This window comes from Streptomyces sp. NPDC048565, assembly GCF_040650935.1.
Lineage (GTDB): Bacteria > Actinomycetota > Actinomycetes > Streptomycetales > Streptomycetaceae > Streptomyces.
This window is the reverse complement of sequence record NZ_JBEZIH010000025.1, coordinates 1-114,506: the sequence shown is the minus strand read 5'-3', so window position 1 is coordinate 114,506 and position 114,506 is coordinate 1. Positions and strand designations below refer to the sequence as shown.

Sequence of the window (114,506 nt, the reverse complement as noted above, 5' to 3'; positions counted from 1 at the left end):
AGTCGGCCCTCGTCGTCGCCGTCGGCCGCGCGGGTTATGCCTCGTTGCGGGCACGGCGGCGTGCGGATCGGCGCACCACGATCAGCCCCGCGAGTCCGGCGGCGCCGGCGACCAGCGCGGCCGATGCCCCGATGTTCGAGTCGCTCTCGGAGCTGACGCTCTCCATGTCCGGGACGCCGCCACCGCCGGCGGGCACCGCGCCGGACGGCTTCTCCCACGACTTCTCGGCACCCGACGAGCTCTGGTCGTTGCCGTCACCGTGGCTGCCGCCCTGGCCGGGCCTAGGGTCACAGTTGACCTCGAAGCTCTTCTGCTTCGGGCCCGCCGGGACCGTCCACACCAGCTGGTACGTGCCCTCGGGGAGCAGGTACTCCTGGCTGGTGGCCTTGCCGTTCACGAGCGGAAGGGTGCCCAGCAGCGTGTCGCCCGGAGGGACGGTCGGCGGCTGCGCGGTGATCGTCCAGGGGACGGAGGGGAAGGACTCGAAGTTGTTGGCCTTGAGCACGAACTTGCAGACCTCGACGCCGTCGCGGTCGCCACGCGAGTGCCAGCCGACCGACGCGACGTCGATGTCACCGCTGTCCCCGGGCAGGGCGTAGGCGGCGGGGGCGGCGGCCAGGGTGACGCCGGCGAAGGCAGCCGCGGCGGCCATCGTGATGCCCGTGCGGGCACTGCGGGAGCGGACGGAAGCGGAAATGCGCATGCTGGGGCTCCTTCAAGCCGAGATGATTGTCGTACTGATCACCTGATCGCCTAAGAGATGCCATGGATCACGGAAAGTGTCTGTAGGGACACCGTAAAAGCGAGCAAAAGTACCCTGACTAGCCGATAGCGGTCAGCGAAACGTCGGGTCGAGCGGCGGCAGGAGACCTCAGTCGTCCAGCCACACCACGATCCCCGTGTGCCCCGTCAGCACCGCCGCGGTGCCCGCCCGGACGGCGGCGGCGCAGCGGGCCTCGGTGAACGAGGCGGGGTCGTACGTCGACGACATGCCGAGCCCCTCCCCGCGGTACGAGGCCCCCGACCAGTCGACCGCCGTCACGTTCTCGGTGGGTTCGGCGAGCTCCGCCCCGACGACCAGGAAGTCCTGGGCGAGATGGCTGGGGCTGACCGTCGTCAGCGGGTCGATGAGGTCGTTGCCCGCGCTGATGACGAGGTCCGGGTGCAGGTCGACGGCTCGGATGACGGCGGGCAGCAGGTCGGTTTCGTCGGACGCCGTCTCGGTCCGCAGGTCCACGTCCGCCTCGTCCGCCCAGGCCTTCACCGCCTTCACCAGGGTCTTCGTCGGGCGGTCGCTGCCCGCGCCGAGCAGGACGACCCGGGTGCCGGCCGCGGGCCGTACCTCGGACCAGGAACCCGGGCTCGGCGTGACCGTCGACTCCGGTGCGGGTGACGTGTCCGGGCCGATGAATCCCGCACCCAGCGCGCCGATGGCGGAGGGGCTCGGGCGCAGCCGCGACCAGTCGTCGTCGCCCGAAGCGCATCCGGTGAGCAGGGCGGCGGCCGTCACCAGTACGGCGGCCAGGGGCGGGCGGTGCACGACGATCGTCCTCCGGGAGGGGGCGTGGCGGCGGCCCGGCGGGGGAGCGGGGCGCGGCGGGTGCGGGGCGGCTTTTCCCACATCCTGCTCGTCCGTTCCACACGATCTCCATCGTTCCGACGGCTTTCGAACGTTTGTTTTCTCATGGTTCGCTGACCAGTCGTCGGTGGTTCATCCACAACCAGCACGGTGCACGGGCAACCCCAAGGAGACTCATGTCGCACCGTGTCCGCCGTCTGCTGCTCGTCCTCGCCACGGCGGTTCTTCTCTTGCTCGGCCTCGTCGGACCCGCAGCCGCCCATGGCTTCACCTCCACCGTGTACGCGCACGTCACCGCCGACGGTGACGGGCCGCTGCGGACCGAACTGAAGCTGGAGTACGACCTGCTCGTCGTCTCGGCCGCCGACGCCGGCTCCGACGACCCCCTCTTCCGCGCCGGAACCGAGGCGTTCGAGAACGGGGACGCCCGCGCCCGGGCCGCGGCCCTCGACGCCCACCGCGCCACCGTCGTCGAGTACGTCACCCAGCGGTTCTCGGTCACCACCGGCGGCCCCGACTGCGAGCCCGCCCCCGTCGGTGGGACCCGGATGGGCACCGAGGAGGGCGTGCCCTACGCGCAGATCACGCTCGACTGGACCTGCGCCGAACACGGCACCGGCGACCACGAGATCCGCAGCGCCCTCTTCCCCGACCAGGAGGGCTACGTCAAGGGGACCAAGACGATCGTCACCTACGACGTCGACGGCCGTACCGGCAGCGCCGCACTCGACAGCGGCCACCCGGCCTTCTCGATCAGCCAGTCCTGGCCCGAGCGCTTCTGGGAGTTCTTCCGCCTCGGCGCCGAGCACCTGCTGACGGGCACCGACCACATCCTGTTCCTGCTCGCCCTCATCGCCGGATCCCGGCGGCCCCGTGAAGTCGTCCTGGCCGCCACCGGATTCACCCTCGCCCACTCGGTGACGTTCCTGCTGGCCGCCCTGGGTCTCGTCGACGTCCCCGCGGCGCTGGTGGAGCCCGTCATCGCGCTGTCCATCGCCGTGGTCGCGGGCTGGCACCTGTGGCGCTTCCGAGGGGGCGGCGACCATGTCGCGGAGCTCCGGGCGCCCGGCGGGAGCCGGTTCGCCCTGGACCGTGCCGGGTGGATCCGCCTCGGCGTCGTGTTCTGCTTCGGCCTCGTGCACGGCCTCGGCTTCGCCGGCGCCCTGGGTATCGATGCCGCGTGGTCCTGGACCCTGCTGTGGTCCCTGCTGGTCTTCAACGTCGGCATCGAGGCCGTCCAACTCGCCTTCATCGCCGTACTGTTCCCGATTCTCCTGCTGCTCGGGCGGCGCTCACCCCGGGCCGCCCGGTGGGTCACCGGAGCCCTGTCGGCGGCGGTGGCCGCCATGGGTCTTGCCTGGTTCGTCCAGCGCGTCACCGAGTCGTAGAACCGCAGGCGGGCGGCAGGCGGGCGGCGATGTTCAGCCGCAGCCCCGACCGCATTCGCACGCCGTTCACCGGGTGCCGAGAGTTTGGTTCCCTCCTTCGAGTGTGCACTTCTTGCCCACCGTTTGAACACAAAAGAATCGATACTTCATGAGAACGCACTCCTCCCAGCAGGCCCGAAGAAGGCCTGTGCGGCACCGTGTGGCCACCGGCACCACCGCCGCGCTCCTCGGTCTGACCGTGGCCTTCGCGGGCGGGCAGGCCACGACCGCCGCCGCGGCGGAATCCTCCACCCTCACCGGCATCGTCCTGGGCGTCGGAGCGAACGAGACCCAGCGCACCGTCAACTGGTACGCGTCGGACGGCAGCGCCCAGAAGGTCCAGCTCGCGCCCACCGCGCAGCTCGACGGGGGCGAATTCCCCGCCGGCTCCGCCACCTTCGACGCCCTGGGCGCGAAGAACACGGCCGGATCCGACGGTTACAACCACCACGCCACCCTCACCGGCCTCAAGGAGAACACCGCCTACTCCTACCGCGTCGGTGCCGAGGGCAACTGGTCCAAGGCGTACGCCTTCGCGACCCAGGACTTCGAGGGCGAGTACGACTTCCTGTTCCTCGGCGACCCGCAGATAGGCTCCTCCGGGGACCTGGCGCAGGACCAGGCCGGCTGGCAGGACACCCTGGACGTGGCCACCAAGGCCAACCCGAAGGCCGAGATCCTGGTCTCCGGCGGCGACCAGGTCGAGAGCGCCAACAACGAGTCCCAGTGGGACTCCTTCCTGGCGCCCGACCAGCTGCGCCAGTACCCGTGGGCGGCCACCATCGGCAACCACGACGTCGGCGGCAAGGCGTACGAGCAGCACTTCTCGACGCCGAACACCGACAACTCGGACGCGCTCTACGCCAACGGCGACCCGGCGTCCGACACCTCGGGCGGCAACTACTGGTACATCTACAAGGATGTGCTGTTCATCGACCTCAACAGCAACAGCTACGACACCTCCCAGGGCGGCGGAGGCGACGAGGCGCACACCCGGTACGTCACGGACGTCATCAACCAGCACGGCTCCGAGGCCAAGTGGAAGGTGCTCGTCTACCACCACTCCATCTACTCCCCGGCCTCGCACGCCAAGGACAAGGACAACAAGGCCCGCCGGGTCGACTTCCCGACGACCTTCTCCGAGCTGGGCGTCGACATGGTCCTCCAGGGCCACGACCACAGCTATTCCCGCAGCTACCTCATCAAGAACGGTGCGAAGGCCGACCCCGAGGAGCAGCCCGGCCAGGCCGATGTCTACCCCGGTCCCGGCGGCGTCCTCTACGTCACGGCCAACTCGGCCTCGGGCTCGAAGTACTACGACATCACCCCGCCCGACAACAGCGGCACAAGCGGCGCGGGCAACGGCGCCGACCCGCTGAACCCGGACAGCTACTGGTACAACTCGGTCCAGAACCAGGAGCACGTCCGCAGCTACGTCAAGGTCCAGGTCCGGGACGAGAAGCTGGTCGTGGAGAACATCCGCAGCGGCAGCTGCGACGCCCCCAACTCCCAGGTCTCCAAGGGCGACTGGTGCAAGAACACCACCGCCGGCCAGCCCGTCGGCTCGGTCGTCGACAAGGTGAGCGTCCACCCGTACAACGGTGACGGCCAGTCCCTCCAGGTCAACGTGCCCAAGCCGGCCCCGGGCGAGTTCGGCTGGACCATCGACGGCTACAACGGCCTGGTGGACCTCGGCACCGCCAAGGAGGCGAACGGTGACCACTTCACCGCCTCCGGCAAGATCAACCCGATCCTCGTGTCGGACACCCGCCGCACCCTCTCCCCGTGGGCGGTCTCGGCCGGTGTGAGCGAGTTCAAGGACGCCGGGAAGACGTTCGCGGGCTCCTACCTCGGCTGGTCGCCGTACATCCTCGACCAGGGCGCCGGCGCCAAGGCCGGTGCGGCGGTCCCCTCCGGCTACGACGGCAAGGGTGACGGCCTGTCCCTCTCCCGGGGCCTCGGCTCCGCGCCGCAGGGCCATGACCGCGGCACCGCCAAGCTGGGCGCCGACCTGGATCTGAAGATCCCGGACTCCGTCCAGAAGGGCGGCTACCGCGCCACCCTCACGATCACCGCGCTGAGCAGCTGACCCTCCCCGCACCACCGGCGTGGCAGGCTCCGGTTCGCCGCGGCCTGCCACGCCGCCATTCCGAGAGAGACCCCATGCACGCAGTGGCACCACCTCGCCGCACCACCATCGCCGTCCTCGTCCGCACCGCACTTCTCGTCCTCCTCACGGCCCTGGTGTCCGGCACGTTCGCCGCCCCGCAGGCCCGGGCGGCCGAGGGCGACGTCACCTGGACGGTCCGGACGGCCGCGAACGACTACGGGGAGGACCGGTCGAGCTTCAGCTACGCCGTCAACCCCGGCGGTGAGGCCGAGGATGCCCTGGTCGTGGCCAATCACGGCACCGAACCGCTGAGCCTCGCCGTCTACGCCGCCGACGGCTTCACGACGGAGAAGGGCCAGCTCGACCTCCTCACCGAGGGAAAGAAGTCCAGCTCCGTCGGATCCTGGGTCCAGGCCGACAGGGAGAGCGTCCGGATAGCCGCGGGCAGGAGCGCCGAGATCCCCTTCACGGTCAAGGTCCCGCACGACGCGACCCCCGGCGACTACGTCGGCGGCATCCTGACGTCGCTCAAGCAGTCCGACGACGCCGAGGGCATCGCCGTCGACCGGCGCCTCGGCATCCGGATCAAGCTGCGTGTCAGCGGCGCCCTGCGGCCCGAACTCGCCGTCGAGGACGTGCACGTCGACTACCGGGGCTCCGCCAATCCGTTCGCCCAGGGCGACGCCATGGTGACCTACGACCTCCACAACACCGGCAACGCGCTGCTCTCCGCGAAGCAGAAGGTCACCCTCACCGGTCCCTTCGGGACGCTGAGCACCGATGCCGGAACCATCGACGCGCCGCCGGAACTGCTGCCCGGCGAGCACTGGAAGGTGAAGGTCCCCGTCCACGACGTCACCCCGGCCTTCCGGCTCACCGCCACCGTCGCCGTCACCCCGCTCATCACCGACGCCGCCGGCTCCACCACCGCCCTCGCCCCCGTCAGGACCACCGGCCACGGCTGGGCCGTTCCCTGGACACTCCTGCTGATCGTGGTCCTCGTACTCGGCGGGGGAGCGGCGGCGTTCGTCCTCGTCCGGCGGGGGCGCGCCAGGCGCGCACAGCAGGAGGAGGCGCGGGTGCGTGCGGCGGTGGAGCAGGCGCTGCGGGACAAGGCGGACCAGCAGTCCTGAGACGGGTCGCCGATAACGCGGACGGGCCGCCCGGTGTGCGGGCGGCCCGTCCTCATGCGTACGGAAGGTGAAGACTCAGGAGATCAGCTCGATCTCCGCCAGCGTCGCCGCCTCCGTGGTCACCAGCCGGTACTTCGTGTACGCCTTCGGTGAAGGCACCGAGAACGCCCGGGTCTGCTTGTCCCAGGCGAAGGTCTGGCCGGACCGCTTGTCGAGGTCCTTCCAGGAGGTGCCGTCCGACGCCCCCTGGAGCACCCAGCCCGTCGGGGCCTTCTTCGCCGTGGCCGAGGTCAGCGTGTACTGGACCGCCTTCGTGCCCTCGGCGGCCGGCAGGTCCACCGACTCGACCGAGGCCGAGGTCTCGGAGGAGTTGTCGTACAGCGCGCCGTCGCCCTTGAGTACATCGGCCTTCGGCGTGGGCACCTTGTCGTCCTTGGTGATGGAGACCGGGGCCGCGTCCTTGCCCGTGCCCCACGACGAGGGCTTGGAGCCCATGTCGAACTCCAGGACGCCGCCCTTGGCGAGCAGGTCGTGCGGCAGCGAGGTGGAGGTCCACTTCTTGCCGTTGACCTTCAGGCCCTGGACGTAGATGTTCCTGGTGCTGTTCTTCGGGGCCTTGACGACGAGGTCGTGGCCGTTCTCCAGGTGCACGGTCGTCTTCGTGAAGAGCGGCGAGCCGATCGCGTACTCACCGCTGCCCATGACCAGCGGGTAGAAGCCGAGCGAGGAGAAGAGGAACCAGCCCGACTGCTCGCCGTTGTCCTCGTCGCCGTGGTAGCCCTGCCCGATCTCGCTGCCCGTGTACAGCCGCCCGAGGACCTCGCGGACCTTCTCCTGGGTCTTCCAGGGCTGCGAGGCCGCGTCGTACATGTAGGCGGCGTGGTGCGCGACCTGGTTGCTGTGGCCGTACTGGCCCATCCGTACGTCGCGCGCCTCGGTCATCTCGTGGATCACGCCGCCGTACGAGCCGGTGAACTCGGGTCCGGCCGTCTCCGGGGTCGTGAAGTACGTGTCCAGCTTCTTCGCCAGACCGTCCCGCCCGCCGTAGAGGTTGGCCAGGCCCCGGCTGTCCTGCGGGGCGGTGAAGGCGTAACCCCAGCCGTTGGTCTCGGTGTAGTCGTAACCCCAGACGCGGGGGTCGTACTCGTCGGCGGGGAGCCGCCAGTCACCGTTCGGCTTCTTGCCCTGGAAGAAGTCCGCCTTGCCGTCGAAGAGCTTGACGTAGTTCTGCGCGCGGTTGAGGAAGTACTCCGACTCCTCCTTGTAGCGCTGCTTCTTCGTCTTCTTGTAGAGGGCCTTGCCCATCTGCGCGATGCCGTAGTCGTTGAGGTAGCCCTCCAGCGACCAGGAGAGGCCCTCGTGCGTCTCGGTGTTCGCGTAGCCCGTGAAGACCGAGGTGTCCATGCCCTTGCGGCCGACACCCGGGGACGGCGGAGTCACCGTGGCGTTCTTGACCGCCGCGTCGTAGGCCGCCTCGGCGTCGAAGTCGACACCCTTGACGTAGGCGTCGGCGAAGGCCACGTCGGAGCTGGTCCCGGTCATCAGGTCGGAGTAGCCGGGGGAGGACCAGCGGGAGACCCAGCCGCCGTCCTTGTACTGCTGGACGAAGCCGTCGACCATCTTGCCGGCCTGCTTCGGGGTGAGGAAGGAGTACGCGGGCCAGGTCGTCCGGTAGGTGTCCCAGAAGCCGTTGTTGACGTAGACCTCACCCTTGACGAGCTTCGCTCCGGTGTGGGTCGGGGTGTCGTCACCGGCCTTCTCGGAGAAGGGGCTCGCGTAGGTGCTCTTCCCGCCGACCTGCTCGAAGCCCGAGTTCGGGTACAGGTAGAGCCGGTACAGGCTGGAGTAGAGCGTGGTCAGCTGGTCGGCGTTCGCGCCCTCGACCTCGACCTTGCCGAGGATCTTGTCCCAGGCCTTCTGTGCGTTCTTGCGCACCGTGTCGAAGGACTTCTTCGCCGGCAGCTCCATGGCGAGGTTCTGCTTCGCCTGGTCGACGCTGATCAGCGAGGTGGCCAGACGCAGGTTGACCGTACGGTCCTTGCCCGCGTCGAAGCGGAAGAAGCCGGTGACGTCGTCCCCGCCGCCGCCCTTCAGCTTGCCGCTGTCGGTGACCGGAGCGTCGAAGGAGCCGTACACGAAGAGCCGGGTGGCGCCGGTGGAGCCGCCGCTCTTCACATCGGAGAACCCGCTGAAGGAACCCGTCTTCGGGTCGAGGGTGAGACCACCGTCGTTGGAGACGTTGTCGAAGACGAGGCTCGCGTCGTCACCGGGATAGGTGAACCGCATGCGCGCCGCGTGGTCGGTGGGCGCCATCTCGGCCTTGAGGCCGTTCTCGAAGGTCACCCCGTAGTAGTGCGGGGTCGCCGTCTCGTTCTCGTGGCGGAAGGGCAGCGCCCGCTTCGTGCGCGCGGCGTCCGGGGTGCCGGAGGCCGCCGACGGCATCATCTGGAAGGTCTGCCGGTCACCCATCCAGGGACTCGGCTCATGGCTGGCGCCGAACGCCTGGAGCGTGGGCAGATTGTCCTCGTTGTTGCCCTTGGCGTAGTCGTACAGCCAGCTCGTGGAACCGGCGTTGGTCACCGGCGTCCAGAAGTTGAAGCCGTTCGGGACGGCGGTCGCGGGGAAGTTGTTGCCGCGCGAGAAGTCACCGCTGGAGTTGGTGCCACGCACGGTCGACGCGTAGTCCGAGAGGTGCGCCTTGCGCTTCTCCGGGGCCTTCGGGGCGATCGAGATGTCGTCCACCCAGCCCTGGAACTTCGAGGGGCCCTTGGGGGAGTCGTACGCCACCAGGATCCGGTCGACGGTCTTGCCGGCCGCGACCGTGCCGATCCGCGCGTCGACCTTGTTCCACTGGTTCACGTACAGCCGCTTGGCGTCGGCCTGGCCCTGCGGGGTGAGCGCACCGCCGTTGGTGTCGGTTGCCTTCAGCTCGCTCAGATACGTGCCGTCGGTGAAGGCCAGGTCCACCGCCACGTGCGTCGCGGGGTAGTCCAGGTCCGTCTCGCCCATCTGCGGGTAGACCAGGTAGGAGAGCTGCGTGTCCTTGGTGATCGCCGTGTTGACGTCGAAGACCTTGTTGTACGAGTAGGCGTGGCCGTCCGCCTTGTGCGTACCCGCGTAGCGCAGGGCCTTCTTTCCGGTGAACCCGGCGCCCTGCTTGGCGGTGGGGGAGCCCGAGGGACCCCGGTCGGGCTGGGTGCGCATCTCGTCGGGGGTGGGGGCGGAGGTGTCCCCGTCCGAGAACTGCACGTCGCCGAGCTGGACCGCGTCGTCAGCGCCGTTGTTCTTGGTGATCTCCAGCCGGAAGTGCTGGTAGGCGGTGTCCGTCGTGAAGTCGTACGACTTGGTCTGGAGCCGCTCGGAGAACGTCTGGCCGGTGCGGGTGTCCAGGTCCTTCCAGGTCTTGCCGTCGGCCGATCCCTTCAGGGTCCAGTCCTTGGGGTCCCGCTCCTTGTGGTCATCGGCCGAAGTGAGGGCGTACGTCACGACCTTGGCGGGATCGGCGAGGTCGAACTCCACCCAGCCCGTGGAATCGAAGGTGAGCCACTTGGTGCCGGGCTCCCCGTCGATCAGGTTTTCCTTGACCTCGCCGCCGTCGGCATTCTCGTCGCTGGCGCGCAGATCCGTGACCTGATCGGTGATATTGCCCGGTATTCCGTCGGCGAACCCGCCGTTGACACCCGATGCCCTCTTCTTTCCGTCGGCGTCCTCTTCGACGGTATTACGCCAGTCCGGCTGCTTTTCGTCGTCCTCGAAGGAGGAACTGAACGATGCGTCGCCGGACGGCTTCCGGTCGGCCGCGGACGGCTGGGCGAGGGCCGCGGTGGGGGCTGCCAGGGCCAGGGTCAGAGAGGCCGCGAGGAGCGCGGCGAATTGACTGTGTCTGGGGCGCGAGCGGTGCTGGGGACCACGTAGGGGCTGCATACGAAGCCGTTCCTCCCGGGGACATGCTTGGACAACGTTGTCATCATGGGATACGTGTTCCAGTAGGGAGCCAAGTGGCCGGATGTGTCAAGGGTGTTGCGTGGGCCCGCCCCTGGTGATTCGACCCTATTGCGGAAAAAGGTGCTCGCGCGCGCAGGCGCGCGGTGCTGAGGTGTCCGTGAGGTCTCAACTCGGGAAAGACTGCCGCTCAACCATGCATTCGATCTTGCTCAGTTGGCGGCAAGTGGACTATACCTGTCGGCGTCTGCACAGCCGCTTCACAACGGCACGCGGACACGGGGGAGGTGGAACAGCTGTGGGCGCGAGAGGTGGCCCGCCGTGCGTTTCCCCGAAACTCCCCCACTGCACCTGGCAATCCGGCAATCTGCACGACCCAAGCGCAACTGACCGCGGTGGCGGGGCCCTTCGCCTGAGGCGAATTCATTACGGGTGACCGGTACACCGCCTGAGTCCTGGAGAAGGCGAGGACTTGAGCATGGGATCCACCTCCGGCCGCACGAATGAGGGCCTTGGCCGTCGCGATGTGATCAAGCGTTCTGCCGCACTCGGCCTGATCGCCGTCCCGACGATGAGCTTCCTGTCGGCCTGCGCGAGCAGCGACAGCGGAAGTGACCAGAAGGCCGAAAAGGGCACCAAGAGCGAGAAGAACCCGCTCGGTGTCAATGAGACGGCAGCCCTTGAGGTCGTCATCTTCAACGGTGGCTTCGGCGAGCAGTACGCCATCGACGCCGAGAAGAAGTACAACGAGGCCTTTCCCAAGGCACCCAAGGTCAAGCACTCCGCGACCGAGAAGATCCAGTCGATCCTGCAGCCCCGCTTCAACGGGGGCACTCCGCCGGACCTGATCGACAACTCCGGCGCCGAGCAGATGGACATGGGTGTCCTCGTCGGCAAGAAGCAGCTCGCCGACCTGACGCCGCTGATGGACGCCCCGTCCTACGACGACCCGGCGAAGAAGGTCCGCGACACGCTGCGCCCCGGTGTCCTGGAGATGGGCCAGTTCGACGGCGACCCGGTCTGGATCATGTACTACGCGTACACGGTCTACGGCGTCTGGTACTCCCAGACCAACCTGGAGAAGCTCGACGCGACGTACCCGGAGAACTGGGACGACATGCTCGCGCTCTGCGCGAAGGCGAAGAAGAAGGGCATCGCCGGCTGGACGTACCCGGGCAAGTACCCGTACTACCTGCCGTTCTCGCTCTACCCCTTCATCGGCAAGATCGGTGGCCGCGAGGTCCTCGACAAGATCGACAACCTGGAGCCCAACGCCTGGAAGGACCCGGCCGTCAAGGCCGCCTTCGAGGCGTACTACGAGCTCTTCCAGAAGGGCTACGTCCTCAAGGGCACGCCCGGTCTGACCCACATCCAGTCGCAGACCGAGTGGACCAAGGGCAAGGCGCTCTTCATCCCGAACGGCTCATGGGTGGAGAACGAGGCCGCTCCCACCACGCCGGACGACTTCAAGATGATGGTCGGCGCGCCGTCCAGCCTCGACTCCTCCGACAAGATGCCCTTCGGCACCCTCTGGGCGTCCGGTGGTGAGCCCTTCATCGTGCCGGCGAAGGCGAAGAACACCGACGGAGGCATGGAGCAGCTGCGCATCATGCTCAGCGAGGAGTCCTCCAAGAACTTCACCAAGTCGGTGAAGTCCCTCAGCGCCTTCAACGGAGGCACCGACGGCCTGGAGCTGTCCACGGCGCTCCAGTCCGGCGTCGACGTCCTGGCGAAGGCCGGCGACAACGTGGTCAACCCGCGGATGCAGGACTGGTACGTGAAGCTGCAGAAGGAGCAGATCGGAATCGCCGGCATCGGCGAGATGATGGCCGGCCGCGCGACCCCGGCGGAGACCATCAAGAAGATCCAGGCCTTCGCCGACGCGGCGGCCAAGGACCAGTCCATCAAGCACTACAAGCACGCGTGAGCAACCGTCACCAGCGGCGGCACCCGCTCGGAAATCGGGGTCGGTAAACGATGCAGCACGGCAAGTACCGGTTCATCGTGGGGTTCCTGGTAGCCCCACTGGCGTTGTACGCCATCTTCGTCATCTGGCCCTTCGCCCAGTCCATCTACTACTCGTTCACGGACTGGACCGGACTGAGCTCGGACTTCAAGATCGTCGGCTTCGACAACTACAGCCGGATGCTCAAGGACGACATCTTCTGGAAGTCGCTGCAGCACAGTGTGCTGCTGGCGCTGCTGCTGCCGCTGGTGACGCTGGGCCTCGCGCTCTTCTTCGCCTTCATGCTCAATGTCGGCGGCCGACGGCGTAAGAACGCCGCGGTCGCCGGCGTGCGGGGCTCCTCGTTCTACAAGATCGCCTATTTCTTCCCGCAGGTCCTGTCGATCGTGATCGTGGCCCTGCTGTTCCAGTTCGCGTTCAACCCGACGTCCGGAATGCTGAACGCGACGCTGAAGGCCGTCGGCTTCAAGAGCCTTCAGCCGGACTGGCTGGGCGACCCCGATCTGGCGCTGTACTGCATCATGGTCGTCCTGATCTGGTCGACGGTCGGATTCTTCGTCGTTCTCTTCTCCGCCGGTATGGCGTCGATCCCGAAGGACTTCTACGAGGCGGCGCTGCTCGACGGCGCCAGCCGCGTCACGACGTTCTTCAAGATCACGCTGCCGCTGCTCTGGGACACCGTGCAGTCCGGCTGGGTCTACATGGGCATCCTGGCGCTCGGGGTGGAGGCGTTCACCGCCGTACAGGTCATGACGGTGGGCCCGGGCGGGCCCGACTACTCCACCACCGTCCTGCCGCTGTACGTCTACCAGACGGCCTTCAGGGACGCCCAGGCCGGCTACGCCACCACGATCGGCGTCGGGCTGCTCATCGTCACCATGCTCTTCGCGGGCATCGTGATGAAACTGGGCCGGCGCGAGCGGCTGGAGTTCTGATGCGGTTCGTTGCGGAGTACGGCGACCGGACGACCGGTGGCGCGCGGAACAGTTCGGTCCCGGTGGCCGGCTCGACAGTTGCACGAGGTGAGCACACGTGAAGGTCACTGAGACTCCTCCCGCCGTCCCGGCCCCGCGCTCGCCGGTGACGAAGAAGGCCCCGCAGGCCGCGGAACCGGCGAAGAGCAGCGAGGGCAAGGTCCTCAACGTCTTCTCGCACGGTGTGCTGGTCATCTGGGCGGTGCTCGTCGTCATGCCGCTGCTCTGGGCGGTGATGGCGTCCTTCAAGACGGACGACTCGATCCTGTCGACGCCCTGGGCGCTGCCGGACAAGCTGCACTTCGAGAACTGGTCACGGGCCTGGAACCAGGCCCACATGAGTGACTACTTCCTCAACACCATCCTGGTGGTGGGCGGTTCACTCATCGGCACCCTGCTGCTGGGGTCGATGGCGGCGTACGTGCTGGCGCGGTTCGACTTCCCGGGCAACCGCTTCATCTACTTCCTCTTCATCGGCGGGATGAGCTTCCCGATCATCCTGGCGCTGGTCCCGCTGTTCTTCGTCATGAACAACATGGGCCTGCTGAACTCGGTGCACGGGCTGATCCTCGTCTACATCGCGTACTCGCTGCCGTTCACCGTCTTCTTCCTCACCTCGTTCTTCCGGACGCTGCCGACCTCGATCGCGGAAGCGGCGATACTCGACGGCGCCTCGCACACCCGGACGTTCTTCCAGGTGATGCTGCCGATGGCGAAGCCCGGCCTGATCAGCGTCGGCATCTTCAACTTCCTCGGGCAGTGGAACCAGTACATGCTGCCGACGGTGCTGAACACCGATCCGGACGGCAAGGTGCTCTCCCAGGGCCTCGTCGAACTGGCCACCAGCCAGGGGTACAAGGGGGACTGGTCGGGGCTCTTCGCGGGTCTGGTGATGGCGATGCTGCCGGTACTCGCCGCCTACGTCGTCTTCCAGCGCCAGGTCGTCGCCGGACTGACCGCGGGGGCGCTCAAGTAGGGGGGGCGGGCGCCCTCGCCGACAGGACTTGTCGTCAGCGGGAGGGCACCCGTCATCGATATGAAGCAGAGCCTCTGGGTGGCGAACCGCCCCTCGGTCATCGACCGGGGGGCGGTTTCGTGTGCTTTGCGACGCTTTCGGTGCCGTTCGGATGTGGAGGCTCGATGCTCATCGGAGGCTGCCACTGCTCAAGGTCTTGACGGGGGGCACCCCAAAACGCTCAGCTTAGGGTTCACATGTTAGAGAAAACGGCAGGAGTGAGTGAGTCGATGGAGACTCCGGGGTCGCAGACATCTCTGCATCGGGCCAACCTTGAGCGGGTCGTACGTGCCGTAAGGATGGCCGGGTCCCTGACCCAGGCCGAGATCGCCAGGAGCACCGGTCTCTCCGCAGCCACCGTCTCCAACATCGTTCGTGAACTCAAAGAGGGCGGCACGGTCGAGGTGACCCCCACCTCGGCGGGCGGGCGCCGTGCCAGGAGCGTCTCCCTGAGCGGGGACGCCGGCATTGTCATAGGGGTGGATTTCGGGCATACGCACCTTCGGGTGGCCATCGGCAACCTGGCCCACCAGGTGCTCGCGGAGGAATCCGAGCCGCTCGATGTGGACGCCTCGTCGGCGGAGGGCTTCGGCCGGGCGGAACAGCTGGTCAACCGCCTCGTCGAGACCACCGGGATCAGCCCGGGGAAGGTGATCGGCGTCGGTCTCGGTGTGCCGGGCCCCATCGACGTCGAATCCGGCACCCTGGGCTCCACCTCGATCCTGCCGGGCTGGACGGGCATCAACCCCAGCCAGGAGCTCGCCGGGCGCCTCGGCGTCCCGGTGTACGTGGACAACGACGCCAACCTCGGCGCGCTCGGTGAGCTCGTCTGGGGCAGCGGCAGGGGTGTCAGGGACCTGGCGTACATCAAGGTGGCCAGCGGTGTCGGCGCGGGTCTGGTGATCGACGGGCACATCTACCGCGGCCCGGGAGGCACGGCCGGCGAGATCGGCCACATCACCCTCGACGAGGCGGGCCCTGTGTGCCGTTGCGGCAACCGCGGCTGCCTGGAGACCTTCACCGCCGCCCGGTACGTCCTGCCGCTGCTGAAGCCCAGTCACGGGGCCGATCTCACCATGGAGCGGATGGTCCAGCTGGCCCGTGAGGGCGATCCGGGCTGCCGCAGGGTCATCGGGGACGTCGGGCGGCACATCGGCAGCGGCGTGGCCAACCTGTGCAACCTGCTCAACCCGAGCCGGGTGGTGCTCGGCGGATCACTCGCGGAGGCGGGAGAGTTGGTGCTTGCGCCCATCAGGGACTCGGTCTCGCGCTATTCCATCCCCAGCGCCGCGCGACAGCTCTCCGTGCTCCCCGGGGCGCTCGGCGGACGGGCCGAGGTGCTGGGCGCGCTGGCCCTCGTGCTCAGCGAGATGGGGGATTCAACCCTTTTGGAGAGCACCCTCCCTTCCGCGACTCCTGCCTTCACTTAGATAACGAATGGCACCGTTGTCATCTCGTTAAGGATTTACTCCTTGACGCTGGCGTCGCGGCCGAGTTGACTTCCAGCCACCTCGGCCGCAACGTCGCGGCCTCGTCAGGGAGGTTCGAAATGAACACGCGTATGCGTCGTGCCGCCGTTGCCGTTGCCGCCACCACCATGGCTGTCTCTCTCGCCGCTTGCGGGAGCGCGAAGGAGTCCGGCGACAAGACCAGTTCCGACTCCGGCAAGAAGGGCGACGACCTCAAGATCGGTCTGCTCCTTCCCGAGAACGGCACGGCCCGTTACGAGAAGTTCGACAAGCCGATCATCGAGAAGAAGGTCAGCGAGCTCACGGGCGGCAAGGCGGAGGTCGTCTACTCCAACGCCCGCCAGGACGCCACACTGCAGGCGCAGCAGGTCGACACGATGATCACGAACAAGGTCGACGCGCTGATCATCGACGCGGTCGACTCCAAGGCCATCGAGAACAGCGTCAAGAAGGCCAAGGACGAGGGCATCCCCGTCGTCGCCTTCGACCGCCTCGCCGAGGGTCCGATCGACGCCTACACCTCCTTCGACAACGAAGAGGTCGGCCGCGTGCAGGGCAAGGCCCTGCTGAAGGCCCTGGACGGCAAGACCAAGCCCACCGTCGTGATGATGCACGGCGCGATCACCGACCCGAACGCCGCGCTCTTCAAGAAGGGCGCCAAGTCGGTGCTCGACGGCAAGGTGACGTACGGCAAGGAGTACGACACCAAGGAGTGGAAGGCCGAGAACGCCAACGCCAACATGGAGGGCGCGATCACGTCCCTCGGCAAGGACAAGATCGACGGCGTCTACGCGGCCAACGACGGTCTGGCGGGTGGTTCCATCCAGGCGCTCAAGTCCGCGGGCATCAGCAAGCTCCCGCCGGTGACCGGCCAGGACGCCGAACTCGCAGGTGTGCAGCACATCGTCACCGGTGAGCAGTACATGAGCGTCTACAAGTCGTACCCGCAGGAGGGCATCATCGCCGCGGAGATGGCGGTGGCGCTGGCCAAGGGCGAGAAGCTCGACAAGATCGCCACGTCCAAGGTCGACAACTCCAGCGCGAAGGACGTTCCGACCGTCCTCGTGCCGGTCGTCTCGCTGACCAAGGACAACATCAAGGAGACCATCATCAAGGATGGGATCTGGACGATCGACGAGATCTGCACGGCCAAGTACAAGAAGGCCTGCGACTCGATCGACCTGAAGAACTAGCACCCGCCGCGCGGCCGGCCCCCGGCCGGCTCCGCGCGGCCCGGAAGCCTGTCCGGCGCCCCGCCCACCAACTGTCCCGCTACCGGGCTGGGCGCCGGACGGAACACTCCGCAGTTCTCAATTCTTCTGCTCGACCACCGCCCCTCCCCCCAGGAGCGGTATCCCCGCCGGGTCAGGCGGCGAAGGAGATGGTTCACGTGTCCGCTACGCCCGTGTTGGCGTTGCGAGGGGTCTCCAAGCGATTCGGTGCCGTCCAGGCGCTCACCGATGTAGAGCTTGAGGTCCACGCCGGTGAAGTGGTCGCCCTGGTGGGCGACAACGGTGCCGGTAAATCAACGCTGGTCAAGACGATCGCCGGTGTGCACCCCATCGATGACGGGGTCATCGAGTGGGACGGTCGGTCGGTCCAGATCAACAAGCCGAACGACGCCCAGACCCTGGGCATCGCGACCGTCTACCAGGACCTCGCGCTCTGCGACAACATCGACGTCGTCGGCAACCTCTACCTCGGCCGGGAGATCCGCAGGTTCGGGATCCTCGACGAGGTCGAGATGGAGCGCCGCTCGCGCGAGCTCCTGTCCACGCTGTCGATCCGCATCCCCAGCGTCCGGATCCCGATCGCCTCGCTCTCCGGCGGACAGCGCCAGACCGTGGCCATCGCCCGCTCCATGCTCGGTGAGCCCAAGCTCGTCATCCTCGACGAGCCCACCGCCGCCCTCGGCGTCGAGCAGACCGCGCAGGTACTCGACCTCGTCGAGCGGCTGCGCGAGCGCGGTCACGCGGTCATCCTCATCAGCCACAACATGGCCGATGTGAAGGCCGTCGCCGACAAGGTCGCCGTGCTCCGGCTGGGCCGGAACAACGGGATCTTCGACGTGAAGACCACCTCGCAGGAAGAGATCATCTCCGCCATCACGGGCGCCACGGAGAACGCCGTGACCCGTCGTGCGGCTCGTAACGCGGAGGTCAAGAAGTGACGACCGACAAGACGTCCACGGCTGTGGTCAACCCGGAGGCCGCCGAGGGCGCGGACACCGCGGTCGACCCCCGGCTGCTCGTGCGCGAGCAGGGCTTCGGCGGATACCTCAGCGAGTTCAAGCGCAAGATGCGCGGTGGTGACCTCGGCTCGATCCCCGTGGTCATCGGCCTGATCATCATCTGTGTGGTCTTCCAGAGCCTGAACTCCGAGTTCCTCTCCGCGAAGAACATCAGTGACATCGCCGTCGCGATGGTGGCCACCGGCATGATGGCCGTCGGCATCATCTTCGTGCTGATGCTCGGCGAGATCGACCTGTCGGTCGGCTCGGTCAGTGGTGTCTCCGGTGCCGTCGTGGCCGTACTGAGCGTGACCCACGGGCTGAACGAGTGGCTCGCCCTCGTGCTCGCGATCGTGAGCGGCGCGGTCATCGGCGCGCTGCACGGGTTCTTCTTCGCCAGGATCGGCGCCCCCGCCTTCGCGGTGACCCTCGCAGGCCTGCTGTTCTGGCTGGGGCTCATGCTCCAGCTCCTCGGTGACACCGGCACGATCAACCTCGACAGCGACGGTGTGGTCGGCAAGCTGACCACGTACTACTTCACGGACGTCGCCGCCGCCTACGGTCTGGCCGCCGTCCTGGTGATCGCCTTCTTCTTCTCGGCGTTCCTGGACAGCCGCCGCCGCGAGGCAGCGGGCGTCCCCTCCCGGCCGCTCACCGACATCGTGGTGCGCACCGTCGTGCTCGCGGTGTTCGCCTTCGCCGCGGCGGTCATGTTCAACCAGTACCGCGGTCTCCCGCTGGCTCTGGTGCTCTTCCTCGTCGTCCTCATCGGCACGGACTTCCTCCTGCGCCGTACGACCTACGGCCGGAAGATCTTCGCGCTCGGCGGCAGCGTCGAGGCGTCCCGCCGCGCCGGTATCAACGTCACCGCGATCCGTATCTCGGTGTTCTCCATAGCCGGCACCTTCGCGGCGATCGGCGGCCTCTTCTGGGCCTCCAAGATCGCGGCCGTCAACCAGGGCTCCGGCACCGGTGACCTCCTGATGAACGTGATCGCGGCGGCAGTCATCGGTGGCACCAGCCTCTTCGGAGGCCGGGGCCGCACCTGGAACGCCCTGCTCGGCGTGATGGTGATCGTCTCGATCCAGTACGGCCTGTCGCTGGAAGGCATCAAGACGCCGGTCCAGTACATGGTGACCGGCGCTGTGCTTCTCGCCACGGTCGTCATCGACTCCGTCACCCGCAAGACGCAGAAGACCGCGGGTCGCGCCTGACCGTCGTACCTGCGCACATGTGCCCGGCATCCTCCGTGATGCCGGGCACCTGCGTGTGCGGCCCCACCCGGCGCGCCGCGACGGATTGCGCCGCCCGATGACCGGGGCCGCCGGCGGAACATTAGACTCATCGGATCGCCACGCTCGACCAGCTCACACGCAAGGAGGCACGGGTGGACCTGCTGACCCGCATCAGGGGACCGCGCGACCTGGACCGGCTAGGCCTCGAGCAGCTCGACCAGCTCGCCGGGGAGATCCGTACCTTCCTCGTCGAGGAGGTCTCCAAGACCGGCGGCCACCTCGGCCCGAACCTGGGTGTGGTCGAGCTGACCATCGCCCTGCACCGGGTCTTCGAGTCCCCGAAGGACAAGGTCCTCTTCGACACCGGCCACCAGAGCTATGTGCACAAGCTGCTCACCGGCCGGCAGGACTTCTCGAAGCTCAAGAGCAAGGGCGGACTCTCCGGATACCCGTCCCGTGCCGAGTCCGAGCACGACGTCATCGAGAACTCCCACGCCTCGACGGTGCTCGGCTGGGCCGACGGCCTCGCCAAGGCCAACGAGGTCCTGGGCAAGGACGACCACGTCGCCGCCGTCATCGGTGACGGCGCGCTCACGGGCGGCATGGCCTGGGAGGCGCTGAACAACATCGCCGCCGCCAAGGACCGCCCCCTCGTCATCGTCGTCAACGACAACGAGCGCTCCTACGCACCCACCATCGGCGGTCTCGCGAACCACCTCGCCACCCTGCGCACCACCGACGGGTACGAGCGGTTCCTGGCCCGCGGCAAGGACCTCCTGGAGCGCACCCCGGTCGTCGGCAGGCCGCTGTACGAGACCCTGCACGGCGCCAAGAAGGGCCTCAAGGACTTCATCGCCCCGCAGGGCATGTTCGAGGACCTCGGCCTGAAGTACGTCGGGCCGATCGACGGCCATGACATCGAGGCCCTGGAGTCCGCGCTCCAGCGGGCCAAGCGCTTCGGCGGTCCCGTCATCGTGCACTGCATCACCGAGAAGGGGCGCGGCTACACGCCCGCCCTCCAGGACGAGGCGGACCGCTTCCACGCGGTCGGCAAGATCCACCCGGACACCGGACTGCCCATCTCCACCTCCGGTCTCGACTGGACCTCGGTCTTCGGCGAGGAGATGGTCAAGCTCGGCCACGAGCGTGAGGACGTCGTCGCCATCACGGCGGCCATGCTCCAGCCCGTCGGCCTCGGCAAGTTCGAGGAGGCCTTCCCCGACCGGATCTACGACGTCGGGATCGCCGAGCAGCACGGCGCGGTCTCCGCGGCGGGCCTGGCCACCGGCGGACTGCACCCGGTCTTCGCGGTCTACGCGACCTTCCTGAACCGTGCCTTCGACCAGGTCCTGATGGACGTCGCCCTGCACGGGTGCGGGGTGACCTTCGTCCTGGACAGGGCCGGTGTCACGGGCACGGACGGCGCGTCCCACAACGGCATGTGGGACATGTCGATCCTCCAGTGCGTGCCGACCCTGCGCATCGCCGCCCCGCGCGACGCCGACCAGGTCCGCGCCCAGCTGCGCGAGGCCGTCGACGTGGACGACGCACCCACCGTCGTCCGCTTCTCCAAGGGCGCGGTCGGCCCCGCGGTCGACGCGGTGGGCAAGGCGGGAGGCATGGACGTCCTGCGCGTGGCGGGCACGGACACGCCGGATGTCCTCCTGGTCTCCGTCGGCGCCCTCGCCCCGATGTGCCTGGAGATCGCCGCTCTGCTCGACGCCCAGGGCATCTCCACGACCGTGGTCGACCCCCGCTGGGTCAAGCCCGTCGACGAGGCGCTGGCCCCGCTCGCCGCCGAGCACCGGGTCGTCGTCACGGTGGAGGACAACAGCAGGGCCGGCGGTGTCGGCTCCGCCATCGCCCAGGCCCTGCGCGACGCGGACGTCGACGTACCGCTGCGCGACTTCGGTATCCCGCCGGTGTTCCTCGACCACGCCTCGCGCGGCGAGGTCATGGCGGAGATCGGGCTGACCGCCCCGGACGTCGCCCGCCAGGTCACCGGCCTGGTCGCCAAGCTCGACGGCCGGTACGAGAGCCCCGCGGTGGAGCCCGTCCGCGACTGATCCGCTCCGCGCCCCACTGGGCCGGTCGCCCACCCCACTCGGGTGGTCCGACCGGCCCATTCGCGTGAAATCGGGCCGTACCGCGCCTTCACCGACATGGTGGGGCCCCCGGTTCCGAATCATGGCGTGCACGACGAGTGCGTGGAGGTACGCCGGTGAGCACGCAGCAGGACACGCCCCCCAGCGGAAAGGGGCTGTTCCGGACCAAGACGGTCGAGCAGTCCATCCAGGACACCGAGGAACCGGAGCACGCGCTCAAGAAGTCCCTCTCCGCGCTGGACCTCACGGTCTTCGGAGTGGGGGTCGTCATCGGCACCGGCATCTTCGTCCTCACGGGCAAGGTCGCCAAGGAGACGGCGGGCCCCGCCACGGCGCTCGCCTTCGTCGTGGCGGGCATCGTCTGCGCGCTCGCGGCCCTCTGCTACGCCGAATTCGCCTCCACCGTCCCGGTCGCGGGATCGGCGTACACCTTCTCCTACGCCTCCCTGGGCGAGTTGGTCGCCTGGATCATCGGCTGGGACCTGGTGCTGGAGTTCGCGCTGGGCACCGCGGTCGTGGGGGTCGGCTGGTCCGGCTACGTCCGCTCGCTCCTGGACAACATCGGCTGGTCGCTGCCCGACGCGCTCTCCGGCACGGATGCGGCGAGCGGCTTCGGCTTCGACATCCTGTCCTTCGCCCTGGTGCTGGTCCTCACGGTGATCCTGGTCCTGGGGATGAAGCTCTCCGCCCGTGTGACCACGATCGTCGTCGCCATCAAGGTGGCGGTCGTGGGCGTCGTGATCATCGCGGGCCTGTTCTTCATCAAGTCCGCCAACTACTCGCCCTTCATCCCCGAGGCGCAGAAGCAGACCTCGGGATCCGGCCTGGACGCGCCGCTGGTCCAGCTGATCTTCGGCTACGCACCGACGAACTTCGGCATCATGGGGATCTTCACCGCGGCGTCCATCGTCTTCTTCGCCTTCATCGGCTTCGACGTCGTGGCCACCGCGGCCGAGGAGACCAGGGTGCCGCAGCGTGACATGCCGCGCGGCATCCTCGCCTCGCTCATCATCTGCACCGTGCTCTACGTCGCCGTGTCGATCGTCGTCACGGGCATGCAGCACTACACCGAACTCTCCGTCAGCGCGCCGCTCGCCGACGCGTTCAAGGCCGTCGGACACCCCTTCTACGCGGGCGTCATCAGCTTCGGTGCCGCGGTCGGACTCACCACGGTCTGCATGATCCTGCTGCTCGGCCAGACCCGGGTGTTCTTCGCGATGAGCCGCGACGGGCTGCTGCCCAGGTTCTTCTCGGTGACGCACCCGCGCTTCGGGACCCCGTACCGCCCCACCATCCTGCTCGGCGTGATCATCGCGATCGTGGCCGGCTTCACGAGCATCGACGAGCTGGCGACCCTGGTGAACATCGGGACGCTCTTCGCCTTCGTGGTGGTGGCCCTCGGCGTCATCGTGCTGCGCCGCACCCGCCCGGACCTCCACCGCGCCTTCCGTACCCCCTGGGTGCCGTTGCTCCCGATCGTGTCGGTCGCGGCCTCGGTCTGGCTGATGCTGAATCTGCCGGTCGAGACATGGCTGCGGTTCGGGGTCTGGATGCTGATCGGCGTGATCATCTACTTCACGTACGGACGCCGCCACAGCCGTATGGCGAACACCTCCTCACAGTAGGGCGGCAGGTGGGCGCAGGTCACAATTGATCTCTGTCGAGTATGATCGGGACGCCAGCTGACGCTGTGAAAGCAGAACCGGTCAAGCGCACGCGGTAGAACGGGCGGGGAGCACCATGGGTTTGCGTTCAGGACTCAGGCGCGCCGGGCACCCTGCCGAAGGGACCTCCTCCCGGCCCGCGGACGGGCCGGCTCCCGCACCGCCCGGCACCGCTGCCGCCGCACCGCGCAGGACCGGTTGGCTCGTGCCGGACGGCGAGGGCCGCCTCAGCGCGTACGCCGCCGGAAGAGGCGGGGGCATCGTGCGCTGGACGGAGTCCGCGACACGTCCCTACGCATGGACCCCGCCCGAACTCCTCCTCGCCGACGGGCGGATACTCCCGTACCTCTCCGTCGCACGCGGCCCCCGCGGCTACATCGACCTGTTCGCGATGCGCCGCAAGGGCGGGGGCCCCGAGTCACCCGTCGAGATCGTCTACGCGAGCCAGTACCAGGCGGGCCGCCCGCTGACCGGCTGGCACTCGATCGGCAACCCGCAGGGCAGGGACGCGGCTCCCGCGGCGTCCATCGGCGCGCCGGTGGCCGTCGTCGACGGGAGCGGCAAGGTCCACGTCTTCGTCCGCAGCGCGACCGGCGGGGTGTTCACCCGCCGGCGCAGTCAGCACGGCACCTGGAGCAAGTGGACGGCCCTGCCCTGCGAGGGCGTGCGCGAGGGGCTCTCCCCGGTCGTCACCGGGTCAGGACGTGTCGAGCTCCTCATGCCGGCCGACGACGGTGTGTACGTGTGGCGTCAGGCGAAGCCGGGCGTCCCGCTGGAGCGCGCTCCCGACCTGGCGTACACCGCCCGCCCGGAGTCGGTGTCGGGCATCGGCTCCTACGAGGACAGGGTCACCCACTTCTGGCGCGACGACGCCACGGGTGAGGTCGTCGCCCACCGGCTGACCGAATCCGGCGGCGAGGACACCGCGCCCGACGGCCTCGCTGCGCTGGACGGCCGCTCGGGCCGTGGCCCCGTCGCCCTGTCCCGCTGCGATGTGGACGGCCACGACTGCACCGTGCTCGCCCAGGCCGACGGGAGCGGCACCCTCGCGGTGAGCGCCTATCCGACGGAGCTGGAGTCCGCCGGTGCCTGGTGGACCGACACCCGTGAGCCCTGCGAAGGCGCGCCCGCGCTCGCCCGGGACCGCGCGGGCCGGCTGGTCGTCGCCGCGATCGGCCGCGAGGGCGGGCTGAGCGTGACCAGGCAGCGCACGGACCAGCAGGGGATGGCCCTGAAGGCCTGGTCCCGGGTCTGAGGAGGCCTCCGGGCTCTGACGACCTGGTGCACGACAGAGAGCGGATCAGGTCGTCAGCACACGCGAGAGCGGGCCGTACGGTGATCCGTACGGCCCGCTCAGCCGCTCACGCGGGTCCTGCGCGGAAGGGTGAGGCCTCGGCTCAGGCCGGGACGCTCGCCACGCCCTGCGCGAGGAACGGCTTGCCGTTCACCCGCTCGGAGACGCCCTCGCGGTCCAGGTACGGCGTGATGCCGCCCAGGTGGAAGGGCCAGCCGGCGCCGGTGATCAGGCACAGGTCGATGTCCTGGGCCTCGGCGACGACGCCCTCGGCCAGCATCAGGCCGATCTCCTGGGCCACCGCGTCCAGGACGCGGTCGCGGACCTGGTCCTCGGTCAGGACGCTGTCGCCCTGCTTGAGGAGAGCGGCGACCTCGGGGTCGAGGACGGGCGCGCCGGAGTCGTAGACGTAGAAGCCGCGCTTGCCGGCCTTGACGACCGCCGCGAGGTTCTCGGAGACCGTGAAGCGGTCCGGGAAGGCGCGGTTCAAGGTCTCCGAGACGTGCAGGCCGATGGCCGGGCCGACCAGCTCCAGGAGAACCAGCGGGGACATCGGCAGGCCGAGCGGCTCGATGGCCTTCTCCGCCGTCTCGACCGGGGTGCCCTCGTCGATGATGTTCTGGATCTCGCCCATGAAGCGGGTGAGGATGCGGTTGACGACGAACGCCGGGGCGTCCTTCACCAGCACAGCGGTCTTCTTCAGCTTGCGCGCCACGCCGAAGGCCGTGGCCAGCGAGGCGTCGTCGGTCTGCTCGCCGCGGACGATCTCCAGGAGCGGGAGGACCGCGACCGGGTTGAAGAAGTGGAAGCCGACGACCCGCTCGGGGTTCTTCAGCTTCGACGCCATCTCGGTGACCGAGAGGGACGAGGTGTTGGTGGCGAGGATCGCGTGCGCCGGGGCGACCGCCTCGACCTCGGCGAACACCTGCTGCTTGACGCCGATCTCCTCGAAGACGGCCTCGATGATGAAGTCGGCGTCGGAGAAGCCCTCCGCCTTGTCCAGCACACCGGAGACCAGGGCCTTCAGGCGGTTGGCCTTGTCCTGGTTGATGCGGCCCTTGCCGAGCAGCTTCTCGATCTCGGCCCGGACGTAGTCCACACCCTTGTCGACGCGCTCCTGGTCGATGTCCGTGAGGACGACCGGGACCTCCAGGCGGCGCAGGAAGAGCAGGGCGAGCTGCGAGGCCATCAGGCCCGCGCCCACCACGCCGACCTTGGTGACCGGGCGGGCCAGGGACTTGTCCGGGGCACCGGCCGGGCGCTTGGCGCGCTTCTGGACCAGGTTGAAGGAGTAGATCCCGGAGCGGAGTTCACCGCCCATGATCAGGTCCGCGAGTGCCTGGTCCTCGGAGTCGAAGCCGGCGCCCAGGTCACCGCTCTTCGCGGCGGCGATGATCTCCAGCGCGCGGTACGCGGCCGGGGCCGCCCCGTGCACCTTGGAGTCGGCGATGGCCTTGCCGCGGGCGACGGCCTGGTCCCAGGCGTCACCGCGGTCGAGCTCGGGGCGCTCCACCGCGATCTCGCCCTTGAGGACGGACGCGGTCCAGATCAGCGACTGCTCCAGGAAGTCCGCGCCCTCGAAGATGGCGTCGGCGATCCCGAGCTCGAAGACCTGCTTGCCCTTGAGCTGACGGTTCTGGTTCAGCGAGTTCTCGATGATCACCGAGACGGCGCGGTCGGCGCCGATCAGGTTGGGAAGCAGCACGCAGCCGCCCCAGCCCGGGACCAGACCGAGGAAGACCTCGGGCAGCGAGAACGCCGGCAGCGCACTGGAGACGGTGCGGTACGAGCAGTGCAGCCCGATCTCGACGCCGCCGCCCATCGCCGCGCCGTTGTAGTACGCGAACGTCGGGACCGCGAGGCCGGAGAGCCGGCGGAAGACGTCATGGCCGCCCTTGCCGATGGCCAGCGCGTCCTTGTGGTTCTTGAGGAGCTCGACGCCCTTGAGGTCGGCGCCCACCGCGAAGATGAACGGCTTGCCGGTGACACCGACACCGACGATCGCGCCCTCGGCCGCCTCCTTCTCGACCTGGTCGACGGCGGCGTTCAGATTCGCCAGCGACTGCGGGCCGACGGTGGTCGGCTTGGTGTGGTCGAAGCCGTTGTCCAGCGTGATGAGGGCGAAACGGCCCGCACCGCCGGGAAGGTCGAGATGGCGTACGTGCGCCTGGGTGACTACCTCGCCGGGGAACAGCTCGGCCGCACCCTTCAGAAGCTCAGTGGTGGAGCTCATGCCTGGCCTCCGTTGAAGTTCGGGTTCTCCCAGACGACCGTCGCGCCCATGCCGAAGCCGACGCACATGGTCGTCAGGCCGTAGCGGACCTCCGGCTGCTCCTCGAACTGGCGGGCCAGCTGAGTCATCAGGCGGACGCCGGAGGAGGCGAGCGGGTGGCCGTAGGCGATCGCGCCGCCGTACTGGTTGACACGCTGGTCGTCGTCGGCGATGCCGTAGTGCTCCAGGAAGGCGAGCACCTGCACGGCGAAGGCCTCGTTGATCTCGAAGAGACCGATGTCGTCGATGGAGAGACCGGCCTTGGCCAGTGCCTTCTCCGTCGCCGGGATCGGGCCGTAGCCCATGACCTCGGGCTCGACACCCGCGAAGGCGTACGACACGAGGCGCATCTTGACCGGGAGGCCCAGCTCGCGGGCGGTCTCCTCGGAGGCGAGCAGCGAGGCGGTGGCGCCGTCGTTGAGACCCGCGGCGTTACCGGCCGTGACGCGGCCATGGGCGCGGAACGGGGTCTTCAGACCGGCGAGGGACTCCAGCGTGGTGCCCGGGCGCATCGGCTCGTCGGCGGTGACCAGGCCCCAGCCCGTCTCCCCGGCCTCGGCGTTGGTGCGGCGCACGGAGACCGGCACCAGGTCCTGCTGGATCTTGCCGTTGGCGTACGCCTTGGCGGCCTTCTCCTGCGAGCGGACCGCGTACTCGTCGGCGCGCTGCTTGGTGATCGTGGGGTACCTGTCGTGCAGGTTCTCCGCGGTCATGCCCATGAACATGGCCGACTCGTCGACCAGCTTCTCCGACACGAGACGCGGGTTGGGGTCCACGCCCTCGCCCATCGGGTGGCGTCCCATGTGCTCGACGCCACCGGCGATGACGATGTCGTACGCGCCGAAGGCGATGGAGCCTGCCGTCGAGGTGACGGCGGTCAGGGCGCCCGCGCACATGCGGTCGATGGAGTAACCGGGCACGGACTGCGGCAGACCGGCCAGGATTCCCGCGGTGCGGCCGAGGGTGAGGCCCTGGTCGCCGATCTGAGTGGTCGCGGCGATGGCGACCTCGTCGATCGTCGCGGGGTCCAGGTCCGGGTTGCGGCGCAGCAGCTCCCGGATGGCCTTCACGACGAGATCGTCGGCGCGGGTCTCGTGGTAGATGCCCTTCGGGCCCGCTTTGCCGAACGGGGTGCGGACGCCGTCGACGAAGACGACGTCCCGGATGGTACGAGGCACGGTGGCTCTCCTCCAGGGTGCGGGATGGCACTGCTGCGGGCGCACGCATCGGCGCGCCACGACCCTCATGCTACTTGCGGGTAACTGGCCTGCCCACCCCCCGTCGCCGGAGCGGCGAACGTCACACGGACAGGGGGCACGGCGGGTGGCCCGGGACGGCCGGGGAACTGGCGTGAATTCGATCCTCCTGGACGACGTCCTCCACGGGGTCCCGACACGCGTGTGTGCCCCCTGCCGGAGGCCGGCAGAGGGCACAGACGCATACGGGCGGGTCAGGCGCTGGTGTCCAGGGCTCGCAGCAGCAGCGGGCCCACCTGTTCGATCTGCCAGCGGCGCGCACCGTGTCCGGCCAGCGCGGTCTCGACCGCACCGGGGGTCAGGACCTTGGGCGGCTCCCAGCAGACCCGGCGCACGGTGTCCGGGGTGATCAGATTCTCCTGCGGCATGTGCAGCCGCTCGGCGAGCTCCGACACGGCCGTACGGGCCGCCGAGAGACGGGCCGCGGCGGCCGGGTCCTTGTCCGCCCACGAGCGGGGCGGCGGCGGACCCGCCGGCTGCTGTCCCGGCTGCGGCAGATCCGACTCGGGCAGCGCCTTGGCCCGGTCGACGGCCGCCTGCCACTGCTCCAGCTGACGGCGCCCCATGCGGTGGCCGAAGCCCGGCAGGGCGGTCAGCGCGGTCACGTTCGCCGGGAGCGCCAGGGCGGCCTCGACGATCGCGGCGTCGCCCAGGACCTTGCCTGGGGAGATGTCACGGCGCTGCGCCACCTGGTCACGGGCGGTCCACAGCTCCCGTACGACCGCGATCTGACGGCGGCGGCGCACCTTGTGCATGCCGGAGGTACGGCGCCACGGGTCCTTGCGCGGGGGAGCGGGCGGCGCCGATGCGATGGCGGCGAACTCCTCCAGCGCCCACTCCAGCTTGCCCTGCCGGTCCAGCTCCTCCTCCAGGGCGTTGCGCAGGTCCACCAGCAGCTCGACATCCAGCGCGGCGTAGCGCAGCCAGGGGTCGGGCAGGGGGCGGGTGGACCAGTCCACCGCGGAGTGGCCCTTCTCCAGGGCGTAGCCGAGGACGTTCTCCACTATGGCGCCCAGGCCGACGCGCGGGAATCCCGCGAGCCGTCCGGCGAGCTCCGTGTCGAAGAGCGAGGTCGGGGTCATGCCTATGTCGCGCAGGCAGGGGAGGTCCTGGGTGGCGGCGTGCAGGATCCACTCGGCTCCGGTGAGGGCCTGGCCGAGCGTGGACAGGTCGGGGCAGCCGACCGGGTCGATCAGTGCGCTCCCGGCACCCTCGCGGCGCAGCTGCACGAGGTAGGCGCGCTGCCCGTAGCGGTAGCCCGAGGCGCGCTCGGCGTCGACGGCCACGGGGCCGGTGCCCGCGGCGAAGTCCGCGACCACCTGGGCCAGCGTGTCGTCGGTCGCCACCACCGGGGGGATGCCCTCGCGTGGTTCGAGCAAGGGGATCGGCGCCGGGGCGACGTCGTCCGGGGGGGCGCCCCCGGTGGTTCGCAGTGAAGTGTCTGCTGCGGTCTCTTGGGCGTCGGTCACATGCCAAGGGTATCTGTGTATGTGCGTCGCCCGTCGACGGAACGTTCCGTCGACGGGCGACGATGCACGTAAACCGGCCGGTTACGCATCCACGCAGGTGCCTGCGGGGTGCCGCGGTCAGTGGATGATGCCTGTTCGCAGGGCCACGGCGACCATTCCGGCGCGGTCTCCGGTGCCGAGCTTGCGGGCGATACGGGCGAGGTGACTCTTGACCGTGAGGGCGGAGAGGCCCATCGAGACGCCGATGGCCTTGTTGGACTGGCCTTCGGCGACCAGGCGGAGCACCTCCACCTCGCGGCCGGAGAGTTCGCGGTAGCCGCCCGGGTGGCTCGGGGAGCCGGGAGGCCTGCGGTGCATACGGGCGGCATTGGCGCCGATCGGGGCGACGCCGGGACGGGTGGGGTGGCCGATGTTGGTACGGGTGCCGGTGACGACATAGCCCTTCACGCCGCCCGCGAGGGCGTTGCGCACCGCGCCGATGTCATCGGCGGCGGAGAGGGCGAGGCCGTTCGGCCAGCCGGCGGCTCGGGTCTCGGACAGCAGGGTCAGCCCGGAACCGTCGGGCAGGTGGACGTCGGCAACGCAGATGTCGCGCGGGTTGCCGACGCGGGGGCGGGCCTCCGCGATGGACGACGCCTCGATGACGTCACGAACTCCGAGGGCCCACAGATGGCGGGTGACGGTGGAACGGACGCGCGGGTCGGCCACGACGACCATGGCCGTCGGCTTGTTCGGGCGGTAGGCGACCAGGCTTGCGGGCTGCTCGAGGAGAACGGACACCAGGCCTCCTGGGGGAGTGGCGGGACGGGCCGGCTCGGGGGGTGAAGCCGGGGCGAACCATGCTTGAAGGGTCATTGACCTCTTCGGCAGCAGGTGCGTCCTCCTTTAGAGGAAGATCACGATTTAGTGAGTAACAATTCGGGCAAATAGGACGCGCGATCGATTGTACGAAAAGAGAGCCGGTCCCTGTGCGACCGGCTCTCCCGAAGATGACGCAGCGTTATGAGACCTGTGGCCCGCGCCGCTGGGGCAGCGTCACCACGGCCGTGTCCGCCGTGCCCGACGGCGGCAGACCGGCGAGCTGACAGAGCAGATCGCCCCAGGCGACCAGGTGCCCCGCCGTGTCCGGCACCCCGCCCCGCCCCTCACGCGGCGTCCAGGAGGCCCGGATCTCGATCTGCGTCGCAGGCCGGCGTGCGGACAGCGAGCCGAAGTAGTGCGAACCTGCGCGCGTCACCGTCCCGCCGGCCTCCCCGTACGAGAGCCCCCGGGCGTCCAGTGCCCCCGTGAGCCAGGACCAGCACACCTCGGGCAGCAGCGGGTCGGCCGCCATCTCCGGTTCCAGTTCCGCCCGTACGAGCGTCACCAAGCGGAACGTGCCCTGCCAGGTGTCGTGTCCTGATGGATCGTGCAGGAGGACCAGACGCCCGTCGGCGAGGTCCTCCTCGCCCTCCACGACGGCGGCCTCCAGGGCGTACGCGTGCGGGGCGAGCCGCTGCGGCGGCCGTGTGGGCTCGACCTCCAGTTCGGGGCGCAGGCGCGCGGAACGCAACGCTTCGACCGCCGACCGGAACACGAGCGGGACAGTGTCGCCGTCCGCGCCCTCCTCGCTGTCAGTGCCATCGGATTGATCGGAAAATTGTCCCTGAGCCGGAGCCATGCGGGGAAGAGTAGGCGGAACCGGAGCGCCGTGCAGGGAGGGACACCCATGCGACGTCCGGCTCGTTCCCGCTCCATGCGAAGATTCTGTGCGTGAGTGCCAACGACCTTCCCCCAGACTCCAGCTCCGCCCGATCAGGGGAGGGCCCGTCCGCGGGCCTGCGGACCACATCCGCCACCCATGATTCGGCGTTCCTCAAGGCCTGCCGCCGTGAGCCGGTGCCCCACACCCCGGTCTGGTTCATGCGCCAGGCCGGGCGCTCGCTGCCCGAGTACCTGAAGGTCCGCGAGGGCATCGCGATGCTCGACTCCTGCACGATGCCGGAGCTCGTCACCGAGATCACGATGCAGCCCGTACGCCGCCACAAGGTCGACGCCGCGGTCTACTACAGCGACATCGTCGTACCCCTCAAGGCCATCGGCATCGACCTCGACATCAAGCCCGGCATCGGCCCTGTGGTCGCGGAGCCGATCCGCACCCGAGCCGATCTGGCCCGGCTGCGCGACCTCACGCCCGATGACGTCCCGTACGTCACCGCGGCCATCGGGATGCTCACCGCCGAGCTCGGCGCCACGCCGCTGATCGGATTCGCCGGTGCGCCGTTCACCCTGGCGAGCTACCTCGTGGAGGGCGGCCCGTCCCGCAACCACGAGCGCACCAAGGCCATGATGTACGGCGACCCCGAGCTCTGGGCCGACCTGCTCGACCGGCTCGCGGAGATCACCGGCGCCTTCCTCAAGGTCCAGATCGAGGCCGGCGCCTCCGCGGTGCAGCTCTTCGACTCCTGGGTCGGCGCCCTGGCCCCGGCCGACTACCGCCGCTCGGTGATGCCGGCCTCCGCGAAGGTCTTCGACGCCGTCGCGTCGTACGGCGTGCCGCGCATCCACTTCGGCGTCGGCACCGGCGAGCTGCTCGGCCTGATGGGCGAGGCAGGCGCGGACGTCGTCGGGGTGGACTGGCGCGTCCCGATGGACGAGGGCGCCCGCCGGGTCGGACCCGGCAAGGCGCTCCAGGGCAACCTCGACCCGGCGGTGCTGTTCGCGCCGACCGAGGCGGTGGAGGCCAAGACCCGCGAGGTGCTCGACGCCGCCGCCGGTCTGGACGGCCACATCTTCAACCTCGGCCACGGCGTCATGCCGAACACCGACGCGGACGCCCTGACGCGTCTGGTGGAGTACGTCCACCAGCAGACGGCCGGTTAGTCAGCCGCCCGCCGCCCGCACCGCCGTCACGGCCTTGCGGGCGGCGACCAGGACCGGGTCCCATACGGGGGAGAACGGCGGGGCGTAGCCGAGGTCCAGGGCCGTCATGGCCTCCACCGTCATCCGGGCGGTGAGTGCCACCGCGGCGACGTCCACGCGCTTCGCCGCACCCTCGTGGCCGACGATCTGTACCCCCAGGAGCCGGCCCGTGCGGAACTCGGCGAGCATCTTCACCGTCATCGGCTGCGCCCCCGGGTAGTAGCCCGCCCGGCCGGTCGACTCGATCGTCGCGGTGACGTAGCGCAGGCCCACCGCGCGGGCGTCCTTCTCCCGCAGCCCGGTCCTGGCGATCTCCAGGTCGCAGACCTTGCTCACCGCCGTACCGACCACACCGGGGAACGTGCCGTAGCCGCCCCCGACGTTGGACCCGATGATCTGGCCGTGCTTGTTGGCGTGCGTGCCGAGCGCGATGTGCCGGGTGCGGCCGGCCACGAGGTCCAGGACCTCGACGCAGTCGCCGCCCGCCCAGATGTCCTCGTGCCCCACGACCCGCATCGACTGGTCCGTCAGAAGGCCGCGGTGCGGCCCCAGCGGCAGACCGGCCTCGCGGGCCAGGGCCGTCTCGGGCTCGACGCCGATGCCGAGCACGACGACGTCCGCGGGATAGGTGCCGCCCTCGGTGGCGACCGCCGTGACCCGGCCGTCGGGGCCGGTGTCGATCCGGGTGACCGCGGCGCCGTTGACCGTGGTGATGCCCAGGCCGTCCATCGCCTTGTGCACCAGCTGCCCCATGTCCGGGTCGAGCGTCGCCATGGGCTGCGTACCGCGGTTGAGCACCGTCACATCGAAGCCGCGCTTCAGCATCGCCTCGGCCATCTCGACACCGATGTAACCCGCGCCGACGACGACCGCCCGGCGCCCCGGAGCCCGGTCCAGCGACTCCAGGAGTGCCTGGCCGTCGCCCAGGGTCTGCACACCGTGGACGCCGGGAGCGTCGATCCCGGGCAGCTCGGGGCGCACCGGACGCGCCCCGGTGGCGATGACCAGCTTGTCGTAGCCCGTCCAGTACGTCTCGCCGCTGTCGCGGTCCAGCGCCCGCACCCGGTGCCCGGCGACGTCGATCTCGGTCACCTCGGTGCGGGTGCGCAGATCGATCGCGCGGGCCCGGTGCTCCTCGGGCGTACGGGCGATGAGCGCGTCGGGCCCCTCCACGTCGCCGCTCACCCAGTACGGGATGCCGCAGGCGGAGTACGACGTGAAGTCGCCCCGCTCGAAGGCGACGATGCTCATCGCTTCCGGCCCCTTGAGCCTGCGGGCCTGCGACGCGGCGGACATGCCCGCCGCGTCGCCTCCGACGACCACCAGTCGCTCCGCCGCCATTGCCAGGTCCCTTCGCCGCCGTATACAGGGTCAGGGGCCCACGCTACGGGGCCTGCGGGGGCTACGGGGTCCCGGCGGCCTCCGCGGCTTCTGCGGCTTCTGCGGTCTCCGTGGCCTGCCGGGGCGCCGTACGGGGCCGCCGGGGCAGCCGGCGGCGCAGCAGCCGCCACAGGAGCACCACGACGGCCGCCGTGGCCAGGAACGGCGCCATGGCTCCGATCGCCACCCCGATCCACCGCAGCGTCGTCACGAACGCGCCCCAGCCGCCGCTCAGCGCGTCGACGAACCCGGGGTCCTCCTCGTCCGACTCCTCGGCCTTCGCGTCCGGTTCGCTGAGTTCGAGCGTGATGGTCGCCAGCGTCGTGCGGTCCTTCAGGGAGGCCTGCTGCGCGAGCAGAGACTCCAGGTCGGCCTGCCGGCTGCTCAGTTCACCCTCCAGCGTCACCACGTCGGAGAGTTCCCCGGCCTTGTCCATCAGGTCCCTGACCCGCGCGACACTCGCGCGCTGGGTGGCGATCCGGCTCTCGACGTCGACGACCTCCCCGGTGACGTCCTTCGCGTTCGAGGTGCGGGACAGCAGCTTCCCCGACCCGGCCAGACCGCTCAGCACCTCCTCGTAGCCGGCCTGGGGCACCCGCAGGACGAGTCGTGACCCGTCGTGGGTGTCGTCGACGCGCCGTGTGCTCTCGTCCGCCACGAGTCCACCGGCGTCCTCCGCGGCCCCCCGGGCCGCCTCGACCGCGTCAGGGACGCTCTTCACCTCGACGGAGAGCGTCGCCGTGCGGATGACGTGGACCGCGACCGTGGAGTCCGCCTTCGACGCCGACGAGGACCCGTCCGTGGGCCGCGTGGCGGACTCGCCGCCGGCACCGGTCGCGGCGGGGGCCGCGGCCTTGCCGTCGGACACGGCCCCCCGGTCCCGGGCACCGCTGTCGGACCCGGAGCCGGCGCACGCTGCGGTGGCCAGGAGCGCCACGAGCAGAGCGGAGGCGGCGAGCGCGCGCGAACGGCGGCTGATCGGTGGATGGCTGTCCGTGTGCCGGTCGACAGTCATGTCGCGTCCCCCCGGGGCTGTGGTTGCTGGTGCCTGTTCGACGCGGGGGGCCGGTCCGCGGGTTTCCTGTCAGCGGTTTCGAAGCGGTCACGTTCGGGACTCGGGACGGGTTTGAGAGAGTGGACCCATGCAGCGTTCTCTTCAGCGTGACACCACACGTACGGGCCACGCCGTCGTCATCGGCGGCGGCATCGCCGGACTGGCCGCCGCCCACCGGCTGCTGGCCTCCGGCATCAGGGTCACCCTCCTGGAGGCGACCGAGCGGCTCGGCGGCAAGCTGATGACCGGTGAGATCGCGGGCACCCGGGTCGACCTCGGCGCCGAGTCGATGCTCGCGCGCCGGCCCGAAGCGGTGGAGCTGGCCACCGCGGCCGGTATCGGCGACCGGCTCCAGCCGCCCGCGACCGCCACCGCGTCGATCTGGACCCGTGACGCCCTGCGCCCCATGCCCAAGGGACATGTGATGGGCGTCCCCGGCGACCCGGCGGCGCTCAGCGGCGTGCTCTCGCCGGAGGGTCTGGCCAGGATCGCCGAGGAGCGCGACCTCACCCCGACGGCCGTCGGCGACGACGTCGCGGTCGGCAGTTACGTCGCCGACCGGCTCGGCCGTGAGGTCGTCGACCGGCTCGTGGAGCCACTGCTCGGCGGGGTCTACGCGGGCGACGCCTACCGGATCTCGATGCGCGCCGCCGTGCCCCAGCTCTTCGACGCGGTGAAGGAGGGCGGCCCGCTCCTCGACGGCGTACTCCGCATCCAGGAGCGGGCCGCCGCCCGGCAGCAGACCGGACCGGTCTTCCAGGGCATCGAGGGCGGCATCGGCACCCTGCCGGGCGCCGTGGCCGACGCCGTACGGGCGGGCGGCGCCGAGATCCTCACCGAGACCCCGGTGCTCGGCCTCACCAGGACCGGCGAGGGCTGGGACGTGCGCACCGACAGCAGGGTGATCGCCGCCGACGCCGTCGTCCTGGCCGCCCCCGCCTGGTCCGCGTCCACCCTGCTCGCCGCCGAGTGCCCCGCCGCCTCGGTCGAGCTCGCCGCCGTCGAGTACGCCTCGATGGCCCTGGTCACCATGGCCTTCAGGCGCTCCGACACCGAGGGCAACGACGCGCTCAGGGGGCGTTCGGGCTTCCTCGTACCGCCCGTCGACGGCCGCACCATCAAGGCGTCCACCTTCTCCAGCAACAAGTGGCAGTGGGTCGCCGACGCGGCCCCCGACCTCTTCGTGCTGCGCACCTCCGTCGGCCGCTACGGCGAGGAGGAGCACCTGCACCGCGAGGACTCCGAGCTCGTCGCCGCGTCCCTGGGCGACCTCGCCTCCGCCGCGGGACTGACGGCACGGCCCGTGGACACCGAGGTCACCCGGTGGATCGGCGGGCTGCCCCAGTACCCCGTCGGTCATCTCACCCGGGTCGCCCGCATCCGCGACGAGGTCGCCAAACTGCCGGGTCTGCGGGTGTGCGGAGCGGCGTACGACGGCGTCGGGATCCCGGCCTGCGTGGCGAGCGCGCACCGCGCCGCCGACGAGATCGCCCGGGACCTCACGGGCGCTGCCGGAGGGGAGATCGACAACACGCCGACCCGGGTTCGGGGCACGGGGAGCGAGGCGGGACAATAGCCGTATGAGTGCGCCAGAGAAGCTTCCGAACGCAGGCAAGAAGGCCAAGGACCTCAACGAGGTCATTCGCTACACCCTGTGGTCCGTCTTCAAGCTGAAGGACGTCCTTCCCGAGGACCGCGCCGGTTACGCCGACGAGGTCCAGGAGCTGTTCGACCAGCTCGAGGCCAAGGACACCACGGTCCGTGGCACCTATGACGTGTCCGGGCTCCGGGCCGACGCCGATCTGATGATCTGGTGGCACGCCGAGACCTCCGAGGCGCTCCAGGAGGCGTACAACCTCTTCCGGCGCACGAAGCTGGGCCGCGCTCTGGAGCCGGTCTGGTCGAACATGGCGCTGCACCGCCCCGCCGAGTTCAACAAGTCGCACGTGCCGGCCTTCATGGCCGACGAGGAGCCGCGCGGCTACGTCAGCGTGTACCCCTTCGTGCGCAGCTACGACTGGTACCTGCTCCCGGACGAGGACCGCCGCCGTATGCTCGCGGACCACGGCAAGATGGCCCGCGGCTTCCCCGATGTGCGTGCCAACACCGTGCCCTCGTTCTCGCTCGGCGACTACGAGTGGGTCCTGGCCTTCGAGGCCGACGAGCTGTACCGCATCGTCGACCTCATGCGTCATCTGCGGGCCTCCGAGGCGCGGCTCCACGTGCGGGAAGAGGTGCCGTTCTACACCGGACGCAGGAAGTCCGTCGCAGACTTGGTGGCCGGACTCGCATAGCCAGCGTTTCCGGTCATCCCGACCCGGAAGATCAGTTGGCGGGCAACGGCGCGTGTGACGCCGCCCGTCGTTCCAGCGACACCGGGTCCGGACACAGCACCGGGGCTGCCTCCGCACGGAGGCGGCCCCGGTGCTGTTCTGTCCCGTACCGCGGATCCCGTAAGCGCGCGTCGGAGGCGCTGTTCCGTCCCGTACCACGCGCGCGTCAGACGTCGCTGCGCGGTCCGCTCGACAGCGCCGCCCTCAGGTCCGGGTCCTCCAGGGCTCCCACGCCCCGCACCGCCACCGCGGCCAGCAGGTCGCGGTCCGCGCCGCGCGCCGGGGCCGGCAGCGAATCCAGCCAGCGCTGACCTGAGGGGGAGGCCCACTGGCTGTACGGATGGTTCTCCACCCGGGCGATGGCCAGGCAGCCCAGCGTCAGCACGAGCGGCAGCCCGAACCAGACGGCCACCGGGCCGCCGTAGCCCGTCCCCTGACCGGGCATCAGCATCGCGGTGACCGCGAGGACCACCACCAGCACTCCCGCGCCGCGCACGGCCCGCACCGCCGACTCCAGGACCGTCCTGGTCCCGTGCGGCACGGCGAGCCCCGCCGCGACGAGGCGGTCGGCTAGGGCGCGTACGGCGTCGGTGGCCGCCGCCGCGGCCCGTATCGGAGCTATCCGGGACTGCCCTTCCGGGCCGATCGCGCGGATCACCGTGCGCTCGACCTCGTCCCGCCCTTCCGGGTCGACGACGGTCGCCCAGCCCGTGCGGGCGAGCAGCAGCCGGCGCCGCAGATGCATGGAGACCAGCGCCAGATCGGCCACCCGCTGCGGTCCGCCCGCGAGGAACGCCGTCTCGTACAGATTGAGTTCGGGGGTGGCCGGTGCCCGCGCGGCACCGGCCGGTCGCTGCGCAGCACCCGCGGTGACGAGGCACAGGCGGATGCAGGATGCGGCGGCCGCGCCCCACGCGACCACAAGAAGCAGGACCCAGAGCATGGCCGATTTCTATGCGAAGCAGGCAGAGAAGCGCTATGCCTTGTTCACGATATGGACCGATGTCGGTCACAGCCGGTCATCGGTGGCTGAATCCGTACGGTTGCCGACCCGTACGAGCCCGCTGCCTCCGGCCCTCTTCCTGCCGCGCTCCCTCCCTCATGAGCTGCCGCCGCAACTGGACCCGCCGCCGCAGCTGGAGCCGCTCCCGCAACTCGATGCGCTGCCGCAGCTCGACCCTCCGCCACAGCCGGACCCGCCGCTTCCGCAGCTCGCCCCCGAGCCGGAGTGGCCCCCGCCGCTGGAACTGCCGCAGCTCCCGCCGCCAGGACTCGCCCCGGCGCACCACACCGCGGGGCCCGCGGCCGCGGTGGACGTGGCGACGGATGTGGAGCCCGACGGGCGGCGGCCGGCGGGCCCTTGCCGTGCGGCCGCCGCCAACTGCGCCCGGAGTTCCGGGTCGGGCAGCCCGCGCAGCCCGTGGACCGCCACCAGGAGCGCCGGGTCGGGCACCCCTGCGTTCCGGGTCCGGAAACCGTTCAGCGCCCCGCGCCCCGCTTCGGTGATCCGCCGCTTGGCCGACGCGGCGGAGAGGAAGCCGACCAGGCCGCCGACCGCGAGCGCCGGCAGCACCTTGACGACGAACGGGTAGGGAGCGTCTGCGTAGTCCGCGTACAGGCTGTACTGGATGATCGTCACGAGGACGGCGACCGGGACCCCCACGACACAGGCGGCCGCCTGGATGCCTGCCCACCGGTACCGCGTCCGGCTCCCCTCCGGGGCGACCAGCAGCCCACGGGCCGCGAGTCCGTCGCCGATCTCCTGCACCGCCGGGTGGCGCATCACCGCCTCCCGCAGGATGTGCAGGGCTCCGCTCGGGGCCGCTTGCGACTCCTGGAGCACCGCGCGCTCCACCGCGTCACGGGCCGTGGCCCCCCGGCGCACGGCGATGATCCCGGGGCCGCCGACCGTCAGCCGCCCATCCGTGTGCAGGGCGGTGAACGCGGTGTCCACGACCCTGGCGGGCCCGCCGTTCAGGAACGCCGCCTCGGCGAGGTCGTGCACCTGGCCGGTGCCGGAGACACCGCGACGCCCGGCCCCGACGGTCGCGACGACCAGCAGCGTCGAGGAGACCGCCACGGCGAGGGTCAGCAGGAGAGCAAGGATGTTCAACGGGATCACCTTCCCAGCAGGGTCGTACGGGCGGCACGGGCCAGACGGGCGCCCCGGCCGGGCGGGCGGGGCGCCGTGCGGTCCTGCCACCAGCGGGTCAGCCTCCGCCGGGCGGCGTCCTCGGCGGGGCGGCCCTCGATGAGCAATTGTTCGGCGAAGTCGAGGGCGTCACGGTGGTGCCCCGCGGGCAGCGGCCGGTTCCTGGCGTACGTGAGGAACGCCGCGCGGTAGCCGTCGCCGAGGATCCCCGGCAGCTCGGGCGCGAGCTTGGCGACGACCTCGGCACGCTTCGCTGCCAGGGCCCGGCGCTGCACCCCGAGACGCCGGGGGTCGAAGCCGTCAGGGGCGGGCGTACCCGCCACGAGCGAGGAGAGCAGCGCGGTCTGTGCCACGGCGGTCCTGTCGCGTCGGCCGGCCACGCTGCGGGCCTGCTCGGGCGGCCTGGCCGGCAGCGGCCGGTCCTGGCGCGGAGTCGTGGTCACGGTCACCGAGGCCAGGGTGGAGCGGATCGCGGACAGTTCACCGGCCAGCTCTCCGGCCGGCGGGAAGGCGTCGTCGCGCTCCAACAGGACCCCCGGCGGGTCGACGCGGGAGCGGAGCTCGCCCAGCACGTCCAGGACGGGACGCGTCACGGGGTGGGCGTGCGTGTCGTGCCAGACGCCGTCCTTCTCGACGCCGCCCGCCACATGGACGTACGCGATGGCCTCCACCGGCAGTTCGTCGAGTGCCGTCGCGGGGTCCTCACCGAGGTTCACATGGTTGGTGTGCAGATTCGCGACGTCGATCAGCAGCCGTACGCCCGTGCGCTCGACCAGCTCCGTGAGGAACTGCCCCTCGGTCAGCTCCTCGTCGGGCCAGGAGATCAGCGCGGCGATGTTCTCCAGGGCCAGCGGGACGGGCAGCGAGTCCTGTGCGACGCGTACGTTCTCGCACAGCGTCTCCAGCGCGTCCCAGGTCCTGGGAACCGGCAGCAGATGGCCCGCCTCCAGCACCGGCGAAGCGGTCAGCGGCCCTCCGGCGCGTACGAAGGCGATGTGCTCGGTCACCAGCGGTGTCCCCAGCAGCTCGGCCCGCGCGGCGAGACCGGCCAGGCGGCCGGGATCCGGGCGGTCGGCTCCGCCCAGGCCCAGCGACACCCCGTGCGGGACGACCGTGACCCCGCGCTCCCGCAGGCGCCCCAGGGACTCGGGGAGATGATCCGCGCAGAGGTTCTCCGCGACCGCCTCGACCCAGTCGATCCCCGGCAGCGCCTCGACGGCGTCCGCGATCTCCGGCCGCCATCCGATGCCGATTCCCAGCTTCATGGTGTCCCCTCCCCGTTCCGTGCAGGGGTCATGGCCCCGCCGCGTGCCGGTGAACCCGGAAGGGGGGACGTTCAGAGCTGAATTTGAGGTTCCCGGGCGGCCCGTACAGGCGCCGTTATCTGATCGTGATGCACCTTTCGGACTCAACGGAACTCCGGTGACCTGCGGAAACGCGGAGCAGCACGGATATGCCGACCTGCCGGACACGCCGGATTAATTCCAGGCTCCGTTGACGGAGATCAACAGCCGTTCGCATCCTGATCGCCGTGCCCCAAGGGCTGTGCCGTAGGCGGTCCATGACATGCCGGGTGACCCGGACGAAGGAGAACGTGCCCCATGACCAGCACCGAGAACAGGCCGCATCTCGGCCGGCGGTCCCTGCTGACCCGAGCCGCCGGAGTGGGCGCGGCCGCCGCACTGCCCGTGGCCGCCGCGCCGGCCGCGCGCGCCTCCGCCGCCCCGGCGGCAGGCCGCCCCGACCGGACCACGGCGAAGCGCCACCCGGAGAACTGGCCCGCCCAGGAGCCCTACGGTCTCGCGGACATCCGGCCGGACCTGTGGCCCCGTGAGGACAACTCCTTCGTCCTCCCGCTGGAGCTGAGACCCCGCGACAAGGAGCGCGGAGTGGTGTGGATGAGAGACACCTACGTCAACTGCTTCGTCGTCGACGGCCGTCCGCTCTACGTCGCCACGGGCACCACCCGCGTACCGGGCCTCGAAGCGGCCGGCCCGTGGAACGACGGCATCTTCGTGTGGGTGGCCCGCGACATCGAGGGGCCCTGGAAGCTGGCCGACACGACCGGGATCCGGCCGGACGCGGAGAAGGGCAAGGTGTGGTCGCCCGAGTTCGTCGACGAGAACCGGGCCGGGCGCACGGTCGTCGCCCCGTGGCAGGAGTACTGGCACGACGAGGAGTTCGGCAAGCGCGGCCAGGCGTGGGCGCCGGAGCTGCACCGCTTCAAGGGGAAGTGGTACATCGTCGCCTGCATGGGGGACCACTCCCAGAAGGTCGGCTCCTTCATGCTGGTGAGCGAGGGCGGGGTCGAGGGCCCGTACCGGCTCGTCGAGGGCAACCTGGAGAAGCCGTTCGGCGACTCGTTCATCGGGGGACCGGCCTTCATCGAGCCCGGCGCCTACCACCACATCGACGGCAGCCTCTACTCCGAGGGTGACGACGCCTGGCTCGTGCTGCACAACAACCTGTACGCGAAGTTCCGCGACGACATGGAGGACATCGTCACGACGACGGACCTCCCCCTGTTCCGGCAGTCGCCGTACACGCCCGAGCCGTACCTCGAAGGCGCGTACGTCTTCAAGTACGGCGGGAAGTACTTCCTCCTCCACGCCGCCTGGGACCGGACGTCGATCGAAGCCGACGGCACCGCGCGCCAGGGCTACGACGAGGCGGGGACCGGCCGGGTGCAGTACCAGTACGACGCGATCGCCGCCGTCTCGGACAGCTTCGATGGACCGTACTCCGAGCGCTGGACCGTCGGCGTCGGCGCGGGCCACAACAACTTCTTCGAGGACTCCGACGGCGCTCTGTGGGCGACGTTCTTCCGCAACCCGAACTTCGGCCACTGGTCCAACCCGGCACGCCTGGCCGACGCGGCCGTGCCCGGTGTCGTGAGGGTGGAATGGACCGGCCCGAAGGGCGACCGGCTGTACGTCCGGCGCCGGGCGTGACGACCTGACTCAGCGGCGCAGTGCCGGGTGGTCGGCGACGACCGTGCAGGAGCCGGGGGCGACCTCGGTGAATCCGGCGTCCCGCACCACCGGCAGTCCGCTCGCGGTGAGTTCGCGCCAGCGGGCGGCGCCCGGTGTGGCGACGGAGAGCGGGAACCCGGCCTCACGCCAGGCCGTGCGCTCCGTGTCCGACAGCTCCCACCAGGCGAGCTGCGCACCGTGCCCGGCCTGCGCCATCGCCTTGCCCGCCGACATGGTGACGTCCGGATTCATCCACAGCACCGGGCCGGCCAGGTCGGGCGCCGCCGGGGCCTCGGGGTCGTCCAGGTCCGTGCCCGACACCTGGAGCTTGGCCAGCTCCTTGGGCCAGCCGTCCAGGGGCACCGGCGGGAACACCCGGACCTCGGCGTGCTCGCCCGTGACCGTGATCCCGGGCAGCGCGGACGCCTTGCGCCACTCCGCGCCGCGCGCCCGCCGCACCACCTTGCGGATGCGGGCGTCCTGCCAGTCGCGCACGGCCCGCGCCCACTCGCCCTCGGCGCCGTCCTCTCCCTCGACGTCCTCGACGCCGCCGTCCTCGCCGCCGAGCGAGCGGGGGTCCGAGAGCAGCGTGAGCACCGCGCGGGCGGCGGTCACCAGGGCGTCGTTGCGCGCCGGGGGTGCCGTCTTCTCCAGGTGCACCACCAGCGGCAGGACGAACTGCGGGGCTTCGTCACGGGCCGTCGGCTCCGTACGGAACGGGCTCTCGGTGGGGGCGTCCGGCGCTGCGGGAAAGGTCTCGGGAATGCTGTCGCTGCTCACGCACCCAGTCTGCCAGGCCACCGTGACCACCGGTTCTTGGCGGAAGGGAGGGCTCCGGGTGAGGATACGCGCTATGAAGAGCGATCTCTTTGCCGACGAGCACACGGCCCGGCAGGCCACGGTCCCCGGCATGACCCTGCAGAACGCCAAGTCCATCAAGTACGCCGTCAACGGCGAGATGCACGCACGGCAGGGCTCGATGATCGCCTTCCGGGGCAGTCTGCAGTTCGAGCGCAAGGGCCAGGGCATCGGCGGCTTGCTCAAGCGCGCCGTGACGGGCGAAGGGCTGCCGCTGATGGCGGTCACCGGCCAGGGCGAGGCATGGTTCGCCCACGAGGCGGCCAACTGCTTCATCGTCGAGATGGAGCAGGGTGACGTCCTGACCGTCAACGGCCGTAACGTCCTCTGCTTCGACGCGAGCCTCTCCTACGAGATCAAGACCGTGAAGGGTGCCGGGATGACCGGCGGCGGGCTCTTCAACAGCGTCTTCAGCGGATTCGGCAAGCTCGGCCTGATCTGTGAGGGCCACCCCATCGTGATCCCCGTCACCGCACAGCAGCCCGTGTACGTCGACACGGACGCGGTCGTCGGCTGGAGCGCCCAGCTGTCCACCTCGCTGCACCGCTCGCAGAGCTTCGGCTCGATGGTGCGCGGCGGATCGGGCGAGGCGGTCCAGCTGATGCTCCAGGGCGAGGGATTCGTGATCGTAAGGCCCAGTGAGCTCAAGCCGGAGAAGTCGTCGGCCAACTGATGCTGCGAGGAGTGGGCCGCCGGTACGGCCTGCGTGGCCCCTGGGTGCTGCGCGGGCTCGACCTGGACCTGCCCGCGCGGGCCCTGGTCCGGATCGAGGGCGCCAACGGTGTCGGCAAGTCGACTCTGCTGCGGCTGCTCGCCGGTGTCGACGTGCCGGCCGAGGGGCGCGTCACGGGCCGGCCGCGCACGGCGTACGTGCCCGAACGCTTCCCCGCGGCGCTGCCGTTCACGGCCGCCGGTTACCTCGTCCACATGGGCCGTGTCCATGGGCTCCCGAGCGCGGAAGCCGCCGCACGGGCCGAGGACTGGCTGACACGCTTCGGGGCGGCCGGACACGCCCGTACACCCCTCGCGGAGCTCTCCAAGGGCACCTGCCAGAAGGTCGCCGTCGCCCAGGCGCTCCTTGCCCAGCCGGACCTCCTCGTCCTGGACGAGGCCTGGACGGGACTGGACACCGCGGCCCGCGACGCACTGGACCTGGCCGTCGCCGAGCGGGTCGCCGACGGCGCCACGGTGGTGTTCGTCGACCACGACCCGAAGCGGCTCGCCGGGCAGGCCGGCCTCACGTACCGGCTGGAGGGCCGCACCCTCGTCCCGGCGCTTCCGCCCGGCGACACCGGCCCGCAGGTCAGGATCGAGGCGACGGGCGAGCCGTCCGCCGCCCTCCCGCCGGCTCTGCCCGGCGCGCCCACGGTGGAGCGGGACGCGGGGAACCCGGCCGCGATCCGGCTCACGACCACCGCGGCGGACTCGGACCCGATACTGCGGGCGCTCCTCACGGCCACCCCGCCCTGGCACATCACCGCGCTCAGGCAACTCCCGTCGCGGGCCCAGGCGCCGGCCCCGATCCCGGCCGTGGCTGAGGCCCAGGCCCCGGCCCCCGCGCAGGAAGCCGTGCCGGTAGCCGCCCCCACCGCCGCGCCGGGTGCCGTGCCCGGCGCTGCGCCGGCCGTGGACCGGATGCCCCGGCCCCGCCGGCCCGATCCGCCCCGCCCGCCCCGCTCACCGGTCCGTGGCGCGGTCGCCGTGATGCGTTGCCAGGCGGCGCTGCTCGGGCGCTCCCAGCGCTGGCTCGCGCCCCTCCTCCTCTACGCGGCCGTCCTCGGCATCGGCCTGCAGGCGGGACAGCCGCTGCTGGACTCGCTCGGTTACGCCGCCGCCGTACTGGTCCCCGTGGCCGCCTGGTTCGTACGGCTCTGCGTCACCCAGGAGCCGCCCGCCGCACGCGCCGTCACCGCCTCCGCCGTCGGACCGTCGCGCGCCCACCGCGCCACGCTGCTCACCGGCCTGGGCTGCGCGCTGGCCCTCGGCGGCGTCGGCACGGTGATCGTGGTGCTGATGAGTGAGCCGGCCAGTAACGACCACTCCGTCGCCGTACCGCTGCTGCCGGCCGTGCTCGCCGGTCTGCTCGCGGCAGGGTGCTGCGCGCTGCTGGGGGCCGCCGTCGGGGCGCTCTGCGCACGGCCGGTCCTGCACCGCCACGGCTGGTCGCTCATCGCGACGATGCTCGGCGCGCTCCTCGCCCTGGTCACCGAGGGCTCGCCCGCGCGGGCGGCGGTTTCGAGCCTGGTCTCGGGTTCGCTGACCGGCACGGTGCGGATGCCGCTGCTGCCCCTGGCAGGGGCCGTCGTGGTCGCCGTGGCGGTGGCCGCGCTCACCTCCAGGATCGCCGCGCTGCGTGAGTGAGTACGCTCGTACGTATGGACGAAGTGAGTACGCTCGTACGTATGGACGATGCGTACTGCGAGACGCCCTCGCCGGACCGTGCACCCCTGGACGCCGGCCCGCCCTACGCCGAGTGTGTGCTGTGCCGGAAGCCGACCGAGTACCCGGAGTCGACGAAGGGCAGCACGCTCTGCCCGGTCTGTGCCTGGCAGGAGGCGGAGCGCACCGCCTGCTCCGGCTGACGGCGCGGGCGTCGGCCGAGCGGCTCAGCTCTCAGCCCCGCATCAGCTCGGAGACCTTGACGAAGCGGTAGCCGCGCTTCCGTAGCTCCGGGACGATCCGGCGTACGGCGTCGTCGGTGACGGGCGCCGCGCTGCGGGTGCAGTGCATGACCACCAGCGACCCCGGCTTCACCTCGTCCAGAACCTGCTCGGCCACCGCGTCCGTGTCCGTGGCGAAGGCGTCACCGCTGACCACGTCCCACTGGACCGCGGTCACCCCGGTCGGGGCCAGGGCCTTGAGCGAGGCGTCGTCGTAACAGCCGCCGGGGAAGCGGAAGTACGGCACGACGTTGCGCGCGCCCGTCCCGCGGATCGCGGCGAAGGTCCGCTCCACCTCGCCCCGCATGTCCGGCTTCTCGACGGTCGGCAGCCCGTAGCAGGGCGAGGAGAAGGCGTAGTGGCTGAACGAGTGGTTGGCGATCTCGAACAGGGGATCGGTGCCGATCGAGCGGGCCTGGTCGGGATACTCCTGCGCCCAGCTGCCGGTCATGAAGACCGTCGAAGGGACCTTCAGCCGGCGGAGCGACGCGATCAGGCCGGGATTGTCGAAGTGCTCGCCGTCCGCGGCACGCGGCCCCTGATCCGCCGTCATGTCCGCGTCGAAGGTGAGCGCCACGACCTTGCCTGCCGCCGCCCCATCCGACCCGCCGGCCCCGCCGGCCCCGCCGGCCCCGGCGTTGTCCGCCCGCCGTTCGAAGACCGGTGTGAGACCACCGGGTCCGGGGGCCAGGGCGGGCGGTTCGCTCTCCGCGGCCGGCGAGGGGGACGGGGATCCTGTCGCCGGCCGCGGAGAGGCTGTCGGAAGTGCGGCGGGGGCGGTGCCGGAGCTTCCGCAGCCGGCGAGCACCCCACCCAATACAGTCAGAGCGATTGTCGTACGAACGGATTTGATCACTGAGGGACGCTAGCCGTTGGCCGACCCGGTGGTCCTCACGCCGCTCCGGCGCCCCGCCGGATCACCCGTCTGCCCATGGCCTCAGGGCCACGGTCAGCGCCAGGGGCCCGTAACCGCGAACGTCGTCCCCGGTGTGTAGCAGTTCACGAACATCGTCCCGCCGTCCGGTGAGAACGTCACACCCGCGAACTCACCCCACTCCGGCTCCTCGTCCGTGCCGATGTTCTGCCGCCCTCGGGCCATCGCGTAGACCTCGCCGCGCCGCGTCACCCCGAGCACGTGCTGCGCGCCGCCGCCGTCCTCACAGACCATCAGGCCGCCCCCGGCGGCGAGGCAGATGTTGTCGGGAGACTCGCCCGGCAGCTGGATGTCGGTGTCCGGGCCGAAGACGATCACCAGGGTGAGCCGGCGTCGCTCCGGTTCGTACCGCCACACCTGGCCGAAGTGGTCGGCGGCCGACCCCTCGGAGCTGTGCGCGAAGCTGGAGACGAAGTACACCGAGGACCCGCCCCAGTAACAGCCCTCCAGCTTCTGGGCGTGCGTGATGCCCTTGGGCCCGAAGTCCTGGAGCCTGATCGGCGTCTGCGCGGCCTGCGGATCGGGTACGGGGACCCACTCGATCCGGTCGAAGCTCGCACCCGTCTCCTGGATCACGGAGAGGTCGGGGACGCCGGGTACCCGCATGGCCTCCAGCGTGCCGCCGGCCCGCAGGGAGCCCGTACCGCCGAGCGGCCTGTCGGGGAGGAAGCGGTAGAAGAGCCCGAAGGGCCTGTCGAACGCGTCCTCCGTCTCGTACACGATGCCGTTGTGCGGGTCGATCGCGATGGCCTCGTGCTGGAAGCGCCCCATCGCGGTCAGCGGTACGGCGCCGGTGCGGTGCGGATCCGCGCCGTCCACCTCGAAGATGAAGCCGTGGTCCTTCGTGTAGCCGTTGGTGCCGGCCTTGTCCTCGGTCTCCTCGCAGGTCAGCCAGGTCTTCCAGGGGGTGGGGCCGCCCGCGCAGTTGACGGCCGTACCCGCGATGGCGACGCGCTCGCCGTGCACCTCGCCCCGGCCGTCGATCTCCAGTGCGGTGCAGCCGCCCCTGCCCATGGGGTCGTAGGTGAGGCCCTCGATCGTGGGGACGGCGATCTCCGCGTCCTCCCGGTTCTCGTGGTTGCGCACGAGGCGGACCCGGCCACCGCGGCCGGCGAAGGCGGCCATGCCGTCGTGATTGCTGGGCACCCGGCCCTCGCCCGAGCGGAGCGGGTCGCCCTCCCGGGAGAGCACCCGGTAGCGGAAGCCCTTCGGCAGATCGAGCAGACCGTCGGGGTCCGGCAGGAGAGGGCCGTAGCCGCTGTGGCCCCTGGCCTCGGCTGCGCCGGAGAAGAGTTCGGTGAAGGCCCCGGTGAAGGCGACCGATGCGGCGGTCGCGGCACTGCCGGCCAGGACCTGTCGTCGTGTTGCGAGTCGTCGAGGTGCGGATGACATGAGGCAACTCCCTGTTGGCGGACAGGTGAAGTGACCCGCATGTGTGTAGCACGCGCCGTGGCACACGTGAACCATGCGGGCCACGGTGCCTCATGTGTCCCGCATGTGTCCCCGGGGCGGGTGATGGCCCCGGAGACACATGCGCTCGGTCAGGCCAGGGACGCGGTGAGCGTGATGGTGGTGCCCGTGAGCGCCTGGCTGACCGGGCAGTTCGCCTTGGCGTCCTCGGCGGCCTTCGCGAAGCCCGCCTCGTCCAGGCCCGGAACCTCGCCCTCCACCGTGAGGTGGATGCCGGTGATGCCGGTGCCCGGCTGGAAGGTGACCTCGGCCTGCGTGTTCAGCCGGGTGGGCGGGGTGCCCGCCGTGGCCAGGCCGTTGGACAGAGCCATCGAGAAGCAGCTGGAGTGCGCGGCCGCGATGAGCTCCTCGGGGCTGGTCTTGCCGTTCGCCTTCTCCGCGCGGGACGGCCAGGACACCGGGTACGCCCCGATCCCTGAGGAGTCGAGGGTGACAACGCCATTGCCCTCGAGCAGGTTGCCTTCCCAGACCGTGTGCGCCTGACGCGTGGTAGCCATGCTGGATCCCTTCGAAACGGTGTGCGCGGTCGGACGGGCGTACACAGCGCCCTTGAGGCACTCGTACGCCCTTCACCCCCCGAACCTACTGCTCCACCAGTCCCTTTGCGTCACGCGCCAGTGCAGTCAGCCGTGAGATCGCCCGGAAGTACTTCTTCCGGTACCCGCCGTTCAACATCTCTTCGCTGAACAGTTGGTCGAAGGGGAGACCGGAGGCGAGCACCGGGACCTCACGGTCGTACAGCCGGTCCGCGAGCACCACCAGGCGCAGTGCCGTCGACTGGTCGGGCACCGGCTGCACATCGGTGAGGCAGACCGCGGTGATCCCGTCCGTCAGTGCGCCGTACCGGCTCGGATGGATTCGGGCGAGGTGGTCGAGCAGGGCCGGGAAATCGTCGAGGGAGGCGCCCGGGTTCGCGTACGCGGCCCTGGTGACCTGGTCGTCGGTGTACGGCGGCGGGGCCTCGGGCAGGCCTCGGTGGCGGTAGTCATCGCCGTCGATGCGCAGCGGCCTGAAGTGCGCGGAGAGCCCCTGGATCTCGCGGAGGAAGTCGGCCGCCGCGAAACGGCCCTCGCCGAGCTTGCCCGGCAGCGTGTTCGAGGTGGCGGCCAGTGCGACGCCCGCCTCGACGAGCCTGCTGAGCAGGGACGAGACCAGGACGGTGTCGCCCGGGTCGTCCAGCTCGAATTCGTCGATGCAGAGCAGCTGGTGCCCGCTCAGGGTCTGCACGGTCTGCTGGAAGCCCAGCGCGCCGACGAGGTTCGTCAGCTCGACGAAGGTGCCGAAGGCCTTGAGCGAGGGCGCGGCGGGGGTGGCGTGCCAGAGGGAGGCCAGCAGGTGCGTCTTGCCGACGCCGTAGCCGCCGTCGAGATAGACGCCACGGGGCCCGCTGGGTGCCGCGGCAGGCTTCTTACCGAACCGCCCACCCGTCGCCCGCCACCACCCCACAGGCGATGCGCTTCGCGCTCCACCTGATCGGCCCGACCCCATGGCATGCGCCCCGCCGAGCCCCGCGGCGAAGGAGCTGAGGACCTCGACCGCCTCGGTCTGGCTCGGCTGGTTCGGGTCGGGCACGTACGTATCGAAGCGCACCGAGTCGAAGCGCGGCGGTGGCACCATCTCCGCGACCAGCCGGTCGGCGGGGACGCGCGGTTCGAGGGCGCACAGGGACTGCGGGGCCGTTTCGGCTATGGGGCTCTGCCCCGGCACGGCTGTGGAGGACGACACAACTCTCCATGTTAGAGGCCGTGCCAGACTGCTGCGCATGCGACGCCTGCTCCCTGTGACGGACCTGACAACCCCGGCCGTTTCCGCCGCCGACCGTGAGTGGACGCTCGACGAGCTGGCCGACGCCTACGCCTATCCGCACGGCGATGGCCCCTGGCTCCGGGCCAACATGGTCTCCACCCTGGACGGCGCGGCTCAGCACGACGGCCGCTCCCAGGGCATCTCGAGCCCCACCGACATGCGGATCTTCGGCACCCTGCGGGCCCTGGCCGACGCCGTCGTCGTCGGCGCCGGGACAGTACGTCAGGAGGGCTACCGGCCCGCGCGGGTCCGCGACGCGTTCGCCGCCCGGCGCGCCGCGGCGGGGCAGCGGCCCGCCCCGGCCGTCGCGGTCGTCAGCGCGGGTCTTGACCTGGACTTCTCGCTCCCGCTCTTCGCTTCGCCGCTGGTCCCGACCCTCGTGGTCACCGGGGCGACGGCACCCACGGACCGGGTCGCGGCGGCCAGGGACGCGGGGGCCGAGGTGCTGTTCGCCGGGGACGGCGCCGCCGTCGACCCGGCGCGCGCGGTCATGGAGCTGGGCCGGCGGGGCTTCGGCAGGCTCCTCACGGAGGGCGGGCCGCGACTCCTCGGCCAGTTCGTGGCGGCCGGGGTGCTGGACGAGCTCTGCCTGACCCTGTCCCCGCTGCTCACCGCCGGAGCCGCTCAGCGCATCGCCGGAGGCCCCGCCATCACCGTGCCGGAACGTTTCTCCCTCATCTCGCTCCTGGAGGAGGCAGGATTCCTCTTCAGTCGGTACGGGAAGATCTGACACTTATCGGAATAACCCGTTCCGGTTAGCCCCGGATGGGCAGACTAGGTCCTGCAACCCCGTGCGACTGCGGGGAAGGATGGTTTCAGCAACAGCGGTCGTCCCTGCGGCCGACGAGATGAAGCGGAAGGGCGCCTGTCGTGTTCACAAGCGTTTTGATGGTCGAGAAGCCCCTCACTCCCGAGGACGTGGAATTCGTCACGACCCTCCACGGTGATGAGCGGATCTCGTTCGTCGTGCTGATGCAGCCCCGCAGTGACCAGGCCGATGTGCTGCTGCGCGCGATCGACGACGTGGCGATCGGCGAGCTGCGCGACGCCGTCCGCGAAGGCGAGCAGCCGGAGGGCAAGGAGGCCAGGGAGCCCGCCGAGATGGCGCTGGAGTATTCGCTCAGGGAGCTGCGCGAGGCGGGTTCGGAGGCCATCGGACAGGTGATCGAGGACCACCCCCTGGACAAGCTGAAGACCGTGGTCGACGACTCCGGGGCCGACGAGGTCATCGTGCTGACGGCGCCGCACTACGTCGAGGAGTTCTTCCACCGCGACTGGGCGTCCCGGGCCCGTCACAAGGTCGGCGTACCGGTGCTCAAGCTCTTCGCGCACAGCGAATAGGCTGGGGCGGACCCTGACCCACTGGGGCGGGCCCAGACCCAACACACGTCACACCTCGGGAGAGACACGTATGGCACCCGGTATTCCTGCCGCCCTTGAACGGCCGCACTTCATCGGCATCGGCGGCGCCGGAATGTCGGGCATCGCGAAGATCCTGGCCCAGCGCGGGGCGAAGGTGGCGGGCAGCGACGCCAAGGAGTCCGCCACCGCCGAGGCCCTGCGCACGCTGGGGGTGACCGTCCACATCGGGCACGCCGCCGGGCACCTGGCCGACGACGCGACGTCGGTGGTCGTCTCCAGCGCCATCCGCGCCGACAACCCCGAGCTGGTCCGCGCCGCCGAGCTGGACATCCCCGTCGTCCACCGCTCCGACGCGCTCGCCTCCCTGATGGAGGGCGTGCGCGCCCTCGCGGTCGCGGGCACCCACGGCAAGACCACCACCACGTCGATGCTCGCCGTCGCCCTGTCCGAGCTCGCCCTCGACCCCTCGTACGCGATCGGCGGCGATCTGGAGGGCCCCGGCACGAACGCCACGCACGGCCACGGCGACATCTTCGTCGCCGAGGCCGACGAGAGCGACCGCAGCTTCCAGAAGTACGCCCCCGAGGTCGCGATCGTCCTCAACGTCGAGCTGGACCACCACGCGAACTACGCGTCGATGGACGAGATCTACGAGTCCTTCGAGACCTTCGTCGGCAAGGTCGTCCCGGGCGGCACCCTCGTCATCGCCGCCGACCAGCCCGGCGCCGTCGAGCTGACCCGGCGGGTCCGCGAGCTCTCCTCGCTCACCGTCGTCACCTACGGCGAGTCCGAGGGCGCGGACGTCCGTGTGCACAAGGTCACCCCGCGCGGCCTGACCAGCGAGGTCACGGTCGTCCTCAACGGCAAGTACCTCACCTTCGCGGTCTCCGTACCCGGCCGGCACTACGCGCACAACGCGGTCGCCGCGCTCGCCGCCGGTGTCGCCCTCGGCATCCCCGCGCACAACCTGGCCTCCGCGCTGGGCAAGTACACCGGGGTCAAGCGCCGCCTCCAGCTCAAGGGCGAGGCGGCCGGAGTGCAGGTCATCGACTCGTACGCCCACCACCCCACGGAGATGACCGCCGACCTGGAGGCCATGCGCGGCGCGGCGGCCGACTCCCGGATCCTGGTGGTCTTCCAGCCCCACCTCTTCTCCCGCACCCAGGAGCTCGGCACGGAGATGGGCCAGGCCCTCGCCCTCGCCGACGCCTCGCTGGTCCTGGACATCTACCCGGCCAGGGAGGACCCGGTCCCGGGCGTCACGAGCGCGCTGATCATCGACGCGGCGAAGGCCGCCGGCGCCGATGTCACCGCCGTCCACGACAAGGCGTCGATCCCCGCCGCCGTCGCGGGAATGGCGAAGCCCGGCGATCTGGTTCTCACCATGGGAGCGGGCGATGTCACCGACCTCGGCCCGCAGATCCTGGACCACCTGTCGAGCTGAGGAGCCACCGTGTCGTACGACGTCGAGAAGCCGGACGAGCAATGGCGGGCGGAGCTGACGTCCGCCGAGTACGCGGTGCTGCGCAAGGCCGGCACCGAGCCCGCCTTCGTGGGTGAGTACACCGACACCACCACGGCGGGCGTCTATTCCTGCCGTGCCTGCGGTGCGGAGCTGTTCCGCTCCGACACCAAATTCGAGTCGCACTGCGGCTGGCCGTCCTTCTTCGACCCGAAGGACACCGACGCGGTCGAACTGCTCCAGGACAGCAGCCTCGGCATGACCCGCACCGAGGTGCGCTGCGCCCGCTGCGGCTCGCACCTGGGCCATGTCTTCGAGGGCGAGGGCTACCCCACGCCCACGGACCAGCGGTACTGCATCAACTCGATCTCGCTGACGCTGGCGCCCGACGAGAGCTGAGAACCCGGGCCGGGCCGGCCGCCGTCAGTCCTCCTCGGACTCGGCGGCCGCCTCGGCCTTCAGCAGCGGGTGCGCCACCCCGGGGAACACCCGGGCCCGCACGACCTCCTCGGCCGCACCGCCCTGCACCACCGTCTCGGCCACGCCCCAGGGGCGTCCCGCCAGCCGGACGGTGAGGGTGTAGGACGCCGAGCAGCCCATGCACTCGTAGCGGTCCGCCCAGACCTCCACCTCGGTGAGGCTGCCCGGGTAGCGCTTCACATGCCGGTGCCTGGCGTGGCAGCGCTCGCACGTCTCACCCGGCTCACACGTACCGCCGCACGGGCACGGCACGTCCAGCGACTCCGCGGGCAGCCACCGCTGGAGGAGCCGGGCCTCACCGGTCGCACCCATGTCCTTCATCGCCTTCAGGTTCCGCGCGGCGACGTTGTACGACTCGCCGGTCGCGGCCATCCGGTCCCGGATGACGTCCTTGCGTCCACGGTTCGTCGTCATGCTGTTTCCTCCTGGGTGTCACGCAGCCCGACAGGAGGCACACGAGATCAGAACGTCCCACGGTACCCGCCACGCGGAGCGTTCAGCGACCGCGTCACGCCCTGCGTACCCGCCCCGCGATGCGTCTGCCGAGCCGGCCCAGGGAGCGGGACGGACGGTTCCAGGTGCGGAAGGCGTCCAGGGTCCGGCTGCTTCCCTCGCGCTCCACGGCCGCTTCCACCGCGGCGAGCTCCTCCGCGGACAGGGCGCGCACCACGGGGCGCAGCACCTCGTCCAGCAGGGCGGTCCTGGTGCGGGTCCAGTCGTCGCCCGCGTGCGGATGGGCGTTCCACACGGTGAAGCAGTCCGCCACGTACGCGGGGTCCGCCCGCAGCAGAGCCAGGACCGCGTCGCCGCGGGCCGCCCTGCCGTACGCCGCGATCAGGCCCTCGTCCCCGCTGTGCACGAACGCGTACAGCTCGTCCCCGGGCCGGCCCGGGGCCAGCAGCCGGTCGGCCAGGGCGCCGAACGCGTGCTCCAGGGCCGGGGCCTCCGCTGGTTCGGCGCGGCTGCGCAGGGTGCGGGCGCGGTCCGCCCAGCCCGGTTCGCCGTCTCCCGCGCGCATGTCGCGCGCGAAGTCCAGCAGCATCAGGCAGGCGCGTACCCGCGCGCCGGTCTCCTGCGGGAAGCCGAGCAGCAGGTCGTGGGCGAGCTCGGAGGCGTCCTCGTCACCGGAGGGCGCGGCGAGCGCGGCGTCGACCAGACGGGTCCAGGTGCCGGCCGTCCGGTGGGCGTCGGACGTGGTCTCGTCCAGCAGCGAGCGGGCCTCGCCCGCCGTCGGGATGTCCTCGCCCCACACCAGGCCCACGGCGGTCCGCAGCACCAGCGGCTCGGCGAAGGGGGACATGCCCGCCGCGCGCAGCACCGTGTGCAGGACCCCCACCCGCTCCGTGCCCCGCGCCTTCGCCCCGGGTGCCTCGGCGCACATCCGCAGATGCGGCAGCGCCTGCGTCCCGGTGAACGGCAGGGGGACCAGGGCCAGCAGCCGCTCCATGTCCGCGGGGCGGTCGGGGGCGAGCCGGTCCAGCTCGCCCAGGAGCGCCGTACGGACGTCGAACTGCTCGTCCAGCAGATCCAGCAGTGTCCGGTACCCGCCCTCCCCGGGGTCGTCGAGCAGCGCTTGCGCCAGCCGGCCCACCACGTCGGGCATCAGCTCCGCGAGGTCGAGGCCGAGCAGCCGGGCGATCCGCAGCAGCTGCACGGTCCGCGCCACACCCGCGGGCACCGCGGACGACAGCTCGGCCAGCAGCTCGTCGCCGAGCTCATCGACCAGCGCGGCCAGGGCGCGCTCCCCGGCGGGCTCGTCGAACGCCGTACGCGCGGGCGGCTCCAGGGTCACGTCCCCGCCCCGTACCGCCTCCGTCACCAGCAGCGCGGCCAGCGGCGCGGTGACCGACGCGGGGCAGCGGCCGTCCAGCGCGGTCAGCAGCCTGAGCGCCGCGGCACACTCCGCGGCCGTACGGTCGTCGGCGGGCGCGGTCAGCGCCCCGGTCAGCTGCCGGGTCCGCGACTCGTCCAGCGCGTAGGGCCGCTCGGCCGCCCAGTCGGCCGCAGCCGCCCGCTCGTCCGACCCGAGCACGATGCCGGCACCCAGCGCCGTGACGGCGAGCGGCCCGGCCGCGAAGGGCTCGCCCGGCAACTCGGCCGCCCGGCGGAACAGCTCGGGGGCCCGGCTGCGCCAGATCCGGGCGGCCGTCGCCGCCCATGCGTCGTCCACCGCGGGGGCGGGGCGCGGACCGGAGGCGGTGTGCACCCGGAAGCGAGGGTCGCGGATGTCGGGCGCGTCCTCGGGAAGGACGCCGATGACCCGGTGCGTGGCGCGCCCGGGATGCCGGGTGTACGTCGTGAACGTCAGCCGCTCGGCGTGCTCCCGGGGGAGCACGGCGGTGGCCAGCGCCACCCACCGGGCCACGTCCGCGCTGTGCCGCTCCACGAGCACGACCGGTGGCGCGGACGGGTCCTCGCTCGCGCGGCGCAGATCGCCGAGCACGGCGGCCAGCCACGGGCTGCGGGCCACGGCGAAGTCGCCGAGCCCCTCCCTGGTGAGCCCCCGTGAGGGGCCGTCCGCGATGACCAGGGACGTCAGCGGGTCGGGCAGCCTGCGGTCCGGCGTCAGGGAGAGCCATCCCGCGGCCCCCCACGCGGTGATGGGGAGCACCTGGCCGGGTATCGGCGCACCGGGCGTGAGATGGACGGCGTGGGCGTGGAACCCGCTCGTGCCCGTGGCCACCGTACGGCTGAGCAGATGGCTGCCGTCGGAGAGCAGGGCGAAGCCGAACGCGACAGGCAGCGCGCGGAGCCGCGCGTCGGGGAGGGGGCCGGGGGCGTCCGCCGGAGCTTCGTACGCCAGGAGCGGTGCGGCCTCCGCGCGCACCGGCCCGGGTATCCCGGGGTCCACGGCGGTGAACCGGCCGGCGGGCACCCCGTCCCCGGACACGACGGAGGTGTAGTGCAACTGCGGGAGGCTCATGCTTAAGGCCCTCATCGTCCCTGCCACGTGCGTCCCCGTCACACACACCGCCGCTCGCCGCCCTGTCGGTGCGGCCCGGCCCGGCGGAGCGACGACCCCGGCGGGGAGCTTTCCGCAGTCGTGCGGGCGACGCTATCAAGCCCTGACGCCCCGTTGGACCCGCGCCCGGGGGGCAAGCCCGTAGGTTGGCTCCATGACCGACGTGACCGAGGTGACGCTGTCCGCGGGAGTGGTGGAGTACGAGGACACGGGTGGGGACGGCCCCGTGGTGGTGCTGCTCCACGGTGTGGCCATGAACGGCTCGCTGTGGCGCCATGTCGTCGCCGGGCTGCGTCCCGACTTCAGATGTGTCGTGCCCACGCTGCCGCTGGGCGCCCACCGCAGGCCGATGCGCCCGGACGCCGATCTGACGGTTCCCGGAGTCGCCCATCTGGTGGCGGAGTTCCTGGAGAAGCTGGACCTCCACGACGTCACGCTGGTACTGAACGACTGGGGCGGCGCGCAGGCCCTCGTCGCGGAAGGCAGGGACCAGCGGATCGGCAGGCTGGCGATCACCTCCTGCGAGGCGTTCGACAACTATCCGCCCGGTCTGCCCGGCCGCAACCTCGCGATCGCGGCGCGGATCCCCGGCGGGCTGCGGCTCGCCTTCGCCCTGCTGAAGCTGAAGCCGATGCGCAGACTGCCCCTGACCTGGGGGTGGATGAGTAAGCGGCCGGTTCCGCACGAGGTGATGGACGACTGGTTCCGGCCCCTGTGGACCTCCGCGGCGATCCGCCGGGACCTGCGGGCGTACGTGCTCGGGGTGCCACCGAAGGACGAACTCCTGGCGTGGGCCGAGGCGTTGCGCACCTTCGACCGCCCCGCACTGGTCGTCTGGGCGGCCGAGGACAAGGTCATGCCGCTCGCCCACGGCCGGCAACTGGCCGAGATGCTGCCGCGGGGTGAACTCGTGGAGATCGCCGACAGCTTCACCCTCATCCCCGAGGACCGGCCCCGGCCGCTGACCGAGGCCATCAGAGCGTTCGTGCCGCTGCCCTGACCCACGACGGGAGACCCAGGGCCGGCGGGCGGGTGGTATATGTGCGGTGCAGAGCCCCGAGGTACCGCGCAGGCGGTCGAGAGAAGGACCGTGGACAAGCCGACGCACCTGGTCGAGTTCGAGACGATGCTGCTCGGGCGGCACCTCCAGCCGAGCGTGCTCCGCGCCAGGGGCGGCGGGCGTCTCGACCGCAGCGCCTACACGCTGCTGAGCCGGATCCGTATGGAGGGCCCGATGTCCATCGGGCAGCTCGGGGAGGCCTTCGGTCTCGACGCCTCCACCCTGAACCGGCAGACCGCCGCCATGCTGCGGGCCGGCCTGGTCGAACGCATCCCGGACCCCGACGGGGGTATCGCGCGTAAGTTCCGCATCACCGATGCGGGTGAACGCGACCTCGACGAGGAGCGTGCGGACAACATCAGCGGCCTCGAGCGGGTCATGGCCGACTGGTCGCCCGACGAGGTCAACCGCTTCGCCCAGTACCTCAAGCGCTTCAACAGCGACATCGAGAACCTCGACGGCAGGCCCTGGCCCCGGCCCTGAGCGCACGGCGCCGTTCCGTCACACGCGTGTGCCGCTTGTCGCACAGGCGCAACAGTCCGCCGGATCCCCGTCCGTCGCGACCTCCTGCTTCTATGATCGAGCGGCGTCGAGAGCAAAGTGGGGGGCAGGCACGAGTGAGACACCGTCGGTCGTTGCACAGACACTCGGTGTACCAGGGGGTCTCGCGGACCTACGTCTTCGACGAGGACCAGCTCCTCGTGGGCAACGACGCGTATCTGTACCGGGTCGAGAAGGGCCGCTACCGCTTCGTCGGCCCTGCGCCGAAGAGAGGGACCTGAGATGCGACCGCTCACCTCGGAGGACCCCCGCGCCATCGGCGAGTACCGCACCCTGGTCAGGCTCGGGGCCGGCGGCATGGGAGTCGTGTACCTGGCGCGTTCGCCCGGCGGTGCTCTGGCCGCCGTGAAGGTGATCCGCGCCGAACACGCCGACGACCCCGGATTCCGGGCCCGCTTCCGACGCGAGGCGGAGGCGGCCCGGCGGGTCACCGGGCCATGGGTGGTCCCGGTGACCGGCGCGGACACCGAGGCCCGCGAGCCCTGGCTGGCCACCGCGTTCGTGCCGGGTCCCTCGCTGGCCGAAACGGTCGACACGCAGGGGCCGTTGCCGGCCGGCACCGTACGGGCGCTCGGCGCCAGGCTGGCGGAGGCGCTGGCCGCGGTGCACGGGGCGGGCCTGGCCCACCGCGACGTCAAACCGGGCAATGTGCTGCTGGCGCTCGACGGGCCACGGCTCATCGACTTCGGCATCGCACGCCACGACGGAGCCACCGCCCTCACCGCGACCGGCGCGGTGATCGGCACCCCCGGCTATCTGGCCCCCGAGCAGGCGTCGGCGGGGGAGTCGGGTGCGGCAGGCGACGTCTTCTCGCTCGGCTGTGTCCTCGCGTACGCGGCGACCGGGCGCCTCCCCTTCGGCCAGGGCCCGGCGGCCGGCGTGCTCTTCAGGACCGTTCACGAGGACCCGGACCTGACCGGCCTGCCGGACCAGCTCCTGGGCACGGTCACCGCCTGCCTGGCCAAGGACCCGGCGCACCGCCCCACCGCCGAACAGGCCGCGGAGCTGCTGACCGGCAGCGGGACGGCGGACCCCTGGTCGGTGCCGGGTCTTTCCGCGCTGATCGCCGAACGCTCCTCCGCCGCACTCGTCCTGCCGGACCCCGAGCCCCTCCCCACCACCGCCTTGGACCCCGTGCCCGCCGGGGGGATCTCCCGGCGCAGGGTGCTCGCCGCCGGAGCCGCAGGCGCCGTCCTGCTGACCGGTGGCGGCACCGCCGCGTGGCTGGCGGCCCGGCGCGGGGACACGGCCGACGGGCGGTCGCAGGGCACAGGGCCCCGCCCCACGTACACCATCGGCCTGCACGCCGACCTCAGCGGACCTGGCCGGGCCCTCGGGCTCGCCCACCAGCGGGGCGCCCAGCTCGCCGTCGCCGCCCACAACGCCCGCACCGGCACGGAGTTCGCCCTGGCCCTGCGCACCGAGGACGACGAGGGAACGGCCGAAGGGGCGCTCCGGGTCGCCGACCGGCTCTCCACGAGCCCGAAGGTGCTGGCCGTCGTCGGCCCGAGCACGGACAGCACGCGCGAGGACGTCGTCGAGCGCTACGAGCGCGGCAACCTCGCCACGGTCGTCGTCGCGGCCCGCTCATCGGACGGTGTGAGCACCGCATCGACCCGCTGCGTGATCCGGCCACCCGACAGCGTGCTGCCCGCCGGGCTGATCCACTACGTGGTCAACGCCGGCCCTGCCAAGCGGATCCACGTCATCGACGACGGGGCCACCCCGCAGAGCAGCTGGCTGATCACGCACGCGTTCCGCGACGCCACCCTGCCCGGAGCCACGCTCACCGTGCACTCGGTGAAGGCGGACGACGGCTTCGGCCCCGCCGCCCGGTCGGCCGTCTCCGCCCGCGCGGACGCGGTCGTCTTCGCGGGCGGATCACCCACCCGGGGCGCCGGCTGTGCCAGGGCGCTGGCGGACGCCGGATTCACCGGGACACCGCTGTCCACCGGGTCCGTCCTGACCCCGGCCTTCCTCCGGGACGCGGGGGATGCGGGGGAGGGCTGGGTGTTCTCCGAGGCCTGGACCGATCCCGCGGCAGCCCCCGCAGCGAAGGCGTTCACCGCGGCGCACCGCGCCCGGTTCGACGCCGCTCCCGGCCGCTGGTCCGCCGAGGCGTACGACGCGGTCGGCCTGATCGCACGCGCCGCCCGGACGACGAGCGCGACGGACGCCGAGCGGGGTGGAGTGGCCCAGCGGCTGTTCCTGCTGGACTACCAGGGCATCAGCCGACGGGTGTCGTTCCACGGCGCCCGCCAGGTGCGGACCGAGACGGGGATGTTCCTGTACCGGGTCGAGGACGGCCGGGCACGCTGGCTGGGGCCGTACAAGACGGTGTGAGCCCGCAGGTGGGTGCCCGGCGGGGTGACATCCGAGGCGTGAAGCGCAGCTGCGGCGCCGCTTAAGAAATCCTCGATGGACCTGCGGCACCGGTGTGCGGCAGGGTCTGTGTGACGGCAGCGAGCGAGGCGTCACCGGCGGGACCGGTGGGCAGACGCACGCGTCCGCCCCGCTCCGTCCGCCGTCACCCCCACACACCCCGGGCCACGGGCCGCCTTCGGCATGCCCACGGCCGGGATGTCCGCCAGGTACCAGGTACAGGGAGCCGCAGCTGTGAAGGCACTCGTGAAGCACAAGGCCGAGCCGGGACTGTGGCTGATGGACGTGCCGGAGCCGGAGACCGGCCCCGGGGACGTGCTGATCAAGGTGCTGCGCACCGGGATCTGCGGCACCGACCTGCACATCCGCGACTACGACGGCTGGGCACAGCAGGCCGTGCGCACCCCGCTCGTCCTGGGCCACGAGTTCGTCGGCGAGGTCGCCGGGATCGGCGCCGACGTCGTCGACATCAAGGTCGGCGACCTGGTCAGCGGTGAGGGCCACCTGGTCTGCGGGAAGTGCCGCAACTGTCTCGCCGGACGCCGGCATCTGTGCCGCTCCACCCTCGGCCTCGGGGTCGGCCGCGACGGGGCGTTCGCCGAATACCTGGCGCTGCCCGCGTCGAACGTCTGGGTGCACCGGGACAAGGTCGACCTCGACGTCGCAGCGATCTTCGACCCGTTCGGCAACGCCGTGCACACGGCGCTGTCCTTCCCGCTGGTCGGCGAGGACGTCCTGATCACCGGCGCGGGCCCGATCGGCATCATGGCCGCCGCCGTCGCCCGGCACGCGGGCGCCCGCAACGTCGTCATCACCGATGTCAGCGAGGCCCGCCTGGACCTGGCCAGGAAGGTCGGGGTGAACCTCGCGCTGAACGTCGGCGCAGCGACCGTCGCCGACGGCCAGCGCCTGCTCGGGCTGCGGGAGGGCTTCGACATCGGCCTGGAGATGTCCGGACGCCCCGAGGCCATGCGGGACATGATCGCGAACATGACGCACGGCGGCCGGATCGCGATGCTCGGACTGCCGTCCGCCGAATTCCCCGTCGACTGGTCCCGGGTCGTCACCTCGATGCTCACGATCAAGGGCATCTACGGCCGCGAGATGTACGAGACCTGGTACGCCATGTCCGTGCTCCTGGAGGGCGGGCTCGACCTCGCCCCGGTGATCACCGGCCGGTACGGCTACCGCGACTTCGAAGCCGCGTTCGACGACGCCGCGAGCGGTCTCGGCGGCAAGGTCCTGCTCGACTGGGCCGTCTGAAGCTCCCCGTACGCACGCAGTCCGCACCCGCAGTCCGCACCCGCAACCACCTGGGAGGCACCCCCATGTTCGACTCCGTACGCGATGACCTGCGCCTCGCCCTCGACGAGATCCGCGACGCCGGACTCCAGAAGCCCGAGCGGGTGATCGGCACGCCGCAGTCCGCCACCGTCGCCGTCACCTCCGGGGGCCGGGCCGGCGAGGTGCTCAACTTCTGTGCCAACAACTACCTGGGTCTCGCCGACCACCCCGAGGTCGTCGCCGCCGCCCACGAGGCCCTGGACCGCTGGGGCTACGGAATGGCCTCCGTCCGCTTCATCTGCGGCACCCAGGAGGTCCACAAGGAGCTGGAGCAGCGGCTCTCCGCCTTCCTCGGGCAGGAGGACACGGTCCTCTACTCCTCCTGCTTCGACGCCAACGGCGGGGTCTTCGAGACCCTCCTCGGCCCCGAGGACGCGGTGATCTCCGACGCCCTCAACCACGCATCCATCATCGACGGCATCCGCCTCTCGAAGGCGAAGCGCCACCGCTACGCCAACCGCGACATGGCCGACCTGGAGCAGCAGCTCAAGGAGGCGTCCGGCGCCCGCCGCCGGCTCGTCGTCACCGACGGCGTCTTCTCCATGGACGGCTACGTCGCCCCGCTGGCCGAGATCTGCGACCTCGCCGACCGCTACGACGCCATGGTCATGGTCGACGACTCGCACGCCGTCGGCTTCGTCGGCCCCGGCGGCCGGGGAACCCCCGAACTGCACGGGGTCATGGACCGCGTCGACATCATCACCGGCACGCTCGGCAAGGCGCTGGGCGGCGCGTCCGGCGGTTATGTCGCCGCGCGCGCGGAGATCGTCGCGCTGCTGCGCCAGCGCTCGCGCCCGTACCTCTTCTCCAACTCGCTCGCCCCGGTCATCGCCGCCGCCTCCCTCAAGGTCATCGACCTGCTGGAGTCCGCCGGCGACCTGCGCGAGCGGCTCGACGCCAACACCGCGCTCTTCCGCTCCCGGATGACCGATGAGGGCTTCGACATCCTGCCCGGCGACCACGCCATCGCACCCGTGATGATCGGGGACGCGGCCAAGGCGGCCCGGATGGCCGAACTGCTCCTGGAACGCGGGGTGTACGTGATCGGGTTCTCCTACCCCGTCGTCCCGCAGGGCGCGGCGCGCATCCGCGTGCAGCTCTCCGCCGCCCACTCCACCGAGGACGTCGGCCGCGCCGTGGACGCGTTCGTCGACGCACGGGCCGCCCTGGAAGCGTAGAACCGTCTCACCATCTGGGACAATGGGGCGCATGATCGATGCACGACGGCTGCGTATCCTCCGTGCGGTGGCCGACCACCGCACGGTGACCGCCGCGGCCGCCGCGCTGTACCTGACGCCCTCCGCGGTCTCCCAGCAGCTGGCCGCCCTGGAGCAGGAGACCGGCCACCGGCTCGTCGAGCGCGGGGCGAGGGGCGCCAGGCTCACGGTGGCCGGGGAGATCCTGCTGACCCACGCCAACGCGGTCCTGGCCCAGCTGGAGCGGGCGGAGGCCGAGCTCGCCGACTACAGCGCGGGTGTCGCGGGGACGGTCACGGTCGCGGCGTTCGCCACCGGGATCGGGCTCGTCCTCGCCCCCGCCATCGCCGAGCTCACCCGCACCGCCCCCGGTATCCGGGTCCGGGTGCAGGACGCCGAGGGCGACGCGAGCGTGCCGATGGTGCTGGACCGCCAGGCCGATGTGGCGGTCGCCGTCGAATACCGGGGCGCGCCCGGTGACGACGACCGGCGGCTGACCCGGGTGCCGCTGTACTCCGAGCCCTTCGACGCGGTGCTGCCGGTCGGCCACCACCTCGCGGACCAGGGCCAGGTGGCCGTCGCCGATCTCGCCAAGGACACCTGGATCGGCCCCTACCCCGGCAACCCCTGCCATGACGTGGTGGTCCTGGCGTGCGAGTACGCCGGCTTCGAGCCCCTGCTCGAACACTCCTCGGACGACTTCCACGCCGTCGTCGCCCTGGCGGGCGCCGGCGCCGGGGTGGCCCTGGTGCCCCGCTCGGCACTGCGCGGCACGGAGCTGGGCCGGGTCGTCGTACGCCCGGTGGAGGGCGCGGCCCCGACCCGACGGGTCTTCGCCGCTGTGCGGCAGGGAGCCGAGGGACACCCCCTGATCAAGCCGGTCCTGGAAGCGCTGCACGCGGCGGCGGGACCCGTGTGACGCGCCGGGCCGGTGCTCATGCGGGTTGCAGCAGGTCCCACCGGTTGCCGTAGAGGTCCTCGAACACCGCGACCGTGCCGTACGTTTCGTGCCTCGGCTCTTCGAGGAATCGGACGCCTGCGGCGCGCATCCGCCGGTGATCACCGGCGAAGTCCTCCGTGTGCAGGAAGAATCCGACCCGGCCGCCCGTCTGCGCCCCGACGCTCGTCAGCTGGGACTCCTCCTTGGCGCGTGCCAGCAGCAGCCCTGTGCTCGTGGTGCCCACCGGCCGCACGACCACCCAACGCGAGCCGTCGCCCCGGTCCGTGTCCTCCACCAGCTCGAACCCGAGGGCACCGGTGTAGAACGCGAGGGCCTCGTCGTAGTCGCGGACGACCAGCGTGACCAGGGCGATGTGGGGCATGGAGATCCTCGTCCTCGATGTACGGATGCGGAGGTTATACGTAACGCTAACGCGCTCCGCGCAGTCTCCGGGGACAATGTCCGCCATGGACATGAGCGACCTCGCCGCGCTGACGGACCGCGCCCGCAGCCTCGCCGCCGGAGGTGAGCGGCGGATCCTGGGCATCGCGGGGGCGCCCGGTGCGGGGAAGTCCACGCTGGCCGCCCGGATCGTCGAACGGCTCGAAGGCCGCGCCGTCCTCGTCCCGATGGACGGCTTCCACCTGGCCGGGGCCGAGCTGGAACGTCTCGGGCGGGCCGGCCGCAAGGGCGCCCCCGACACCTTCGACGCCGCCGGGTACGCGGCCCTGCTCCGGCGGCTGCGCCACCCCGAAGGCCCGGAACCGGTGTACGCGCCCGCCTTCGACCGGGCGCTGGAGGAGCCCGTCGCCGGGTCCGTGCGCGTCGCCCCGGACATCCCGCTCGTCGTGACCGAGGGCAACTACCTGTTGCTGGACGAGGGGCCCTGGGCGCCGGTGCGCGCGCTGCTGGACGAGGTGTGGTTCCTGGACGTGGATCAGGGGCTGCGGGTGCGCGGGCTCGTGGACCGGCATGTGCGCTTCGGCAAGACCCGCCCGCACGCCGAGAGCTGGGTCGCCGGCTCCGACGAGCGCAACGCCCGGCTGGTCGAGCTTCACCGCGACCGCGCCGACCTCGTCGTGCGGCTTCGCTGAGCCGGAGGCGGCGCGCCCGTAATCCTGCTCGCGTCCGGCCGGGCGTACGGGCAGGATGCTGTGTGCCGCGTCGCCCCGCCAGGAGGTTGTCCCATGCCCAGCACCGACCAGCCCGTGCCCTTCACCGCCGATGACTACCGGGCCAGGATGATCCGCGCGGCCGAGTCTGCCGACGCCGCGGGCCTGGCCGGTGTCCTCGTGGCGCCGGGCCCCGACCTCGTCCATCTCACCGGATACCGGCCGACCGCCGACACCGAGCGCCTCACCCTGCTCGTCCTGCGGGCCGGCCAGGACCCCGTCCTCGTCGTCCCCGCCCTGGAGGCGGCCGACGCGGAACGCGCGCCGGGTTCCGCAGCCCTGACCCTGCGGGACTGGACCGACGCCGCCAACCCCTACACCCTGACCGCGGGACTGCTCGACGCCAAGGGCCGGTTCGGGATCAGCGACAACGCCTGGGCGCTGCACCTGCTGGCCCTGCACAAGCTCCTCCCCGACACCTCCTACGCCTCGCTCACCGAGGCCCTGCCCATGCTGCGCGCCGTCAAGGACGCGGCCGAGCTGGAGCGGCTCGCCGCGGCGGGGGCCGCGGCCGACGCGACGTACGAGCGGATCCTGAAGGTGCGCTTCTCCGGCCGCCAGGAGCGCGAGGTGGCAGCGGACCTGGCCGCGCTCCTCACCGAACACGGCCACTCCCAGGTCGACTTCACCGTCGTGGGATCCGGCCCCAACGGCGCCAACCCGCACCATGAGGCGGGTGAGCGCACCATCGAGGACGGCGACATGGTGGTCCTGGACTTCGGCGGCCTGAAGCACGGCTACGGCTCCGACACCTCCCGTACGGTCCATGTCGGCGAACCCACCGCCGAGGAGCAGCGGGTCCACGACGTCGTACGCGAGGCGCAGGAGGCCGGCTGCCGCGCCGTGCGGCCGGGTGCGGCCTGCCAGGAGATCGACCGGGCGGCCCGCGCCGTCATCACCGAATTCGGCTACGGCGAACGCTTCATCCACCGCACGGGCCACGGCATCGGCGTCACCACCCATGAACCGCCCTACATGATCGAGGGCGAGGGGCAGCCGCTGGTCCCCGGGATGTGCTTCTCCGTGGAGCCCGGCATCTATCTCCCGGGCCGTTTCGGCGTCCGTATCGAGGACATCGTCACGGTCACCGAGAGCGGCGGCAGGCGGCTGAACACCACGGCGCGCGAGCTGGCGGTCGTCGAGTAGGACGCGCGGACACGGGCGCTGATCAGTCGTCGGCCAGTACGACGCACGACTCGGGCGGCAGACGGAGCACGCCGTCCGCGCCGGGCGCCGTGACCGGCTCCCACGCGGCCAGGACCCTTCCACCGCCCTTACGGTGCCGGCCGGCTCCCAGCGGGACGGCGGCCGGTTCCCCGGACAGGTTCACCACGATCCGCAGATCGCCCCGCCGGCAGGCGATCCAGCGGGCCTCCTCGTCGTACGCCGTCCGCACCGACGCCAGATCCGGGTCGGAGAGGTCGGCCATGGCGTGGCGCAGCGCGATCAGCTCGCGGTACCAGGCGAGCAGCCTGGCGTGCGGCTCTCGCTCAGGTTCGCTCCAGTCGAGACAGGAGCGGGCCCTGGTGTCCGGGTCCTGCGGATCGGGCACGTCCTCCTCGGCCCAGCCGTGCGCCGCGAACTCCCGCCGTCTGCCGTCGCGTACGGCGCGGGCGAGCTCCGGGTCGGTGTGGTCGGTGAAGAACTGCCACGGGGTGCGGGCCCCCCACTCCTCGCCCATGAAGAGCATCGGCGTGAACGGCCCGGTGAGCACGAGCGCCGCGACGCACGCCTGAAGCCCGGGGGAGAGCCCGGCAGCCAGCCGGTCACCGAGGGCGCGGTTGCCGATCTGGTCATGGGTCTGGGCGTAGCCGACGAAACGGTGGGCGGGCGTCCGGGCGGTGTCCACGGGGCGCCCGTGGGTGCGGCCCCGGAAGCTGGAGTACGTACCGTCGTGGAAGAACGCCCTGGTCATCGTCTTGGCGAGGGCGGCCAACGGGGCCGCGGCGAAGTCGGCGTAGTAGCCCTGGGCCTCGCCGGTGAGCGCCGTGTGCAGGGCGTGGTGGAAGTCGTCGTTCCACTGGGCGCCAAGACCGATGCCGCCCTCCGAGCGCGGAGTGGTCGTCCCCGGGTCGCAGAGATCGGACTCCGCGATCAGCCCGAGCGGCCTGCCGAGCTCCGACGCGAGGGCGTCGACGGCGGTGGACAGCTCCTCCAGGAAGGTGAACGCCCTGCCGTCGGCCAGGGCGTGGACGGCGTCCAGGCGCAGTCCGTCCAGGCGGTAGTCCCGCAGCCAGGCGAGCGCACTGCCCAACAGATAGGCGCGCACCTCGTCGGAGCCCGGCGCGTCGAGATTGACGGCCGAACCCCAGGGGGTGTGGTGCGTGTCCGTGAAGTACGGGCCGAAGGCCGGGAGGTGGTTGCCCGATGGCCCCAGATGGTTGTGGACCACGTCCAGGACGACCGCGAGCCCCAGACCGTGCGCCGTGTCGACAAAGTGCTTCAGTCCCTCCGGGCCGCCGTACGGCTCGTGCACCGCCCAGAAGGACACTCCTTCGTACCCCCAGCCGTGGGTTCCCGGGAACGGGCAGACGGGCATCAGCTCCACATGCGTGACACCGAGCTCCACGAGGTGGCCGAGCCGTCCGGCGGCGGCGGCGAAGGTGCCCTCCGGGGTGAACGTGCCGATGTGCAGCTCGTACAGGACGGCGCCCGGCAGCCCCCGCCCGGCCCAGACGGTGCGCCAGGCGTAGGCGTCCTGGTCGACGACCGCGCTCTCGCCGTCGGGTCCGTCCGGCTGGCGGCGGGAGCGCGGATCGGGCAGCACGGGGCCGTCGTCGAGCGAGAAGCCGTAACGGTCCCCGTCCGCGGCCTCGGCCTCCGCGGTCCACCAGCCCGCGCGCAGCGGGTCGCGCTCCATCGGCAGACGGGCGCCCGCCGTACACAGCACCGCCGACCCGGCCCCGGGGGCCCACACCTCGAACTGCATTCAGCACTCCTCGTCCATGAACCCGGTTCCCAGGTCCCCTTCCGGCCTCCGGACACTGGAGCGGGCCCGCACCCGGCGATTAGGGTCTGGTCCTGATCATTGCCCTACCGGGTTCTGCTCATACGCGGCGAGCCCGGCCTGATCCAAACGAGAGACCCCGGGTCCCTCTTACGGCTGCTGGAGGCCGCGATGTCCGTTCCGACCTTCCCACCCGGCTTCCTGTGGGGAGCCTCAGCCTCCGCCTTCCAAACGGAAGGGGCCTTCGACACCGACGGCAAGGGGCTATCCGGCTGGGACGCCTTCGCCGCACAGCCCGGCCGGATCAAGGACGGCACCGACACCACACGCGGCACCGGCTTCCACGAGCGCTACCGCGAGGACGTGGCCCTGCTCGCCGGACTCGGCGCCGACGCCTTCCGCTTCTCCATCAGCTGGCCCCGGGTCGTCCCCGGCGGCAGCGGCGCGCTCAACCCCGCGGGCCTTGACTTCTACGACCGGCTCGTCGACGAACTCTGTGCCCGCGGCATCACCCCCGCCCCGACGCTCTACCACTGGGACACCCCGCTCCCGCTGGACGAGGAGGGCGGCTGGCTCAACCGGGACACCGCCTACCGCTTCGCCGAGTACGCGGGCATCGTCGCCGAACGCCTCGCCGACCGGGTCCCCATGTGGATCACCATCAACGAACCGGCCGAGGTCACGATGCTCGGCTACGCCCTCGGCGAGCACGCCCCCGGCCACACGCTCCTCTTCGACGCCCTGCCGGCCGCCCACCACCAGCTGCTCGCACATGGACTGGCCGTACGGGCACTGCGCGCGGCAGGCGCGGAGAACATCGGCATCGCGCTCTCGCACACCCCCGTCTGGACGGCGGGGGACTCCGACGAGGACCGCGCGGGCGCGGAGATCTACGACACCCTGACCAACTGGCTGTTCGCCGACCCGGTCCTCACCGGCCGCTATCCCGACGAGGGGTTCGCCGCGCTGATGCCAGGGCCCGTCGAGGACGACCTCAAGGTCATCTCCACACCCCTGGACTGGTACGGCGTCAACTACTACAACCCGACCCTCGTCGGCGCCCCCACGCCCGAAGCGCTCGGCTCCTTCTCGGGCTACCCGATGCCGGCCGGGCTCCCCTTCGGCATCAGGGAGATCGAGGGCTACGACACCACCGACTTCGGCTGGCCCGTCGTGCCGCAGGGGCTCGCCGAGACGCTCGGCGGGCTGCTGGACCGCTTCGGCGACCGGCTGCCGCCCGTCTACATCACGGAGAACGGCTGCGCGGTCGACGAGCCCGTCGCCGACGGCCGCCGCATCGCCTTCCTGGAAGGGCACCTGGAGGCGCTGCGCACGGCGATCGACGCGGGCGTGGACGTACGCGGCTACTTCACCTGGTCACTGACCGACAACGTCGAGTGGACCGAGGGCGCCAGCAAGAGGTTCGGCCTGGTCCACATCGACTACGAGACGCTGGAGCGCACCCCCAAGGAGTCCTACGCCTGGTACCGCGACGTGATCCGCGCCCAGCGCACGGGCGGTACGGCCGGGTCCGCGCTCACACCGGGTGAACGCGCCTCCGGGTGAACGCGTGTCGTGCGCTCTACGGCTGGTCCCACACCATGTCGAACGACCGCTCGAAATTGACGTAGCCCAGGCGCTCGAAGGACTTCGCCATCGGGACGTTGCCGAGGTCGGTCGCCGCCCTGATGCGATCCACGTCCTGCGCGGCGAGCACCCGGGTGCCCTCGGCCAGGATGTCGTCGATGTAGCCGTGTCCCCGGTGCGCCGGCAGCACCCCGATGTAGGCGATCATCGGGTGGTAGTTGTTGCGCGCCGGGATGACGAAGCCCACCGGCTCGCCACTCGGCAGCTCGGCGACCCGCCACCAGTCCTGCGGCGTCGCGAGGCCGGCGAACTCCTCGTCGTACTGCTTCTCCGCGGCCTCACGGGCACTCAGCCCGGACGCCAGGTCCTCCTGGCCGTGCGCGTCCAGGGTGCCCTCCATCACCGGGGCCATCAGCGCCACGAGGTCCTCGCGTCCGGTGACCCCACGGAACACCAGCCGGCCCGCGTCCTCGGGCACCGGCGTGCCCGCCCGCCACTCAAGGCGCAGCCGCTCCACGAGCATCCGGGCGCCGCTCGCCTCCATGACCCGGATGCGGGCCTCCACGACATCGCGCGCCGCGGGGTCATCGTGCCAGTCGGGTGGGATGTACCGGCCGTACTCGGGCCGTGCGGCCCCGGCGGGCACGACCGCGGCGGTCGCCTTCTCCACCAGCTCCAGGCCGATCGTGCCGCGCTCCGGCTCCGGCAGGGTGTCGTCCAGGTCGAAGAAGTCCAGGAGCCGGGGATCGCCGCCGTCCTGGCCCGTCCACCAGGAGAGCCGGCCCACGACGCGGTCGCCGCGCAGGGCCACCCACATCCACTCGGGGCGGCGACGGCCCGTGGCGAGGTCGTCGGCGAGCTCGTGGTCGAGCACATAGGAAAGGCGCTGGAAGAGACCGAGTTCATCCGCTCCGGTGAGCGGACGGATGGTCAGTTCCGGTGGTGCAGGGGTCACAAAGTCTCCTGGGCGTGTGAAAGCCGCGTCCGGTGAGGGCGGCGCGCGACGATAACAAGGCCCGCACGGCCCCCGCGCGGTATTTGTTCACAGCCGCCCTGGTCAGGGAGGCCGGAAACAGGCCTCGTCTGGACACCCCGGGCCTCTCGGCCCGACAATCGGTGCTGTGACGTCCTCCTTCGAGTCCTACACGCATCCCGCGCGGCTCTCGGACGCCGAGCGCGACCGTGTACTCGGTGTGCTCAGAGACGGCGCCGCACAGGGAAAGCTCTCCCACGACACCTTCCTCCGGCGCATGGAACTGGCCCTCACCGCCCGGCGCTCCGATGACCTCAAGGCACTCACCTCGGACCTGGAGCCGGGCGGCGGGCGCTGGTCCCGCGGCCTGTTCCGCGCGGTGGGCGAGGTCTCGGCCTTTCCGGCCAGGCTGCGCAGGGCGTGGCAGTCCGAGCGGCTGCCCAAGCTCCTGCTGCCGATGCCGGGACCGCACCCGCTGCGCATCGGCCGCGACCCGGGCAACGGACTCCGGCTCAGCCACGAGACGGTGTCGCGGCTGCACGCCGAACTGACCGCGCACGGCAGCCGGTGGATCCTGCGTGACCTGGGCTCGACGAACGGCACGTGCGTCAACGGCCAGCGGGTCGTCGGCGCGGTCGCGGTGAGCGACGGCGACCAGGTGAGCTTCGGGCGGGTGGCCTTCCGGCTCACCGCGTCCCTGCCCGTGCCCCCGGCCTGAGCTCAGCGTCCTGGGGCCCTCGCCAGCAGCGCCACCGGCCGGTCCGCGAAGAGCCGGGCCACGGGGACCGCGGGCCCTGTGAACTCCCGGCCCCCCGACAGCAGATCGCTCCACGGGCCCTCGTCGGGCAGCGTCAGCTCCGTGTCGCGCCAGCCGCCCTCCTCGTCGAGCCGGAGCGACAGCCGGGTCACCGCCGTGACCACATCGCCTGACCGGCAGAACGCCAGACAGTGCGCGGCCCCGGGGCCCCGTGCAGGCAGCGGGGCGTAGGTGCCCGACTCGCCGAAGACCTCCGGGCGCTCCCGGCGCAGGCGCAGCGCGGCCGTGGTCAGCGCGGCCTTCTCGTCGCGGTCTCCCGAGGGCACGTCGAACGGCCGCCGGTTGTCCGGGTCGACCAGGGCGATGTACTCCCGCTCCGTGCCCTGGTACAGATCGGGTACACCGGGCATCGTCAGATGCACCAGCGCCGCACCGAGCACATTGGCCCGCGCGAAGGGGGCGAGCGTGTCAGCGAACCTGGTCATCATCGACCTGGCCTCGCCCGCGTCGCTGCCGGGGCCCGCCGCCACGAAGTCGGTCACCGCCCGCTCGTACGCGGGATCAGGCTCGGTCCAGCTGGTGAACAGGCCCGCCTCGCGCACCGACTTCAGCAGGGCGGGCTCCAGCCGGCCCGCCATCTCACCGGCGCCGAGGCCCGCGCAGCCGTACGCCGACTGCCAGGCGCCCCAGGCCAGCTGGGGGTCGGGGGCCGGCACCGACACGGCCCTGGACAGCCGCGCCACCAGCGCTGACCACTGCTCGGGGCACTCGGAGAGGACCGCGATCCGGGCGCGTACGTCCCCGCTGCGCTTGGTGTCGTGCGTGGTCAGCACCGTGCCGGTCGCCGGCCAGTCCCGCGCGATCCGGGCGCAGAAGGCGTGGAACTCCTCCGGGCTCACCGCGGGACGGCCCGGGTCGCCGCCCACCTCGGTCGCCGAGATCAGCGGGACGTAACGGTAGAACGCCGTGTCCTCCACCGACTTGGCGTGCAGCGCCGACGCGGTCTGCGCGAACCTGGCGCAGAACGCCGTGTGCTCAGGCCCGTCGCCGAGCCTGCCCAGTGCCAGATCCCGCACCACATCGACGGCGTCCGCCTCCTGGGAGACCGCGAACACCGCCCTGGCGTCCCGCACCGCCTCGGCCGGCAGCGTCGACTCGGCGATCTCCGTGAGCGGGCCGCCCGCGGTCACGTACGGCCGGTAGACCGGCACCCGCACCAGCAGTTCGCGCACCGCCGTGTGCAGCGCCCACGGCGCGTGGTCGCGCAGTGCGGGATCGCCCGCGCACGCCTCGACGGCGAGACGGGTCAGCCACTCCGTCTCGGCGGCCAGCTCATGGGTGACCACCCGGTACGCCGCACGGCGCACGGTCGCGGTCCAGTAGCCGCCGCGGTCACCCGGGGGCCCCGCGAAGTCCCGGTAGCGGCCGAGCAGGTCGGCCGCGCCCATCGGGTCGGTGAACAGCCCGTCGATCCGGTGCAGGGCGTCGTACCCGGTCGTCCCCGCGACCGCCCAGCCGGCCGGCAGGGCCTCGGACCCGGTGAGGATCTTCTCCACCACTGTCCACCGCCCGCCGGAGGCGTCGCCGAGCCGCCCGAGATACGCGGCGGGGTCGGCCAGCCCGTCCGGGTGGTCGATGCGCAGCCCGTCGACGACCCCGTCGCTGACCAGTTCGAGAATCTTGCCGTGGGTGGCGGCGAAGACCTCGGGGTGCTCCACCCGGACACCGATCAGCTCGGAGATCGTGAAGAACCGCCGGTAGTTCAGCTCCGTCCTGGCCAGCCGCCACCAGGCGAGCCGGTAGTGCTGGGCGGCCAGCAGCTCAGGCAGCGGGAGGCCGGCCGTGCCATCGCGCAGGGGGAACTCCAGGTCGCCGTAGCGGAGCACGGGCGTGCCGTCGTCCCGCGTGCCCGGCTCGATGCCGGCGATCTCCTGGCCGAAGCGCCCGGCCAGCACGGGCAGCAGCACCTTCCCGCCGCCCGCCGCCCAGTCGATGTCGAACCAGCGGGCGTACGGGGAGTCCGGGCCCTCGCGCAGCACCTCCCACAGCGGCAGGTTGTACCGGGGCGCCGCGGCCATGTGGTTCGGCACGATGTCCAGGATCAGCCCGAGGCCATGGGCGCGTGCCGTGCCGGCCAGCGCCCGCAGCCCCTGCTCACCGCCGAACTCGGCCCGCACCGTGCTGTGGTCGACGACGTCGTAGCCGTGCCCCGAGCCGGGCACGGCCTCCAGGACGGGAGACAGATGCAGATGGGAGACGCCGAGCTCGGCGAGGTACGGCACGGCGTCCGCGGCGGCGGCGAACGGGAAGTCCGGTTGGAGCTGCAGCCGGTACGTGGCGGTGGGCGTCATGGATTCGTACGTACCCAGCCGGCCGCCTCTCTCCCATCTTCCGCGTCACCGGGCACCGGCCTGGCGGCGCCCGCCCGGCGCCGGTCACCCCATCGGCCTACACCAGGGCCCGCACGGGGGGCCTACGCCGGACGCTTGAGGACCGTCAGGCTCCGCCCGACGAGCGTCACCCGCTCGCCCGCCGACACCTTGGGTCCTGCCCCCGGCGGCACCCCGTCCGGGATGGCCGTGTCCACGACCACCTGCCACTGCTTGCCGTGGTTCATGGGGACGGCGAAGTCCAGTGTCTCGGCGCTCGCGTTGAACATGAGGAGGAAGGAGTCGTCGGAGATCCGCTCACCGCGCGGCCCCGGCTCGGAGATCGCGTGGCCGTTGAGGAAGACCGTCATGGCCTTGGCGTGTGCGGCCTGCCAGTCCCGCTGGGTCATCTCGTCGCCCCTGGGGGTGAACCAGGCGATGTCGGACAGCTCGTCGTGCGTGCCCTCCACCGGACGGCCGTGGAAGAAGCGTCGGCGGCGGAACACCGGGTGGTCGCGGCGCAGCCAGACCATGGACCGGGTGAACTCCAGCAGGCTGGTGTCCGTGGAGCCGCCGTCCTCCTCGCCGTCCTCGGCGCGCGAGGCGGCGGCCGGGTCGGGCCAGTGGACCCAGGAGAGCTCGTTGTCCTGGCAGTAGCCGTTGTTGTTGCCCCGCTGCGTCCGGGCGAACTCGTCGCCGTGGCTCAGCATGGGCACGCCCTGGGAGAGCATCAGCGTGGCGATGAAGTTGCGCATCTGCCGGCTGCGCAGCTCCAGGACCTCCTTGTCCTCGGTCTCGCCCTCCGCCCCGCAGTTCCACGAGCGGTTGTGGCTCTCGCCGTCCCGGTTTCCCTCGCCGTTGGCGTCGTTGCGCTTGTCGTTGTACGAGACCAGGTCGTGCAGCGTGAAACCGTCGTGGCAGGTGGTGAAGTTGATGGAGGCCAGCGGGCGTCTGCCGTCGTCCTGGTAGAGGTCGGACGAGCCCGTGAGGCGCCCGGCGAACTCCGCGAGCGTCCGGGGCTCGCCCCGCCACAGATCCCGCACGGTGTCCCGGTACTTGCCGTTCCACTCGGTCCACAGCGGCGGGAAGTTCCCCACCTGATAGCCGCCCTCGCCCACGTCCCACGGCTCGGCGATCAGCTTCACCTGGCTGACCACGGGGTCCTGCTGCACCAGGTCGAAGAAGGAGGACAGCCGGTCCACCTCGTGGAACTGGCGCGCGAGTGTCGCGGCCAGATCGAAACGGAAACCGTCCACATGCATCTCGGTCACCCAGTACCGCAGGGAGTCCATGATCAGCTGGAGGACGTGCGGGGACCGCATCAGCAGGGAGTTCCCCGTGCCGGTGGTGTCCATGTAGTACTTCTGGTCGTCGGCCAGCCGGTAGTACGAGGCGTTGTCGAGGCCCCGGAAGGAGAGCGTCGGACCGAGGTGGTTGCCCTCGGCGGTGTGGTTGTAGACCACGTCGAGGATCACCTCGATGCCCGCCTGGTGCAGCGCCTTCACCGCCTGCTTGAACTCCAGCACCTGCTCACCGCGGTCGCCCCAGGAGGCGTAGGCGTTGTGCGGGGCGAAGAAACCGATGGTGTTGTAGCCCCAGTAGTTGGCCAGGCCCGCGTCGGCGAGCCGGTGGTCCTGGACGAACTGGTGCACCGGCATCAGCTCGATCGCGGTGACGCCCAGCTCTGTCAGATGCGCGATGATCTCGGGGTGCGCGAGGCCCGCGTAGGTGCCGCGCAGCTCCTCGGGCAGGCCCGGGTGAAGCATCGTCAGGCCCTTCACATGGGCCTCGTAGATCACCGTGCGGTGGTAGTCGGTGCGCGGGCGGCGGTCGTCACCCCAGTCGAAGTACGGATTGACCACCACCGAGCTCATCGTGTGCGGCGCCGAGTCGAGGTCGTTGCGCTCGTCCGGCTTGCCGAACGGGTAGCCGTACACCGCCTCGCCCCACTGGATCTTCCCCGAGATCGCACGTGCGTACGGATCGAGGAGCAGCTTCGCCGAATTGCAGCGCTGCCCGTGCTGCGGTTCGTACGGTCCGTGCACCCGGAAGCCGTAGCGCTGGCCCGGCATCACTCCGGGCAGATAGGCGTGACGGACGAAGGCGTCGGTCTCGCGGAGCTCCACCGCCGTTTCTGAACCGTCGTCGTGCAGAAGGCACAACTCGATCCGGTCGGCGGCCTCCGAGAAGACCGCGAAGTTGGTTCCGGCGCCGTCGTACGTGGCGCCGAGAGGATACGCGTGTCCCGGCCAGACCTGCATAGATAGGACTCTTCCACTTCTGATCCGGGTGCTGGGGGGTTTCGCCCCGATACTCCCCGAAAGACGGTCCTGTACCTAGTACGTCGACCGGTGCGGCCGGGTCCCGTCGCATGATCGCGCCGGGCCGGTCAACCCGGTGCACCTCCGTGTCGCCCGGACAGGGGGTCCGGGTCGCCCGGCGGCCCCTCGGCCCTGCGTACGGCGTGCGAAGGGGTGCACAATCACTATGAACCATCTCACTCCACCCGATCTCGCCGCATGGAACAAGCCTGTGGATCACGGGAGTTGAGTGAGGAGCCTGTGCATCCGGCTGCACCGGCTCCCGCTCCCGGAGTACCCTTCCTTGATCGTTGATGGGGGAGCGGAAGGCGGTGCGCGGGTGAGCTCGGGAGGGTTCGAGCTGCCCCCAGGTGACGCGGGTCACGAGGGGGAATCGACCGATGCCCCGCCGGGGGCTGTCTCCCTCGCACAGCCCATGGAGATCGGTGCCGAGCTGGACTGGGGAGCGGACGCCTGGAACGAGGTGCGCACCCGGGCCCAGCGCGCCGGGCGGGCGTACATCTGGCTGAATCTGGTGGAACAGCGGCTGCGCGCCGTGGTCTCCGCCGTGATCCGGCCGATCTACGAGCCCGTGCACGGCGAGGACTGGGTGGTGGCCGCGGCGGGACCCGCCGGGCAGGAGTGGGTGCAGCGTGCCGTCGCGGTCCGGGAGGTCTCGCGCCGTAAGGGCTATCTGCTCGACCCGGCCGACGACAACGTCCTCAGCTTCCTCACGCTCCCGCAGCTGCGGGAGCTGATGGTCCAGCACTGGCCCTGCTTCGAGCCGTACTTCGACGACCGCCGCGAGGTGGAGCTCGCGCTGGACGAGCTGGAGGTGGCGCGCAACGTCGTCTCCCGCAACCGCGCGCTCAACGAGGCGGTCCTCGCCCAGGCCGAGCGGGCCTCGGGGCGGCTGCTGGAGATCCTCGGCAGTGGCGCCGCGGTCCCGTCAGCCGACCGGCTGCCGGTGGACGCCGTGGAGGAGCTGGTCGGCGACCGCTACGCCGATGTGGTCTCCGTCCACCCGGACCGGGTGCGGCTGCAGCGTCAGCTGCCCGCCGAGGACCTGTTCGGCGGAGCGCGCCGGCTGGACGCCATCGGCATCGGGCTCAATCTGCTCACACAGAACTTCTCGGGACGCCGGCTGGTCCGCCTCGCCGAGTCGGGCTGCCGGGTCAGGCTGCTGTTCCTCAATCCGGCCAGCAGCGCGGTCAAGCGCCGGGAGCGTGAACTGGGGCTCAAGAAGGGCGAGCTCAGCCGCTCCGTGGAGATGAACATCCTCCATATGCGCCGGGTCCGCTCCAAGCTCCGCGACCCGGGCGCCTTCCAGATCCATGTCTTCGACGAGACGCCGCGCTTCACGGCCTATCTGGTGGACGGCGACGGGCCCGACGCGGTCGGGGTCGTCCAGCCGTATCTGCGGCGCGCACGCGGCATGGAGGCGCCCGTGCTGGTGCTGCGGGGCGGCGGGCGTGCGGTGGTCAGGGCGGGGCAGGACAGCGAGCACGGACTCTTCGAGACGTACCGCGAGGAGTTCGAGTCGGTCTGGACGGACTCGAGGCCGGTTTCCTGACGCCTCTTCCGGCGTTGTCAGTGGGGCGTGCGAAGGTGGTCTTCACTTGGGGGAACGCACCACAGAAGGAGGTACGGGATGAGCTGGATCAGCGGACCGCTGCTGGCGTTCGACCTGGAGACCACGGGGACGGACGTCGAGACCGACCGTGTCGTGACGGCGGCGGTCGTCCGGCTCGAGGCCGACGGATCCGTGTCCCATGAGCGGACCTGGCTGCTGAATCCCGGTGTGGCCATACCCGAGCAGGCCTCCGCGATCCACGGCATCTCGACGGAACGCGCCCGTGAGCAGGGGGCGCCCGCCGCGTCCGCGATCGAGGAGATCGCGGACGCGGTCGCCGAGGGGCTGCGCTCGGGGACACCGCTGGTCGTGATGAACGCGCGCTACGACCTGTCGCTGCTCGACCGCGAGTGCAGGCGGTACGCGGTCGCGTCGGTCAGCGAGCGTCTGGGTGACGCGCCTTCGCCCGTCATCGACCCGCTGGTGATCGACAAGCACGTCGACAAGTACCGGAAGGGCAAGCGGGCCCTCCACGCACTGTGCGCCCACTACGGGGTGCCGCTGGAGGACGCGCACGACGCGCGGGCGGACGCCGTGGCCGCCGCCCGTGTGGTGCGGCGTATGGGGGAGGCGCATCAGCCCGTCGGGGTGATGCCGCTGGCCGACCTGCACGGTCTCCAGGTGCGCGCGGCGGCCGAGCAGTCGCTCTCCCTGCAGGCCTATCTGCGGCGCACCGCGGATCCGGCGGCCGTGGTCGAAGCGGCCTGGCCGCTCATCCCCCGGATGCGCTGACCGGGCCGCCGGTCGGCGCGACCGGGAGCGGGTCCGGACGCCCGGTGTCAGTTCGGGGCCGGGGTGGGGGTGTCGTCGGCCTTGATGTCGAAGTTGATCTGCTTGCCGTCGACCCCGGTGACGGTGACCGTGATGCCCAGGGTGCTGCCGTCCTTCGCGTTCAGTGTGCAACGCGTGGTGGTGTCCACCTTCCCGACGAGATCATCGGGGCAGGTGATGTCGGGCTTCGGCTGGTTCATGGTGCTGGCGAGCTTCTCGGCGACCGTGTCGGCCAGCTTGTCCGAAGCCATCTTCGGATCCGAGTTCCCGATGCTGACCGAGCCCGAGCAGCCTGCGAGCAGCACACCGGCGGCGAGGGCCGAAAGGCTCCACTTCGCCGCGTTCACGTGGGCTATGGGCATGGGGTACTCCAATTTTGAACGATCAACGGGGGCGGTGGGCCGGAGGCAGGTGCGCCGCCGTGCTCAGCTCAGGATCGTAGCGGCGAAACGGTGACTCCCTGCTCCAACTACGTAACAGCGGTGCAGCCGTTCAGAACGGATACCAGCGCACCTCGGGGTCGTCCTCGCGCAGTGATGCCACCCGGCGCCGGAATTCCGCCAGTGCCCCGGGATTCGCCGGGGCGTGCTGGGAGACCCAGGCGCAGCTCGCGGTCTCGCGGGCGCCGCGCAGCACCGCGCACCCGTCCCAGGTGCGTACGTCCCAGCCGTACGCCTCGGTGAACGCGTCGTAGGCCTCGGCGGGCAGCCCGTAGCGGTCGCGGGAGAGCGCGAGGACCACCAGGTCGTGCTCGCGCAGGTCGGCGGAGAAGGTCTCCAGGTCGACCAGCACCGGTCCGTCCGGGCCGACATGAACATTGCGGGGGAGCGCGTCGCCGTGGACGGGGCCGGGCGGCAGATGCGGGGCGAGGGCCGCCGCGGCCTTCGCGAAGCCGTCGCGCCGGCCGCGCAGATAGTCGGCGTCGGCGGGGTCGATGGCGTCGCCCGCGAGCCGCAGCCAGCGCTCGACCCCGCCGAGCAGCTCACGGCGCGGCAGCGTGAAGTCCTCCGGGGCGGGCAGCGCGTGCACCTGGGTGAGCAGTGGGGCCAGATCGCGCGGTTCGGACGGGCGCACGGCCTCGGGCAGCCGGTGCCACAGGGTCACGGGATGCCCCTCCACCAGGCGGGCCCGGGGTTCGGCGGCGCGCACGGCGGGTACACCCGATTCGGCCAGCCACCGGGCGACGGCCACCTCGCGCTCGGCCCGCTCCCGCAGCTCCGGGTGGTGCGCGGAGTCCCGGCCGACCTTGGCCACCAGGTCGCCGAAGCCGAACACCGCGTTCTCGCCCAGCGCGAGGAGCTTCGCGTCGGCGGGCAGTCCGGCGGCAGTCAGTACCTCGCGCGCACGCATCTCGTCCATGGCTCGATTTTCTCATCCTCGCAGGCCACCTTGACGGACGGGCGGCCCGTCAGCACGATGACGGGGGCCGCCCTGGCGGCCATACGGGGATGAAACCGATCCAAGGGGTAAAGGGGTCGAATTCATGACACTGGTGACCGCGATGACGCGGTCCGGGCGTAAGGGCCCAGACGCACAGGGCCCGCGGGGCGGGCGAGGTGGACGGGGTGAAGCCCGCCGGCGGGACGGCACCACCTGGTTCCTGGTGCTGCCCGCGCTGATCCCGATCCTGATCCTCAGCGTGGGCCCTCTGCTGTACGGCATCCTGCTGGCCTTCACCGACGCGCAGTCGGGCCGCACCCGTTCCACCCAGTGGGTCGGTGTCCTCAACTTCCAGGACCTGCTGCACGACTCCCTGTTCTGGGAGTCCTTCCGGATCGGCCTGCTGTGGGCGGTCGGGGTCACGGTCCCGCAGTTCCTGCTCGCCCTCGGCCTCGCCCTGCTGCTCAACGCGAACCTGCGGATGCGCTGGCTCGCCAGGGCGCTGGCGATCATTCCCTGGGCCATGCCCGAGGTCGTCGTCGGCATCATGTGGCGCCTGGTCTACAACCCGGACGCCGGCATCCTCAACGAGACCATCCGCGATCTCGGCCTCGGCGACGGCAGGGACTGGCTGACCGGACTCGCCACCGCGCTGCCCGCCGTGATCATCGTGGGCGTCTGGGCGGGGATGCCGCAGACCACCGTGGCGCTGCTGGCCGGCCTCCAGAACACCCCGCACGAACTCCACGAGGCGGCCGCCCTCGACGGAGCCGGGGCCTGGCGCCGCTTCCGTACGGTCACCTGGCCGGCCATCCGGCCGGTGGCCCTGGCGATCAGCGCCCTCAACTTCATCTGGAACTTCAACTCCTTCGCCCTGGTCTACGTCCTGACCAACGGCGGACCCGGCGGCCGCACCAGGCTGCCCATGCTCTTCGCCTACGAAGAGGCCTTCCGCTACGGACAGTTCGGCTACGCCGCCGCGATGGGATGTGTGATGGTCGCCGTCATCTCGGTGCTCCTCGCCCTCTATCTCGTCGGTCGTCTCAGGGGAGGCGAGGAGGCATGAGCCTTCGAACGGGCAGAACCGCGCGCGGCGGACAGTACGCCGCGCTCCTGTGCTACCTCGTCTTCCTGGCGTTCCCCTTCCTCTGGCTGATCTCCACGGCCTTCAAGCCGGCCCGTGAGCTCGGCTCGCTGCACCCCACCTGGATTCCCGAGAATCCGACGCTGGACAACTTCCGGCAGGCCTTCGACGAGCAGCCGCTGCTGCGGGCCGCGGCCAATTCGCTCACCGCGGCGCTCTGCGCCGCCCTGATCGCCGTCGTCATCGCCACACCCATGGCCTATGTGATGGCCCGCCACCGGGGACGGCTGGCCACGGCCGCCACCGGATGGGTCGTGGTCAGCCAGGCGTTCCCCTTCGTCCTGGTGATCATTCCGCTGTTCCTGGTCCTGAAGTACCTGCACCTGATCAACTCGTTGTGGGGGCTGACCCTGGTGTACGTCGTCTGGTCGCTCCCCTTCGCACTCTGGATGCTGGCCGGATACGTGCGAGCGGTGCCGGCCGAGCTGGAGGAGGCCGCCGCCGTCGACGGGGCCGGGAAGGTACGGATCCTCGTGTCGGTCACCGCGCCGCTGCTGGCCCCGGGGATCGTCGCCACCGCCCTCTTCGCCTTCATCACCGCATGGAACGAGTTCTTCTTCGCACTCGTCCTGCTCAAGACACCGGAGAAGCAGACCTTGCCGGTCGTACTCACCCACTTCCTCGGCGCGGAGGGTGTAGCCGACCTGGGCCCGCTCGCCGCCGCCGCGTTCCTCGCCACCCTTCCCTCGCTCGTGCTCTTCGCCGTCATCCAGAAGCGCATCACCGGCGGTCTGACGGCCGGGGCGGTGAAGCACTGATGCGCCGCCGCCTGCCCGCGCTCGCCGCGGCGGCCACCGCGCTCGCCCTCGTGCTGGCCGGCTGCTCGGACCAGGGCGGCCGGGGCGCGGACGCGGACGGCACGATCCGGCTCAGCTTCCAGTCGCTGGCCTGGCAGAAGGAGTCCGTCGACGCCAACAAACAGCTCGTACGCGAGTGGAACGCCGCCCATCCGGACATTCAGGTGGACTACGTCCAGGGCAGCTGGGACAACGTCCACGACCAGCTGCTCACCTCCTTCGAGGGCGGTGAGGCGCCCGACATCATCCACGACGCGTCCGACGACCTCGCGGACTTCGCGTACGGCGGATACCTCGCCGATCTGCGGAGCCTGCTGCCGGACCGGCTGACCCGGGACATCCCGCAGCGGTCCTGGGAGGCCACCACCTTCGACGGCGGTGTCCACGGAGTCCCCTTCCTCCAGGAGCCCAGGGTCCTGATCGCGAACACGGAGATCCTCAGGTCATCGGGTGTCAGGATCCCGACCCCCGGGAAGCCATGGAGCTGGCCGGAATTCCGGCAGGTCACCGCCGAGCTGACGAAGAAGGGGACGTACGGGGTCGCCTGGCCGCTCAAGGAGCCGGTCTCCGTCACCCTCAATCTAGGCCTCTCCGCGGGCGGCCGGCTCTTCCACCGCGGCGCGGACGGCAAGGTGACCATCCGGTCGGGCGAGGGCGACCAGGTCATGCCCGACACGGTCAGGGACCAGGTCAACTCCGACCGGAGCGCGGCGCGTGGAGCCCTCGGGATGGGAGGCTCGGACACCCTCCCGGGATTCTTCGGCGGCAAGTACGCCATGGTCCCGCTGGGCTTCTCCTACCGCCAGCAGGTCGTCGAGCAGGCCCCGGAGGGCTTCGACTGGACGGTGCTGCCCATGCCGGCCGGCAGCGGGGGGCTCGCCCAGGGGGTCAGTCCGCAGACCCTCTCGGTCGCCGAGGACAGCCCGCACAAGAAGGAGGCCGCGCGGTTCATCGACTTCCTGCTGCGCCCCGCCAACATGGTCCGCCTCGCCAGGGGTGACTGGATGCTGCCGACCGGCACCGAGGCGCTGGCGGATCCCTCGCTGCACACCGAGGAGAACGGCTGGGCGACGGGCACCGCTCTCGCCGGGACGCTGCGGCCCGCCCCCGCACAGTCGGTGCGCGGCTACCCCGAGTGGAAGGACAAGGTCGCCACGCCCGCACTCCAGGAGTACTACAGCGGGGCCATCGGCACCGATGAGCTGGAGAGACGCCTGGTCGACGACGGGAACCGGGTACTGGCCCGCTACCAGCGCTGAGCGCGACGCGGCGGCGACCCGGGAGTCATCCGGGCGCCGACCCGTAAATCGCTGGGCGAGACGAACCGTCTCGTCTAATGTCATGGCATGCATACGACCCCGCGTGCCCATGTCGCCATGTTCTCCATCGCCGCCCACGGGCACGTGAACCCGAGCCTCGAAGTGATCCGGGAGCTCGTCGCCCGTGGGCACCGCGTCAGTTACGCCATCCCCGCCTCCTTCGCCGGGACGGTCGCCGCCACGGGGGCCGAGCCGGTGATCTACACCTCCGTGCTGCCCACCGCGGACAATCCGGAGGACTGGGGGACCGAACTCATCGACAACATCGAGCCGTTCCTCGACGACGCCGTCCAGGCGCTCCCGCAGCTCGCCGACGCCTTCGACGGGGACGAGCCGGACCTCGTCCTGCACGACATCACTTCCTACCCGGCCCGTGTGCTCGCCCACCGCTGGGGCGTGCCCGCCGTCCAGCTCTGGCCCAACCTGGTCCCCTGGGAGGGATACGAGCAGGAGGCGGGGGAGCCGGCGACCGCCGGGCTGAAGCAGACCGAGCGGGGTCAGGCCTACTACGCGCGCTTCGCGGCCTGGCTCGCGGAGAACGGCCTGGGCGACCTCTCGTCGGACGACTTCGTCGCCCGGCCGCGCCGCGGTCTGGCGCTGATCCCCGAGGCGCTCCAGCCGAACGCCGGGAGGGTGGACCACACCAGGTTCACCTTCGTCGGCGCCTGCCAGGGCGACCGCGCCGACCAGGGCGAGTGGAAGCGTCCCGCCGGCGCCGAAAAGGTCCTGCTGGTCTCCCTCGGTTCGTCGTTCACCGACGAGCCCGGGTTCTACCGGGCGTGCGTCGATGCGTTCGGTGACCTTCCCGGCTGGCATGTGGTGCTGCAGATCGGGGTCCATGTCGACCCCGCCGCACTCGGTGACGTACCCGACAGCGTCGAGCTTCACTCCTGGGTCCCGCAGTTGTCCGTGCTGAAGCAGGCGGACGCCTTCATCACCCACGCGGGCGCGGGCGGCAGCCAGGAGGGGCTCGCCACCGGCACCCCGATGGTCGCGGTCCCGCAGGCCGTCGACCAGTTCGGCAACGCCGACATGCTCCAGGCGCTCGGCGTCGCCCGGCGGCTGGACAAGGAGGAGGCCGACGCCGCGTCCCTGCGTGCCGCGGTGCTCGCCCTGGTGGACGACCCGGAGGTGGCGGCGAGGCTGGCGCGGATCCAGGAGCGGATGGCGGCCGAGGGCGGGGTGCCGCGGGCCGCCGATCTCATCGAGGCCGAACTGCCCGACCGGCAGGACTGATCGGGTCACGCCCCGCGGCTCATACCGGCTGCATCTCGCCACCGTCTGTCGATCGGTCCAGGTTCATCCCTTCGGGAGTCGGAGGTGCGGCCCGGTGTTCATGAACTACTCAGCAGTACGCCCGACTTGGCGGGAAGTGCCCAGGTTTTGTGTGACCAAAACTTGCCGAGTGCGTGACGGATGCATGAAGTTCTTGATCTGGGCGCGTCAATCGAGCAGTGTTTCGAGGCAACCCCCGGAGATTTTCCGGCCGAGGGTCAATCCCCCCACAAAGAATGACGAGGAGACCCCCTCTTCATGGCAATTCACAAGCGCATACGCTCGGTCAAGCTCACTGCCGCGATCACCGCTGTGGCAGCGGCCGCCGGCGTCACCCTGCTCACCAGCCCCATGGCCGGAGCCACCCCGGCGCCCGCGATGGGCACCGTCTACGGCGCGGACGCGGCGACAGCCGTCTCCGGCAGCTACATCGTGATGCTGGACCAGAAGGCCGACAAGGCCGACCTGGCCAAGGAGTACGGCGGCAAGCTTCAGCGGAACTACAAGTCGGCCATCAACGGCTTCTCCGCCAGCGGGCTCTCGGAGACCGAGGCCAAGCGGCTCGCCGCCGACCCGGCCGTCTCCAAGGTCGTCCAGAACAAGAAGTTCCACGTCGACGCCACCCAGGACAACCCGCCGTCCTGGGGCCTGGACCGTATCGACCAGACCGAGACCGCCGGTGACGACGCGTACAACTACCCGGACGGTGCGGGCGAGGGCGTGACCGCGTACGTCATCGACACCGGTGTCCGCATCACGCACGAGGAGTTCGAGGGCCGGGCCAGCTACGGCTACGACGCCGTGGACGACGATGACGACGCCGACGACGGCTACGGCCACGGAACGCACGTGGCCGGCACCATCGCCGGCGCGACGTACGGCGTCGCCAAGAAGGCAGACATCGTGGCCGTCCGGGTCCTCGACGACCAGGGCTCGGGCACCACCGAGCAGGTCGTGGCCGGCATCGACTGGGTCACCGAGAACCACGACGGCCCGTCCGTCGCCAACATGAGCCTCGGCGGCGGCGTGGACGAGGCGCTCGACGCGGCGGTCCAGAAGTCCATCGCCTCCGGAGTCACCTACGGGGTGGCCGCGGGCAACGAGTCGAGCGACGCGAGCGAGAGCTCCCCGGCGCGCGTCCCCGAGGCCATCACGGTCGCCTCGTCCACGGTGGACGACGAGCAGTCGTCGTTCTCCAACTACGGCTCGCTCGTGGACGTCTACGCCCCGGGTTCGGACATCACCTCGGCGTGGAACGACAGCGACACCGGCTCGGACACCATCTCCGGTACGTCGATGGCGACTCCGCACGTCGTGGGTGCCGCGGCGCTCTACCTCGGCGGGCACACGGACGCCACCCCTGAGGACGTCTCCGACGCGCTCACCGGAGGGGCCACCCCGGACGCGATCTCCAACGCGACCGAGGGCACGCCCAACAAGCTCCTGAAGGTCGTGGAGTAGTAGGCCGGGCAGGCCGAACAGAACAGACGGACGGCCGCCGCGCCCTCCCCCACGGGGCGCGGCGGCCTGTTCGGATGTAAAGCCCCGAGGCGGTCTAAGGTATGGACCATGAGCACGATGTACGCGGCGCTGCTGCGGGGGATCAACGTCGGCGGCCACCGGCGGGTGCCGATGGCGGAATTCCGGGCGCTGCTCGGGGAGCTGGGGCACGAGGACGTCGCCACCCATCTGCAGAGCGGCAACGCCGCGTTCCGCAGCGCGTCGGGGGACGAGGACGCCCTGCGTGCCGAGCTGGAGCGGGCCATCGAGGGGCGGTTCGGATTTCCGGTCGACTGCGTCGTCCGCCCGGGTGGCTATCTCGCGGACGTGGTCGCGGCCTGTCCGTTCCCGGCCGCCGAGCTCGAGGCGAAGCAGCTGCACGTCACGTACTTCGACAAGCCGGTCGACACGGCACGGTTCGCACCGCTCGACGCCGAGGCCTTCCGCCCGGAGGAATTCCGGCTGGGGGACCGCGCCCTGTATCTGTACGCGCCCGACGGGCTCGGCCGTTCCAAGCTCGCCGCGGCACTCGGGCGGCCCGCGCTCAACCGTGGTCTCGTCGCCACCAGCCGTAACTGGAACACGGTGGTCAAGCTTGTGGAGATGACGCGTGACTGAGCCCTCGCCCGCCGTGGCCGCAGCCATCGAGGGCGAGCTCCGTCTCCTCGACCCCGTCGTGCGTGCCTCCGCGGATGTCCTGGCGACGCTGCTGCACCCCGACTTCCGGGAGATCGGCACCAGCGGCAGGCTCTGGGAGCGGGACACGATCATCGCCATGCTCACGGCCCCGGGAGCCCCGGGGGCCCCGCGCCCAGGACCGCTCACCGCGTCCCGGATGCGGGGCGAGCAGCTCGCGCCCGACCTGGTGCACCTCACCTTCGACACGGAGTCCAGGGGCCTGCGCTCCCACCGCAGTTCACTGTGGCGGCTGACCGGATCCGGCTGGCTTCTCTACTTCCACCAGGCGACGCCCTTCATCGACGATCCGTTCGCCGAGGTCTGAGCCGGCGGTTCCGGGTTCCCCGGCACCCCGCGCCCCCGCGGCATACGCGGGCGCTGCTCCGCAAGAGGGCAGTACCGGACTGAAGTGCACCTGAACCCTGCCCGAAGCGCGTCCGGTTCTCGCTGGAAGGGCCGGTTCCGGCCATCCGTGGCGCCCGGGCAAAACGCCGGTAAGCCGCCCGAACGGGCCATGTGGCGGCGCGCCCGTTCCGGGCCGCGGAGGCCGGCCGGCGCGCCCCTGTCGGGCAGGGTCGGTGTGTGTGAACGCGATGCGCGTAGAAAGCGGCCGAAGTCCCCTCGGTATTCCGGGGTTTGCTGCAATTCGCTGCCTTCCTCCGTTCGGTGGGCGGACGCCGCTGTTCGGAAGTCACTCGCACGCATATCGGAGTTCAGGGTCCGTTCTCCGTCGAGGTCCGGAAGGCGACCTTGCCACCGGCTCAAGCGGAGTCAAGGATTCGAGGCGTGCGGTTGGCAGGTCCACGACCAGAACCCACTGATCGAGGACAGCCGTACTCCCCGGCCCGCCCACCCAGTGGACCGGACACCCCCGATGACGGAGGATCCTGTGACCTTCAAGCGCTTCGCTCCTCTCACCTCGCTCTCCAGACGTGCCCGCCTCATCGCGGCGACCTCGGGCCTGGTCACCGCCGTGGCGCTGGCGGCCCCCACCGCGGTCGCCCAGGCGGCCCCGGACGCCACCGTGTCCAAGGCCGCCCTGGCCGACGCCAGTTCCGCCGTGCGCGGTGCCGACATCGCGGGCACCGCCTGGTACACCGATGCGAGCACCGGCAAGGTCGTCGTGACCGTCGACAGCACGGTCAGCTCCGCCGAGATCGCCACGATCGAGAAGTCGGTCACGGACTCGGGCGCGAAGGCCGACATCAAGCACACCGGCGGTACGTTCAACAAGCTCATCGCGGGCGGAGAGGCCATCTACGCCGGCGGCGGCCGATGCTCCCTCGGCTTCAACGTCCGCAGCGGCAGCACCTACTACGCGCTGACCGCCGGGCACTGCACCGAGATAGGCAGCACCTGGTACACCAACTCCGGACAGAGCACGACGCTCGGCACCCGCGCCGGCTCCAGCTTCCCGGGCAACGACTACGGGCTGATCAAGCACAGCAGCTCCGCCGCGGCGAACGGCTCGGTCTACCTCTACAACGGCAGCTACCAGGACATCACCTCCGCCGCGACCCCCAGCGTCGGCCAGAGCGTCAAGCGCAGCGGCTCCACCACCGGCGTCCACAGCGGCACCGTCAGCGGCCTCAACGCCACGGTGAACTACGGCGGCGGCGACGTCGTCAGCGGCCTGATCCAGACCAACGTCTGCGCCGAGCCCGGTGACAGCGGCGGCTCGCTGTTCTCCGGCTCCACGGCGCTCGGCCTCACCTCCGGCGGCAGCGGCAACTGCTCCTCCGGCGGCACCACGTTCTTCCAGCCCGTCACCGAGGCGCTGAGCGCCTACGGCGTCAGCGTCTTCTAGGAGGCGCACGCGGTCCATCGGGACCCGCACGCACCACCTGCCGACGGGCCGCGCTCACCGAGCGCGGCCCGTTGCCGCGCCGGCGCTGCTCGCTGTGTGGGTGGTAGCCGTGTGGCGGTCCTGATACGCGGTCCTGATACGCGGTCCTGACACGCGGTTCGAGTCGGACCGTGGTCCTCAGGCGCTCATCGCCCCGGCCACCGGCACACGTGCCTCGTCGTACCGGGTCAGCAGCAGCCGGGCCAGTGCGGGGGACGGGCCCAGTACACCGGCCAGTACATCGGCTCCGGCCTCCTCGGCGCCCGTCGCGATGCGGTCGGGGAGACGGCCTGGCGCGATGACGTACGGCGCGACCGCCACCCGGCGCACGCCGTCGGCGCGCAGGGACCGCACGGCATCGGCGGTCCGGGGGAGAGATGCGGAGGCGAACGCAGGCCGCACGGCGCACCAACCGGTGTGCCGCAGCTCCCGCGCGATTTCAGCGATCACTGCGATCGCCTCCGGGTCCGTGGAGCCCGCCGACGCGAGGACAAGACCGGTCGAGCTCTTGTCGCCGGGGCGTACTCCGGCCTCGTGCAGCCGCTGTTCCAGTGCCGAGTTCAGCAGCGGGGACGGGCCGAGTACATCTGCCTGGCTGATCCGCAGCCGCGGCAGCCGTGCGCGAGCCTCGCGCAGCACCGATGGGATGTCCGACTTGGCGTGGAAGGCCCGGGTGAGCAGCAGGGGAAGCGCGACGACCTCGTCCGTGCCGTCGGCGGCCAGGCGTTCCAGCACCCGGGGCACGGACGGGGCGTTGAATTCCAGGAAGCCCGTCTCCACACGCAGCCCGGGCCGCAGCGACCGTATCCGCGCGGTGAGCGCGTGCACGGTCGCCGCGTGCCGCGGGTCGCGGCTGCCGTGGGCGACGACGAGCAGGACGGGGGAGGCCATGGGAACTCAGCTCCTGACGAGAAGACCGCGGCTGCGCAGCACCCGCCGCTCCAGCGGGCTGAAGATCAGCAGGTCGATCGCGATGCCGACGAACAGGATGAGCAGGATCGCCAGGAAGATCCCCGGCATGTCGAAGTTGTTCCGGCCGTTCTCCAGCAGCTGGCCGAGTCCCAGGCCCAGGTCGGGCGATGACGCGATGATCTCGGCGGCCATCAGCGAGCGCCAGGAGAACGCCCAGCCCTGCTTGAGGCCCGCCAGATAGCCGGGCAGCGCGGCCGGCAGGACGATGTGGATCGTTCCGCGCAGCCCCGTCGCACCGATCGTGCGACCGGCGCGCAGGAACAGCGGCGGCACCTGGTCGACACCGGAGACCAGACCGTTGGCGACGGAGGGCACCGCGCCGAGCAGGATCACCGCGTACATCGTCTTGTCGTCCAGGCCCAGCCAGATGATGGCCGGCGCCACCCACGCCACGGACGGCAGGGACTGCAGCCCGGAGAGGATCGGGCCGATAGCGGCCCTGACCAGCTTCACCCGTGCGACCAGCAGACCCAGCGGCGTACCGATGACGACAGCCATCACGAAGCCGAGCAGACCGCGCGACACGCTGGTCCAGATGACCTCCAGCAGGGTGCCCTTCGCCCACATGTCGGTCAGGCTGTCCCAGACCGCGGACGGCGGCGGCAGCTTGTAGTCGTCGGTGACCTTCGCCCAGACCAGCAACTGCCAGACCAGGACGACCAGGACGACCGCGACGACCGGCGGCAGGACCTTGTTGAGCAGGACCTCGCGGGTCGGCGTCCTGCGCACCTGTACGGCGTCGAGGGCGTCCAGGCCCGCCTCAAGACCCGCCAGGTCGTCGGCCTTCGTCTCAGTGCTGGCCATGACGGCGGATCTCCCCACGCAGTTGTTCGGTGATCTCGACGGACAGCTCCGCCACGGCGGTGTCCTCGATGCGGCGAGGCTGCTCGATGTCGACCGTCCACTCCCGTGCGATCCGGCCGGGTCGCGACGACAGCAGGACGACGCGCTCGGCGAGCCGCACCGCCTCACGCACGTTGTGGGTCACGAAGAGGACGGAGGCGTTCGTCTCGCGCCAGATCCGGGTCAGTTCGTCGTGCAGCACATCGCGGGTGATGGCGTCGAGCGCGGCGAACGGCTCGTCCATCAGCAGCAGCTGGCTGTCCTGGGCGAGCGCCCTGGCCATCGCCACCCGCTGGCGCATCCCGCCCGAGAGCTCGTGCACCCGCTTGCCGTACGCCCCGCCGAGGCGCACGAGTTCGAGCAGCCTCTCCGCCTCGGGGCGGCGGTCCGCCTTGGCCACCCCGCGCAGCCGCAGGGCCAGTTCGATGTTCTTGCCCGCGGTCAGCCACGGGAACAGCGCGTGCTCCTGGAACATCAGGGCCGGCCGCCCGCCGGGGGTCTCGATGGACCCCGCGGTCGGGCGGTCGAGTCCGGCCACCAGGTTGAGCAGGGTCGACTTGCCGCACCCGGATGCTCCCAGCAGGGTGACGAACTCGCCCGGAGCGACATCGAGTGTGATGTCGTCCAGGACGAGCTGCTGCCCCGTGGGTCCGGCGAAGGACTTGGACACGTTCGTGAGACGAGCGGCGTGCTCGACCGCTGCACGGTCCTCGGCCTTGGTGAGGGTGGTGGTCGCCATGGTCGTCACCTCCTGGGAGTCATCGGGGATCCTGGTGCGGTCGGTCTACTTGACGCCGAGACCGGCGTCGTCGACCTCGGGCTGTCCCTCGGCCTTGAGGACCTTGTTCAGCGGCTTCAGGTCGTAGATGCCCTTGAGGTCGGGCTTCTCCAGCAGACCGGCCTTGACCGCGTGGTCGGCCTGCGCCTCGAGCGTGGCGGCCAGCGGGTCGTCGGTGATGTCGATGGACTCCCACGCCGGGTCGAGGACCTCGTCGGGCAGTGCCTTGCCGCTCAGCTTCTCCAGCGCCTTGTTGGCCGAGGCCTTCGCCTCGTCCGGGTTGGCGTTGATCCACTTGTTGGTGTTCACCGTGCCCTTGAGCACCGCGTCCACGACGTCCGGGTGCTCGGTGAGGAACTTCTGCGACACGATGATGTTCGTGATGACGAACTTGTCGTCCGGCCACAGCGTCGACTCGTCCAGCAGGACCTTGCCGCCCTCGGAGACCAGCTTCGAAGCGGTCGGCTCCGGAACCCAGGCACCGTCCAGGGAACCCGACTTGAAGGCGTCCGGGGTCACCTTGTTGTCGGAGCGGACGACGGAGACATCGCCCTTGCCGCTCTGGGCGTCGACCTTCCAGCCCTTCTCGGATATCCAGTTGAGGAAGGCCACGTCCTGGGTGTTGCCGAGCTGAGGGGTGGCGATCTTCTTGCCCTTGAGGTCGTCCAGGGTCTTGATCTTCTTCGGGTTCACGACGAGCTTCACGCCGCCGGAGGCCGAGCCGCCGAGGACACGCAGGCTCTGGCCCTTGGACTTGGTGTAGCCGTTGATCGAGGGGGAGGGGCCGATGAAGCCGATGTCGATGGAACCCGCGTTGAGCGCCTCGATCTCGGAGGGCCCGGCGTTGAAGGTCGAGGGCTTGACCGTGGTGCCGCCCAGCTCCTTGGCGATGAGGCCTTCCTGGATACCGACCAGGGCGGTGGCGTGCGTGAGGTTCGGGAAGTAACAGAGCTTCACGGTGTCCGCCGAGAGCTTCTTCCCGTCGGTGGAGGCGGTCGACTTCGCGGAGTCGTCGTCGTCCGCCTCGGAACCGTAACCGCAGGCGGTGAGCGCCACGGCGAGCAGCGGCAGAGCCGCGGCGGCGGCGAGGCTGCGGCGGAGAGTGGTACGGGTGGCAGGCACGGGAGGCTTTCCTCTCGTTGGCCCGTGCTCACGTCCCCCGTGAGTCGGGTGGCGCGGCCGGGCGGTCGGCAGGTCTTCGTCTGAGCTGGCGGTGCGGGGCGTGCGAGCGGGCGCGCGAGCAGTGCGCGTACGTCAGCACGCACATCGCCCGACCCCGCCCTGGCCGCTGCCGAGGGCGCCGCTGCCGACCCGGCCGCCCTCCTTCGCGAAGGTCGAGAAGAAGTCGGTCATCATCAGAAGTCCCACTCCGCGTCCTCGGCCGAGGTGTCCGCCTCCGCGCCGTCCTGGACGGCGGCGAACGAGGCACCCGCCATACCGGCCGTCAGCGTCGTGCCGTCGGCGGGATCGATCAGCAGGAACGATCCGGTGCGCCGCGAGTCCGCGTAGGCGTCGAGCGCGAGCGGCTCGGCGGTACGCACGACGACCCGTCCGATGTCGTTGGCCACCAGCTGCCCGGGTGCCGGGTGCTGGGAGAGGTCGTCCAGCGTGAGCCGCGACGGGATGTCCTTGACGATCGCCTTGACCGTGCGGGTGGTGTGCTTGAGCAGCACCCGCTGGCCCACCGTGAGGGGCTGGTCGGCCACATGGCAGACGGTCGCCTCGACGTCCTGCGTGACGGCGGGGGCGTCGTCGGCGGGGGCTATCAGGTCGCCCCGCGACACGTCGATGTCGTCGGCGAGCCGGATCGTCACCGACTGCGGTGCCCAGGCGGTGTCGACGCTCTCGCCGAGTGCTTCGATGCCCTCGATCGTCGTGGTGCGCCCGGACGGCAGCACGGCGACGCTCTCGCCGACCCGGAACACCCCGGCGGCGATCTGACCGGCGTAGCCCCGGTAGTCGGGGTGCTCGGTGGTCTGCGGGCGGATCACGTACTGCACGGGGAAGCGCGCGTGGCACTCGGTGAGGTCGTGGCTGACCGGCACCGTCTCCAGGTGCTCAAGGACCGTCGGGCCGCCGTACCAGTCCATGTGGGCGGACGGTTCCACGACGTTGTCGCCGGCCAGCGCCGAGATCGGGATCGCGGTGATCTCCGGAACGCCCAGCGAGGCGGCGTACGCGGTGAACTCCTCGGCGATCGCGGCGAACACGGGCTCCGCGTAGTCCACGAGGTCCATCTTGTTGACGGCGAGGACGACATGGGGGACGCGCAGGAGAGCGGCGACCGCGGCGTGCCTGCGGGTCTGCTCGACGACACCGTTGCGGGCGTCGACGAGGACCACGGCCAGCTCGGCCGTCGACGCGCCGGTGACCATGTTGCGGGTGTACTGCACATGGCCCGGGGTGTCCGCGAGGATGAAGCGGCGCCGCGGTGTGGCGAAGTAGCGGTAGGCGACATCGATGGTGATGCCCTGCTCACGCTCGGCCCGCAGCCCGTCGGTGAGGAGCGCGAGGTCGGGTGCCTCCTGGCCACGGTTGGTGGAGGCCAGCGCGACGGCCTCCAGCTGGTCGGTGAGGACCGACTTGGAGTCGTGCAGGAGGCGTCCGACGAGGGTCGACTTGCCGTCGTCGACGGACCCGGCGGTGGCGAACCGCAGCAGGGTGGTGGACGAGAGCTGCTCGGTGACTGTGGTGGTGCTCATCTCTAGAAGTACCCCTCGCGCTTGCGGTCTTCCATCGCGGCTTCCGACATCTTGTCGTCGGCGCGGGTGGCGCCGCGTTCGGTGAGCCGGGAGGCGGCGATCTCGGTGATCACTGCGTCCAGGGTGGTGGCGTCGGAGTCGACGGCGCCGGTGCAGGACATGTCGCCGACGGTGCGGTAGCGCACCTGGCGGGTCTCGGTCCGCTCGTGTTCCTTGGGGCCGCCCCAGTCGCCGGCGGTGAGCCACATGCCGGAGCGGCTGAAGACCTCGCGCTCATGCGCGAAGTAGATCTCCGGGAGCTCGATGCCCTCGCGCTCGATGTACTGCCAGACGTCGAGCTCGGTCCAGTTGGAGATGGGGAACACGCGGACGTGCTCGCCGGGGGCGTGGCGGCCGTTGTAGAGCTGCCACAGCTCCGGGCGCTGGCGGCGCGGGTCCCACTGGGAGAACTCGTCGCGCAGGGAGAAGACACGCTCCTTGGCGCGGGCCTTCTCCTCGTCACGGCGTCCGCCGCCGAACACCGCGTCGAAGCGGTGCTGCTGGATGGCCTCGGTGAGCGGGACGGTCTGCAGCGGGTTGCGGGTGCCGTCGGGGCGCTCGCGCAGCTTGCCGGCGTCGATGTAGTCCTGGACGGAGGCGACGTGCAGACGCAGTCCGTGCTTCTCGACGGTGCGGTCGCGGTAGTCGAGTACCTCGGGGAAGTTGTGCCCGGTGTCCACGTGCAGCAGCGTGAAGGGTATGGGCGCGGGGGCGAACGCCTTCAGCGCGAGATGCAGCATCAGGATCGAGTCCTTGCCGCCGGAGAAGAGGATCACCGGCCGCTCGAACTCACCCGCCACCTCACGGAAGATGTGCACCGCCTCGGACTCCAGGGAGTCGAGGTGGCTCAGCGCGTACGGGTTGACGGTGCCATCCGGCACGGTGGCGACAGTGCTCACGCCAGGCCCCTCTCGGTGAGCAGCGCGCGAAGCGCCGCTGCGGACTCCTGCACGGTCTGCTGGTGCGACTCGATCCGCAGATCCGGCGAGTCGGGTGCCTCGTAGGGGTCGTCGACCCCGGTGAGACCACTGATCTCGCCTGCTGCCTGCTTGGCGTACAGCCCCTTCACATCGCGCTCCGAGCACACCTCGACCGGGGTCGCGACATGCACCTCCAGATACGCGGTGCCCTCCTGCTGATGACGCTTGCGCACCGCGTCACGGCTGTCGGCGTAGGGCGCGATGACGGGGACGAGAGCCTTCACACCGTTCGCGGCCAGCAGTTCGGCGACGAAGCCGATCCGCTGGACGTTGGTGTGCCGGTCCTCGCGGGAGAAGCCGAGGCCCGCGGAGAGGAACTCCCGGATCTCGTCACCGTCGAGCACCTCCACCCGGTGGCCGTCGGCGCGCAGCCGGCCCGCCAGCTCGTAGGCGATGGTGGTCTTGCCCGCGCTCGGCAGACCGGTGAGCCAGACGGTGGCTCCCGTCTCCGTCACGCTCATCGATATCTCCTGCTCGTTCGTCATCAGCCGTGCAGCCCGCATTCGGTCTTGCCCCGTCCGGCCCAGCGGCCGGCCCGTGCGTCCTCGCCCTCCAGCACCCGGCGGGTGCAGGGCGCGCAGCCGACGGAGGCGTAGCCGTCCATCAGCAGCGGGTTGGTCAGTACGCCGTGTTCGGCGACGTAGGCGTCCACGTCGTCCTGGGTCCAGCGGGCGATCGGCGAGACCTTGACCTTGCCGCGCTTCTCGTCCCAGCCCACGACCGGGGTGTTCGCCCGGGTGGGGGACTCGTCGCGGCGTAGCCCGGTCGCCCAGGCGGCGTACGCCGTCAGCCCCTCCTCCAGCGGCGCGACCTTGCGCAGCGCGCAGCACAGGTCGGGTGCGCGGTCGTGCAGCTCCGGGCCGTACTCGGCGTCCTGTTCGGCGACCGTCTGACGCGGGGTCAGCGTGATGAGGTTGACGTCCATCACGGCGTCCACGGCGTCCCGGGTGCCGATGGTCTCCTCGAAGTGGTAGCCGGTGTCCAGGAAGACGACGTCCACGCCGGGGAAGACCCGGGAGGCGAGGTGTGCGACGACCGCGTCCTCCATGGAGGAGGTGACGCAGAAGCGGTTGCCGAAGGTGTCGGCCGCCCACTTCAGGATGTCGCTCGCGGAGGCGTCCTCCAGTTCGCTTCCGGCCCGTACCGCCAGGTCCTTGAGAGCCTCTTCGGTGAGATCGGCAGCCTGCAGAGTGTCCGTCATGTCCCGTCCCCTTCGACATCGCCGCGCTGGAGCCCCCGGGTCAGCAGACCCAGGAACTTCAGCTGGAACGCACGGTTGCAGGAGGCGCATTCCCAGGCGCCGTGTCCCGCCTCGTGCGGGCGCAGGTCCTCGTCGCCGCAGTACGGGCAGTGGAACGGCGCTGCTCGTTCGCTCATGACAGCGACTCCGCACTGGCCCTGGCAGCCCAGGTCGCGAAGCGCTCGTCGTCCTCGCGCTCCTCCTGGAACCTGCCGAGCACCCGCTCGACGTAGTCCGGGAGTTCGGCCGATGTGACCTTCAGCCCGCGGACCTTGCGGCCGAAGCCGGCGTCCAGACCGAGCGCACCGCCGAGGTGCACCTGGTACCCCTCGACCTGTTCGCCGTTGTCGTCCAGCATCAGCTGGCCCTTGAGGCCGATGTCCGCGGTCTGGATGCGGGCGCAGGCGTTGGGGCAGCCGTTGATGTTGATGGTCAGCGGCTCCTCGAAGTCCGGCAGGCGGCGCTCCAGTTCGTCGATGAGGGCGGAACCGCGTGCCTTCGTCTCGACGATGGCCAGCTTGCAGAACTCGATGCCGGTGCAGGCCATCGTGCCGCGCCTGAAGGGGGAGGGCCTGACCTGGAAGTCCAGCGCCTCCAGGCCGGCGGACAGGGACTCGATCTGCTCCTGCTCCACGTCCAGGATGAGCATCTTCTGCTCGACGGTGGTACGCACCCGGCCGGAGCCGTGCGCCTCGGCGAGCTCCGCGATCTTGGCGAGGGTGGAGCCGTCCACCCGCCCGACGCGTGGGGCGAAGCCCACGTAGAACCGGCCGTCCTGCTGCGCGTGCACCCCGATGTGGTCGCGCCAGCGGGAGGAGGGCTGCGCGGGCGGCGGTCCGTCCAGCAGCGGACGCTTGAGGTACTCGTCCTCGAGGATCCGGCGGAACTTCTCCGGGCCCCAGTCGGCCATGAGGAACTTCAGACGGGCACGTGTGCGCAGCCGGCGGTAGCCGTAGTCGCGGAAGATGCCGACGACGCCGGCCCAGACGTCGGGGACCTCGTCCAGCGGCACCCAGGCGCCGAGGCGCTCGGCGAACCGCGGGTTGGTGGAGAGGCCGCCGCCGACCCAGAGGTCGAAGCCGGGGCCGTGCTCGGGGTGGACGACGCCCACGAACGCGATGTCGTTGATCTCGTGCACCACGTCCTGGACCGGCGAGCCCGAGATCGCGGTCTTGAACTTACGGGGCAGGTTGGAGAACTCCTTGCTGCCGATGTACCGCTCGTGGATCTCGTCGACCGCCGGTGTGCCGTCGATGATCTCGTCGGCGGCGATGCCCGCCACCGGCGAACCGATGATCACGCGGGGGCAGTCACCGCAGGCCTCCGTGGTCGAGAGCCCGACCGCTTCGAGCTTCTCCCAGATCGCCGGGACGTCCTCGATGCGGATCCAGTGCAGCTGGACGTTCTGCCGGTCGGTGATGTCGGCGGTGCCGCGCGCGTACTCCTCGGAGATCTCGCCGATGACGCGCAGCTGGGCGGTCGTCAGCTTCCCGCCGTCGATGCGCACGCGCAGCATGAAGTAGCGGTCGTCCAGCTCCTCCGGCTCCAGCACGGCGGTCTTGCCGCCGTCGATGCCGGGGCGGCGCTGGGTGTAAAGACCCCACCAGCGCATGCGCCCGCGCAGGTCGTTCGGGTCGATGGAGTCGAATCCGCGCTTGGCGTAGATCGTCTCGATGCGCGTCCGCACATTGAGACTGTCGTCGTCCTTCTTGAACTGCTCGTTGCCGTTCAGCGGGGTGAAGTGACCCATGGCCCACTGACCTTCACCACGGTGACGTCCGGCCTTGCGGCGGGGCGTGGCGGTAGCAGGCTTCTCGGGGATGGCGGCCATGGCGATACGTCCTTCGGGACTGCAGGAGGGCGGCTCTGAACTGCACACTCGCGTGAGGCGCGGCGGTGCGCAGGGGTGGAGCGGGCTTCAGGGGATCGCGGTGCTGGGTGACTCTCAGCGGACCGGACAGATGGCGCTGGACATGCGGCCGAGGTCGACGTGCCGCCGACTCACCAAGGCAATTCCAGTTCCAGACATGACGGAAGCGTGTCACGCGGATCTCGGGCCAGTCCACCACGATCCATCATGTGGACGAGATGGTCCCGGGATGTGAGACGCAGTGGTATCGGTCACGCCCGGTCCGCCGACAATCCGTCGACAAAGCGATATCCGGGGCGTGTGTCAGGCGTACGCGCCGGGCCAGGGGCCCGGGTTCGCGACGTCCGGCTCCTGCTCGATCTTCGTGTCGAACAGCCGGAAGCCCCGGCGCAGGTAGTTGTCCATGGCGTGCGGACCGTCGTTGGAGCAGGTGTGCACCCACACCCTCGTGGTGGGGGTCCGCCCGGGGTGGCGCTCCGCGAGGTCCCAGGCGCGTGCCACGCCGTACGCCAGCAGATGGCCGCCGATCCGGCGGCCCCGGAAGGCGGGTATCAGGCCGAAGTAGGCGATCTCGACCACCCCGTCCTCCTGGGCGTTCAGCTCGATGAACCCCGCCGGGGTCCCGTTCTCGTACGCCACCCAGGTCTCGGCCCCAGGACGCTCCAGGATCTCCCGCCACTGCGCGTGGGTGAGGCCCAGGCGGTCGGTCCAGCGGACGTCACCGCCCACCGCCGTGTAGAGGAACCGGCTGAATTCCGGCAGCGGTGTCCGCGAGCGGGTCACCGTCACCCCGTCCCCGGGGACGGCGGCCGGGTCCAGATCGGCCGGCGCCGTCTGCTCCAGGAACCAGACGGTGACATCGGCGGCGGCGGGGGCCAGGTGCGCGGAGTCGTTCATGGCGTTCATGGCGGTCACAGAACCACGGCCGGTGCCGCCCGCCCAAACCGGCCCCGCCTCAGACCCTCCCGGTCGGCACACGCGCCCTGAGCACCACCGGAGCCGTCGAACGGGGCAGCAGATCGGCCGGCTCGTCCGGATGCACCACATCCACCTCGACGCCCTCACGGAAGCGGTACGGCCGGTGCTCCAGCACCTCCGCGAGATGGCGGCGGATCCGCGATATCTCGGCCCGCACCGTCACCGTCCTCGACGCGTCACCGAAGACGTCCTCGGCCAGCTCCGCCGCGGTGCGCCCCTCCCCGTGCAGGGCCAGGGCGTACAGCAGCTCCGCGTGGCGTGGCGAGAGACGGCGCGTCCAGCTGCCCACCGGACCCGCCACATGCACCGTGAGCCCCCGCTCCCGGCTCAGGTCGAGCACCACCCGGCGCGGTGAGCGGTCCTGGGCGCCGTCCGCCACCTGCACCAGCCAGCCGCCCGGCAGCGGCTCCACCCGGCACATCCCGAGCGAGGACAGCCACACGGAACCCGGCTCCAGCGACTTCGGCAGCGGCAGCCGGTCCACCGGCGGCATCCCGCTGACGGCGGCCAGCCAGCCGTGGGAGTCGACCACCAGCGCACGGCCGCCCAGCCTGCACAGGAGCGGGGCGGCGACCGAGCGCAGCCGCTCGATCGCCACCAGATGCCGGTTGCGCAGCTCGCTCTCCGCCAGCGCCGCCACCGAGCCGACCAGCGCGAGCGTCGCCGGGTGGAAGGTGGAGGCGGGCCCGGTGATGTCGACGATGCCCATCAGCCGGCCGTCCCGGGGGTCACGCACCGGGGCAGCCGCACAGGTCCAACCGTGCAGGGCACGGATGAAGTGCTCGGCGGAGTGGACCTGGATGGGGGTGCGCGCGGCGAGCGCCGTTCCGATGGCGTTCGTCCCCGTCGCCGATTCCGCCCAGGCGGCACCCTCCTCGAGACAGATGTCCTTGGCCCGGCGCATCACGGCCGCGTGACCCTGACGCCACAGGACCCGGCCCTCGGTGTCGGTGACGACCATGATCTGGTGCGCCGCGTCCGCGATCGTCGCGAGACCCTCCCGCAGCCGAGGCATGACCTCGCCCAGTGCCGTGCTCCTGCGCCGGTGCTCGATCTCCTCGGTCTCCAGCAGCCTGCTCTCCGGTGACTGCTCGGGGTCGATCCCGGTGCGCAGCACACGGTCCCAGGACGCGTCGATCTCCGCGCGCGGAGCCGCCGCCGTGCGCTCGCCCGCCAGCCGGGCCTCCCACGCACGGTGGACCAGGCGCTCGGTCACGGCTGAGCGTGAGGCGCTCGAAGGCCGTGGCAGTGCGACAGGCTGTGTTTCCAAGACGGGTCCCCCCAACAAGGCGTAGGCCTGGCCCGGAAGAGCGAAACCCGGCCCGAGGGACACATCCTGCCGTGCGGGGAGCCCCTTGGCTCGCACTCCACGCAATGGTTGCAACCCTTTGCAACTCTGGTGACAAGCCGCAGACCGTACGACAGTGGGAGGACACCGTGCGGAGAGTCATCGACCCGCCGTGCGGTGCTGCACAAGCGTGGAGGGTGGTGCCGTGTCGGCGCAGCACCACCCTCCGTCGTTTGGGCCAGGGGATCAGCCCGGGAGCCGTCAGCCCTCCTGGGCCCGCGCCCGCTCCACGACCTTCGCCAGATCCAGACTGTGCGGCAGCGTCCCGAAGGCCGAACCCCAGTCCCCGCCAAGACGTGAGGCGCAGAACGCGTCCGCGACCTCGGGCGGTGCCCAGCGCAGCAGCAGCGAGCCCTGCAGCACCAGCGCCATCCGCTCCACCAGCCGCCTGGCCCGCGCCTCGACGGCGTCCAGGTCAGCCAGCTCCGTCAGCAGGTCCTTGATCGCCGCGTCGAGCCGGTGGTCCGCGCCGCGCGCCTTCCCGACCTCCTGGAGGAAGGCGTCGAGCGCCTGCGGCTCACGCTGGAGGGCCCGCAGCACATCCAGGGCCTGTACGTTGCCCGAGCCCTCCCAGATCGAGTTGAGCGGGGCCTCGCGGAGCAGCCGGGGCATACCCGACTCCTCCACGTAACCGTTGCCGCCGAGGCATTCCAGAGCCTCCCCGACCACCGCGCCGCACCGCTTCGTCACCCAGTACTTCGCCGTCGGCACCGCGATCCGCAGGAAGGCACGCTCCTCCTCCGTGTCCGTGTCGTACGCGGCGGCCAGCCGCAGCGCGAGCGTGGTCGCCGCCTCCGACTCCAGGGCCAGATCGGCCAGTACGTTGCGCATCAGCGGCTTCTCGATCAGCAGCCCGCCGAACGCGCTGCGGTAGGCGCCGTGGTGGATCGCCTGCGCCACCGCCTGACGCATCAGCGCGGCCGAACCGACCACGCAGTCCAGCCGGGTCGCCGCCACCATCTCGATGATGGTGCGCACCCCGCGCCCCTCGTCGCCGACCCGGCGTGCCCACGTCCCGTCGAACTCGACCTCGCTCGACGCGTTGGACCGGTTGCCCAGCTTGTCCTTGAGGCGCTGGATCGCGAAGGGGTTGCGGCTACCGTCCGGCAGGACCCGTGGCAGCAGGAAGCAGCTCAGCCCGCCCGGCGCCTGCGCCAGCACCAGGAAGCCGTCGGACATCGGCGCCGAACAGAACCACTTGTGACCGGTGAGCAGATACTCCCCGTCGGCCGCCAGCGGTTCGGCCCGGGTGGTGTTGGACCGTACGTCGGTGCCGCCCTGCTTCTCGGTCATGCCCATCCCGAAGAGCACACCGGCCTTCTGCGCCGCGGGCCGCAGCCCGTCCTCGTACACGTGGGAGGTCAGCAGCGGCTCCCATTCGGCGGCCAGCGCGGGATCGGTCCGCAGCGCGGGGACAGCCGCGTGCGTCATCGACAGCGGGCAGCCGTGGCCCGCCTCGGCCTGCGTCCAGACCAGGAACCCGGCCGCGCGCCGCACATGACCGCCAGGCCTGCCCCAGGCGTCCGTCAGCCCGGCGCTCACCGCGTGCCCCAGCAGCCGGTGCCAGGCCGGGTGGAACTCCACCTCGTCGATACGGTTCCCGTAGCGGTCGTGCGTGCGCAGTTTCGGCGGATTCTCGTTCGCCTGCGTCCCCCACTCCTGGGACTGGAAGGAGCCGGCGGACCTGCCGAGACGGCTGAGCTCCTCCCGGGCCTCCTCGACGACTCCGGATGCCAGATGCCGCTCGACGGCCTCCGTCAGCGCCCGGTCACCGGCGTAGACGTCATAGCCGACCAGCGGCGGAACCTGGTTGGTCACTGTGTGGGTGCTAGGTGCCATGCCGCTACGGTAAGGACGTGCAGGCAGCAAATGAAACACCCGAGCGGCCACCGGGTCGGCTCCACCGGGCTCGAGTCCTCTACCGCAACGTCTCGAAGCGGCAGATGGTATGGCAACTGCTCAAGGACACGGTCAACTCGTGCATGGAGTACCGGATCCTCGGCCTCGCGGCCGAGGCCGCCTTCTTCACCCTGCTGTCCCTGCCGCCGCTGCTGCTCGGCCTGATCGGGCTGCTCGGTTACGTCGACGACTGGACGTCCACCGCCACGGTGGCCTCCATCGAGCGCAACATCCTGAACGCGGCGCAGGCCGTGCTGTCCGAGCGGGGCGTCAACGACATCGCCGAACCGCTCATAGCCGACGTGACGACGGGCGCGCGCCCCGACGTCATCTCCATCGGCTTCGCGATCGCGCTCTGGTCGGGATCACGCGCGGTGAACGTCTTCGTCGAGACCATCACCGTGATGTACGGGCTCGACGGCCACCGCGGCATCGTCAGGACGCGGCTGCTCGCCTTCGGTCTCTACGTGGTCGCGCTGCTGCTGGGCGCCGTGGTGCTGCCACTGCTCGTGGTCGGTCCCGACCGGGTGGTGGAGTTCGTCCCGTGGGGCACCGAGGTGCTCGCCGTCATGTACTGGCCGCTGGTGATACTGCTGACCATCGCCTTCCTGACGACGCTCTACCACGTGTCGGTGCCGGTCCGTTCGCCCTGGATCGAGGATGTGCCCGGGGCGCTCGTGGCGCTCGGGATGTGGGTGCTGGGCAGCTTCCTGCTGCGGATCTACCTCACGAACACCATCGAAGGGCCCACGATCTACGGCTCGTTGGCCGCGCCCATCGCCGTCCTGCTCTGGATAGGTGTCTCCGCCTTCGCCGTGCTCGTCGGCGCCGCCGTGAACGCCGCGATCGACCGGGTCTGGCCCTCTCTCGCCACCGCAGCGGCCCGCGCCACCACCGAGCGCGCCCGAGCGGCGCAGGCCGCGGAGCTCGTGGCCCGTACCCAGGCGGCGAACTGGGACGCGTACGCCGACGAGGACGACGAGGACGACGAGGACGTGTCCATGCCGTCCGAGTTCCCCGAGCGCTGGTCCCGCTTCCTGCCCCCGGACGACGTGAAGTCCCGTCTGCACGGGAACCGCGACAAGGACACCCCCTGAGCTCCCGCTACTGGACGCACTCCTCGGGCGAGGTGCCCCGCTCCGTGAGCGGCAGGCCCAGCCGGGCGCGTTCGGTGAGCCAGCGGACCGGGCGGTGGCGCGGATCGCCGGTGGTGGTGTGCAGGGCCCGCTGAAGATCCAGCATGCGGGCGGCGCCGATCCGGTCGCCCCAGGCCAAGGGCCCCGTCGGGTACCCGAGGCCGGTGGTCACGGCGAGGTCGATGTCCGCAGGGGTGGCCAGTGAGCGCTCGGCGATCGAGGCGGCGACCGAGACCACCGAGGCCAGCAGCCGCTGCGCCACCGAACCCGCCGTGTCCCTCACCACCGACACGGCGTACGGCTTTCCCCCGTCCGCCGCGCGGGCCAGGACCGCGCGGGCGTCCCGCGCGGCGGAGGGGTCGGCGGCGGGCGTCACCGCGAGGACCCTGCGGCGGCCCGTGGCGGGCAGCGGGTCGACGCCGAAGGTACGGGCGGCGGGCAGCCCCAGCGAGGCGACGGCGGCCGCCACCGTCGTGCCCCAGACCGGGACCAGGACCACGGCGCCGCCGGAGGGCTCCGCACCGCTGTCGACCGTGGCCCCCGCCGCGGTCAGCGCGGCCCGCAGCTCCGCCGCGTACGGCGCGCCCTGCGCGTACGCGCCGCCCGCGACGAACACCGGCCGGTCCGCGTCGCCCGTCACCGGCGGTTCCGGCGCGGGGGCGGGCGCCTCGGCGCCGTACGCGAACCAGCCCTGCCCGGTCTTGCGGCCGTGCAGGCCCGCGGTGACCCGGTTCGGGGTGAGATACGAGGGCCGGAGCCGGTCCTCGTGGCGGAAGCCCTCCCAGATCGAGTCGATCACGGCAGCCGTGACATCGAGCCCGGTGAGGTCCATCAGCTCGAACGGGCCCATGCGCAGCCCCAGGACTTCCCGGGCGATCCGGTCGATCCCGGCCGGATCCGCGACGGACTCCTCCAGCAGCGCCAGGGCCTCGGTCACCAGACCCCGGCCCGCGTGGTTGACCAGGAAGCCGGGGGTGTCGGCGACGGTGACCGCGTGATGGCCGCAGCTCTCGACGAGCTCCGTGAGCGCCGGCGGGATCCCGGGGCGGGTGGCGGCGCCGGGCACCACCTCGACGATCTTCATCAGCGGCACGGGATTGAAGAAGTGCAGCCCCGCCAGCCGCCCCGGGTCCCGCAGCGAGGACGCGATCCGGGTCACCGAAAGGGACGAGGTGTTGGTGGCGAAGACCGCGGAGTCCGGCAGGACCTGCTCCAGCTTCCCGAAGACCTCGGCCTTGGTGTCCAGGTCCTCCCGTACGGCCTCGACGACGAGGCCCACCTCGGGGCCCGGCGCCCAGGGGTCGTCCAGCGGCACCAGCCGCTCCAGGGCCGCGTCCCGGTCACCCGCGGACATCCGCCCCTTGTCCACCGCGCGCCCCAGCATGGACCGTACGAAGTCCACGGCCGCCGTCACCGCCTCGGCCCTGACATCGCAGAGCTCGACGGTGTGCCCGCCGGCCGCGGCCCACTGGGCGATGCCGCGGCCCATGGCTCCGGCGCCGACGATTCTGATACGCATGGCGGTGACGTCCTCTCGGAGTTCGGATCAGGAGGGTTTTCCGACGCCCTCATTCTCCACGGCCGCCCGACGCGCCGCCCAGGCCCCAGGGGCCGTCAGACCGCGAACCCGGCCGTGAGTTCGCGCCGCGCCCGTGCGGCGGCCCCGACCGGTACGGCGTCGGCGCCCAGGGCGGCCCTGACCAGCCGGACCGGGTGGCCGCTGACCGGCGGGTCCGCGGCCAGCGAGGCGAGGACGAGGGGGCCGAGCAGCGGCCAGGCATGGCTGACGCCGCCGCCGATCACCACGGTCGTGATGTCCACGACGCCCGCCGTCATCACGATCGCCCGGGCGATACCGGCGCCGGCCGCCTCGTACACCGCGAGGGCGTCCCGGTCCCGGTGGTCCCGCGCCGCCCGCGCGACCTCGCGGGCGGTCAGCCGTCGGCCGGTGCGGTCCGCGTAACGGGCGCCGATGGAGCGGCCCGAGGCCAGGGTCTCCAGATGGCCCCGCCCGCCGCACGAGCACAGCAGGTCACCGAAGCCGGGGATGTGCCCGATCTCGCCGGCCGCGCCGTGCGGTCCTGTGAACAGGGCGCCACCGCTCCAGAGAGCGCCGCCGACCCCGGTCCCCAGGGTGATCCCCAGTACGTCCGGCTCGTCGCGCACGGCACCGCCCGACACCTCTCCGAGGAGGAAGGCGTTGACGTCGTTGTCCAGGAACGCCGGGACGCCCAGGGCGTCCTCGACGAAGTCCGTCACCGCGAAGCCGGCCCAGTCGGTGAAGGAGTCGCTGGCCACCAGGATGTGGCCGGTGGCGGAGTCGACGACACCGGCGGCGCCGACCCCGCATCCGGTGAGCCTGCCGGGAGTGCGCTCCAGCAGGGGAGCCAGTGCGCCCAGGGCCGCTTCGAGCATCGCCCGGCCGCCGTGGGCCGCCGGGGTCGCCACCTCGGCGCGGTCGAGCACGGTCAGGTCGTCGGCGCACAGCACCACCTGGGTGGTGGTCCCGCCGATGTCCACTCCGGCGAAGAGCGTGCGGTCGTACGCGTTCATTCCTTGGCCTCCGTCAGACCGGCGGTGAGGGCGGCCAGACGTTCGGCCCTGCGGCCGCGCTGGATCACGGGGTCGGGCACCGGCACGGCGGCCAGCAGCCGGCGGGTGTAGTCGGTCTCCGGGTGCAGGAGGGTCGCTCCGGTGGGGCCCTGTTCCTGGATCCGGCCGCCCCGCAGCACCACGACGCGCTGCGCGAAGTGCTGTACGACGGCGAGGTCGTGGGAGACGAAGAGACAGGCGAAGCCCAGCTCGTCCTGGAGCTCGGAGATCACTTCGAGCACCGCCTCCTGCACGCTCACGTCGAGCGCGCTGGTGGGCTCGTCGGCGACCAGCAGCCGGGGCTCCAGAACCAGGGCGCGGGCCAGGCTGACCCGCTGACGTTGACCGCCCGACAGCTCGCGGGGCGCGCGCCCCGCGAGGTCACGCGGCAGCCGGACCCGGTCGAGGATGGCGGCGACCTTGCTCCTGCGGTCCTTGGCGGAGAGGCCGCGGCGGTGCACCCTGAGCGGCTCGGCGATGCACTCGCCGACCGTCATCCGGGCGTCCAGGGAGGCCACCGGGTCCTGGAGGACCACGCCGATACCGGCGCGGAGCGCCCGGCGTGCCCGGGACCGGGTGCGCCTCAGATCGGCGCCGAACAGCGAGACGCTGCCGGAGCTGGGCGGGATCAGACCGAGCGCGACCCGGGCCGCGGTGGACTTGCCGGAACCCGACTCGCCCACCAGGCCCAGGGTCTCTCCGGCGTGGACGACGAGGGAGACCCCGTCCAGGGCCCGTACGGCGTTCTTCCCGCGGCCGAACACCACGGATATGTCGTCCAGCGCGACCACCGGTTCGGTGTCCTTCTGCACGGCGGTGGCCGCGGGTGCCGTCGCGTCCGCCTCTGCCACCGAAAGCCGGGGCACCGCGGCCAGCAGGCGCCGGGTGTAGTCGTGGGAGGGGCGCAGGAGTACGTCCTCGACCGGTCCGGTCTCCACGATCTCGCCGCGGTACATCACGGCGACCCGGTCGGCGAAGTCGGCGACGACCCCCATGTTGTGGGTGACCAGCAGGACGCCGGTGCCCGTCTCGGCGGCGAGCCCGCGCAGCAGGTCGAGGATCTCGGCCTGCACGGTGACGTCGAGCGCGGTGGTCGGCTCGTCGGCGATCAGCAGAACGGGGTCGTTGGCGATGGCCATGGCGATGACCACACGCTGGCGCTGTCCGCCGGAGAGCTGGAACGGGTAGGCGCCGGCCCGCTTCTCCGGCTCGGGTATGCCGACCTTGCGCAGGAGCGCGACGGCCTCGGCCGCGGCCTCCTTGGCGGACATGCCGCGGTGGTTGCGGATCACCTCGGAGATCTGCTTGCCGATCCGGGTCAGCGGATCGAGTGCGGTGGCCGGCTCCTGGAACACCATGGATGCGGTCCGGCCGCGCAGCGCCGCCAGACCCGGCTCCTGGGCGCCGACCACCTGGGTGCCCGCGATGGTGGCGCTGCCGGTGGCGCGGGCGTTGTCGGACAGCAGGCCCATCGCGGCCAGCGCGATCGTCGACTTGCCGGAGCCGGACTCGCCGACCAGGGCGAGCGTCTCTCCGGGCTCGACGTGCAGGGAGACACCCCGGACCGCCGGTACCTCCCCGGTCTCGGTGGTGAAGACGACGCCGAGGTCGTCGAGTTCGAGAATCGGCCCGGCCTGCGGGGCGGCGGGGCCCTGGGTGGCGGTCATCCGCGTCCCCTCACGTCGAATGCGTCGCGGAGTCCGTCCCCGATCGCGTTGAACGCCCACACCACCACGATGATGGCCAGGCCGGGCGGGATGATGAGCCACCAGTAGCCGGAGTAGGCGGCGGTCAGACCGGCCGAGAGCATGCCGCCCCAGTCGGTGGCCGGCGGCTGGACGCCCAGGCCCAGATAGGAGACGTAGGCGACCAGCAGGATGGCGTCGGCGATCTGGAAGGTGGCCGCGACGATGATGGTCGAGACCGAGTTCGGCAGGATGTGCCGGGTGATCGCCCGGGAGTGGGTCCCGCCGATCGCCCGCAGCGTCAGGACGTAGTCGCGGTTCTTCAGGCTCAGCGTCTCCGCCCTGATCAGCCGGGACGGCACCAGCCAGGAGACGAAGCCCAGGATGACGATCAGGCCGGTGAGATCCGGGGTGGTGATGGCCGAGACCACGAGCAGGATGAAGAGCGCCGGAATGGCGATGCCCGCGTCCACGATCCGCATCATCACCGCGTCGATCCAGCCGCCCGCGTACCCCGCGACAGCGCCCCACAGGGTGCCGATCACGGTGGCCAGGGTGCCGGCGGCGAGCCCGACGATCAGCGAGACCTTGCCGCCGTACATGAGCCGGCCCAGCTCGTCGTGGCCGACGGCGTCGGTGCCGAGCCAGTGCGAACCGCTGGGGGCGAGGTTGACCTGCTGGAGCATCGTGTGGGTCTGGTCGGTGGAGTACACCAGCGGACCGATGAAGCAGAACAGGAAGATGAGGACCACGACACCGAGCCCGACCACGGCGAGCCGGTTGCGCAGGAAGCGCCTCAGGGCGAGCCGGGAGCCGGACGCCGTGGCGGCGGTGGTGGCCGTGCCGGGCACCTTGCCCGGCTGGATGACGGCGCTCATGCCCGGCCTGCCTTCACTCGGGGATCGATGATGCGCTGGACGATGTCGGCGAGGAGCGTGCCGACGACGGTGGCGACCGCGATGACCAGCACGCAACCCAGGAGCACCGGGTAGTCGGAGGACTGTGCGGCGGTCCAGAAGAGCAGCCCCATACCGGGGTAGTTGAAGAGCTGCTCGACGACCAGGGCGCCGCCGAACAGCACCGGCACGTAGTAGCCGAGCATGGCGACGACCGGCGTCAGCGAGTTGCGGAACACATGGCGCCACAGGATGGAGCGGGAGCGGGAGCCGCCGGCCCGTGCCGTCCTGACGTAGTCCTCGGAGAGGTTCTCCAGGGTGGCCGCCCGCATGTAGCGGCTGAACACCGCGATCATCGATGCGGCGCCGGCGACGACCGGCAGCACCAGGGCCTGCGGCTCGGAGAACACCTGCGCGAGCGTGTCCCCCTGCGGGGCCTGGGACGGGAACCACGGCACCGCCTGGCTGAACACCAGCACCAGGATCAGCCCGAGGAAGTACACGGGTGTGGAGTAGGCGATGAAGCTCAGCGTGGTGATGACGTAGTCGACCGGCTTGTTGCGCCGGACGGCCTGCCACATGCCCAGCGGGATGGCCAGCACGAGGCCGACGATCGCCGACAGGGCGGTGAGCAGCAGGGTCTTGGCGAGCCGCTCGGTGATGAGCTGGGACACCGGCTCGTTGAGGGTGTACGAGACGCCCAGGTCACCGTGCAGCAGCTGGTTCAGGTAGTAGAAGTACTGCACGGGAAGTGGCTTGTCGAGGCCCTGCTCGTGGTTGAAGGACGCGATCTGCTGCGCAGTGGCCTGCGGGCCGAGGATCCCGCGAGCGGGACCCCCGGGCAGGGCGTGCAGCAGACCGAAGACCACGACCGTCACGATGACGATCACCACGAGGGCTTGGAGGACCCGCCTGATCAGGTACGAGGAAGTACTCATGTGCTTTCCGGTCGCTTCGGCTCAGTGGCAGGCATGGTCACGGGCCGGGCTCACTGGGACGTCCACTTCCACATGGCGGGGTGGAAGTTGGCGAGCGAGTCCTGGGCGAAGCCGCCCAGGCCCTTCTTGACCACGGAGACCTGGTAGTCCGGCTCGGGCAGCCAGATGACCGGGAGGTCCTTCGCCAGGGCCGCGCTGTACTTCTGCATCGCCTCGTCGGAGGAGGAGGTGGTGGTCTCGGTGATCAGTTCGTCCACGGCGGAGTTGGAGTAGCTGCCGAAGTTGGAGCCGCCGCCGGTGGCGAAGAGCGCGTCACCGCTCGGGTAGGCCGGGAAGTACCAGCTGCCCGCGGAGCCGAAGAACGAGAGCTGCCACTTGCAGCCGGCGTCGTCCGCCTCGCACTGGCCGGACTGCGAGAGGACCGAGTTGACCGGGGCGGTCTTGATGCCGAAGTCGATGCCCGTCTTGGCGAACGACGACTGAAGGGCGCTCATCATGTTGTCGGTCACGGTCGAACCGGACTGCGAGAGCACCTGCATCCGGAACTTGGTGCCCTTGTCCACACCGGCGCCGCACTGGCTGTCACCGGTGCCAGGGTCGGTGCACACCATGGTGCCGCTCTGCTCGCTCCAGCCGTGGTCGGTCAGCAGCTTCTTCGCCTTGGCGGTGGAGAAGGGGTACGGGTTGTTCTTCTGCTCCGAGGAGACGAAGGACGAGGTCTGGCCCTGCGGGACCGGGCCGTAGGTGGAGACCGCGGTGCCGTTGAAGACGACCTTGGAGAGGGTGGTCTGGTCCACCGACATCTGGATCGCCTGGCGTGCGTAGAGCTGCTTGAACACCGCGCCCATGGCGGGGTTGTTGAAGTTGTACGGCATGTACGTGACGGCCCAGCCCGACCACGGCTTCACGCTGTAGCCCTTCGCGGTGAAGGACGCCTCCTGGCTGAGGTTGGTGGCGTTGATGTAGCCGTAGTCGACGGTGCCCGCCCGCAGCGCGTTCTCCTCGGCCTCCGTGGTGGTGAACGGCAGCAGGTTCACGGTCCTGATGTTGGCCTTGCCCCCACCGTCGTACTTGGGGTTGGCCACCAGCTGGACCTTGCCGGCCGTGGAGAACGACTTGATGGTGTACGGGCCGCTGACCGTCTTCCAGAGCGGGTCGGTCGCATAGCCGGAGATCTTCTTGGCGGCCTCGTTCAGATACGTCCAGACCTTCTTGGCGCCCGCGGGGGTGCGGTCGAGGTCCGACACGGTGCCCGAGTCGCTGGTCTTGTCCCAGACGTGCTGCGGCATCGTGCGGATCATGCTCAACTCGTTGGCGAGCATCCACTGCTGGTTGTAGGCCTGGTCGAAAGTGATGGTGAAGTGCGTGTCGTCGGTGATCTTCAGCGAGGTCCAGTTGTCCGGCGCCTTGCCGGGGCTGTAGCTGGCCCAGTCCGCCTTGTTGGCCTTGACCAGGTTGAACCAGAACTCCACGTCGCGGGACGTGATCTGCTCGCCGTCGCTCCAGTGCCGGTCGCCGAGCGTGATCGCGACGCTCTTGCTGTCCTTCGAGAAGTCCGCTGCGGTGGCGAGTGAGTTGTCCTTGTTCCAGCCCACCTTGCCCGCGGAGCCGTCATACGCGATCAGCGGCTCCCACACGGACTGGGATATGGAGGCGTTGTTGGTGTTCAGGTGCGCGGCGGTGCCGACCGGGAGGATCCAGTTCGGCGTGAAGTTGGCCGGCAGGGCGTAGTTGATGGTGTCCGACGAGGCGGAGGCGGACGACGAGGTACCGCCGCCGGAACAGCCCGACAGCAGAACAGCCGCGGTGGCGGCGGCGCCCGCGACCAGGGCCCAGCGGCGGCTGTTCGCCGTGTGAGCAAGGATCATGATTCTCCTCAGAGTGAAAGGGCCCGCATGCGTCCACAGGAGACCGGCGCTGCGCTGACGACAGCTAACGCCGGAGCTGTCGAAGAAACAAACAAGAATTAGTAAAAAGTAAGTTTCTGCGAATTCGACGAAAGTCCTCTTGCCCCGTTTTGGCCTCTTGTTTGGGTGGATTCGGGGCGTTCGAGCAGGATTTTCGGACGGCGTACTTTCTTCGTGAAGCTGTTCCCCCACGCGAAGCGCGGGCGTACTGTCTTCGCCACACCCACCGTTGCGGAAGTAACTTTGTACATGACTGGAATAAGTGCGTGGGACCGCAAGGCCACCAAGGGGACCTCGGCCGTCGCCGTAAGGGTCCTGGAACTCATCGCGTCGGGTGAGGCATCGTCACGGGCCGAACTCGCCGAACAGCTCGGGGCCGCCGCGTCCACCGTCTCGCTCGCGGTGGGCCAGCTCGTGGAGCGCGGGCTGATCGCCGAGGAGGGCACCCAGTCCTCCACCGGCGGGCGGCCCCGCAAGGTCCTGAGACTGGGCAGCCGCGACGAGTTCGCCGTCGCCGCGGACCTCGGCGGCCGGCACGCCCGGATCGGCGTGGTGCTGCCGGGCGGCGGTCTGACCGATGTCTCGACCGTCCCGTTCCTGGTCGCCGACGGCCCCGAGGCGGCCCTGTCCAGGCTGGCCGACACCCTGGAGGCGCTGGCCGAACAGCGCGGACGCGGCGGTCTGCGCGGGGTCGGGCTCTCGCTGCCAGGGCCTGTGGACATCGCGTCGGGCTCGGTCGTCCTGCCCTCGCGGATGCCGGGCTGGAACCGCTTCCCGGTCACCGCCTGGCTGGAGGGACGCTTCGGCATCCCGGCGGCCGTGGACAACGACGCCAACTGCATGGCGGTGGGCGAGCACACCGTTCGGCTCGACGGACGCCGCCAGACGATCATGGTGAAGATCGGGTCCGCGATCGGTGCCGGCGTGATCGTCGACGGGCGTCTCTACCGGGGTGCGACCGGCGCCGCCGGCGACATCACCCACATCCGCATCGACGCCGGTGCCGACATCCCCTGCTCCTGCGGCAACACCGGCTGCCTGGAGACCGTGGCGTCCGGCGCCGCCCTGGTCCGCATCCTGCGCGAGCGCGGGGCCGATGTGAGCAGCCTGGAGGACGTGGCCCAACTGGCCATCGACGCGGACCCCCTGGCCACCCGCACCGTCCGCAGGGCAGGCGAGTACCTCGGCCAGGTGCTCGCGGCCAACGTCAACTTCTTCAATCCGGAGGCCGTCTACCTCGGCGGCATCCTCTCCACCCTGGAACCGTTCGTCGCCGCCGTGCGCAGCCGGCTCTACGAGAGCTGCCACCCGCTGGTCACCGAGCACCTCACCATCGAGCGGGCCGGCCTCGGCGCCGACGCGGGACTGGTCGGCGCCGGGCAGTTCGCCCTCCAGCGCGCCCTGGCCCACGCCCTGCACGAGGTGGGCTCCGGCCCGCCCGGCACACCCGCGCCCCGTCCCGTCTGACGCCCCGCCCCCCATCCCTACGAGGAGCCATGTCGCAATCCCGCACCACCGCCCAGCCGGTCATCGCCATAGCCGGACTCGGCATCGAGTCCTCCACCTTCTCTCCCGCACGGACCGGGGCCGCCGCCTTCCACCCCTCGCGCGGCGCCGAGGTGCTGGACCGCTACCCCTTCCTGGCCCCCGGTGAGGAACTGCGCGAGGCGGCCGACTGGCACGGCGCCCTGGTCGGCAAGTCGCTGCCGGGCGGCACCGTCACCGCCGCCGCCTGGGCCGAGCTGACCGACGAGCTGATCGAGCGGCTCGCGGCCCTGCCCCGCCCGGACGGCCTCTGGTACGACATCCACGGCGCGATGACCGTGGAGGGCGTCGACGACGCCGAGGCGGTCCTCCTGGAACGCATCCGCGCCACCGTAGGTCCCGACGTGATCGTCTCCACCTCGATGGACCTGCACGGCAACGTCTCACGCGCACTCGTCCACGGCAGCGACCTGATCACCTGCTACCGGATGGCCCCGCACGAGGACCACATGGAGACCAAGGAGCGGGCCGTCCGCAACCTGGTGGACCTGCTGGCCTCCGGAGCGCCCCGCCCGGTCAAGGCATGGGTGCCGGTGCCGGTGCTGCTGGCCGGCGAGCAGACCTCCACCCGGATCGAGCCGGCCAGGAGCGTGTACGCGGCCGTGGACGACGTCGAGGCCGTGGACGGCGTGACCGACGCCGCCATCTGGGTCGGCTACGCCTGGGCGGACGAGCCCCGCAACCGTGCGGCGGTCGTGGTCACCGGCACCGACGCGGCCGCCGTGTCGGCCGGCGCCGAGCGCCTGGCCCAGGGCTTCTGGGGGGCACGTGACGACTTCGCCTTCGTCGCCCCCACCGGCACCTTCGACGGCATCCTGGACGAGGCCCTGGACTCCGATCTGCGCCCGTACTTCATCAGCGACACCGGGGACAACCCGACCGCCGGGGGCGCGGGCGACATGACCTGGGGCCTGACCAAGCTGTTGGCCAGGCCCGAGTTCCAGAAGGACGAAGGACCGACCGTCATCTACGCCTCGGTGCCGGGACCCGCCGCCGTGGAGACCGCAGTCGCCGCAGGTGTCGGCGCCACCGTCACGGTCACCGCGGGCGCCGATGTGGACGACCGGCACGCGGGCCCGGTCACCCTGACCGGCACCGTGCACGCCATCAGGCACGGTGACCGCGACGCCAGGACCGAGGTCGTGATCCGGGTCGGCAGCGTGTACGCGATCCTCACCGGGCTCCGCAAGCCCTACCACCACGAGCACGACTTCACCGACCTGGACCTCGACCCACGCGGCGCCGACATCGTCATCGTGAAGATCGGCTATCTGGAGCCCGAGCTCTTCGACATGTCGGCCGACTGGAAGATGGCGCTCACCCCCGGCGGTGTGGACCAGAACCTGGTGCGCCTGGGCCACCACCGCATCCGCCGCCCGATGTTCCCCTTCGACCGCGAGATGGCCGCCCCTGATCTGTCGGCGCGCATCATCCCCGCCTCCGACCAGCCGCTGACCGGGGACGACGAGTGAGTGCACGTCCTGCCCTGGAGATCGCCGTCACCTCCCCGGCCGGTGCCCGCACCGCCCGGGAGAACGGCGCCGACCGGGTGGAGCTCTGCACCGCCCTGGAGCTCGGCGGTCTGACCCCGTCGGCCGCGCTGGTGGAGGCGGTCGCGGGGGAGGGGCTGCCGGTGCAGGTGCTGGTCAGGTGCCGGCCGGGCGACTTCGTCCATGACGCTCAGGAGATCGCGCTGATGGCCGCCGAGGTGCGGTCGGTCATCGCCTCCGGCGCGTCCGGCGTGGTGATCGGCGCGCTGACCGACGAGGGCGCCCTGGACACCGAGGCGCTCGCCCGGCTCGCCGGAGCGGCCCGCGCCACGGGCCGCCCGGTGGACATCACCCTGCACCGGGCCGTCGACCAGTCGGCCGACCCGGTGGCCACCGCCGCGCTGCTGCCCTCGCTCGGCCTGACCCGGGTCCTCACCTCGGGCGGCGCCCCCACAGCGGCCGAGGGTCTTGCGGCGATCGCCGCGATGGCCGTGGCCGCACCCGGGGTGGAGGTGATGGCCGGTGGCGGCGTACGCCCCGCCGACATCCCGGCCCTGACGGCGGCCGGTGTCGCCGCCGTGCACCTCTCGGCCAAGACCAGGGCGCAGCGCCGGCGGGGCGGCACCTGGGTACCGCTCGGCGACCGGGGCGCCTCGGCCGAGCAGGACACCCACTTCGTCACCGATCCCGCAGTGGTGGCCGAGGCGCGACGGGCGCTGGAGGCGGCGGTCTGATCGCACCGCTTCCGCGTCTACCCGACGCGGTCCGCCGGCCGCCCCCGCCCGGGCGCCGCCGGCGCGGCCCGGGGGTG

At 71.0% G+C, this 114,506-nt stretch carries 96 protein-coding genes; 49 read left to right on the top strand and 47 right to left on the bottom strand.

Translation table 11 applies throughout. The features are described 5' to 3' along the window. Positions 1 to 34: 34 nt before the first annotated feature. Together AB0C75_RS27445 and AB0C75_RS27440 are read right to left on the bottom strand one after the other, a co-directional pair. On the bottom strand, positions 35 to 703 hold the full coding sequence (locus AB0C75_RS27445) for a hypothetical protein (RefSeq protein WP_362894388.1): 669 nt from the start codon (positions 701 to 703) through the stop codon (positions 35 to 37). A gap of 168 nt (positions 704 to 871) precedes the next feature. Continuing rightward, entirely contained in the window at positions 872 to 1,540 is a 669-nt protein-coding gene (locus AB0C75_RS27440; RefSeq protein ID WP_362894387.1) for a hypothetical protein, read from the bottom strand. 215 nt (positions 1,541 to 1,755) lie between these two features. Here AB0C75_RS27440 and AB0C75_RS27435 point away from each other — a divergent pair, with 215 nt between their 5' ends. From AB0C75_RS27435 to AB0C75_RS27425, 3 genes are all read left to right on the top strand, one after another. Next, positions 1,756 to 2,967 (top strand): HupE/UreJ family protein, encoded by a 1,212-nt coding sequence (locus tag AB0C75_RS27435; RefSeq protein ID WP_362894386.1) that lies wholly within the window; start codon positions 1,756 to 1,758, stop codon positions 2,965 to 2,967. A 148-nt stretch (positions 2,968 to 3,115) separates the two neighbouring features. Continuing rightward, positions 3,116 to 5,095 carry a metallophosphoesterase family protein gene (locus AB0C75_RS27430; protein WP_362894385.1) on the top strand — a complete coding sequence of 660 codons (1,980 nt, stop codon included), beginning with the start codon at positions 3,116 to 3,118 and terminating at the stop codon, positions 5,093 to 5,095. 74 nt (positions 5,096 to 5,169) lie between these two features. After that, positions 5,170 to 6,249 (top strand): DUF916 domain-containing protein, encoded by a 1,080-nt coding sequence (locus AB0C75_RS27425; RefSeq protein ID WP_362894384.1) that lies wholly within the window; start codon positions 5,170 to 5,172, stop codon positions 6,247 to 6,249. Between the two features lie 75 nt (positions 6,250 to 6,324). Here AB0C75_RS27425 and AB0C75_RS27420 read toward each other — a convergent pair whose 3' ends face one another. After that, positions 6,325 to 10,173, bottom strand: coding sequence for a GH92 family glycosyl hydrolase (locus AB0C75_RS27420; RefSeq protein ID WP_362894383.1), 3,849 nt, complete (start codon positions 10,171 to 10,173; stop codon positions 6,325 to 6,327). 496 nt (positions 10,174 to 10,669) lie between these two features. Here AB0C75_RS27420 and ngcE point away from each other — a divergent pair, with 496 nt between their 5' ends. The 10 genes from ngcE to AB0C75_RS27370 all read left to right on the top strand — a co-directional run bounded on the left by ngcE (position 10,670) and on the right by AB0C75_RS27370 (position 24,104). Further along, entirely contained in the window at positions 10,670 to 12,118 is a 1,449-nt protein-coding gene (gene ngcE / locus AB0C75_RS27415; RefSeq protein ID WP_362894382.1) for an N-acetylglucosamine/diacetylchitobiose ABC transporter substrate-binding protein, read from the top strand. 50 nt (positions 12,119 to 12,168) lie between these two features. Then, positions 12,169 to 13,092: a sugar ABC transporter permease gene (locus AB0C75_RS27410; RefSeq protein WP_362894381.1), complete on the top strand. Its 924-nt coding sequence runs from the start codon at positions 12,169 to 12,171 to the stop codon at positions 13,090 to 13,092. Positions 13,093 to 13,189: 97 nt separating this feature from the next. Then, complete coding sequence (locus tag AB0C75_RS27405) at positions 13,190 to 14,107, top strand: carbohydrate ABC transporter permease (protein WP_362894380.1); 918 nt, start codon at positions 13,190 to 13,192, stop codon at positions 14,105 to 14,107. Positions 14,108 to 14,376: 269 nt separating this feature from the next. Further along, a complete protein-coding gene (locus AB0C75_RS27400) occupies positions 14,377 to 15,576 on the top strand; it encodes an ROK family transcriptional regulator (protein ID WP_362894379.1) in 1,200 nt (399 codons plus the stop codon). Between the two features lie 119 nt (positions 15,577 to 15,695). Next, complete coding sequence (locus tag AB0C75_RS27395; protein WP_362894378.1) at positions 15,696 to 16,808, top strand: sugar ABC transporter substrate-binding protein; 1,113 nt, start codon at positions 15,696 to 15,698, stop codon at positions 16,806 to 16,808. Positions 16,809 to 16,996: 188 nt separating this feature from the next. Continuing rightward, positions 16,997 to 17,785 (top strand): ATP-binding cassette domain-containing protein, encoded by a 789-nt coding sequence (locus AB0C75_RS27390; protein ID WP_362894377.1) that lies wholly within the window; start codon positions 16,997 to 16,999, stop codon positions 17,783 to 17,785. After that, entirely contained in the window at positions 17,782 to 19,059 is a 1,278-nt protein-coding gene (locus tag AB0C75_RS27385) for a sugar ABC transporter permease (protein ID WP_362894376.1), read from the top strand. The genes AB0C75_RS27390 and AB0C75_RS27385 overlap by 4 nt, the downstream gene beginning before the upstream one ends. A gap of 173 nt (positions 19,060 to 19,232) precedes the next feature. After that, entirely contained in the window at positions 19,233 to 21,146 is a 1,914-nt protein-coding gene (gene dxs, locus AB0C75_RS27380; protein WP_362894375.1) for a 1-deoxy-D-xylulose-5-phosphate synthase, read from the top strand. 155 nt (positions 21,147 to 21,301) lie between these two features. After that, a complete protein-coding gene (locus tag AB0C75_RS27375) occupies positions 21,302 to 22,810 on the top strand; it encodes an amino acid permease (protein ID WP_362894374.1) in 1,509 nt (502 codons plus the stop codon). Between the two features lie 115 nt (positions 22,811 to 22,925). Further along, positions 22,926 to 24,104: a hypothetical protein gene (locus AB0C75_RS27370; protein WP_362894373.1), complete on the top strand. Its 1,179-nt coding sequence runs from the start codon at positions 22,926 to 22,928 to the stop codon at positions 24,102 to 24,104. Positions 24,105 to 24,246: 142 nt separating this feature from the next. Here AB0C75_RS27370 and AB0C75_RS27365 read toward each other — a convergent pair whose 3' ends face one another. The 5 genes from AB0C75_RS27365 to AB0C75_RS27345 all read right to left on the bottom strand — a co-directional run bounded on the left by AB0C75_RS27365 (position 24,247) and on the right by AB0C75_RS27345 (position 30,800). Beyond that, positions 24,247 to 26,376, bottom strand: a complete 2,130-nt coding sequence (locus AB0C75_RS27365; RefSeq protein ID WP_362894372.1) for a 3-hydroxyacyl-CoA dehydrogenase NAD-binding domain-containing protein — start codon at positions 26,374 to 26,376, stop codon at positions 24,247 to 24,249. Next, the gene (locus tag AB0C75_RS27360) at positions 26,373 to 27,593 is read right to left on the bottom strand and encodes an acetyl-CoA C-acyltransferase (RefSeq protein WP_362894371.1); all 1,221 of its coding nucleotides are present in this window, start codon (positions 27,591 to 27,593) and stop codon (positions 26,373 to 26,375) included. Before AB0C75_RS27360 ends, AB0C75_RS27365 begins: the two co-directional genes overlap by 4 nt. Positions 27,594 to 27,865: 272 nt before the next feature. Beyond that, positions 27,866 to 29,140: a ribonuclease D gene (locus AB0C75_RS27355; RefSeq protein WP_362894370.1), complete on the bottom strand. Its 1,275-nt coding sequence runs from the start codon at positions 29,138 to 29,140 to the stop codon at positions 27,866 to 27,868. Between the two features lie 117 nt (positions 29,141 to 29,257). Further along, a complete protein-coding gene (locus AB0C75_RS27350; RefSeq protein ID WP_033300087.1) occupies positions 29,258 to 29,920 on the bottom strand; it encodes a response regulator transcription factor in 663 nt (220 codons plus the stop codon). 220 nt (positions 29,921 to 30,140) lie between these two features. Continuing rightward, positions 30,141 to 30,800 carry a DUF3000 domain-containing protein gene (locus AB0C75_RS27345; protein WP_362894369.1) on the bottom strand — a complete coding sequence of 220 codons (660 nt, stop codon included), beginning with the start codon at positions 30,798 to 30,800 and terminating at the stop codon, positions 30,141 to 30,143. 158 nt (positions 30,801 to 30,958) lie between these two features. On the opposite strand from AB0C75_RS27345, the gene hemE reads away from it, so the two are divergent. Next, entirely contained in the window at positions 30,959 to 32,002 is a 1,044-nt protein-coding gene (gene hemE / locus AB0C75_RS27340) for a uroporphyrinogen decarboxylase (RefSeq protein WP_362894411.1), read from the top strand. Here the strand turns inward: hemE and AB0C75_RS27335 are convergent, their stop codons facing one another. Then, positions 32,003 to 33,382, bottom strand: a complete 1,380-nt coding sequence (locus AB0C75_RS27335) for an FAD-dependent oxidoreductase (protein WP_362894368.1) — start codon at positions 33,380 to 33,382, stop codon at positions 32,003 to 32,005. A 61-nt stretch (positions 33,383 to 33,443) separates the two neighbouring features. Next, on the bottom strand, positions 33,444 to 34,436 hold the full coding sequence (locus AB0C75_RS27330; protein WP_362894367.1) for a DUF4349 domain-containing protein: 993 nt from the start codon (positions 34,434 to 34,436) through the stop codon (positions 33,444 to 33,446). A gap of 127 nt (positions 34,437 to 34,563) precedes the next feature. Between AB0C75_RS27330 and hemG the strand changes: the two genes are divergently transcribed. After that, positions 34,564 to 36,051: a protoporphyrinogen oxidase gene (hemG, locus tag AB0C75_RS27325; RefSeq protein ID WP_362894366.1), complete on the top strand. Its 1,488-nt coding sequence runs from the start codon at positions 34,564 to 34,566 to the stop codon at positions 36,049 to 36,051. A gap of 4 nt (positions 36,052 to 36,055) precedes the next feature. Further along, positions 36,056 to 36,769, top strand: a complete 714-nt coding sequence (hemQ, locus tag AB0C75_RS27320) for a hydrogen peroxide-dependent heme synthase (RefSeq protein ID WP_362894365.1) — start codon at positions 36,056 to 36,058, stop codon at positions 36,767 to 36,769. 205 nt (positions 36,770 to 36,974) lie between these two features. Here hemQ and AB0C75_RS27315 read toward each other — a convergent pair whose 3' ends face one another. The 3 genes from AB0C75_RS27315 to AB0C75_RS27305 all read right to left on the bottom strand — a co-directional run bounded on the left by AB0C75_RS27315 (position 36,975) and on the right by AB0C75_RS27305 (position 40,225). Continuing rightward, on the bottom strand, positions 36,975 to 37,751 hold the full coding sequence (locus tag AB0C75_RS27315) for a TIGR04222 domain-containing membrane protein (protein ID WP_362894364.1): 777 nt from the start codon (positions 37,749 to 37,751) through the stop codon (positions 36,975 to 36,977). Positions 37,752 to 37,907: 156 nt separating this feature from the next. Then, the gene (locus AB0C75_RS27310; RefSeq protein ID WP_362894363.1) at positions 37,908 to 38,921 is read right to left on the bottom strand and encodes a TIGR04222 domain-containing membrane protein; all 1,014 of its coding nucleotides are present in this window, start codon (positions 38,919 to 38,921) and stop codon (positions 37,908 to 37,910) included. A 5-nt stretch (positions 38,922 to 38,926) separates the two neighbouring features. Continuing rightward, positions 38,927 to 40,225 carry a DUF692 domain-containing protein gene (locus AB0C75_RS27305; RefSeq protein ID WP_362894362.1) on the bottom strand — a complete coding sequence of 433 codons (1,299 nt, stop codon included), beginning with the start codon at positions 40,223 to 40,225 and terminating at the stop codon, positions 38,927 to 38,929. A gap of 336 nt (positions 40,226 to 40,561) precedes the next feature. On the opposite strand from AB0C75_RS27305, the gene AB0C75_RS27300 reads away from it, so the two are divergent. Next, positions 40,562 to 41,911: a family 43 glycosylhydrolase gene (locus AB0C75_RS27300; protein WP_362894361.1), complete on the top strand. Its 1,350-nt coding sequence runs from the start codon at positions 40,562 to 40,564 to the stop codon at positions 41,909 to 41,911. Positions 41,912 to 41,920: 9 nt separating this feature from the next. Here the strand turns inward: AB0C75_RS27300 and AB0C75_RS27295 are convergent, their stop codons facing one another. Then, a complete protein-coding gene (locus tag AB0C75_RS27295; RefSeq protein WP_362894360.1) occupies positions 41,921 to 42,712 on the bottom strand; it encodes a peptidyl-tRNA hydrolase in 792 nt (263 codons plus the stop codon). 73 nt (positions 42,713 to 42,785) lie between these two features. Between AB0C75_RS27295 and AB0C75_RS27290 the strand changes: the two genes are divergently transcribed. The 3 genes from AB0C75_RS27290 to AB0C75_RS27280 are packed head-to-tail and all read left to right on the top strand — an operon-like array spanning position 42,786 to position 45,372. Continuing rightward, entirely contained in the window at positions 42,786 to 43,463 is a 678-nt protein-coding gene (locus AB0C75_RS27290) for an AIM24 family protein (RefSeq protein ID WP_362894359.1), read from the top strand. Further along, positions 43,463 to 45,151: an ATP-binding cassette domain-containing protein gene (locus AB0C75_RS27285; RefSeq protein WP_362894358.1), complete on the top strand. Its 1,689-nt coding sequence runs from the start codon at positions 43,463 to 43,465 to the stop codon at positions 45,149 to 45,151. Before AB0C75_RS27290 ends, AB0C75_RS27285 begins: the two co-directional genes overlap by 1 nt. 41 nt (positions 45,152 to 45,192) lie before the next feature. Then, the gene (locus AB0C75_RS27280; protein WP_362894410.1) at positions 45,193 to 45,372 is read left to right on the top strand and encodes a hypothetical protein; all 180 of its coding nucleotides are present in this window, start codon (positions 45,193 to 45,195) and stop codon (positions 45,370 to 45,372) included. 31 nt (positions 45,373 to 45,403) lie between these two features. Here AB0C75_RS27280 and AB0C75_RS27275 read toward each other — a convergent pair whose 3' ends face one another. From AB0C75_RS27275 to zapE, 4 genes are all read right to left on the bottom strand, one after another. Further along, on the bottom strand, positions 45,404 to 46,282 hold the full coding sequence (locus tag AB0C75_RS27275; protein WP_362894409.1) for a polysaccharide deacetylase family protein: 879 nt from the start codon (positions 46,280 to 46,282) through the stop codon (positions 45,404 to 45,406). A 117-nt stretch (positions 46,283 to 46,399) separates the two neighbouring features. Next, positions 46,400 to 47,776 (bottom strand): alkaline phosphatase PhoX, encoded by a 1,377-nt coding sequence (locus tag AB0C75_RS27270; protein ID WP_362894357.1) that lies wholly within the window; start codon positions 47,774 to 47,776, stop codon positions 46,400 to 46,402. 149 nt (positions 47,777 to 47,925) lie between these two features. Continuing rightward, positions 47,926 to 48,351 carry an OsmC family protein gene (locus AB0C75_RS27265; RefSeq protein WP_362894356.1) on the bottom strand — a complete coding sequence of 142 codons (426 nt, stop codon included), beginning with the start codon at positions 48,349 to 48,351 and terminating at the stop codon, positions 47,926 to 47,928. Positions 48,352 to 48,436: 85 nt separating this feature from the next. Then, on the bottom strand, positions 48,437 to 49,579 hold the full coding sequence (gene zapE / locus AB0C75_RS27260; RefSeq protein ID WP_362894355.1) for a cell division protein ZapE: 1,143 nt from the start codon (positions 49,577 to 49,579) through the stop codon (positions 48,437 to 48,439). A 37-nt stretch (positions 49,580 to 49,616) separates the two neighbouring features. Between zapE and AB0C75_RS27255 the strand changes: the two genes are divergently transcribed. From AB0C75_RS27255 to msrB, 4 genes are all read left to right on the top strand, one after another. Further along, a complete protein-coding gene (locus AB0C75_RS27255) occupies positions 49,617 to 50,390 on the top strand; it encodes a pyrimidine reductase family protein (RefSeq protein WP_362894354.1) in 774 nt (257 codons plus the stop codon). A 158-nt stretch (positions 50,391 to 50,548) separates the two neighbouring features. Continuing rightward, positions 50,549 to 51,001: an indole-3-glycerol phosphate synthase gene (locus AB0C75_RS27250; protein ID WP_362894353.1), complete on the top strand. Its 453-nt coding sequence runs from the start codon at positions 50,549 to 50,551 to the stop codon at positions 50,999 to 51,001. A 70-nt stretch (positions 51,002 to 51,071) separates the two neighbouring features. Then, a complete protein-coding gene (murC, locus tag AB0C75_RS27245; protein WP_362894352.1) occupies positions 51,072 to 52,466 on the top strand; it encodes a UDP-N-acetylmuramate--L-alanine ligase in 1,395 nt (464 codons plus the stop codon). Positions 52,467 to 52,475: 9 nt separating this feature from the next. Further along, on the top strand, positions 52,476 to 52,883 hold the full coding sequence (msrB, locus tag AB0C75_RS27240) for a peptide-methionine (R)-S-oxide reductase MsrB (protein ID WP_362894351.1): 408 nt from the start codon (positions 52,476 to 52,478) through the stop codon (positions 52,881 to 52,883). Positions 52,884 to 52,907: 24 nt separating this feature from the next. Here the strand turns inward: msrB and AB0C75_RS27235 are convergent, their stop codons facing one another. After that, on the bottom strand, positions 52,908 to 53,378 hold the full coding sequence (locus AB0C75_RS27235) for a hypothetical protein (protein ID WP_362894350.1): 471 nt from the start codon (positions 53,376 to 53,378) through the stop codon (positions 52,908 to 52,910). Between the two features lie 94 nt (positions 53,379 to 53,472). Next, entirely contained in the window at positions 53,473 to 55,887 is a 2,415-nt protein-coding gene (locus tag AB0C75_RS27230) for a GTPase-associated protein 1-related protein (RefSeq protein WP_362894349.1), read from the bottom strand. Between the two features lie 202 nt (positions 55,888 to 56,089). On the opposite strand from AB0C75_RS27230, the gene AB0C75_RS27225 reads away from it, so the two are divergent. From AB0C75_RS27225 to AB0C75_RS27195, 7 genes are all read left to right on the top strand, one after another. Then, complete coding sequence (locus AB0C75_RS27225; RefSeq protein ID WP_362894408.1) at positions 56,090 to 56,926, top strand: alpha/beta fold hydrolase; 837 nt, start codon at positions 56,090 to 56,092, stop codon at positions 56,924 to 56,926. 126 nt (positions 56,927 to 57,052) lie between these two features. Next, a complete protein-coding gene (locus tag AB0C75_RS27220) occupies positions 57,053 to 57,469 on the top strand; it encodes a MarR family transcriptional regulator (protein WP_362894407.1) in 417 nt (138 codons plus the stop codon). A 152-nt stretch (positions 57,470 to 57,621) separates the two neighbouring features. Continuing rightward, complete coding sequence (locus AB0C75_RS27215; RefSeq protein WP_362894348.1) at positions 57,622 to 57,768, top strand: hypothetical protein; 147 nt, start codon at positions 57,622 to 57,624, stop codon at positions 57,766 to 57,768. Between the two features lies 1 nt (position 57,769). After that, complete coding sequence (locus AB0C75_RS27210; RefSeq protein ID WP_362894347.1) at positions 57,770 to 59,890, top strand: bifunctional serine/threonine-protein kinase/ABC transporter substrate-binding protein; 2,121 nt, start codon at positions 57,770 to 57,772, stop codon at positions 59,888 to 59,890. Between the two features lie 273 nt (positions 59,891 to 60,163). Further along, positions 60,164 to 61,192, top strand: coding sequence for an L-threonine 3-dehydrogenase (gene tdh, locus AB0C75_RS27205; RefSeq protein ID WP_362894346.1), 1,029 nt, complete (start codon positions 60,164 to 60,166; stop codon positions 61,190 to 61,192). 65 nt (positions 61,193 to 61,257) lie between these two features. Further along, positions 61,258 to 62,451, top strand: a complete 1,194-nt coding sequence (locus tag AB0C75_RS27200; RefSeq protein WP_362894345.1) for a glycine C-acetyltransferase — start codon at positions 61,258 to 61,260, stop codon at positions 62,449 to 62,451. A gap of 31 nt (positions 62,452 to 62,482) precedes the next feature. Then, entirely contained in the window at positions 62,483 to 63,388 is a 906-nt protein-coding gene (locus tag AB0C75_RS27195; RefSeq protein WP_362894344.1) for a LysR family transcriptional regulator, read from the top strand. Positions 63,389 to 63,404: 16 nt separating this feature from the next. Here AB0C75_RS27195 and AB0C75_RS27190 read toward each other — a convergent pair whose 3' ends face one another. Then, positions 63,405 to 63,791 (bottom strand): VOC family protein, encoded by a 387-nt coding sequence (locus AB0C75_RS27190; protein WP_362894343.1) that lies wholly within the window; start codon positions 63,789 to 63,791, stop codon positions 63,405 to 63,407. Between the two features lie 85 nt (positions 63,792 to 63,876). Here AB0C75_RS27190 and AB0C75_RS27185 point away from each other — a divergent pair, with 85 nt between their 5' ends. Both AB0C75_RS27185 and AB0C75_RS27180 read left to right on the top strand, forming a co-directional pair. Then, a complete protein-coding gene (locus AB0C75_RS27185; RefSeq protein WP_362894342.1) occupies positions 63,877 to 64,503 on the top strand; it encodes a nucleoside/nucleotide kinase family protein in 627 nt (208 codons plus the stop codon). Positions 64,504 to 64,596: 93 nt separating this feature from the next. Further along, the gene (locus AB0C75_RS27180) at positions 64,597 to 65,727 is read left to right on the top strand and encodes an aminopeptidase P family protein (protein WP_362894341.1); all 1,131 of its coding nucleotides are present in this window, start codon (positions 64,597 to 64,599) and stop codon (positions 65,725 to 65,727) included. A gap of 22 nt (positions 65,728 to 65,749) precedes the next feature. On the opposite strand, the gene treZ is transcribed toward AB0C75_RS27180, so the two are convergent. Continuing rightward, complete coding sequence (treZ, locus tag AB0C75_RS27175; RefSeq protein WP_362894340.1) at positions 65,750 to 67,510, bottom strand: malto-oligosyltrehalose trehalohydrolase; 1,761 nt, start codon at positions 67,508 to 67,510, stop codon at positions 65,750 to 65,752. 189 nt (positions 67,511 to 67,699) lie between these two features. On the opposite strand from treZ, the gene AB0C75_RS27170 reads away from it, so the two are divergent. Continuing rightward, on the top strand, positions 67,700 to 69,094 hold the full coding sequence (locus AB0C75_RS27170; protein WP_362894339.1) for a GH1 family beta-glucosidase: 1,395 nt from the start codon (positions 67,700 to 67,702) through the stop codon (positions 69,092 to 69,094). A gap of 16 nt (positions 69,095 to 69,110) precedes the next feature. Here AB0C75_RS27170 and AB0C75_RS27165 read toward each other — a convergent pair whose 3' ends face one another. Further along, positions 69,111 to 70,070, bottom strand: coding sequence for a GNAT family N-acetyltransferase (locus AB0C75_RS27165; protein WP_362894338.1), 960 nt, complete (start codon positions 70,068 to 70,070; stop codon positions 69,111 to 69,113). A 166-nt stretch (positions 70,071 to 70,236) separates the two neighbouring features. Here AB0C75_RS27165 and AB0C75_RS27160 point away from each other — a divergent pair, with 166 nt between their 5' ends. Next, positions 70,237 to 70,806 (top strand): DUF1707 and FHA domain-containing protein, encoded by a 570-nt coding sequence (locus AB0C75_RS27160; protein WP_362894337.1) that lies wholly within the window; start codon positions 70,237 to 70,239, stop codon positions 70,804 to 70,806. Between the two features lie 2 nt (positions 70,807 to 70,808). Here AB0C75_RS27160 and treY read toward each other — a convergent pair whose 3' ends face one another. Further along, positions 70,809 to 73,196, bottom strand: a complete 2,388-nt coding sequence (gene treY / locus AB0C75_RS27155) for a malto-oligosyltrehalose synthase (RefSeq protein ID WP_362894336.1) — start codon at positions 73,194 to 73,196, stop codon at positions 70,809 to 70,811. 122 nt (positions 73,197 to 73,318) lie between these two features. Next, positions 73,319 to 75,475: a glycogen debranching protein GlgX gene (gene glgX / locus AB0C75_RS27150; protein ID WP_362894335.1), complete on the bottom strand. Its 2,157-nt coding sequence runs from the start codon at positions 75,473 to 75,475 to the stop codon at positions 73,319 to 73,321. A gap of 379 nt (positions 75,476 to 75,854) precedes the next feature. Here glgX and AB0C75_RS27145 point away from each other — a divergent pair, with 379 nt between their 5' ends. Next, positions 75,855 to 77,087, top strand: coding sequence for an SAV2148 family HEPN domain-containing protein (locus AB0C75_RS27145; protein ID WP_362894334.1), 1,233 nt, complete (start codon positions 75,855 to 75,857; stop codon positions 77,085 to 77,087). 78 nt (positions 77,088 to 77,165) lie between these two features. Beyond that, a complete protein-coding gene (locus AB0C75_RS27140; RefSeq protein WP_362894333.1) occupies positions 77,166 to 77,879 on the top strand; it encodes a 3'-5' exonuclease in 714 nt (237 codons plus the stop codon). A gap of 47 nt (positions 77,880 to 77,926) precedes the next feature. Here AB0C75_RS27140 and AB0C75_RS27135 read toward each other — a convergent pair whose 3' ends face one another. Then, positions 77,927 to 78,280 carry a DUF4333 domain-containing protein gene (locus AB0C75_RS27135; protein ID WP_362894332.1) on the bottom strand — a complete coding sequence of 118 codons (354 nt, stop codon included), beginning with the start codon at positions 78,278 to 78,280 and terminating at the stop codon, positions 77,927 to 77,929. 130 nt (positions 78,281 to 78,410) lie between these two features. After that, the gene (locus AB0C75_RS27130) at positions 78,411 to 79,277 is read right to left on the bottom strand and encodes an aminoglycoside phosphotransferase family protein (RefSeq protein ID WP_362894331.1); all 867 of its coding nucleotides are present in this window, start codon (positions 79,275 to 79,277) and stop codon (positions 78,411 to 78,413) included. Positions 79,278 to 79,401: 124 nt separating this feature from the next. Here AB0C75_RS27130 and AB0C75_RS27125 point away from each other — a divergent pair, with 124 nt between their 5' ends. From AB0C75_RS27125 to AB0C75_RS27090, 8 genes are all read left to right on the top strand, one after another. Next, positions 79,402 to 80,364, top strand: a complete 963-nt coding sequence (locus AB0C75_RS27125) for a sugar ABC transporter permease (protein WP_362894330.1) — start codon at positions 79,402 to 79,404, stop codon at positions 80,362 to 80,364. Beyond that, positions 80,361 to 81,200, top strand: a complete 840-nt coding sequence (locus AB0C75_RS27120; protein WP_362894329.1) for a carbohydrate ABC transporter permease — start codon at positions 80,361 to 80,363, stop codon at positions 81,198 to 81,200. Before AB0C75_RS27125 ends, AB0C75_RS27120 begins: the two co-directional genes overlap by 4 nt. Beyond that, positions 81,200 to 82,498, top strand: coding sequence for a sugar ABC transporter substrate-binding protein (locus AB0C75_RS27115; RefSeq protein ID WP_362894328.1), 1,299 nt, complete (start codon positions 81,200 to 81,202; stop codon positions 82,496 to 82,498). Before AB0C75_RS27120 ends, AB0C75_RS27115 begins: the two co-directional genes overlap by 1 nt. Positions 82,499 to 82,585: 87 nt before the next feature. Further along, positions 82,586 to 83,794, top strand: a complete 1,209-nt coding sequence (gene mgt, locus AB0C75_RS27110; RefSeq protein WP_362894327.1) for a macrolide-inactivating glycosyltransferase — start codon at positions 82,586 to 82,588, stop codon at positions 83,792 to 83,794. A 297-nt stretch (positions 83,795 to 84,091) separates the two neighbouring features. Beyond that, complete coding sequence (locus tag AB0C75_RS27105; RefSeq protein WP_362894326.1) at positions 84,092 to 85,294, top strand: S8 family peptidase; 1,203 nt, start codon at positions 84,092 to 84,094, stop codon at positions 85,292 to 85,294. Between the two features lie 108 nt (positions 85,295 to 85,402). Beyond that, positions 85,403 to 85,951, top strand: coding sequence for a DUF1697 domain-containing protein (locus tag AB0C75_RS27100; RefSeq protein ID WP_362894325.1), 549 nt, complete (start codon positions 85,403 to 85,405; stop codon positions 85,949 to 85,951). Continuing rightward, positions 85,944 to 86,336 carry a nuclear transport factor 2 family protein gene (locus AB0C75_RS27095; RefSeq protein WP_362894324.1) on the top strand — a complete coding sequence of 131 codons (393 nt, stop codon included), beginning with the start codon at positions 85,944 to 85,946 and terminating at the stop codon, positions 86,334 to 86,336. The genes AB0C75_RS27100 and AB0C75_RS27095 overlap by 8 nt, the downstream gene beginning before the upstream one ends. Before the next feature lie 564 nt (positions 86,337 to 86,900). Beyond that, positions 86,901 to 87,818, top strand: a complete 918-nt coding sequence (locus AB0C75_RS27090) for a S1 family peptidase (RefSeq protein WP_362894323.1) — start codon at positions 86,901 to 86,903, stop codon at positions 87,816 to 87,818. 177 nt (positions 87,819 to 87,995) lie between these two features. On the opposite strand, the gene AB0C75_RS27085 is transcribed toward AB0C75_RS27090, so the two are convergent. From AB0C75_RS27085 to AB0C75_RS27020, 14 genes are all read right to left on the bottom strand, one after another. Continuing rightward, positions 87,996 to 88,748: a sirohydrochlorin chelatase gene (locus AB0C75_RS27085; protein ID WP_362894322.1), complete on the bottom strand. Its 753-nt coding sequence runs from the start codon at positions 88,746 to 88,748 to the stop codon at positions 87,996 to 87,998. Between the two features lie 6 nt (positions 88,749 to 88,754). Next, entirely contained in the window at positions 88,755 to 89,633 is an 879-nt protein-coding gene (locus tag AB0C75_RS27080) for an ABC transporter permease (protein ID WP_362894321.1), read from the bottom strand. Next, positions 89,620 to 90,411, bottom strand: coding sequence for an ABC transporter ATP-binding protein (locus AB0C75_RS27075; RefSeq protein ID WP_362894320.1), 792 nt, complete (start codon positions 90,409 to 90,411; stop codon positions 89,620 to 89,622). The genes AB0C75_RS27080 and AB0C75_RS27075 overlap by 14 nt, the downstream gene beginning before the upstream one ends. A gap of 45 nt (positions 90,412 to 90,456) precedes the next feature. Next, positions 90,457 to 91,572 carry an aliphatic sulfonate ABC transporter substrate-binding protein gene (locus AB0C75_RS27070; RefSeq protein ID WP_362894319.1) on the bottom strand — a complete coding sequence of 372 codons (1,116 nt, stop codon included), beginning with the start codon at positions 91,570 to 91,572 and terminating at the stop codon, positions 90,457 to 90,459. Positions 91,573 to 91,805: 233 nt separating this feature from the next. Then, complete coding sequence (locus AB0C75_RS27065) at positions 91,806 to 93,152, bottom strand: GTP-binding protein (protein WP_362894318.1); 1,347 nt, start codon at positions 93,150 to 93,152, stop codon at positions 91,806 to 91,808. A 2-nt stretch (positions 93,153 to 93,154) separates the two neighbouring features. Continuing rightward, on the bottom strand, positions 93,155 to 94,090 hold the full coding sequence (gene cysD, locus AB0C75_RS27060) for a sulfate adenylyltransferase subunit CysD (RefSeq protein WP_362894317.1): 936 nt from the start codon (positions 94,088 to 94,090) through the stop codon (positions 93,155 to 93,157). Continuing rightward, positions 94,087 to 94,632, bottom strand: coding sequence for an adenylyl-sulfate kinase (gene cysC / locus AB0C75_RS27055; RefSeq protein ID WP_362894316.1), 546 nt, complete (start codon positions 94,630 to 94,632; stop codon positions 94,087 to 94,089). Before cysC ends, cysD begins: the two co-directional genes overlap by 4 nt. A 23-nt stretch (positions 94,633 to 94,655) precedes the next feature. Next, positions 94,656 to 95,372 carry a phosphoadenylyl-sulfate reductase gene (locus AB0C75_RS27050; protein ID WP_362894315.1) on the bottom strand — a complete coding sequence of 239 codons (717 nt, stop codon included), beginning with the start codon at positions 95,370 to 95,372 and terminating at the stop codon, positions 94,656 to 94,658. Next, positions 95,369 to 95,548, bottom strand: coding sequence for a hypothetical protein (locus tag AB0C75_RS27045; RefSeq protein ID WP_362894314.1), 180 nt, complete (start codon positions 95,546 to 95,548; stop codon positions 95,369 to 95,371). Before AB0C75_RS27045 ends, AB0C75_RS27050 begins: the two co-directional genes overlap by 4 nt. Then, the gene (locus AB0C75_RS27040) at positions 95,545 to 97,242 is read right to left on the bottom strand and encodes a nitrite/sulfite reductase (RefSeq protein ID WP_362894313.1); all 1,698 of its coding nucleotides are present in this window, start codon (positions 97,240 to 97,242) and stop codon (positions 95,545 to 95,547) included. The genes AB0C75_RS27045 and AB0C75_RS27040 overlap by 4 nt, the downstream gene beginning before the upstream one ends. Positions 97,243 to 97,356: 114 nt before the next feature. Beyond that, positions 97,357 to 97,440 (bottom strand): putative leader peptide, encoded by an 84-nt coding sequence (locus AB0C75_RS27035; RefSeq protein ID WP_349817346.1) that lies wholly within the window; start codon positions 97,438 to 97,440, stop codon positions 97,357 to 97,359. A 144-nt stretch (positions 97,441 to 97,584) separates the two neighbouring features. Beyond that, positions 97,585 to 98,178, bottom strand: a complete 594-nt coding sequence (locus tag AB0C75_RS27030) for a GNAT family N-acetyltransferase (protein ID WP_362894406.1) — start codon at positions 98,176 to 98,178, stop codon at positions 97,585 to 97,587. 58 nt (positions 98,179 to 98,236) lie between these two features. Next, positions 98,237 to 99,475, bottom strand: a complete 1,239-nt coding sequence (locus AB0C75_RS27025) for a GAF domain-containing protein (RefSeq protein ID WP_362894312.1) — start codon at positions 99,473 to 99,475, stop codon at positions 98,237 to 98,239. A 333-nt stretch (positions 99,476 to 99,808) separates the two neighbouring features. Continuing rightward, positions 99,809 to 101,446: an acyl-CoA dehydrogenase family protein gene (locus AB0C75_RS27020; protein WP_362894311.1), complete on the bottom strand. Its 1,638-nt coding sequence runs from the start codon at positions 101,444 to 101,446 to the stop codon at positions 99,809 to 99,811. A 17-nt stretch (positions 101,447 to 101,463) separates the two neighbouring features. On the opposite strand from AB0C75_RS27020, the gene AB0C75_RS27015 reads away from it, so the two are divergent. Then, positions 101,464 to 102,603 carry a YihY/virulence factor BrkB family protein gene (locus AB0C75_RS27015; protein WP_362894310.1) on the top strand — a complete coding sequence of 380 codons (1,140 nt, stop codon included), beginning with the start codon at positions 101,464 to 101,466 and terminating at the stop codon, positions 102,601 to 102,603. 7 nt (positions 102,604 to 102,610) lie between these two features. Here the strand turns inward: AB0C75_RS27015 and AB0C75_RS27010 are convergent, their stop codons facing one another. The 6 genes from AB0C75_RS27010 to AB0C75_RS26985 all read right to left on the bottom strand — a co-directional run bounded on the left by AB0C75_RS27010 (position 102,611) and on the right by AB0C75_RS26985 (position 110,621). Continuing rightward, entirely contained in the window at positions 102,611 to 104,161 is a 1,551-nt protein-coding gene (locus AB0C75_RS27010; RefSeq protein WP_362894309.1) for a 3-hydroxyacyl-CoA dehydrogenase, read from the bottom strand. Between the two features lie 95 nt (positions 104,162 to 104,256). Further along, positions 104,257 to 105,195, bottom strand: a complete 939-nt coding sequence (locus tag AB0C75_RS27005) for an ROK family protein (protein WP_362894308.1) — start codon at positions 105,193 to 105,195, stop codon at positions 104,257 to 104,259. After that, positions 105,192 to 106,901 carry an ABC transporter ATP-binding protein gene (locus tag AB0C75_RS27000; protein WP_362894307.1) on the bottom strand — a complete coding sequence of 570 codons (1,710 nt, stop codon included), beginning with the start codon at positions 106,899 to 106,901 and terminating at the stop codon, positions 105,192 to 105,194. The genes AB0C75_RS27005 and AB0C75_RS27000 overlap by 4 nt, the downstream gene beginning before the upstream one ends. Further along, the gene (locus AB0C75_RS26995; protein ID WP_362894306.1) at positions 106,898 to 107,797 is read right to left on the bottom strand and encodes an ABC transporter permease; all 900 of its coding nucleotides are present in this window, start codon (positions 107,795 to 107,797) and stop codon (positions 106,898 to 106,900) included. Before AB0C75_RS26995 ends, AB0C75_RS27000 begins: the two co-directional genes overlap by 4 nt. Continuing rightward, positions 107,794 to 108,753: an ABC transporter permease gene (locus AB0C75_RS26990; protein ID WP_362894305.1), complete on the bottom strand. Its 960-nt coding sequence runs from the start codon at positions 108,751 to 108,753 to the stop codon at positions 107,794 to 107,796. Before AB0C75_RS26990 ends, AB0C75_RS26995 begins: the two co-directional genes overlap by 4 nt. A 50-nt stretch (positions 108,754 to 108,803) precedes the next feature. Then, positions 108,804 to 110,621 carry a peptide ABC transporter substrate-binding protein gene (locus AB0C75_RS26985; RefSeq protein WP_362894304.1) on the bottom strand — a complete coding sequence of 606 codons (1,818 nt, stop codon included), beginning with the start codon at positions 110,619 to 110,621 and terminating at the stop codon, positions 108,804 to 108,806. A gap of 288 nt (positions 110,622 to 110,909) precedes the next feature. Between AB0C75_RS26985 and AB0C75_RS26980 the strand changes: the two genes are divergently transcribed. The 3 genes from AB0C75_RS26980 to AB0C75_RS26970 are packed head-to-tail and all read left to right on the top strand — an operon-like array spanning position 110,910 to position 114,429. Further along, complete coding sequence (locus tag AB0C75_RS26980) at positions 110,910 to 112,127, top strand: ROK family transcriptional regulator (protein ID WP_362894303.1); 1,218 nt, start codon at positions 110,910 to 110,912, stop codon at positions 112,125 to 112,127. Between the two features lie 29 nt (positions 112,128 to 112,156). After that, a complete protein-coding gene (locus tag AB0C75_RS26975; protein WP_362894302.1) occupies positions 112,157 to 113,677 on the top strand; it encodes a M81 family metallopeptidase in 1,521 nt (506 codons plus the stop codon). Continuing rightward, positions 113,674 to 114,429, top strand: a complete 756-nt coding sequence (locus tag AB0C75_RS26970) for a copper homeostasis protein CutC (RefSeq protein WP_362894301.1) — start codon at positions 113,674 to 113,676, stop codon at positions 114,427 to 114,429. The genes AB0C75_RS26975 and AB0C75_RS26970 overlap by 4 nt, the downstream gene beginning before the upstream one ends. The last annotated feature ends 77 nt before the right edge of the window (positions 114,430 to 114,506 follow it).

What these genes read in the sequence shown, in the direction of transcription:
- AB0C75_RS27445 (WP_362894388.1), bottom strand. Translation starts at nt 703, where the DNA reads ATGCGCATTTCCGCTTCCGTCCGCTCCCGCAGTGCCCGCACGGGCATC.
- AB0C75_RS27435 (WP_362894386.1), top strand. Translation starts at nt 1,756, where the DNA reads ATGTCGCACCGTGTCCGCCGTCTGCTGCTCGTCCTCGCCACGGCGGTT.
- AB0C75_RS27430 (WP_362894385.1), top strand. Translation starts at nt 3,116, where the DNA reads ATGAGAACGCACTCCTCCCAGCAGGCCCGAAGAAGGCCTGTGCGGCAC.
- AB0C75_RS27425 (WP_362894384.1), top strand. Translation starts at nt 5,170, where the DNA reads ATGCACGCAGTGGCACCACCTCGCCGCACCACCATCGCCGTCCTCGTC.
- AB0C75_RS27420 (WP_362894383.1), bottom strand. Translation starts at nt 10,173, where the DNA reads ATGCAGCCCCTACGTGGTCCCCAGCACCGCTCGCGCCCCAGACACAGT.
- ngcE (WP_362894382.1), top strand. Translation starts at nt 10,670, where the DNA reads ATGGGATCCACCTCCGGCCGCACGAATGAGGGCCTTGGCCGTCGCGAT.
- AB0C75_RS27410 (WP_362894381.1), top strand. Translation starts at nt 12,169, where the DNA reads ATGCAGCACGGCAAGTACCGGTTCATCGTGGGGTTCCTGGTAGCCCCA.
- AB0C75_RS27400 (WP_362894379.1), top strand. Translation starts at nt 14,377, where the DNA reads ATGGAGACTCCGGGGTCGCAGACATCTCTGCATCGGGCCAACCTTGAG.
- AB0C75_RS27395 (WP_362894378.1), top strand. Translation starts at nt 15,696, where the DNA reads ATGAACACGCGTATGCGTCGTGCCGCCGTTGCCGTTGCCGCCACCACC.
- AB0C75_RS27390 (WP_362894377.1), top strand. Translation starts at nt 16,997, where the DNA reads ATGGTTCACGTGTCCGCTACGCCCGTGTTGGCGTTGCGAGGGGTCTCC.
- AB0C75_RS27370 (WP_362894373.1), top strand. Translation starts at nt 22,926, where the DNA reads ATGGGTTTGCGTTCAGGACTCAGGCGCGCCGGGCACCCTGCCGAAGGG.
- AB0C75_RS27365 (WP_362894372.1), bottom strand. Translation starts at nt 26,376, where the DNA reads ATGAGCTCCACCACTGAGCTTCTGAAGGGTGCGGCCGAGCTGTTCCCC.
- AB0C75_RS27345 (WP_362894369.1), bottom strand. Translation starts at nt 30,800, where the DNA reads ATGGCTCCGGCTCAGGGACAATTTTCCGATCAATCCGATGGCACTGAC.
- AB0C75_RS27335 (WP_362894368.1), bottom strand. Translation starts at nt 33,382, where the DNA reads ATGGCGGCGGAGCGACTGGTGGTCGTCGGAGGCGACGCGGCGGGCATG.
- AB0C75_RS27330 (WP_362894367.1), bottom strand. Translation starts at nt 34,436, where the DNA reads ATGACTGTCGACCGGCACACGGACAGCCATCCACCGATCAGCCGCCGT.
- hemG (WP_362894366.1), top strand. Translation starts at nt 34,564, where the DNA reads ATGCAGCGTTCTCTTCAGCGTGACACCACACGTACGGGCCACGCCGTC.
- hemQ (WP_362894365.1), top strand. Translation starts at nt 36,056, where the DNA reads ATGAGTGCGCCAGAGAAGCTTCCGAACGCAGGCAAGAAGGCCAAGGAC.
- AB0C75_RS27315 (WP_362894364.1), bottom strand. Translation starts at nt 37,751, where the DNA reads ATGCTCTGGGTCCTGCTTCTTGTGGTCGCGTGGGGCGCGGCCGCCGCA.
- AB0C75_RS27305 (WP_362894362.1), bottom strand. Translation starts at nt 40,225, where the DNA reads ATGAAGCTGGGAATCGGCATCGGATGGCGGCCGGAGATCGCGGACGCC.
- AB0C75_RS27300 (WP_362894361.1), top strand. Translation starts at nt 40,562, where the DNA reads ATGACCAGCACCGAGAACAGGCCGCATCTCGGCCGGCGGTCCCTGCTG.
- AB0C75_RS27290 (WP_362894359.1), top strand. Translation starts at nt 42,786, where the DNA reads ATGAAGAGCGATCTCTTTGCCGACGAGCACACGGCCCGGCAGGCCACG.
- AB0C75_RS27285 (WP_362894358.1), top strand. Translation starts at nt 43,463, where the DNA reads ATGCTGCGAGGAGTGGGCCGCCGGTACGGCCTGCGTGGCCCCTGGGTG.
- AB0C75_RS27280 (WP_362894410.1), top strand. Translation starts at nt 45,193, where the DNA reads ATGGACGATGCGTACTGCGAGACGCCCTCGCCGGACCGTGCACCCCTG.
- AB0C75_RS27270 (WP_362894357.1), bottom strand. Translation starts at nt 47,776, where the DNA reads ATGTCATCCGCACCTCGACGACTCGCAACACGACGACAGGTCCTGGCC.
- AB0C75_RS27265 (WP_362894356.1), bottom strand. Translation starts at nt 48,351, where the DNA reads ATGGCTACCACGCGTCAGGCGCACACGGTCTGGGAAGGCAACCTGCTC.
- AB0C75_RS27255 (WP_362894354.1), top strand. Translation starts at nt 49,617, where the DNA reads ATGCGACGCCTGCTCCCTGTGACGGACCTGACAACCCCGGCCGTTTCC.
- AB0C75_RS27250 (WP_362894353.1), top strand. Translation starts at nt 50,549, where the DNA reads ATGGTCGAGAAGCCCCTCACTCCCGAGGACGTGGAATTCGTCACGACC.
- murC (WP_362894352.1), top strand. Translation starts at nt 51,072, where the DNA reads ATGGCACCCGGTATTCCTGCCGCCCTTGAACGGCCGCACTTCATCGGC.
- AB0C75_RS27235 (WP_362894350.1), bottom strand. Translation starts at nt 53,378, where the DNA reads ATGACGACGAACCGTGGACGCAAGGACGTCATCCGGGACCGGATGGCC.
- AB0C75_RS27230 (WP_362894349.1), bottom strand. Translation starts at nt 55,887, where the DNA reads ATGAGCCTCCCGCAGTTGCACTACACCTCCGTCGTGTCCGGGGACGGG.
- AB0C75_RS27220 (WP_362894407.1), top strand. Translation starts at nt 57,053, where the DNA reads ATGCTGCTCGGGCGGCACCTCCAGCCGAGCGTGCTCCGCGCCAGGGGC.
- AB0C75_RS27210 (WP_362894347.1), top strand. Translation starts at nt 57,770, where the DNA reads ATGCGACCGCTCACCTCGGAGGACCCCCGCGCCATCGGCGAGTACCGC.
- AB0C75_RS27200 (WP_362894345.1), top strand. Translation starts at nt 61,258, where the DNA reads ATGTTCGACTCCGTACGCGATGACCTGCGCCTCGCCCTCGACGAGATC.
- AB0C75_RS27195 (WP_362894344.1), top strand. Translation starts at nt 62,483, where the DNA reads ATGATCGATGCACGACGGCTGCGTATCCTCCGTGCGGTGGCCGACCAC.
- AB0C75_RS27190 (WP_362894343.1), bottom strand. Translation starts at nt 63,791, where the DNA reads ATGCCCCACATCGCCCTGGTCACGCTGGTCGTCCGCGACTACGACGAG.
- AB0C75_RS27185 (WP_362894342.1), top strand. Translation starts at nt 63,877, where the DNA reads ATGGACATGAGCGACCTCGCCGCGCTGACGGACCGCGCCCGCAGCCTC.
- AB0C75_RS27180 (WP_362894341.1), top strand. Translation starts at nt 64,597, where the DNA reads ATGCCCAGCACCGACCAGCCCGTGCCCTTCACCGCCGATGACTACCGG.
- treZ (WP_362894340.1), bottom strand. Translation starts at nt 67,510, where the DNA reads ATGCAGTTCGAGGTGTGGGCCCCCGGGGCCGGGTCGGCGGTGCTGTGT.
- AB0C75_RS27170 (WP_362894339.1), top strand. Translation starts at nt 67,700, where the DNA reads ATGTCCGTTCCGACCTTCCCACCCGGCTTCCTGTGGGGAGCCTCAGCC.
- treY (WP_362894336.1), bottom strand. Translation starts at nt 73,196, where the DNA reads ATGACGCCCACCGCCACGTACCGGCTGCAGCTCCAACCGGACTTCCCG.
- glgX (WP_362894335.1), bottom strand. Translation starts at nt 75,475, where the DNA reads ATGCAGGTCTGGCCGGGACACGCGTATCCTCTCGGCGCCACGTACGAC.
- AB0C75_RS27140 (WP_362894333.1), top strand. Translation starts at nt 77,166, where the DNA reads ATGAGCTGGATCAGCGGACCGCTGCTGGCGTTCGACCTGGAGACCACG.
- AB0C75_RS27135 (WP_362894332.1), bottom strand. Translation starts at nt 78,280, where the DNA reads ATGCCCATAGCCCACGTGAACGCGGCGAAGTGGAGCCTTTCGGCCCTC.
- AB0C75_RS27130 (WP_362894331.1), bottom strand. Translation starts at nt 79,277, where the DNA reads ATGGACGAGATGCGTGCGCGCGAGGTACTGACTGCCGCCGGACTGCCC.
- AB0C75_RS27125 (WP_362894330.1), top strand. Translation starts at nt 79,402, where the DNA reads ATGACACTGGTGACCGCGATGACGCGGTCCGGGCGTAAGGGCCCAGAC.
- AB0C75_RS27120 (WP_362894329.1), top strand. Translation starts at nt 80,361, where the DNA reads ATGAGCCTTCGAACGGGCAGAACCGCGCGCGGCGGACAGTACGCCGCG.
- AB0C75_RS27115 (WP_362894328.1), top strand. Translation starts at nt 81,200, where the DNA reads ATGCGCCGCCGCCTGCCCGCGCTCGCCGCGGCGGCCACCGCGCTCGCC.
- mgt (WP_362894327.1), top strand. Translation starts at nt 82,586, where the DNA reads ATGCATACGACCCCGCGTGCCCATGTCGCCATGTTCTCCATCGCCGCC.
- AB0C75_RS27105 (WP_362894326.1), top strand. Translation starts at nt 84,092, where the DNA reads ATGGCAATTCACAAGCGCATACGCTCGGTCAAGCTCACTGCCGCGATC.
- AB0C75_RS27100 (WP_362894325.1), top strand. Translation starts at nt 85,403, where the DNA reads ATGAGCACGATGTACGCGGCGCTGCTGCGGGGGATCAACGTCGGCGGC.
- AB0C75_RS27085 (WP_362894322.1), bottom strand. Translation starts at nt 88,748, where the DNA reads ATGGCCTCCCCCGTCCTGCTCGTCGTCGCCCACGGCAGCCGCGACCCG.
- AB0C75_RS27080 (WP_362894321.1), bottom strand. Translation starts at nt 89,633, where the DNA reads ATGGCCAGCACTGAGACGAAGGCCGACGACCTGGCGGGTCTTGAGGCG.
- AB0C75_RS27075 (WP_362894320.1), bottom strand. Translation starts at nt 90,411, where the DNA reads ATGGCGACCACCACCCTCACCAAGGCCGAGGACCGTGCAGCGGTCGAG.
- AB0C75_RS27065 (WP_362894318.1), bottom strand. Translation starts at nt 93,152, where the DNA reads ATGAGCACCACCACAGTCACCGAGCAGCTCTCGTCCACCACCCTGCTG.
- cysC (WP_362894316.1), bottom strand. Translation starts at nt 94,632, where the DNA reads ATGAGCGTGACGGAGACGGGAGCCACCGTCTGGCTCACCGGTCTGCCG.
- AB0C75_RS27050 (WP_362894315.1), bottom strand. Translation starts at nt 95,372, where the DNA reads ATGACGGACACTCTGCAGGCTGCCGATCTCACCGAAGAGGCTCTCAAG.
- AB0C75_RS27045 (WP_362894314.1), bottom strand. Translation starts at nt 95,548, where the DNA reads ATGAGCGAACGAGCAGCGCCGTTCCACTGCCCGTACTGCGGCGACGAG.
- AB0C75_RS27040 (WP_362894313.1), bottom strand. Translation starts at nt 97,242, where the DNA reads ATGGCCGCCATCCCCGAGAAGCCTGCTACCGCCACGCCCCGCCGCAAG.
- AB0C75_RS27035 (WP_349817346.1), bottom strand. Translation starts at nt 97,440, where the DNA reads ATGTCTGGAACTGGAATTGCCTTGGTGAGTCGGCGGCACGTCGACCTC.
- AB0C75_RS27030 (WP_362894406.1), bottom strand. Translation starts at nt 98,178, where the DNA reads ATGAACGACTCCGCGCACCTGGCCCCCGCCGCCGCCGATGTCACCGTC.
- AB0C75_RS27020 (WP_362894311.1), bottom strand. Translation starts at nt 101,446, where the DNA reads ATGGCACCTAGCACCCACACAGTGACCAACCAGGTTCCGCCGCTGGTC.
- AB0C75_RS27010 (WP_362894309.1), bottom strand. Translation starts at nt 104,161, where the DNA reads ATGCGTATCAGAATCGTCGGCGCCGGAGCCATGGGCCGCGGCATCGCC.
- AB0C75_RS27005 (WP_362894308.1), bottom strand. Translation starts at nt 105,195, where the DNA reads ATGAACGCGTACGACCGCACGCTCTTCGCCGGAGTGGACATCGGCGGG.
- AB0C75_RS27000 (WP_362894307.1), bottom strand. Translation starts at nt 106,901, where the DNA reads ATGACCGCCACCCAGGGCCCCGCCGCCCCGCAGGCCGGGCCGATTCTC.
- AB0C75_RS26995 (WP_362894306.1), bottom strand. Translation starts at nt 107,797, where the DNA reads ATGAGCGCCGTCATCCAGCCGGGCAAGGTGCCCGGCACGGCCACCACC.
- AB0C75_RS26990 (WP_362894305.1), bottom strand. Translation starts at nt 108,753, where the DNA reads ATGAGTACTTCCTCGTACCTGATCAGGCGGGTCCTCCAAGCCCTCGTG.
- AB0C75_RS26985 (WP_362894304.1), bottom strand. Translation starts at nt 110,621, where the DNA reads ATGATCCTTGCTCACACGGCGAACAGCCGCCGCTGGGCCCTGGTCGCG.
- AB0C75_RS26980 (WP_362894303.1), top strand. Translation starts at nt 110,910, where the DNA reads ATGACTGGAATAAGTGCGTGGGACCGCAAGGCCACCAAGGGGACCTCG.
- AB0C75_RS26975 (WP_362894302.1), top strand. Translation starts at nt 112,157, where the DNA reads ATGTCGCAATCCCGCACCACCGCCCAGCCGGTCATCGCCATAGCCGGA.